General features: G+C 61.9%; 99 protein-coding genes (1 of these 99 running past the window's edge). 32 read left to right on the top strand and 67 right to left on the bottom strand.

Annotated elements, in window-relative coordinates; translation table 11 throughout:
* The 4 genes from MF6394_RS12920 to MF6394_RS12905 all read left to right on the top strand — a co-directional run.
* A protein-coding gene (locus MF6394_RS12920; protein WP_078466798.1) for an ureidoglycolate lyase crosses the window boundary here: on the top strand, positions 1–500 show its 3' portion. 4 nt of this gene lie to the left of the window's left edge; 500 of the gene's 504 nt are visible here — the last part of the coding sequence; the start codon falls outside the window, past its left edge; it ends in the stop codon at positions 498–500.
* 51 nt (positions 501–551) lie between these two features.
* Positions 552–1,835: a urate hydroxylase PuuD gene (locus MF6394_RS12915; protein ID WP_047711478.1), complete on the top strand. Its 1,284-nt coding sequence runs from the start codon at positions 552–554 to the stop codon at positions 1,833–1,835.
* Between the two features lie 194 nt (positions 1,836–2,029).
* On the top strand, positions 2,030–3,373 hold the full coding sequence (locus MF6394_RS12910; RefSeq protein WP_078466797.1) for a nucleobase:cation symporter-2 family protein: 1,344 nt from the start codon (positions 2,030–2,032) through the stop codon (positions 3,371–3,373).
* A 436-nt stretch (positions 3,374–3,809) separates the two neighbouring features.
* Positions 3,810–4,595 carry an outer membrane protein OmpK gene (locus MF6394_RS12905; protein WP_044271679.1) on the top strand — a complete coding sequence of 262 codons (786 nt, stop codon included), beginning with the start codon at positions 3,810–3,812 and terminating at the stop codon, positions 4,593–4,595.
* Positions 4,596–4,703: 108 nt separating this feature from the next.
* Here the strand turns inward: MF6394_RS12905 and MF6394_RS12900 are convergent, their stop codons facing one another.
* Both MF6394_RS12900 and MF6394_RS12895 read right to left on the bottom strand, forming a co-directional pair.
* Positions 4,704–5,852 (bottom strand): patatin-like phospholipase family protein, encoded by a 1,149-nt coding sequence (locus tag MF6394_RS12900; protein ID WP_078466796.1) that lies wholly within the window; start codon positions 5,850–5,852, stop codon positions 4,704–4,706.
* Positions 5,853–5,882: 30 nt separating this feature from the next.
* Entirely contained in the window at positions 5,883–6,818 is a 936-nt protein-coding gene (locus tag MF6394_RS12895) for a lipid A biosynthesis lauroyl acyltransferase (protein ID WP_078466795.1), read from the bottom strand.
* Positions 6,819–6,937: 119 nt separating this feature from the next.
* On the opposite strand from MF6394_RS12895, the gene minC reads away from it, so the two are divergent.
* The 8 genes from minC (at position 6,938) to MF6394_RS12860 (ending at position 15,229) form a co-directional block, all read left to right on the top strand.
* Positions 6,938–7,675 carry a septum site-determining protein MinC gene (gene minC / locus MF6394_RS12890; protein WP_032895999.1) on the top strand — a complete coding sequence of 246 codons (738 nt, stop codon included), beginning with the start codon at positions 6,938–6,940 and terminating at the stop codon, positions 7,673–7,675.
* Positions 7,676–7,874: 199 nt separating this feature from the next.
* Complete coding sequence (minD, locus tag MF6394_RS12885; RefSeq protein WP_003192835.1) at positions 7,875–8,687, top strand: septum site-determining protein MinD; 813 nt, start codon at positions 7,875–7,877, stop codon at positions 8,685–8,687.
* 3 nt (positions 8,688–8,690) lie between these two features.
* Positions 8,691–8,945 carry a cell division topological specificity factor MinE gene (minE, locus tag MF6394_RS12880; RefSeq protein ID WP_003175252.1) on the top strand — a complete coding sequence of 85 codons (255 nt, stop codon included), beginning with the start codon at positions 8,691–8,693 and terminating at the stop codon, positions 8,943–8,945.
* Between the two features lie 202 nt (positions 8,946–9,147).
* Positions 9,148–9,783 carry an RluA family pseudouridine synthase gene (locus MF6394_RS12875; protein WP_003192838.1) on the top strand — a complete coding sequence of 212 codons (636 nt, stop codon included), beginning with the start codon at positions 9,148–9,150 and terminating at the stop codon, positions 9,781–9,783.
* A gap of 185 nt (positions 9,784–9,968) precedes the next feature.
* Entirely contained in the window at positions 9,969–11,258 is a 1,290-nt protein-coding gene (locus MF6394_RS12870; RefSeq protein WP_003192841.1) for a M18 family aminopeptidase, read from the top strand.
* Positions 11,259–11,451: 193 nt separating this feature from the next.
* Positions 11,452–11,628, top strand: coding sequence for a hypothetical protein (locus MF6394_RS34285; protein ID WP_164545339.1), 177 nt, complete (start codon positions 11,452–11,454; stop codon positions 11,626–11,628).
* A gap of 72 nt (positions 11,629–11,700) precedes the next feature.
* A complete protein-coding gene (locus MF6394_RS12865) occupies positions 11,701–13,866 on the top strand; it encodes a mechanosensitive ion channel family protein (protein WP_047711481.1) in 2,166 nt (721 codons plus the stop codon).
* Between the two features lie 16 nt (positions 13,867–13,882).
* On the top strand, positions 13,883–15,229 hold the full coding sequence (locus MF6394_RS12860) for an amidohydrolase (RefSeq protein WP_078466794.1): 1,347 nt from the start codon (positions 13,883–13,885) through the stop codon (positions 15,227–15,229).
* Between the two features lie 229 nt (positions 15,230–15,458).
* Here MF6394_RS12860 and MF6394_RS12855 read toward each other — a convergent pair whose 3' ends face one another.
* The 5 genes from MF6394_RS12855 to MF6394_RS12830 all read right to left on the bottom strand — a co-directional run bounded on the left by MF6394_RS12855 (position 15,459) and on the right by MF6394_RS12830 (position 20,740).
* Positions 15,459–15,683 carry an MbtH family protein gene (locus tag MF6394_RS12855; protein WP_003192847.1) on the bottom strand — a complete coding sequence of 75 codons (225 nt, stop codon included), beginning with the start codon at positions 15,681–15,683 and terminating at the stop codon, positions 15,459–15,461.
* An 82-nt stretch (positions 15,684–15,765) separates the two neighbouring features.
* Positions 15,766–17,166 (bottom strand): aspartate aminotransferase family protein, encoded by a 1,401-nt coding sequence (locus MF6394_RS12850; RefSeq protein ID WP_078466793.1) that lies wholly within the window; start codon positions 17,164–17,166, stop codon positions 15,766–15,768.
* 684 nt (positions 17,167–17,850) lie between these two features.
* Positions 17,851–18,618: an N-acetylmuramoyl-L-alanine amidase gene (locus MF6394_RS12840; protein WP_044274926.1), complete on the bottom strand. Its 768-nt coding sequence runs from the start codon at positions 18,616–18,618 to the stop codon at positions 17,851–17,853.
* 122 nt (positions 18,619–18,740) lie between these two features.
* A complete protein-coding gene (locus tag MF6394_RS12835; RefSeq protein ID WP_078466792.1) occupies positions 18,741–20,060 on the bottom strand; it encodes an ATP-binding protein in 1,320 nt (439 codons plus the stop codon).
* The gene (locus tag MF6394_RS12830; protein ID WP_032895992.1) at positions 20,060–20,740 is read right to left on the bottom strand and encodes a response regulator; all 681 of its coding nucleotides are present in this window, start codon (positions 20,738–20,740) and stop codon (positions 20,060–20,062) included. The genes MF6394_RS12835 and MF6394_RS12830 overlap by 1 nt, the downstream gene beginning before the upstream one ends.
* Before the next feature lie 175 nt (positions 20,741–20,915).
* Here MF6394_RS12830 and dsbD point away from each other — a divergent pair, with 175 nt between their 5' ends.
* The 3 genes from dsbD to dsbG are packed head-to-tail and all read left to right on the top strand — an operon-like array spanning position 20,916 to position 24,225.
* Positions 20,916–22,643, top strand: coding sequence for a protein-disulfide reductase DsbD (gene dsbD / locus MF6394_RS12825; protein WP_047711483.1), 1,728 nt, complete (start codon positions 20,916–20,918; stop codon positions 22,641–22,643).
* Positions 22,643–23,488, top strand: a complete 846-nt coding sequence (locus MF6394_RS12820; protein WP_069558587.1) for a TlpA disulfide reductase family protein — start codon at positions 22,643–22,645, stop codon at positions 23,486–23,488. The genes dsbD and MF6394_RS12820 overlap by 1 nt, the downstream gene beginning before the upstream one ends.
* Positions 23,464–24,225 carry a thiol:disulfide interchange protein DsbG gene (gene dsbG, locus MF6394_RS12815; RefSeq protein ID WP_044274929.1) on the top strand — a complete coding sequence of 254 codons (762 nt, stop codon included), beginning with the start codon at positions 23,464–23,466 and terminating at the stop codon, positions 24,223–24,225. Before MF6394_RS12820 ends, dsbG begins: the two co-directional genes overlap by 25 nt.
* Before the next feature lie 109 nt (positions 24,226–24,334).
* On the opposite strand, the gene MF6394_RS12810 is transcribed toward dsbG, so the two are convergent.
* Together MF6394_RS12810 and MF6394_RS12805 are read right to left on the bottom strand one after the other, a co-directional pair.
* Positions 24,335–37,231 (bottom strand): non-ribosomal peptide synthetase, encoded by a 12,897-nt coding sequence (locus tag MF6394_RS12810; protein WP_078466791.1) that lies wholly within the window; start codon positions 37,229–37,231, stop codon positions 24,335–24,337.
* A 50-nt stretch (positions 37,232–37,281) separates the two neighbouring features.
* Positions 37,282–38,034, bottom strand: a complete 753-nt coding sequence (locus MF6394_RS12805) for a thioesterase II family protein (protein WP_044274933.1) — start codon at positions 38,032–38,034, stop codon at positions 37,282–37,284.
* Positions 38,035–38,335: 301 nt separating this feature from the next.
* On the opposite strand from MF6394_RS12805, the gene MF6394_RS12800 reads away from it, so the two are divergent.
* Complete coding sequence (locus MF6394_RS12800) at positions 38,336–38,887, top strand: RNA polymerase factor sigma-70 (protein WP_003192867.1); 552 nt, start codon at positions 38,336–38,338, stop codon at positions 38,885–38,887.
* 663 nt (positions 38,888–39,550) lie between these two features.
* On the opposite strand, the gene MF6394_RS12790 is transcribed toward MF6394_RS12800, so the two are convergent.
* Positions 39,551–40,339, bottom strand: coding sequence for a substrate-binding periplasmic protein (locus tag MF6394_RS12790; protein ID WP_069558721.1), 789 nt, complete (start codon positions 40,337–40,339; stop codon positions 39,551–39,553).
* 92 nt (positions 40,340–40,431) lie between these two features.
* Positions 40,432–41,055 (bottom strand): TetR/AcrR family transcriptional regulator, encoded by a 624-nt coding sequence (locus MF6394_RS12785; protein WP_044274936.1) that lies wholly within the window; start codon positions 41,053–41,055, stop codon positions 40,432–40,434.
* Between the two features lie 153 nt (positions 41,056–41,208).
* Here MF6394_RS12785 and MF6394_RS12780 point away from each other — a divergent pair, with 153 nt between their 5' ends.
* The 8 genes from MF6394_RS12780 to ppnP all read left to right on the top strand — a co-directional run bounded on the left by MF6394_RS12780 (position 41,209) and on the right by ppnP (position 50,512).
* The gene (locus tag MF6394_RS12780; RefSeq protein ID WP_078466790.1) at positions 41,209–42,987 is read left to right on the top strand and encodes an acyclic terpene utilization AtuA family protein; all 1,779 of its coding nucleotides are present in this window, start codon (positions 41,209–41,211) and stop codon (positions 42,985–42,987) included.
* Positions 42,988–42,999: 12 nt separating this feature from the next.
* The gene (locus MF6394_RS12775) at positions 43,000–43,872 is read left to right on the top strand and encodes an SDR family oxidoreductase (protein WP_078466789.1); all 873 of its coding nucleotides are present in this window, start codon (positions 43,000–43,002) and stop codon (positions 43,870–43,872) included.
* Positions 43,873–43,876: 4 nt separating this feature from the next.
* A complete protein-coding gene (atuC, locus tag MF6394_RS12770) occupies positions 43,877–45,493 on the top strand; it encodes a geranyl-CoA carboxylase subunit beta (RefSeq protein WP_078466788.1) in 1,617 nt (538 codons plus the stop codon).
* Positions 45,494–45,510: 17 nt separating this feature from the next.
* The gene (gene atuD / locus MF6394_RS12765; protein ID WP_032895979.1) at positions 45,511–46,668 is read left to right on the top strand and encodes a citronellyl-CoA dehydrogenase; all 1,158 of its coding nucleotides are present in this window, start codon (positions 45,511–45,513) and stop codon (positions 46,666–46,668) included.
* Positions 46,665–47,426 (top strand): enoyl-CoA hydratase/isomerase family protein, encoded by a 762-nt coding sequence (locus MF6394_RS12760; protein WP_078466787.1) that lies wholly within the window; start codon positions 46,665–46,667, stop codon positions 47,424–47,426. Before atuD ends, MF6394_RS12760 begins: the two co-directional genes overlap by 4 nt.
* A 109-nt stretch (positions 47,427–47,535) precedes the next feature.
* A complete protein-coding gene (locus MF6394_RS12755; RefSeq protein ID WP_078466786.1) occupies positions 47,536–49,419 on the top strand; it encodes an acetyl-CoA carboxylase biotin carboxylase subunit in 1,884 nt (627 codons plus the stop codon).
* A 75-nt stretch (positions 49,420–49,494) separates the two neighbouring features.
* A complete protein-coding gene (locus tag MF6394_RS12750; protein WP_044272462.1) occupies positions 49,495–50,037 on the top strand; it encodes an exonuclease domain-containing protein in 543 nt (180 codons plus the stop codon).
* A gap of 190 nt (positions 50,038–50,227) precedes the next feature.
* Positions 50,228–50,512 (top strand): pyrimidine/purine nucleoside phosphorylase, encoded by a 285-nt coding sequence (gene ppnP / locus MF6394_RS12740; protein ID WP_003192883.1) that lies wholly within the window; start codon positions 50,228–50,230, stop codon positions 50,510–50,512.
* Positions 50,513–50,562: 50 nt separating this feature from the next.
* On the opposite strand, the gene MF6394_RS12735 is transcribed toward ppnP, so the two are convergent.
* Together MF6394_RS12735 and MF6394_RS12730 are read right to left on the bottom strand one after the other, a co-directional pair.
* Positions 50,563–51,369, bottom strand: coding sequence for an MOSC domain-containing protein (locus MF6394_RS12735; protein ID WP_078466784.1), 807 nt, complete (start codon positions 51,367–51,369; stop codon positions 50,563–50,565).
* Between the two features lie 38 nt (positions 51,370–51,407).
* Entirely contained in the window at positions 51,408–52,343 is a 936-nt protein-coding gene (locus MF6394_RS12730; RefSeq protein ID WP_078466783.1) for a chemotaxis protein CheV, read from the bottom strand.
* A 547-nt stretch (positions 52,344–52,890) separates the two neighbouring features.
* Between MF6394_RS12730 and MF6394_RS12725 the strand changes: the two genes are divergently transcribed.
* The 3 genes from MF6394_RS12725 (at position 52,891) to MF6394_RS12715 (ending at position 55,242) form a co-directional block, all read left to right on the top strand.
* Positions 52,891–53,334 carry a hypothetical protein gene (locus MF6394_RS12725; RefSeq protein WP_171905497.1) on the top strand — a complete coding sequence of 148 codons (444 nt, stop codon included), beginning with the start codon at positions 52,891–52,893 and terminating at the stop codon, positions 53,332–53,334.
* A gap of 358 nt (positions 53,335–53,692) precedes the next feature.
* The gene (locus tag MF6394_RS12720; protein WP_044272471.1) at positions 53,693–54,586 is read left to right on the top strand and encodes a sensor histidine kinase; all 894 of its coding nucleotides are present in this window, start codon (positions 53,693–53,695) and stop codon (positions 54,584–54,586) included.
* On the top strand, positions 54,583–55,242 hold the full coding sequence (locus MF6394_RS12715; protein ID WP_078466782.1) for a response regulator: 660 nt from the start codon (positions 54,583–54,585) through the stop codon (positions 55,240–55,242). The genes MF6394_RS12720 and MF6394_RS12715 overlap by 4 nt, the downstream gene beginning before the upstream one ends.
* Here MF6394_RS12715 and yegS read toward each other — a convergent pair.
* The 15 genes from yegS to flhA form a co-directional block, all read right to left on the bottom strand.
* On the bottom strand, positions 55,201–56,121 hold the full coding sequence (yegS, locus tag MF6394_RS12710) for a lipid kinase YegS (protein ID WP_078466781.1): 921 nt from the start codon (positions 56,119–56,121) through the stop codon (positions 55,201–55,203). The two genes, MF6394_RS12715 and yegS, sit on opposite strands and share 42 nt — an antisense overlap.
* Before the next feature lie 725 nt (positions 56,122–56,846).
* Positions 56,847–57,239 carry a DUF2802 domain-containing protein gene (locus tag MF6394_RS12700; RefSeq protein WP_078466780.1) on the bottom strand — a complete coding sequence of 131 codons (393 nt, stop codon included), beginning with the start codon at positions 57,237–57,239 and terminating at the stop codon, positions 56,847–56,849.
* A complete protein-coding gene (locus tag MF6394_RS12695) occupies positions 57,240–57,722 on the bottom strand; it encodes a chemotaxis protein CheW (protein ID WP_003192896.1) in 483 nt (160 codons plus the stop codon).
* 79 nt (positions 57,723–57,801) lie between these two features.
* Positions 57,802–58,593, bottom strand: a complete 792-nt coding sequence (locus MF6394_RS12690) for a CheW domain-containing protein (RefSeq protein ID WP_078466779.1) — start codon at positions 58,591–58,593, stop codon at positions 57,802–57,804.
* Positions 58,593–59,381, bottom strand: coding sequence for a ParA family protein (locus MF6394_RS12685; protein ID WP_014719332.1), 789 nt, complete (start codon positions 59,379–59,381; stop codon positions 58,593–58,595). The genes MF6394_RS12690 and MF6394_RS12685 overlap by 1 nt, the downstream gene beginning before the upstream one ends.
* 51 nt (positions 59,382–59,432) lie before the next feature.
* Positions 59,433–60,320: a flagellar motor protein MotD gene (motD, locus tag MF6394_RS12680; RefSeq protein ID WP_034136106.1), complete on the bottom strand. Its 888-nt coding sequence runs from the start codon at positions 60,318–60,320 to the stop codon at positions 59,433–59,435.
* Between the two features lie 16 nt (positions 60,321–60,336).
* The gene (locus MF6394_RS12675) at positions 60,337–61,077 is read right to left on the bottom strand and encodes a flagellar motor protein (protein WP_003192902.1); all 741 of its coding nucleotides are present in this window, start codon (positions 61,075–61,077) and stop codon (positions 60,337–60,339) included.
* Complete coding sequence (locus MF6394_RS12670; protein WP_078466778.1) at positions 61,077–62,201, bottom strand: protein-glutamate methylesterase/protein-glutamine glutaminase; 1,125 nt, start codon at positions 62,199–62,201, stop codon at positions 61,077–61,079. Before MF6394_RS12670 ends, MF6394_RS12675 begins: the two co-directional genes overlap by 1 nt.
* Before the next feature lie 48 nt (positions 62,202–62,249).
* Entirely contained in the window at positions 62,250–64,457 is a 2,208-nt protein-coding gene (locus MF6394_RS12665; RefSeq protein WP_044274965.1) for a chemotaxis protein CheA, read from the bottom strand.
* 11 nt (positions 64,458–64,468) lie between these two features.
* The gene (locus tag MF6394_RS12660) at positions 64,469–65,257 is read right to left on the bottom strand and encodes a protein phosphatase CheZ (RefSeq protein WP_003192906.1); all 789 of its coding nucleotides are present in this window, start codon (positions 65,255–65,257) and stop codon (positions 64,469–64,471) included.
* Between the two features lie 18 nt (positions 65,258–65,275).
* The gene (locus MF6394_RS12655) at positions 65,276–65,650 is read right to left on the bottom strand and encodes a chemotaxis response regulator CheY (protein ID WP_003192908.1); all 375 of its coding nucleotides are present in this window, start codon (positions 65,648–65,650) and stop codon (positions 65,276–65,278) included.
* Between the two features lie 167 nt (positions 65,651–65,817).
* Positions 65,818–66,558 (bottom strand): RNA polymerase sigma factor FliA, encoded by a 741-nt coding sequence (gene fliA, locus MF6394_RS12650; protein WP_003192909.1) that lies wholly within the window; start codon positions 66,556–66,558, stop codon positions 65,818–65,820.
* Positions 66,555–67,388 carry a flagellar synthesis regulator FleN gene (gene fleN, locus MF6394_RS12645; protein ID WP_003192912.1) on the bottom strand — a complete coding sequence of 278 codons (834 nt, stop codon included), beginning with the start codon at positions 67,386–67,388 and terminating at the stop codon, positions 66,555–66,557. The genes fliA and fleN overlap by 4 nt, the downstream gene beginning before the upstream one ends.
* 105 nt (positions 67,389–67,493) lie before the next feature.
* Positions 67,494–68,810, bottom strand: a complete 1,317-nt coding sequence (gene flhF, locus MF6394_RS12640; RefSeq protein WP_019818351.1) for a flagellar biosynthesis protein FlhF — start codon at positions 68,808–68,810, stop codon at positions 67,494–67,496.
* Between the two features lie 11 nt (positions 68,811–68,821).
* A complete protein-coding gene (gene flhA, locus MF6394_RS12635; protein ID WP_044274967.1) occupies positions 68,822–70,936 on the bottom strand; it encodes a flagellar biosynthesis protein FlhA in 2,115 nt (704 codons plus the stop codon).
* Positions 70,937–71,364: 428 nt separating this feature from the next.
* On the opposite strand from flhA, the gene MF6394_RS12630 reads away from it, so the two are divergent.
* Positions 71,365–71,619 carry a DUF6124 family protein gene (locus MF6394_RS12630; protein ID WP_078466777.1) on the top strand — a complete coding sequence of 85 codons (255 nt, stop codon included), beginning with the start codon at positions 71,365–71,367 and terminating at the stop codon, positions 71,617–71,619.
* Between the two features lie 42 nt (positions 71,620–71,661).
* On the opposite strand, the gene MF6394_RS12625 is transcribed toward MF6394_RS12630, so the two are convergent.
* The 38 genes from MF6394_RS12625 to MF6394_RS12425 form a co-directional block, all read right to left on the bottom strand.
* A complete protein-coding gene (locus tag MF6394_RS12625; RefSeq protein WP_044274970.1) occupies positions 71,662–71,865 on the bottom strand; it encodes a cold-shock protein in 204 nt (67 codons plus the stop codon).
* 359 nt (positions 71,866–72,224) lie between these two features.
* Positions 72,225–72,428: a cold-shock protein gene (locus MF6394_RS12615; RefSeq protein ID WP_078466775.1), complete on the bottom strand. Its 204-nt coding sequence runs from the start codon at positions 72,426–72,428 to the stop codon at positions 72,225–72,227.
* An 11-nt stretch (positions 72,429–72,439) separates the two neighbouring features.
* Positions 72,440–72,670, bottom strand: a complete 231-nt coding sequence (locus MF6394_RS12610) for a hypothetical protein (RefSeq protein ID WP_047711498.1) — start codon at positions 72,668–72,670, stop codon at positions 72,440–72,442.
* A 508-nt stretch (positions 72,671–73,178) separates the two neighbouring features.
* The gene (gene flhB, locus MF6394_RS12605; protein WP_078466774.1) at positions 73,179–74,315 is read right to left on the bottom strand and encodes a flagellar biosynthesis protein FlhB; all 1,137 of its coding nucleotides are present in this window, start codon (positions 74,313–74,315) and stop codon (positions 73,179–73,181) included.
* A gap of 3 nt (positions 74,316–74,318) precedes the next feature.
* Positions 74,319–75,104, bottom strand: a complete 786-nt coding sequence (gene fliR, locus MF6394_RS12600; protein ID WP_003192935.1) for a flagellar biosynthetic protein FliR — start codon at positions 75,102–75,104, stop codon at positions 74,319–74,321.
* 4 nt (positions 75,105–75,108) lie between these two features.
* Positions 75,109–75,378, bottom strand: a complete 270-nt coding sequence (fliQ, locus tag MF6394_RS12595; RefSeq protein WP_003192936.1) for a flagellar biosynthesis protein FliQ — start codon at positions 75,376–75,378, stop codon at positions 75,109–75,111.
* 4 nt (positions 75,379–75,382) lie between these two features.
* Positions 75,383–76,126, bottom strand: coding sequence for a flagellar type III secretion system pore protein FliP (gene fliP / locus MF6394_RS12590; protein ID WP_078466773.1), 744 nt, complete (start codon positions 76,124–76,126; stop codon positions 75,383–75,385).
* A complete protein-coding gene (gene fliO, locus MF6394_RS12585) occupies positions 76,126–76,560 on the bottom strand; it encodes a flagellar biosynthetic protein FliO (protein WP_044274977.1) in 435 nt (144 codons plus the stop codon). The genes fliP and fliO overlap by 1 nt, the downstream gene beginning before the upstream one ends.
* A gap of 1 nt (position 76,561) precedes the next feature.
* Complete coding sequence (gene fliN, locus MF6394_RS12580; protein ID WP_003192941.1) at positions 76,562–77,029, bottom strand: flagellar motor switch protein FliN; 468 nt, start codon at positions 77,027–77,029, stop codon at positions 76,562–76,564.
* Positions 77,030–77,072: 43 nt separating this feature from the next.
* A complete protein-coding gene (gene fliM, locus MF6394_RS12575; protein ID WP_014719344.1) occupies positions 77,073–78,041 on the bottom strand; it encodes a flagellar motor switch protein FliM in 969 nt (322 codons plus the stop codon).
* A 9-nt stretch (positions 78,042–78,050) separates the two neighbouring features.
* Positions 78,051–78,551, bottom strand: coding sequence for a flagellar basal body-associated protein FliL (fliL, locus tag MF6394_RS12570; protein WP_003192946.1), 501 nt, complete (start codon positions 78,549–78,551; stop codon positions 78,051–78,053).
* A 221-nt stretch (positions 78,552–78,772) separates the two neighbouring features.
* Positions 78,773–80,056 carry a flagellar hook-length control protein FliK gene (locus MF6394_RS12565; RefSeq protein WP_044274978.1) on the bottom strand — a complete coding sequence of 428 codons (1,284 nt, stop codon included), beginning with the start codon at positions 80,054–80,056 and terminating at the stop codon, positions 78,773–78,775.
* A 160-nt stretch (positions 80,057–80,216) separates the two neighbouring features.
* Positions 80,217–80,573 (bottom strand): Hpt domain-containing protein, encoded by a 357-nt coding sequence (locus MF6394_RS12560; protein ID WP_003192950.1) that lies wholly within the window; start codon positions 80,571–80,573, stop codon positions 80,217–80,219.
* A 30-nt stretch (positions 80,574–80,603) separates the two neighbouring features.
* Positions 80,604–82,322 carry a fused response regulator/phosphatase gene (locus MF6394_RS12555; protein ID WP_047711500.1) on the bottom strand — a complete coding sequence of 573 codons (1,719 nt, stop codon included), beginning with the start codon at positions 82,320–82,322 and terminating at the stop codon, positions 80,604–80,606.
* Positions 82,319–82,624 carry an STAS domain-containing protein gene (locus tag MF6394_RS12550; protein WP_078466772.1) on the bottom strand — a complete coding sequence of 102 codons (306 nt, stop codon included), beginning with the start codon at positions 82,622–82,624 and terminating at the stop codon, positions 82,319–82,321. Before MF6394_RS12550 ends, MF6394_RS12555 begins: the two co-directional genes overlap by 4 nt.
* Before the next feature lie 674 nt (positions 82,625–83,298).
* Complete coding sequence (gene fliJ, locus MF6394_RS12540) at positions 83,299–83,748, bottom strand: flagellar export protein FliJ (protein ID WP_003192954.1); 450 nt, start codon at positions 83,746–83,748, stop codon at positions 83,299–83,301.
* 3 nt (positions 83,749–83,751) lie between these two features.
* On the bottom strand, positions 83,752–85,110 hold the full coding sequence (gene fliI, locus MF6394_RS12535; protein ID WP_003192955.1) for a flagellar protein export ATPase FliI: 1,359 nt from the start codon (positions 85,108–85,110) through the stop codon (positions 83,752–83,754).
* Entirely contained in the window at positions 85,100–85,864 is a 765-nt protein-coding gene (gene fliH, locus MF6394_RS12530) for a flagellar assembly protein FliH (RefSeq protein ID WP_003192956.1), read from the bottom strand. Before fliH ends, fliI begins: the two co-directional genes overlap by 11 nt.
* 10 nt (positions 85,865–85,874) lie before the next feature.
* Complete coding sequence (gene fliG / locus MF6394_RS12525) at positions 85,875–86,891, bottom strand: flagellar motor switch protein FliG (protein ID WP_003192957.1); 1,017 nt, start codon at positions 86,889–86,891, stop codon at positions 85,875–85,877.
* On the bottom strand, positions 86,884–88,659 hold the full coding sequence (fliF, locus tag MF6394_RS12520) for a flagellar basal-body MS-ring/collar protein FliF (RefSeq protein WP_032895944.1): 1,776 nt from the start codon (positions 88,657–88,659) through the stop codon (positions 86,884–86,886). The genes fliG and fliF overlap by 8 nt, the downstream gene beginning before the upstream one ends.
* Before the next feature lie 16 nt (positions 88,660–88,675).
* The gene (fliE, locus tag MF6394_RS12515) at positions 88,676–89,005 is read right to left on the bottom strand and encodes a flagellar hook-basal body complex protein FliE (protein ID WP_003192959.1); all 330 of its coding nucleotides are present in this window, start codon (positions 89,003–89,005) and stop codon (positions 88,676–88,678) included.
* Between the two features lie 283 nt (positions 89,006–89,288).
* Complete coding sequence (locus MF6394_RS12510; RefSeq protein ID WP_032897832.1) at positions 89,289–90,665, bottom strand: sigma-54-dependent transcriptional regulator; 1,377 nt, start codon at positions 90,663–90,665, stop codon at positions 89,289–89,291.
* A gap of 7 nt (positions 90,666–90,672) precedes the next feature.
* A complete protein-coding gene (locus tag MF6394_RS12505; RefSeq protein WP_078466819.1) occupies positions 90,673–91,884 on the bottom strand; it encodes a sensor histidine kinase in 1,212 nt (403 codons plus the stop codon).
* Between the two features lie 110 nt (positions 91,885–91,994).
* Positions 91,995–93,467: a sigma-54 dependent transcriptional regulator gene (locus MF6394_RS12500; protein ID WP_044274982.1), complete on the bottom strand. Its 1,473-nt coding sequence runs from the start codon at positions 93,465–93,467 to the stop codon at positions 91,995–91,997.
* Between the two features lie 169 nt (positions 93,468–93,636).
* Positions 93,637–93,933: a hypothetical protein gene (locus MF6394_RS12495; protein ID WP_003192968.1), complete on the bottom strand. Its 297-nt coding sequence runs from the start codon at positions 93,931–93,933 to the stop codon at positions 93,637–93,639.
* A gap of 25 nt (positions 93,934–93,958) precedes the next feature.
* Positions 93,959–94,348: a flagellar export chaperone FliS gene (fliS, locus tag MF6394_RS12490; protein WP_014719355.1), complete on the bottom strand. Its 390-nt coding sequence runs from the start codon at positions 94,346–94,348 to the stop codon at positions 93,959–93,961.
* 128 nt (positions 94,349–94,476) lie between these two features.
* Positions 94,477–95,844 (bottom strand): flagellar filament capping protein FliD, encoded by a 1,368-nt coding sequence (fliD, locus tag MF6394_RS12485; RefSeq protein WP_078466771.1) that lies wholly within the window; start codon positions 95,842–95,844, stop codon positions 94,477–94,479.
* Between the two features lie 83 nt (positions 95,845–95,927).
* A complete protein-coding gene (locus tag MF6394_RS12480; RefSeq protein ID WP_047711503.1) occupies positions 95,928–96,275 on the bottom strand; it encodes a flagellar protein FlaG in 348 nt (115 codons plus the stop codon).
* 76 nt (positions 96,276–96,351) lie between these two features.
* Positions 96,352–98,091: a flagellin N-terminal helical domain-containing protein gene (locus tag MF6394_RS12475; RefSeq protein WP_044274987.1), complete on the bottom strand. Its 1,740-nt coding sequence runs from the start codon at positions 98,089–98,091 to the stop codon at positions 96,352–96,354.
* A gap of 388 nt (positions 98,092–98,479) precedes the next feature.
* Positions 98,480–99,409 (bottom strand): ketoacyl-ACP synthase III, encoded by a 930-nt coding sequence (locus MF6394_RS12470; RefSeq protein WP_078466770.1) that lies wholly within the window; start codon positions 99,407–99,409, stop codon positions 98,480–98,482.
* A 276-nt stretch (positions 99,410–99,685) separates the two neighbouring features.
* Positions 99,686–101,296, bottom strand: a complete 1,611-nt coding sequence (locus tag MF6394_RS12465) for a flagellar hook-associated protein 3 (protein ID WP_047711505.1) — start codon at positions 101,294–101,296, stop codon at positions 99,686–99,688.
* Between the two features lie 14 nt (positions 101,297–101,310).
* Positions 101,311–103,356 (bottom strand): flagellar hook-associated protein FlgK, encoded by a 2,046-nt coding sequence (flgK, locus tag MF6394_RS12460; protein ID WP_044274994.1) that lies wholly within the window; start codon positions 103,354–103,356, stop codon positions 101,311–101,313.
* A gap of 10 nt (positions 103,357–103,366) precedes the next feature.
* A complete protein-coding gene (gene flgJ / locus MF6394_RS12455) occupies positions 103,367–104,626 on the bottom strand; it encodes a flagellar assembly peptidoglycan hydrolase FlgJ (RefSeq protein ID WP_032902465.1) in 1,260 nt (419 codons plus the stop codon).
* 4 nt (positions 104,627–104,630) lie between these two features.
* Positions 104,631–105,740 carry a flagellar basal body P-ring protein FlgI gene (locus tag MF6394_RS12450; protein ID WP_161794338.1) on the bottom strand — a complete coding sequence of 370 codons (1,110 nt, stop codon included), beginning with the start codon at positions 105,738–105,740 and terminating at the stop codon, positions 104,631–104,633.
* Between the two features lie 6 nt (positions 105,741–105,746).
* Positions 105,747–106,442, bottom strand: coding sequence for a flagellar basal body L-ring protein FlgH (flgH, locus tag MF6394_RS12445; protein ID WP_032895934.1), 696 nt, complete (start codon positions 106,440–106,442; stop codon positions 105,747–105,749).
* A gap of 52 nt (positions 106,443–106,494) precedes the next feature.
* Positions 106,495–107,280 carry a flagellar basal-body rod protein FlgG gene (gene flgG, locus MF6394_RS12440; protein WP_003192986.1) on the bottom strand — a complete coding sequence of 262 codons (786 nt, stop codon included), beginning with the start codon at positions 107,278–107,280 and terminating at the stop codon, positions 106,495–106,497.
* Positions 107,281–107,342: 62 nt separating this feature from the next.
* Entirely contained in the window at positions 107,343–108,083 is a 741-nt protein-coding gene (locus tag MF6394_RS12435) for a flagellar basal body rod protein FlgF (RefSeq protein ID WP_003192988.1), read from the bottom strand.
* Positions 108,084–108,806: 723 nt separating this feature from the next.
* Positions 108,807–110,372 (bottom strand): sigma-54-dependent transcriptional regulator, encoded by a 1,566-nt coding sequence (locus MF6394_RS12425; RefSeq protein WP_078466768.1) that lies wholly within the window; start codon positions 110,370–110,372, stop codon positions 108,807–108,809.
* Positions 110,373–110,629: 257 nt separating this feature from the next.
* Between MF6394_RS12425 and phhA the strand changes: the two genes are divergently transcribed.
* From phhA to MF6394_RS12410, 3 genes are all read left to right on the top strand, one after another.
* Positions 110,630–111,421 carry a phenylalanine 4-monooxygenase gene (phhA, locus tag MF6394_RS12420; protein ID WP_032895932.1) on the top strand — a complete coding sequence of 264 codons (792 nt, stop codon included), beginning with the start codon at positions 110,630–110,632 and terminating at the stop codon, positions 111,419–111,421.
* A gap of 98 nt (positions 111,422–111,519) precedes the next feature.
* The gene (locus MF6394_RS12415) at positions 111,520–111,876 is read left to right on the top strand and encodes a 4a-hydroxytetrahydrobiopterin dehydratase (protein WP_003192995.1); all 357 of its coding nucleotides are present in this window, start codon (positions 111,520–111,522) and stop codon (positions 111,874–111,876) included.
* On the top strand, positions 111,876–113,069 hold the full coding sequence (locus MF6394_RS12410) for an amino acid aminotransferase (protein ID WP_078466767.1): 1,194 nt from the start codon (positions 111,876–111,878) through the stop codon (positions 113,067–113,069). Before MF6394_RS12415 ends, MF6394_RS12410 begins: the two co-directional genes overlap by 1 nt.
* 521 nt (positions 113,070–113,590) lie before the next feature.
* Here MF6394_RS12410 and MF6394_RS12400 read toward each other — a convergent pair.
* Positions 113,591–114,400, bottom strand: a complete 810-nt coding sequence (locus MF6394_RS12400) for a UDP-2,3-diacylglucosamine diphosphatase (protein WP_003192999.1) — start codon at positions 114,398–114,400, stop codon at positions 113,591–113,593.
* Between the two features lie 137 nt (positions 114,401–114,537).
* Here MF6394_RS12400 and MF6394_RS12395 point away from each other — a divergent pair, with 137 nt between their 5' ends.
* Complete coding sequence (locus MF6394_RS12395) at positions 114,538–115,287, top strand: helix-turn-helix transcriptional regulator (RefSeq protein WP_078466765.1); 750 nt, start codon at positions 114,538–114,540, stop codon at positions 115,285–115,287.
* Positions 115,288–115,343: the final 56 nt, after the last annotated feature.

The raw sequence follows: 115,343 nt of genomic DNA, 5'->3' as shown, positions 1-115,343 counted from the left end.
GCACACTGATGATCGAACCTTTGACCAAAGAAGCCTTCGCCCCCTTCGGAGACGTTATCGAAACCGACGGCAGCGACCACTTCATGATCAACAACGGGTCGACCATGCGTTTTCACAAACTGGCCACGGTCGAAACCGCGAAGCCGGAAGACCAGGCCATCATCAGCATCTTCCGCGCCGACGCGCAGGACATGCCGCTGACTGTGTGCATGCTGGAGAGACACCCGCTGGGCAGCCAGGCTTTCATCCCGCTGCTCGGCAACCCCTTTCTGATCGTGGTCGCGCCACTTGGCGATGAACCTGTATCGGGCTTGGTCCGCGCCTTCGTCACCAACGGCAGGCAGGGCATTAATTACCATCGCGGCGTCTGGCACCACCCGGTGCTGACGATCGAAAAGCGGGATGACTTCCTGGTGGTTGATCGCAGTGGCACAGGCAATAACTGCGATGAGCATTTTTTCAAAGAGGATGAGCGGTTGATCCTCGCCCCCCACCAATAAGAGAAGGTCTGATCACCCGACAACAAGGGTGACAGGCGAGAGGTAAAGACTGTGGAAGCACATCTGTTGGAATGGCTGAACCTGAGCGTGCGCTGGGTTCACATGATCACTGGCGTCGCCTGGATCGGCGCTTCTTTCTACTTCGTCTGGCTGGAAAACAACCTTAATCGCGTCAACCCCAAGAACGGCCTGGCCGGCGACTTGTGGGCGATCCACGGTGGCGGTATCTACCACCTGGAAAAATACAAACTGGCCCCACCGACCATGCCGGACAACCTGCACTGGTTCAAATGGGAAGCCTATTTCACCTGGATGTCGGGCGTCGCGCTGCTGTGCGTGGTGTTCTACCTCAACCCGACGCTGTACCTGCTCGCCCCCGGCAGCAGCCTCAGCGGCACCGAAGGCGTATTGCTGGGCATCGGCTCACTGTTCGCCGGCTGGTTCATCTACTCCTTCCTCTGCGACTCGGCCCTGGGCAAACGCCCTGCCCTGCTCGGCTTGATCCTGTTCGTACTGTTGATTGCGGCGGCCTACGGCTTCAGCAAAGTGTTCAGCGGCCGCGGTGCGTACCTGCACGTGGGTGCGGTGATCGGCACGATCATGGTCGGTAACGTGTTCCGCATCATCATGCCGGCCCAACGCGCGCTGGTGGCGGCTATCGCCGAGAACCGCACCCCCGACCCGGCGCTGCCGGCCAAGGGCCTGCTGCGTTCACGCCACAACAACTACTTCACCTTGCCGGTGCTGTTCATCATGATCAGCAACCACTTCCCGAGCACCTATGGCAGCCAATACAACTGGCTGATCCTGGCCGGGATCGCGGTGGCGGCGGTGTTGGTGCGCCACTACTTCAACACCCGGCATGACAGCCAGAAGTATGCGTGGACCTTGCCCGTGGGCGCCTTGGCGATGATCAGCCTGGCCTACGTGACCGGGCCCAAGCCCGCTGAGCCGATTGCCAAGGCACCGGCTGCCATCGAGTACCAACCCCTGCCGGAAACTGCATTGGGCGGTGGCTTGAAACCGGCCGCGCCTGCCGCACCCGCCGCTGAACCGGCACCGGCCCAGGCCACCACGGACTTCGGCCAGGTGCACCACGTGATCGAGCAACGCTGCACCGTGTGCCACTCGGCCAAGCCCACCAGCCCGCTGTTCAGCACCGCTCCGGCTGGGGTGATGTTCGACACACCGGCACAGATCCAGCAGCAGGCCGCGCGGATTCAAGCGCAGGCCGTGGCCAGCCAGATCATGCCGCTGGGCAACATTACCCAGATGACCCAGCAGGAGCGGGATTTGATTGGTTCCTGGATCAACCAGGGGGCGCGCACCAACTGACAGTCTGACGCAGATCCAAATGTGGGAGCGGGCTTGCTCGCGAATGCGGTGTGTCATTCAACCCTTAAGGTGACTGAACCGGCGCTTTCGCGAGCAAGCCCGCTCCCACAGGGGATATGCGGTGATTTGAAATCGCGCTCCAAATGGCAATTGAATGCCAAACAACACAAAAATAAAAAGATTCGAGGTGTTGCATGTCCCAGTTAGAAACGCAGACTCCTGCCGCGCCCGCCATGGTGCGGCTGCCCCTCTTGCAATTGATTCTGGTAGGCCTGCAACACGTCTTGCTGATGTACGGCGGTGCCGTCGCCGTGCCACTGATCATTGGCCAGGCCGCCGGCCTGAGCCGTGAAGAAATCGCCTTTCTGATCAACGCCGACCTACTCGTAGCCGGTATTGCCACCATGGTGCAGTCGTTCGGCATCGGCCCGATGGGCATCCGCATGCCGGTGATGATGGGCGCCAGTTTTGCCGCCGTGGGCAGCATGGTCGCCATGGCCGGCATGCCCGGCATCGGTTTGCAGGGCATCTTCGGCGCGACCATCGCCGCCGGGTTCTTCGGCATGCTGATCGCGCCGTTCATGTCCAAGGTGGTGCGCTTTTTCCCACCGCTGGTGACCGGTACCGTGATCACCGCCATCGGCCTTTCGCTGTTTCCGGTCGCCGTGAACTGGGCCGGCGGGGGCAGCGCCGCCGCCACGTTTGGCTCGCCGGTCTACTTGGCGATCGCCGCCCTGGTACTGGCCACTATCTTGCTGATCAACCGCTTCATGCGCGGCTTCTGGGTGAACATCTCGGTGCTGATCGGCATGGGCCTGGGTTACGCGCTGTGTGGCGTGATCGGCATGGTCGACCTCAGTGGCCTGGCCCAGGCGCCGTGGGTGCAGGTGGTGACGCCGTTGCACTTTGGCATGCCCAAGTTCGAGTTGGCGCCGATCCTGTCGATGTGCCTGGTGGTGGTGATCATTTTTGTCGAGTCCACTGGCATGTTCCTGGCCCTGGGCAAGATCACCGGCCAGGAGGTCACGCCGAAGATGCTGCGGCGCGGCCTGCTGTGCGATGCCGGCGCGTCGTTCTTTGCCGGCTTCTTCAACACCTTTACCCACTCCTCCTTCGCGCAGAATATCGGCCTGGTGCAGATGACCGGCGTGCGCTGCCGCTCCGTCACGCTCATGGCTGGTGCATTCTTGATCGTGCTGAGCCTGTTGCCCAAGGCGGCCTATCTGGTGGCGTCGATTCCGCCCGCAGTGCTCGGCGGCGCGGCGATTGCGATGTTCGGGATGGTGGCGGCAACCGGGATCAAGATCCTGCAGGAAGCCGACATCGCTGATCGGCGTAACCGGTTGCTGGTGGCGGTGAGCATCGGCAGGGGCCTGATCCCCGTGGTGCGCCCGGAGTTCTTCGCACAGCTGCCGTTGTGGATGAGCCCGATTACCCACAGCGGCATCGCCATGGCGACCCTCAGCGCGTTGTCGCTGAACATTCTGTTCAACATCCTCGGTGGCGCTGAGCGCCCCGAAGTCGCCCATACGCATTGATTCCTTTGTTAGTACAGAAATAACAACAAACAGGGAACGCCCACATGCACAGCCGGGACGTGGGGCCGGCCACACGCCGCGCCCCATTCTTGCCCCTCGCGCTCTGTTACAGCGCACTTGAGCCCAGGCCTGGGAGCCAGTATTCTCCGCGCCCGCTCGAATCGACTCAAAAAAAAACAGCGAATGTAAAAGCTGACCTCAAGGCCAACTTATCCCGGCCTGATGTTTGCTGCCAAAGTGCGCAAAAGTCCCCTTTATTCGACTGCATCCGTTGCAGCCGACGGGGATTTTTTGGCTTTTTGAACACCTTGGCGCAGCTCTTGCTAAAAGCATCAAAGCTGACCGAACAGACGATTTTTGCAGCGAACCAAAAGGCGCCACACCAGAGCGCCTGCGTAGAAGAAAAACCATAAAACTTTAACTCGGGAGCAACCGAATGAAACCTATGTTCAAAGGCCTGATGCTGGCAGGATCGCTGTTGGCCGGTGGCCAAGCCGTGGCCGGTGACTTGTTGCAGTGGCAAAACAACAGCCTGACTTACCTGTGGGGCAAGAGCTTTACCGTCAACCCGCAGATCCAGCAAACCGTCACCTTCGAACATGCCGACGCGTGGAAGTATGGCGACAACTTCTTCTTCCTCGACCGCATCTTTTACAACGGCAAGGAAGACGGCAACGTCGGGCCCAACACTTACTACGGCGAGTTCAGCCCGCGCTTGTCATTCGGCAAGATTCTCAACAAGGACCTGTCATTCGGCCCGATCAAGGATGTGTTGCTGGCCTTCACCTATGAGTTCGGCGAAGGCGATAACGAGTCCTACTTGCTGGGCCCGGCATTCGATTTGAACATCCCCGGTTTCGACTACTTCCAGCTGAACTTCTACCAGCGCCAGACCGAAGGCAATCGCCCGGGTGACGGCGTGTGGCAGATCACCCCGGTGTGGTCGTACACCATTCCCGTGGGTAACTCCGACGTGTTGATCGACGGTTTCATGGACTGGGTGGTGGATAACGACAAGAACGCCCGTGGCACTTACCACGCCAACCTGCACTTCAACCCACAGGTCAAATACGACTTGGGCAAGGCGCTGCATTGGGGCGATAAGCAGTTGTATGTGGGTTTTGAGTACGACTACTGGAAGAACAAATACGGGATTGAAGACAGCGGCGCCTTCAAGACGACTCAGGACACAGCAAGCTTCCTGGTCAAGTACCACTTCTAAAGGTCGATCGCGGTTCCCTGTGGGAGCTGGCTTGCCTGCGATCGCGGTATGTCTGTACCAGCAGTGTTGGCTGGCATACCGCTATCGCAGGCAAGCCAGCTCCCACATTCAGTTCGGCGTCAGGCCCAGGAACCGGGTGATTTCTTCGCGCTTGGCCAGCGCATCCTTGCGCCCCAGCTCGATCAACTCGCTGCAATACCCCGCCTCGAACAACAGATAACTCAACACCCCCGCGCCGCTGGTCTTGGTCGCCCCAGGCCCGCGCAAAAACACACGCAGTGCCGCCGGCAACTCCTGGCGATGTCGTGCGGCGATTTCATCGATGGGCTGGCTGGGGGCAATCACCAGCACCTCCACTGGCGCCAGGCCCTGCACCGCCGCATCCACAGGCACGACGCGGCTGAACTGGTTCAAGCGCTCCAGCAGCTCGATATCGCTTTCCAGGCTGTCAATGAACGTGCTGTTGAGCATGTGCCCGCCAATTTGCGCCAGGGTCGGTTGCTGGCCGGTGTAGGTGCGTTGCACCGAAGGTTCATTGCCCCGAGGGTTGCCACTCACCCCCACCACCAACACGCGACTGGCGCCCAGGTGCAAGGCCGGGCTGATGGGGGCGGACTGGCGCACCGCGCCATCGCCGAAGTACTCCTGGCCAAGCTTGACCGGGGCAAACAGCAGCGGAATCGCCGAACTGGCCAGCAGGTGCTCCACAGTCAATTGGGTGGGCACGCCGATACGCCGATGGCGCAACCAGGCATCGATGGTGCCGCCGCCCTGATAGAAGGTCACCGCTTGCCCGGACTCATAGCCAAACGCGGTCACCGCCACCGCCTGCAAATGCTGGCGACGGATCGCCTCGTCGATGCCGTCCAGGTTCAAGCGCTCCTGCAACAGCTCGCGCAGCGGTGAGCTGTTGAGCAATGCCACTGGCACCTGGTTACCCAGGCCCAACAGGCTATGGATCAGGAAACGACTGGCCTGGCGCATCACCCCCGGCCAGTCGCTGCGCAGCACCTGATGACTACGAAAGCCCTGCCAGAAGGCCGTCAGACGTTGGATGGCCGCGGAAAAATCGCTGGCGCCACTGGCCAGGCTCACCGCATTGATCGCGCCAGCGGAGGTGCCGACGATCACCGGAAAAGGATTCGCTGCCCCCGCAGGCAGCAACTCGGCAATCGCCGCCAACACCCCCACCTGATACGCCGCGCGCGCCCCGCCGCCGGAAAGAATCAAACCTGTGACCGGTTCCGCTGGGCGCATTGCGTCACTCCATGTGAGAAGGGGTTGGGGTTATCGACGGCGCTTTTCGTACAACTTGGGCTCACCCGGTGGCCGGCTCTTGAAGCGGCGGTGCGTCCACAGGTATTGCTCGGGGCATTCGCGTACCGAGGCTTCGACCCACTGGTTGATGCGCAGGCAGTCGACCTCGTCGGTTTCACCCGGGAAGTCGGTCAGCGGCGCATGGATCACCAGGCGGTAACCGCTGCCGTCAGCCAGGCGCTCCTGGGTAAACGGCACCACCAGCGCCTTGCCCAGGCGAGCGAACTTGCTGGTGGCGGTGACGGTGGCGGCCTGGATGCCGAACAGCGGCACGAAGATACTTTGCTTGGCGCCGTAGTCCTGGTCTGGCGCGTACCAGATGGCCCGGCCGGCGCGCAGCAGCTTGAGCATGCCGCGCACGTCCTCACGCTCCACGGCCAGGGAATCGAGGTTGTGGCGTTCGCGGCCACGGCGCTGGATAAAGTCGAACAACGGGTTGCCGTGTTCGCGGTACATGCCGTCAATGGTGTGCTTTTGCCCCAGCAGCGCCGCGCCTATTTCCAGGGTGGTGAAGTGCAGCGCCATGAGGATCACGCCCTTGCCGTCCAACTGCGCCTGGGTGAGGTGTTCCAGCCCTTCGACATGGGCCAGGCGCGCCAGGCGCGGCTTGGGCCACCACCAGCTCATGGCCATTTCAAAGAAGGCGATGCCGGTGGAAGCGAAGTTTTCCTTGAGCAGGCGTTTGCGTTCCTTGGCGGATTTTTCCGGGAAGCACAGCTCCAGGTTGCGCGCCGCAATACGGCGACGATCACCGGCCACGCGGTACATGCCCGCGCCCAGCAGGCGACCAATGGTCAGCAGGGCCCGATACGGCAATTGAGTGACCAGCCACAGCAGGCCGAGCCCCAGCCATAGCAGCCAAAAACGCGGGTGAAGAAATACAGCTCGAAAACGCGGGCGATCCATTACAGATTCCGGTAAAGACAAGGGCCGCGCATTCTACAACGGTTCGACTCGGCTTGCGGCGGGTGAGTGTTCTCGTTATAAGTCTCGACACTTTTCGTGACAAGCCGCTTTCGCCGACCATGAGCCAAACCGAACCGCTAGACCAAGATCCCGTGTTCCAGCTAAAAGGCAGCATGCTCGCCATTACCGTGCTGGAACTGGCCCGCAATGACCTCGACGCCCTGGACCGCCAACTGGCCGCCAAGGTCGCCCTGGCGCCGAACTTCTTCAACAACGCCCCGCTGGTGCTGGCCCTGGACAAGCTGCCGGCCGGCCAGGGCGTGATTGATTTGCCCGGGCTGATGCGCGTATGCCGCTCCCATGGCCTGCGTACACTGGCCATCCGTGCCAGCCGCATCGAAGACATTGCCGCCGCCATCGCCATTGAACTGCCAGTACTGCCACCGTCCGGCGCCCGCGAGCGTGCGCTGGAACCATCGGTCGGCGAAGAAAAGAAAAAACCGGAAAAACCGCCCGAGCCTACGATCAGGCCAACCAAGATCATCACCTCGCCTGTGCGCGGCGGGCAGCAGATTTACGCCCAGGGCGGCGACCTTGTGGTGGTTTCATCGGTCAGCCCGGGGGCGGAACTTCTTGCCGATGGCAACATCCATGTATACGGCCCGATGCGCGGACGCGCCCTGGCCGGCATCAAGGGTGATACCAAGGCGCGTATTTTTTGCCAGCAGTTGACCGCTGAGCTGGTTTCCATCGCGGGTCAGTACAAGGTTTCCGAAGATTTGCGCCGCGATCCACTGTGGGGCGCTTCGGTACAGGTCAACCTGTCGGGCGATGTGTTGAACATCATCCGTCTTTAACGGATACTGCCGCATTTTCCAAGCATCTCTAGACTCTGATAGCAAAGCGAAACCGGCAAGACTTGTGTAGGACTTTTTGGAAGTTGGTGTTTTCCCATGGAAACCCCGGCTTTTTCCTGCAAAGGCTGTCCGCCTGCGGCGAGCTCCAAGAGATGTTTTTCAGGGACCGAAAGTCCTTTTTCCTTAGGGGTGAAACACCTTGGCCAAGATTCTCGTGGTTACATCCGGCAAGGGTGGTGTGGGTAAGACCACCACCAGCGCCGCTATCGGTACCGGCCTCGCTCTGCGCGGCCACAAGACAGTCATCGTCGACTTCGACGTCGGCCTGCGTAACCTTGACCTGATCATGGGCTGCGAGCGCCGCGTGGTGTATGACTTCGTCAACGTGGTGAACGGCGAAGCCAACCTGCAACAGGCCCTGATCAAGGACAAGCGCCTTGAGAACCTGTACGTGCTGGCCGCCAGCCAGACCCGTGACAAAGACGCGCTGACCAAAGAAGGCGTGGGCAAAGTCCTCGCCGAGCTCAAGGAAACCTTCGAATACGTAGTATGCGATTCGCCGGCCGGTATCGAAACCGGTGCTCACCTGGCGATGTACTTCGCCGACGAAGCCATCGTGGTGACCAACCCGGAAGTGTCCTCGGTACGTGACTCGGATCGCATGCTGGGCCTGTTGGCCAGCAAGTCCAAGCGCGCCGAAGAAGGCCAGGACCCGATCAAGGAACACCTGCTGCTCACTCGCTACAACCCGGAGCGCGTCAACAACGGCGAAATGCTCGGTGTTGAAGACGTGAAGGAAATTCTCGCCGTGACCCTGCTGGGCGTGATCCCGGAATCCCAGGCGGTGCTCAAGGCATCCAACCAGGGCGTACCGGTGATTCTCGACGACCAGAGCGACGCCGGCCAGGCGTACAGCGATGCCGTGGATCGCTTGCTGGGCAAGACCGTGGAACACCGCTTCCTCGATGTCAAGAAGAAGGGATTCTTCGAGCGTATCTTTGGAGGCAACTAAACAATGAAATTTCTCGACTTCTTTCGCGCCAACAAAAAACCCAGTACCGCATCGGTCGCGAAAGAGCGTCTACAGATCATCGTGGCGCACGAACGCGGCCAACGCAGCACCCCGGACTACCTGCCAGCCTTGCAGAAGGAACTGGTCGAGGTGATCCGCAAGTACGTCAATATCGGCAACGATGACGTGCATGTCGCTCTGGAAAATGACGGCAGCTGCTCGATTCTGGAACTCAATATCACCCTGCCCGATCGTTGATCGAACGGGCGGTCGCCACGGCGGCTCTGCTACCTGGCCCCTGTACTGCTGTAGGAGCGAGCTTGCTCGCGAAAAACCTGAGAACACCGCGTTTAACCTCAATGAACGCAGTGCCGATAAGTTCTTCGCGGGCAAGCTCGCTCCTACAGGGTGAGGGGGCGGTCAGTGGAGCCGCCGTTGGCGTTTGTTACGAGGCTGTTTAATGCCGCTGTCCAATATCCATATCCTGCATCAGGACGACGCTGTCCTGGTGGTGAACAAGCCCACCCTGCTGCTCTCGGTGCCTGGCCGCGCCGACGACAACAAGGACTGCCTGATCACCCGCCTGCAGGAAAACGGCTACCCCGAAGCCCGCATCGTCCATCGCCTGGACTGGGAAACTTCGGGGATCATCCTGCTGGCCCGGGACGCGGATACCCACCGCGAACTGTCCCGCCAGTTTCACGACCGCGAAACAGAAAAGGCCTACACCGCCCTGGCCTGGGGCCAACCGGCACTGGACAGCGGCAGCATCGACCTGCCCCTGCGCTACGACCCGCCGACCAAGCCTCGCCATGTGGTCGACCATGAGTTCGGCAAACATGCGCTGACCTTCTGGAAAGTGCTGGAGCGTTGCGGCGACTGGTGCCGCGTGGAGCTGACCCCCATCACCGGGCGCTCGCACCAGTTGCGCGTGCATATGCTCTCCATCGGCCACCCGCTGCTCGGGGATGGTTTGTATGCCCATGAACAAGCCCTGGCCGCCTGGCCACGCCTGTGCCTGCATGCAAGCATGCTCAGCTTCACCCATCCGCAAAGCGGCGAGCGCCTGCGCTTCGAGTGCCCTGCACCGTTTTAAATTTGGCAACACGATCAAAATGTGGGAGCGGGCTTGCTCGCGAAGGCGACGGTTCAGTTAACACAACTGTGACTGAGACACCGCCTTCGCGAGCAAGCCCGCTCCCACATTTAGTTCGGTGTCAGTTCTAGACACCGAGTCAAACCAATACGGTAAACTCCGCGCATTGCTGTCTGGAGCTATTTATGCGCGAAGCGTTGAATCAAGGCCTGATCGACTTCCTCAAGGCCTCCCCTACTCCTTTTCATGCCACTGCTGCCCTGGCCCAGCGCCTGGAAGCGGCCGGTTACCAGCGTCTCGACGAGCGCGACACCTGGGCCACCGAGGCCAACGGTCGCTACTACGTGACCCGCAACGACTCCTCGATCATCGCCTTCAAGCTCGGCCGCCAATCGCCGCTGCAAGACGGTATCCGCATGGTCGGCGCCCACACCGACAGCCCATGCCTTCGGGTCAAGCCCCAGCCGGAGCTGCAACGCCAGGGCTTCTGGCAACTGGGCGTGGAAGTCTACGGCGGCGCACTGTTGGCGCCCTGGTTCGACCGCGACCTGTCCCTGGCTGGCCGTGTCACCTTCCGCCGCGATGGCAAGGTCGAGAGCCAACTGATCGACTTCAAGCTGCCGATCGCCATCATTCCCAACCTGGCCATTCACCTCAACCGTGAAGCCAACCAAGGCTGGGCGATCAATGCCCAGACCGAGCTGCCGCCGATCCTCGCGCAGTTTGCCGGTGACGAGCGCGTGGACTTTCGCGCCGTGCTCACCGAACAGTTGGCCCGCGAGCACGGGTTGAATGCCGATGTGGTGCTCGACTACGAGCTGAGTTTCTACGACACCCAAAGTGCCGCCGTGATCGGCCTCAATGGCGACTTCATCGCCGGCGCGCGCCTGGACAACCTGCTGTCGTGCTACGCCGGTTTGCAGGCCTTGCTCACCAGCGACACCGATGAAACCTGCGTACTGGTGTGCAACGACCACGAAGAAGTCGGCTCCTGCTCGGCCTGCGGTGCCGATGGCCCGATGCTGGAACAGACCCTGCGTCGCCTATTGCCCGAAGGTGAAGAATTCGTACGCACCATTCAAAAATCCCTGCTGGTGTCGGCAGACAACGCCCACGGCGTGCACCCCAACTACGCCGAGAAACACGACGCCAACCACGGCCCGAAACTCAACGCCGGCCCGGTGATCAAGGTCAACAGCAACCAGCGCTACGCCACTAACAGCGAAACCGCCGGGTTCTTCCGCCACCTGTGCATGGCCCAGGAAGTGCCGGTGCAAAGCTTCGTGGTGCGCAGCGACATGGGCTGTGGCTCGACCATCGGCCCCATTACCGCCAGCCACCTGGGCGTGCGCACGGTGGACATCGGGTTGCCGACCTTTGCCATGCACTCGATCCGCGAGCTGTGCGGCAGCCATGACCTGGCGCATCTGGTCAAGGTGCTGGGGGCGTTTTACGCCAGCCGCGATTTGCCCTGATAGCGCACTGTGGGAGCGGGCTTGCTCGCGAATGCGGTACATCAGCCAACAGATTCAGTGACTGGCACACCGCATTCGCGAGCAAGCCCGCTCCCACATTTAACGCTGAGTACACCTGACCTGAATCATCTGCAACTTTTATAATCCGGCCTAGACTTGTCAGAACTTCCAGTCCGACAAGGCCGCCCCCGCCATGATCTCCATGTCCTCCTTCCACGCCATGCTGATCCCCATCCTGATCGGCATGATCATGCTCGCGGTCGGCTTCAACTTTCGTGACAAGCCCCTGGGCGTGTTCGGCATGTGGATTGGCATGCTATTGATCCTCGGCACCGTGCTCTACAAGATCCTCGCCAAACTGGCGCAGTGACAAATGCGCTCGCATTGGGCATAGCGGCCTCGTACACTCGGTCAATTCGTCGTTTTCAAGGTTGACCGCCTCGTGTTCTCCCGTCTGTTTGCCCTGCCCTGCTACCTGCTGATCGCCCTGCTCACGCTGCTGCCGCTAACGTCCGCCCAAGCCGTAGGCTTGCCGGGGATGCTGGGCGGTTCCAGCAAGACCCAACCCCAGGCCGAAGTGCCCCTGGGGCAGTCGCTGGACGAAGTGATCAAGACCCTGGAAAACGACCAGCAACGCACCCAGTTGCTCAGCGACCTGAAAAAGCTGCGCGCCGCCACGCAAAAGGCCCAGCCCGCCGCCGAACTCGGAGTACTCGGGTTGATCGGCAGTACGCTGTCGGGCTTTGAGCAGCAGTTTTCCGGCGCCGACAGCCCGCTGGGGCGCTGGTCCAATGAAGTCGACCTGGCCAAGGATGAACTCGCCGCGCTGATGTTGCCGGCCAGCGAATGGCTGCCGATCATCTTCGGCTTTGCTGTGATCCTGGCCGTTTGGAGCCTGCTGGCCGCCGCGCTGATCTGGCTCAGCCACCGGGTGCGCGAGCGCTTCGGCCTGCCCGAAGAGCTGCCGCAGCACCCGCGCACCTGGGACATGCTGCGCTTCGCCCTGCGCAAGCTGGGCCCCTGGCTGATCGCCCTGGTGATCACGGTGTACCTGAGCTACGCCCTGCCTTCATCCCTGGGTAAATCGTTGGCCATGGTGCTGGCCTATGCCTTGGTGGTCGGCACCTGCTTCTCGGCCATCTGCGTGATTGCCTTCTCGCTGCTCGACGGCCCGCACCGCCACCGCGCCCTGTATATCCTGCGCCACCAGGCGTTCCGCCCGCTGTGGTGGATCGGCAGTTTTGCCGCCTTCGGTGAAGCCCTGAGCGACCCGCGCCTGGTTGCAGCCCTCGGCCAGCACCTGGCCCACACTGCCGCGACCGTGGCCAATGTAATGGCGGCGTTGTCCACCGGGGTGTTTATCCTGCGATTCCGCCGGCCGATTGCGCACCTGATCCGCAACCAGCCGCTGTCGCGCCGCCTCAATCGCCGTGCGCTCACCGATACCCTGTCGATCATCGGCACCTTCTGGTACCTGCCGGCGCTGTTGCTGGTGGGCATTTCGCTGTTCGCCACCTTCCTCTCCGCCGGCGACACCAGCACCGCCCTGCGCCAGTCGCTGCTGTGCACGGTGTTACTGGTGCTGTGCATGGTGATCAACGGCCTGGTGCGCCGCCATGCCCTCAAGCCGCAACGCGGGCACAAGCGCCACGCGCTGTATTCCGAGCGCCTCAAAGGCTTCGTCTACACCCTGGTGCACCTGGCGGTGTGGCTGGTATTCATCGAGCTGGGGTTGCGCGTGTGGGGCCTGTCGATGATTCGCTTTGCCGAAGGCGACGGCCATGAAATCGCCGTCAAGCTGGTGGGCCTTGGCGGGACCTTGCTGTTTGCCTGGCTGATCTGGATCCTCAGCGACACGGCGATTCACCACGCCCTGACACGTTCGCGCAAAGGCTTGGCCAACGCCCGTGCGCAGACCATGATGCCGTTGATCCGCAACGTGCTGTTCGTGACCATTTTCATCATCGCCGCCATCGTCGCCCTGGCGAACATGGGCATGAACGTCACGCCCCTGCTGGCCGGTGCGGGTGTGATCGGTATCGCCATCGGTTTTGGTGCGCAGTCGCTGGTGGCAGACTTGATCACCGGCCTGTTCATCATCATCGAAGACTCCCTGGCCATCGACGACTACGTGGATGTGGGCGGCCACCTCGGCACGGTGGAAGGCCTGACTATCCGTACCGTGCGCCTGCGCGATATCGACGGCATCGTGCACACCATCCCGTTCAGCGAAATCAAGAGCATCAAGAACTACTCCCGCGAGTTCGGCTACGCGATCTTTCGCGTGGCGATCCCCTACAATATGGAAATCGACGACGCGATCAAACTGATGCGCGACGTCGGCCATGCCATGCGCAACGACCCGCTGCAACGCCGCAATATCTGGTCTCCGCTGGAGATCCAGGGCGTGGAAAGTTTCGAGTCCGGCAGCGCGATCCTGCGCGCACGCTTCAAGACTGCGCCGATCAAGCAGTGGGAAGTGTCGCGGGCGTTCAACCTGTCGCTCAAGCGGCACCTGGATGAAGCCGGGCTTGACCTGGCAACGCCGCGCTTGAGCGTGCAGGTGCTGACCGCCGGTAGCGCGCAGGAGAAAGATCCACAACAATAAGCAAGGAGAGGTTGGTATGCATATGAACGGTCTGACACACCAATGGGTTTTGGGGTTGCTCGGCGCGGTCGCAAGCAGTGCCGTGATTGCCGCCAGCAGCGGCCAGGACAGTGCCCGGGAGGAAATTGCCGCCCAGGCGAAAATCCTCGAACCCAGCCTGTTGGAAACCCGCCGCGATATCCACGCCCACCCCGAACTGGGCAATACCGAAACCCGCACCGCCGAGCTGGTCGCCAAACAGTTGCGCGAACTCGGCCTTGAGGTGAAGACCGGGGTGGCCCGCACCGGCGTCGTCGCCATCTTGAAAGGCGCCCTGCCCGGCCCGACCGTGGCCCTGCGCGCCGACATGGATGCGCTGCCGGTCAAGGAAGTCGCCGACCTGCCCTTCGCCTCCAAAGCCAAGGGCACCTACCTGGGCAAGGAAGTCGACGTGATGCACGCCTGCGGCCACGACGCCCATACCGCCATCCTGCTGAGCACTGCGAAGATTCTTACGGGGATGCGCGAGCGCCTGCCCGGCACCGTGGTGTTTTATTTCCAACCGGCCGAAGAAGGCCCCAGCGACTTTATCCCCGACGGCAAGAACACTTGGGGCGCAAAGATGATGGTGCAGGAAGGCGTGATGAAAGCGCCCAAGCCTGACGCGGTGTTCGGCCTGCATGTGTGGGCCGGTGTGCCTGCCGGGCAAATCGCCTACCGCCCGGGCCCGACCCTGGCCAGCTCCGATGACCTGCGCATCAAAATCCTCGGCAAACAGACCCACGCCGGCCGCCCCTGGGACGGTATCGACCCGATCACCGTCGGCGCGCAAACCATTGTCGGCCTGCAGACCGTGGTCAGCCGCCGCACCGATATTTCGTCATTCCCTTCGGTGGTGAGCATCGGCACCATCAACGGTGGCACCCGCTACAACATCATCCCCGAGTCGGTGGACATGAGCGGCACCATTCGCTCCTACGACTACGGCATTCGCCAGAAGCTGCATGCAGACGTGCGTCAAACCGTAGAGAAAATCGCCGAAAGCGGTGGCGCCAAGGCCGAAGTGACGATCATCGAGAAGTACGACCCCACCATCAACAACCCGGCGCTGACCGAGAAAATGCTGCCGAGCCTGCGCTGGGCGGCTCAGGATGATGTGGTGCAAGGCCCGTTGGTGGGGGGCGCCGAAGACTTCTCGTTCTATGCCAAGGAGGCGCCGGGGTTGTTTGTCTTCCTGGGGGTGCCCCCAAGGGACCAGGACATGAGCAAGGCGGCGCCGAATCACAACCCTGGGTTCTTTGTGGATGAGTCGGCGTTGGTGGTGGGCGTGAGGACGCTGGCGTCGTTGGCGACGGACTACCTCTACACCCACACCCCCCTGTAATGCTTGATGTGGGAGCGGACTTCCCTGATGCCTGTCAGTTAAACGCAGATCCCGTGTGGGAGCGGGCTTGCTCGCGAATGCGGTGGGTCAGTCAGCGCATCCAGTGACTGGTATCGCGCTTTCGCGAGCAAGCCCGCTCCCACATTTGATCTTCGCGGCTTTAAGCATTGCGTTCGCTTGACTGATCGGCATTAGGGCAAGCCCCCTCCCACATTTTAACCCAGGTGAATCAGTTGGCGAGGGCCGCGCCATCCATTTTCTGGCGCAGGCTCAACGGGCGCATGTCGGTCCACACTTCCTCGATGTAGGCCAGGCATTCTTTCTTCATGCCGCTCTTGCCCACGGTGCGCCAGCCTTCTGGCACGGCCTTGTAGTCGGGCCAGATCGAATACTGTTCTTCATGGTTGACCACTACCTGAAAGAGGATGTCGTCGCGGTCAAATACTGAGGTCATTGCTGTTCTCCGTCGCTCAAAGGCTGGCTGCGCACCACGCGCAGCACTGATATCTATAGAAACGTACCAAGGGCCTGGAAAATTAGACGCTGGCCACGGCCGCTGCCAAGGCGCGCCCGAAAATCTCGGCCACCTGGTCGACTTCGCCAGCGGTGATCACCAGCGGCGGCAAAAAGCGCACCACACTGCCATGGCGCCCGCCCAGTTCCAGGATCAGCCCGCGCTTGAGGCATTCGCGCTGCACCAGCGGTGCCAACTGGCGATGCACCGGTGGGTGGCCCTGACTGTCAGGCGTGCCCGTCGGGTCTACCAGCTCCACCCCCAGCATCAGCCCACGCCCACGGATATCCCCCAGGTGCGGGAAGTCGCGCTGCAGGAGGCGCAGGTGTTCACCGAGGCGCTCGCCCATGGCCGCCGCATGGCCTGCCAGGTCGTGATCCTTGAGGTAGCGCATCACCGCCGAGCCCGCCGCCATCGCCATTTGATTGCCGCGGAAGGTCCCGGCATGGGCACCCGGCAGCCAGGTATCGAGCCAGTCGCGGTACACCACCACCGCCAGTGGCAGGCTGCCGCCAATGGCTTTGGACATGACCACCACATCCGGGATGATGCCAGCGTGTTCGAAGGCAAACATCTTGCCGGTACGCCCAAAGCCACTCTGGATTTCATCAACGATCAACGCCACCCCCGCTTGCGCGGTGATGCGGCGCAGGCCACGCAGCCAGTCGAGGTCCGCCGGGATCACACCGCCCTCACCCTGGACCACTTCGACAATCACCGCCGCCGGCAGCAACACGCCGGCTTCCGGATCGTTGAGCAGGTTTTCCAGATAATGCAGGTTGACCCGCACACCCTCAGCGCCACCCAGGCCGAACGGGCAACGGTAGTCATACGGGAAGGGCAGGAATTGCACGCCATTGCCGAGCAAGGCGCCCAAGGGCTTCTTCGGCCCCAGGCTGCCCATCAGACTCAGCGCGCCCTGGCTCATGCCGTGATAGCCGCCCTGGAACGACAGCACAGTGCTGCGCCCGGTGGCGGTGCGCACCAGCTTCAACGCGGCTTCCACCGCATCGGTGCCGGTGGGGCCGCAGAACTGGATTTTGGCTTCCCGCGCCAGCTCCGAAGGCAGCAAACCGAACAGGTCCTGCACGAATTGATCCTTGACCGGCGTAGTCAGGTCCAGGGTGTGCAGGGGCAGTTCGTCGCTCAGCACTTGCTGGATCGCCTGGATCACCACCGGGTGGTTATGCCCCAGCGCCAGGGTGCCGGCACCGGCCAGGCAATCGATGAACCGGCGCCCCTCAACGTCTTCCAAATAAATGCCCTTGGCGCGCTTGAGCGCCAGGGGAATGCGCCGTGGGTAACTGCGGGCGTTGGATTCCTGCTGGCGCTGACGGGCCAGCAGCGGGCTTTCGTCAAACTGATAGAGCGTTTCCGCGGCCTGCACCGGGGCGTCTTCGATACGGCTGGTAGCGACTGACATCTCTGGATCCCTCAATACGCTGATGATCGTGACCAAACTGCCGATCCGTTGGCGTCTGGCCCAAGGGCATGCGCACGGATTTCCTGTTGTGGAGACGCTTCAGATGCATGGGGATTTAGGAGGTTGGTCGGATATTTACCGACTGTGCAGTTCGCCGCAGCCACCGGTAACCACGATGCGAAGCGAGCCGCTCTTGATCTGCTTTTGATCTTAGGCGCCCCGTCAAACCACGCTGGCCGGAATTCGACAGTGATTTGGGGGGTAAACCGGCAGGGATGCCGGTTTAGCCGCCCCGCGCCATGGATGGCGCGTGGCGGCGGCCCCCCAAATCACTGGCGGATTACGGGCACACCGAGCCCAAGCGAGGTGCCGAGTGGTGGGGCAAGAGCGTTTTGCTTACTTTTGCGCTGTTCAAAAGTGAGCCGCTGTCAGAGCGGAACCCTAGGTGGCCGTTACCTAAATAACGGATATGTACCCGGTCCAACTGTGTTGACTGCCAGGCCGCCTTCGCGAGCAAGCCCGCTCCCACAGTTTGATTGCGGGGTGTCAGAGAGATAGGTGTCGGCTGGCAGGCCGTCATCGCAGGCAAGCCAGCTCCCACAGTTAGATCGACGTCGGCTGTCAGGCCGTCACGGGGGCAAGCCCTCTCCCACATGGGGACCCACATTTGAACAGTGCTCGGCATCAAATCCCACGGTACTTTTCGTTCAGTGCATACAAGATCGCGCAAGTCTCTGCATCCAGGAACCCACAATAATCCCGTGGCCGAAAGTGCATCTGGAACGCTCGGGTGCGCTGCTCAAAGGCCCGGCGATTCTGCGCGGGCTTGTAGCCATACCGCTGAAACGCCCGCTCCACTTCCACTTCCGGCGGCAAGCCGAGACAAAAGCGGCGCTGGTACATCGCCCGGGTCGACTCATCAAACCAGGCCCCGATGCCGGCTTCATGCAGCACCCGCCACGGCAGCCGAGGCCCTGGGTCGCTCTTGCGCCAGTAGGCCACGTCCGAATGCCCGAGCCAGTCAGTAGGGCCGACCTGCGGATAACGTTCCAGCAGGTCGCGAAGCAATTCAATCAATACATCAACCTGCGCCGGTGCATATTCAGGAAAGGTAAAGACGCCCGCGTCATCGCGCGCCAGGTTGACGATTTCAATGCCCATCGAGCGGCTGTTGAGGTCGGCCTTCCCCGCCCAATAACTCACGCCTGCATGCCAGGCGCGCTGACCCTCGTCCACCAGGCGAAACACGCGCAGCTCTTCATAACCGGCAGCGCGGTAGCTGGATTCATCGGGGTCGGGCAGCAGATAGTGGGCGCTGACGCCATCTTGGGTGAGGGTGCGTAGCGAGCAAGCAAAGGGCGAAGCGGTGTAGTGCACAACCACCTGTTGCACGGTTTCGCCGCGGCGGTCGTTGAAATCCCTGGCGGGGAAACTGGTGTCGATCACCAACATAAGAACGGTCCTTTTCAATTCAGGCCGACTCATTCGGCCCGTTCAAGCGCAAAAAAATTACCGCCATCCTGAAGGCTTGAGCCTCAGGCGGGCGGTAATTATTTGCCACGTGAAAAGTCAGTTCAGCGCCGCAATGGCATACCCAGGTCGACCCGCATGCCGTCGGGCTGGCTGTCAAAATGCAACGAGCAGGAGCAACGCTGCACGATCGCCTGGACAATCGCCAAGCCCAAGCCACAGCCTTCGCTGCTGCCATTGCGCCAGAAACGTTGAGTGAGGTATTGCAGGTCTTCGCTGGAGATCTGCTGGCCATGGTCACGCACGCGGAACACCACGTTATCCGGGGTAGAAAACACCTGCAGTTCCACGCGGGTATCGGCCGGGGTATGGCGCAAGGCGTTGTCCAGCAGGTTACGCAAGGCCGCGACGGCCAGGCCCACGGGCATTGCCACTGGAACAGGGGAAAGATCCGGCGCCAGGATCAGATCGATGCGTGAATTGTCACCGGCGTTGGCATCCTGGATCGCCAACCTGGCGACTTCCTCTGCACTCGATTGCAGGCCATCATCAAACGACAGGCTGCCCTCCACCCGCGCCAGCAACAGCAGTTGCTCCAGGGTGCGATGCAAGCGGTCGGCGCCCTCCTCGGCGTGCGCCAGGGACTGGTCGCGGGCCGCCCCCTCGGTCATGCGTGCGACTTGCAGGTGGGTCTTGATCGCGGTCAACGGGCTGCGCAGTTCATGGGCGGCGTCACCGGTCAGGCGACGTTCGCGCTCGATGGTCTTGGCGATGCGTTGCAGCAGTTGGTTCTGGGTGGCGAGCAACGGTTTGAGTTCGCTGGGCAACGGGTGAATCTGCAAGGGTTCGAGGGAATCGGCACTGCGCCGCATCAGCGCGTCACGCATACGGTTGAGCGGCACCAGGATCTGGCCGATGCCCAGCCACAGCAGGCACAGGCAGCCCAGCAACGCCACGCCGACCGGCACCGACGCCGCCAGCAGGATCGACAGGTTCAGGGCCTCGCGCTCCACCTGGCGGTCGGCGGTGGTGATCAGCAAGTCGCCACGGGACAGGGTAAAACTGCGCCAGCCCACGCCGTCGATGATCTGGTCGCGAAAACCGCTGCGGCGCGACTCCAGCCCTTCCTCAGGCGTAGTATGGCTGCGCGCCAGGATCTCGCCGCGCAAGGAACTGACCTGGCAGGCCATGCCGCCCGGCACATTCAACTGTTCGGTGCGCAAATGCGCGCCCCCGCTGACGCTGGCCAGGCCCGGCATCTGCTCGGTGAGCCCGGCCACCATGCGCGCCGAAGCCACCAGGCGCTGGTCGAGGGAAAACATCATCTGGTTGCGCAAATCGTTGAGCATCCAGGCAGCCGCCAGCACCCAGATCAGTACAAAAGCGGCGCCCAGCTTGAACGTCAGGCGCAGACGCAAGCTCATCACGGAGTGTTTTCTCCCCCATCAGCCGTGCCCAGGCGATAGCCCAGCCCCCTGACGGTTTCGACGATGCCATTGCCCAACTTGCGCCGCAGGTGGTGAATATGCACGTTGAGCGCGTTGCTTTCCAGTTCGTCGCTGAAGCCGTAGACGCTGTCTTTGAGCTGTTCGCTGGACAGTACGCGACCCTTGTTGTGCAACAGCGCCTGCAACAACGCCTGTTCGCGCCGGGACAGGTCCACCGGCTGGCCGCCGAGGAAGGTCTCGCGGCTGCTGGGGTCGTAGGCCAGGCGGCCATGTTCGATCAGGTTGACGCTGCGCCCCGCCACCCGGCGCAGCAGGGTTTGCAGGCGCGCGGCGAGTTCGCGCAGGTCGAAGGGCTTGAGCAGGTAGTCGTCGGCGCCAGCTTGCAGGCCATCGACGCGGTTGGTCACCGAGTCCCGCGCGGTGAGGATCAGCACCGGAATCTCCAACCCCTGGCTGCGCTGTTGTTGCAGCAGCTTGAGGCCGTCTTCGTCGGGCAAGCCAAGGTCGAGCACCATGATGTCGAAGGCGGCGGCCTTGAGCATCGCCCGCGCAGCCGAGGCCGTGGCCACGCGTTCCACGGTAAAGCCCTGGGCGGTCAGGCCGGCCACAATGCCACTGGCGATCAGTTCGTCGTCTTCACAGACCAGTACGTGCATGGTTAACCCTTCATGAATGATGGCGCGATTAGAAAAGCCACGGATTAAGCGCGCATTATGCCGTTAAAGTTCGCAACACCGGATAATCCCTACACTCTAGAATAGCGGCGGTTAATCATCGGTTAATCAACGCCACACATTGTGTGCCTCACTTGCATCGAACTAAGGCTTGACCATGCGGCATCTGTTTACCTTTCTGCTGGTGTTGTTCGCGGGATTCGCCCAGGCAGCGCCGGGCAGCCCCTTCGAAACCAAACCCGACTTCCTCCCGGTGGGCAAAGCCTTCGCCTTTACCTCCGAACGTCTTGAAAGCGGCGAAACCCAGCTGTTCTGGCAGATTGCCGACGGTTACTACCTGTACCAGCAGCGCATGAAGTTCGACGGCCTGGCCGAAAAGCCTGTGCTGCCCGAGGGTGAAGCCCATAGCGACGAGTTCTTTGGCGAGCAGCAAGTGTATCGCCAGGGCCTGGAAGTGAAGATCCCCGCCGGCACCACCGGCCAGGTCAAGCTCGGCTGGCAGGGCTGCGCCGATGCGGGCCTGTGCTATCCGCCGCAGTCGATCACCGTGGACCTGGGCGGCAACCCGGCCGTCGCCGCCACCGCACAGGCCCAGGATCAAAGCCTGGCCAGCGGCCTGCAGCAGCGCAGCCTGGGGTGGAGCCTGCTGGTGTTCTTCGGCCTGGGCCTGCTGTTGGCGTTTGCGCCTTGCTCGTTGCCGATGCTGCCGATCCTCGCCGGCCTGGTGGTGGGCAGTGGCGCCAGCCCGCGCCGTGGCTTTGCCCTGGCCGGCAGCTACGTGGTGTGCATGGCGCTGGTGTATGCCGCCCTGGGGGTGATGGCCGCGTTGCTCGGCGCCAACCTCGCCGCGCTTTTGCAAACGCCGTGGATCCTCGGCAGCTTTGCGGCGTTGTTCGTGCTGCTCGCCCTGCCGATGTTCGGCTTCTTTGAACTGCAACTGCCCGCCTTCCTGCGCGACCGCCTCGATAACGTCAGCCGCCAGCAAAGCGGTGGCAGCCTGGTGGGTGCCGGTGTGCTCGGCGCGTTGTCCGGCCTACTGGTGGGCCCGTGCATGACCGCGCCCCTGGCTGGCGCCCTGCTGTACATCGCCCAGAGCGGCAACGCGCTGCACGGTGGCCTGATCCTGTTTGCCATGGGCATCGGTATCGGCATTCCGCTGTTGCTGCTGGTGACCGTGGGCAATCGCTTCCTGCCCAAGCCGGGCACCTGGATGAACGTGCTCAAGGGCGTCTTCGGCTTCCTGTTCCTGGGCACTGCGGTGCTGATGATTCGCCCGGTGGTCGGCGACAGCCTGTGGATCGGCCTGTGGGGCGCCTTGGCGCTGGTGATGGCGTACTGTGGCTGGGCACTGGCCCGTGAGTCCGGCCTGGCGGCCAAGGTATTCGGCGCCGGTTCCCTGGTGCTGGGCCTGTGGGGCGCGGTGCTGGTGGTGGGTGCGGCCGGTGGCAGCGATGAGCTGTGGCAACCGTTGAAGGTCTACAGCGGCTCGCGGCTCGCCGCTGCACCCAGCGCTCACGATGCCTTCACCACGGTCAGCGACCCGGCTGTATTGCAAAGCCAACTCGACAGCGCCAAGGCCCAGGGCCAGTGGGTGCTGTTGGACTATTACGCCGACTGGTGCGTGTCGTGCAAGATCATGGAGAAACAGGTGTTCGGCAAACCCGAGGTGATGGACGCGCTCAAAGACGTGCGCCTGTTACGCCTGGACGTCACCGCTGACAACGCCGCCAGCCGCGAGCTGCTGGGCCGCTACAAAGTGCCAGGGCCACCGAGCTTCGTGTGGATCGGCCCGGACGGTGAAGAACGCCGCGCCCAACGCATCACCGGCGAAGTAGATGCCGCCGCGTTCCTGCAACGCTGGACCCAGACGCGGGACGCTCGCTGATGCTGACCCTCACCATCGGCACCTTCGCCATCGCCCTGAATCACCTGCTGCTGATCAGCGCGCTGATTCTCGCCACCCTGGTGGGCTGGCGCGTGGCCAAGCGCGGCGGCGAAAACCCGGAGTCGGTGCTGTTCAGCCTGTTCCTGCTGGGCCTGCTCGCCGCCCGGGTCAGCTTTGTGCTGATGTACTGGAGTTATTACAGCAACGACTGGGTGGAGATGGTCGACCTGCGTGACGGCGGCTTTCTCGCCTGGCCCGGGATCATCGCGCTGATCCTTGGCACGCTGGCGTACGGCTGGCGTCGCCCAGCCCTGCGCAAGCCCCTCAGCGCCGGGGTGATCACCGGCCTGTTGTTCTGGGGCATGACCAGCCTGTCCCTGAGCCTGTATGAAAAAGGCACGCGCCTGCCGGACATCACCCTGCGCAATGCCAATGGCGAAGTGGTGCAACTGGCGGATTATCAGGGCGGCCCGCTGGTGATCAACCTGTGGGCCACCTGGTGCCCGCCGTGCCGACGCGAAATGCCGGTGCTGGAAAACGCCCAGCGCATGCGCCCCGACGTGACCTTCCTGTTCGTCAACCAGGCCGAAAGCATGCAAAGCGTCAGCACCTACCTGGCCACCCAGGGCCTGAACCTGGACAACGTGCTGTTCGACGCCAGCGGCCGCCTTGGCCAGGCCGTGGGTTCCATGGCGCTGCCGACTACGCTGTTCTACCAAGCCGATGGGCGCCTGATCAACAGCCACCTGGGCGAACTCTCCGAAGCCAGCCTGGCCCGCGCCATGGAACCCTTCGACAACACCACGATAAGGAAACCGACATGCCTCGCCTCCGCCACCTGCTGACCCTGCTGCCTTTGACGCTAGCCGCTGCGCTGGCCCAGGCCGAAGACCTGCCGGCCCCGATCAAACAGATCGAAGCCAAGGGCGCCAAGATCATCGGCAAATTCGATGCCCCCAGCGGCCTCACCGGCTACGCCGCCCAGTACCAGAACCGTGGCATGGCCCTGTACTTGACCGCCGACGGCAAAAACGTCATCGCCGGCAACCTGTACGACGCCCAGGGCAATGACCTTAGCACCGCGCCCCTGGAAAAACTGGTGTATGCGCCGATGGCCAAGGAAGTCTGGGCCAAGATGGAAAACAGCAGCTGGATCCAGGACGGCGATAAAAACGCCCCGCGCACCGTCTACCTGTTCAGCGACCCCAACTGCCCGTACTGCAACATGTTCTGGGAACAGGCCCGCCCGTGGGTCAAGGCCGGCAAGGTGCAGTTGCGCCACATCATGGTCGGCATCATTCGCGAAGACAGCCCCGGCAAATCCGCCGCCCTGCTCGCCGCCAAAGACCCGCAAAAAGCCCTGCAAGAACACGAAGCCGCCGGCAAGGGCAGCAAGCTCAAGGCGCTGGAAAAGATCCCGGCCGAGGTCGAGGCCAAGCTTGATGCGAATATGAAGCTGATGGATGAACTGGAGCTGTCGGCGACGCCGGCGATTTTCTATCTGGATGACAAGGGCGGGTTGCAACAGCAGCAAGGGGCGCCGTCGCCGGATAAGTTGGTGAAGATTCTTGGGCCAAAATAAGCGGCGCTTTATCTGACGCCTTCGCGAGCAAGCCCGCTCCCACACTTGGAATGCATTCCAAATGTGGGAGCGGGCTTGCTCGCGAAGAGGCCCTAACAGACAACGAAGATTAAAGCCCCTCCAACTCCGCCATCAAATCACTCAACCGCTCCACCTTCTCAGCACCGATCTCATTGCCCGCCAACCCGTCGATATACGCGGCCAACTCCGCAACCGTGCTGCACTCGAACATCGCCCGCAGCGGCACATCGCGCTGCAACACTTTCTGCACCCGCGAAGCAATCTGCGTAGCCAGCAGCGAGTGCCCGCCCAGTTCGAAGAAGTTGTCCTGCACCCCGACCCGTTCGACCTTCAACACCTCGGCCCAGATAGCCGCCAAGGTGGTTTCCAGTTCACTGCGAGGCGCCACATAGTCCTGATTATGCAACTGGCCGATTTCCAGGGCCGGCAGGGCCTTGCGGTCGAGTTTGCCGTTGGCGTTGAGGGGCAGGCGTTCAAGCCATAGCCAATGCAACGGCACCATGTATTCCGGCAGTTCGGCACGCAGGCGTTGCTTGATGCGCTCCAGGTGTTTACTCGGTTCCAGCGTGGCGTCGGCGGCTACCAGGTAGCCGACCAGATATTTGCCATTGGCCCCCTCTTGCACACCCACCGCCGCGTCACGCACGTGCGGTTGTTCGTGCAGGCGCGCTTCGATTTCACCCAGTTCGATGCGGTAGCCGCGAATCTTCACCTGGTGGTCGATACGCCCGACATATTCCAGCACGCCATCGCTGCGGCGCCGCGCCAGGTCGCCGGTACGGTAGAGCCGCTCGCCAGGCGCGCCGAAGGGGTTGGGCACAAACACCTGGGCGGTGCGCAGCGGATCGCTGACATAGCCGCGACCGACGCCGATGCCAGCGACGCACAACTCGCCGACCGCGCCTTGAGGCACCAACTCCAAGGCACCATCGAGCAGGTACAAGCGGTTGTTGTCGGTCGGCGTACCAATCGGCAGGTAAGTACCACGGGTGGAGGCCAGATCGACGCGGAAGAACGCCACATCATCGGAGCATTCCGCCGGGCCGTAGGCATTCACCAAGCCGATCTGCGGGTAACGCAGCAGCCACTGATGAGCCAACTCCGGCGGCATGGCCTCCCCAGTCGGCAACATCCAGCGCAGGCCGTCGAGGCTGATACGCTCCTGGGCCAGCATGCCCTGGATCAGCGATGGCACACTCTCCAGCACGGTGATGCCCTGTGTTTGAACGTGGGCCAAAAGCCCTTGCGGATCATGGGCAATGGCAGGCGGCACGATGTCCACCCGCGCACCAAACAGCGGCGCGGCGAGGAACTGCCAGACGGAAATATCGAAGCTTTGCGACGCGGTCTGGGCGATCACATCGGCATCGCTCAAGCTCAGGTACGGTACCTTGCTCAACTGGTTATTGAGCATGCCACGCTGTTCGACCATCACGCCCTTGGGCAAGCCGGTAGAACCCGAGGTGTAGATCACGTAGGCAAGGTTGTCCGGGGCGCTGTAGATACCCGGGTTTTCGCCACGGGCAGGGATTTCCTCCCACACCAGCAACTGGCAATCGACCCCTTCGAGCAACTCGATGGCCTGTTCGCGACACGCCTCGGTGCATACCAGCAAGGGTGTGCGGCTCAAGTCGATGATGCGACTCAGGCGCGAGCCCGGCAGGCCCGGATCCAGCGGCAGGTAACCGGCGCCAGCCTTGAAGCTGCCGATGATCATGCCGAGCAAGTCCAACCCACGTTCAGCCAGCAACGCCACCGGTTGGTCCAGGCCCACACCAGCCGCAATCAAGGCGTGGCCCAGGCCGTTACTGCGACGGTTCAATTGGTCGTAGCTCCATTGCTGGTCCAGGCAACTGGCGGCGATACGCTGCGGATGCTCTGCCACCTGGGCCTCGAACAGCTCGATGTAGCTCGTCTCCAGTGGGTAGGCCTGCTCACTCTGATTACAGCCCAGCACCAGGAATTCACGCTCCTGCTCGCCAATCAATGGCAGCTCGGCCATGTCGCCATGGAAGCCCTGCACCAGCGCCAGCAACAGGCGTTTGAACTCAGCGAGCATGCCTTGCACGGTGCTTTCGTCGAAATAACGCTGGTCGTAGGACAGGTGCAAACCGAGGTCATCCCCCGGATAACACACCGCCGTCAGCGGGAAGTTGGTGTGGGTGCGGCCAGAATCCGAGGTGGCATTGAGGTTTTGCGCACGGTCCAGCACCGAGACTTCCACCGGCGCGTTCTCAAACACAAAGAGGCTGTCGAACAGCGGCTGGCCCTTGGGCAATTCGCTGTGTTCCTGAATCGTCACCAGTGGCAGGTATTCGTACTCGCGCAGTTGCATATTGCTGTCGAGCAAAGCGCTCAACCACTGGCGCACGCTGCACGTCTGGCCGTCCTCGGGCAGTTTTACCCGCAACGCGATGCTGTTGATAAACAGGCCGACGGTGCGTTGCATCTCAGGCATGTCCACAGGGCGCCCGGCCACGGTGACGCCGAACAGCACGTCGCGATCGCCACTTAAACGCCGCAGCACCAAGGCCCACGCGGCCTGGGCGAAAGTGTTGACGGTGAGTTGATGCGCCTGGGCCAGTTCACGCAGTTGCGCACCGTCGCGGGCATCCAGGCGGGTGTAGCAGTCGCCCACCACCATGCCGCCGCTGCCACCGGCGTGTTCGCGCAGGAACGGGCGGTCGCTCGGGATCGGCGTGGCGCGCTCGAAGCCTTGCAAGTTTTGCTGCCACCACTGGCGCGCTTCGTTGAGGTTCTGGCGTTGCAGCCAGGCAATGTAGTCGCGGTAGCGCGGCGGCGTCGCCAGTTGCGCATCGCGGCCTTCGCCCAGGGCTGTGTAGATATCGAAGAAGTCATTCATCAGCAGCGAACGGCACCAGGCATCGATCAGGATGTGGTGGTTGCTCATCATGAACCAGTAGCGCGCCTCGCCCACGCGAATCAGGCGCAAGTGGAAAGGCGCCTGGTTGAGCAAGTCAAAACCGGCCTCGCGCTCGGCCTTGAGCAAGGCTTGCAGGCGCGGTTCCTGCTCATCCTGCGGATCGGCGCTCCAGTCCAGGTATTCAATCGGCGTGCTGCCGGGCTTGTGGATCACTTGCAGCATGTCTTCGCCGACGTTCCAGCAGAACGAGGCGCGCAAGGCTTCGTGGCGGGCGATCACCGCTTGCCAGGCCTGGGCAAAACGCTCCGGGTCCAGGGCGCTGTTGATGCGGTAGCGGTCCTGCATGTAATACAGACCGGTGCCAGGCTCCAGCAAGGTGTGCAGCAGCAGGCCCTCCTGCATCGGGGTCAGCGGGTAGACGTCTTCGATGGCGCTGGCCGGGACCGGCAAGGCGTCCAGTTGCACCTGGGTCAGGTGCGCCAGGGGGAAGTCGGACGGCGTGAGGCCGCCGGCATCGTCCTGCAGGCAATGGGCGATCAGGCTGTGCAATTCGGCCAGGTAAGCCTCGGCCAGATCGCGAATCACCTGTTGATCATGACGCTCGCGGCTGAAGGTCCAGCGCAACACCAGCTCGCCGCCGTAGACCTGGCTGTCGATGCTCAGTTCATTGGGCAACGGCGCATCCGGGTCATGGGCCAGGCCGGCGGATTCCTCCAGTGGATGGAACAGCGCCTCAGTGCCAAAGCTCTGGTCGAACTGGCCCAGGTAGTTGAAGGTGATCTGCGCGCTCGGCAACGCGGCCATGCTCTGCTTGCACAGGTCATCGGCCAGGTAACGCAGCACGCCATAACCCAAGCCTTTATGGGGCACGCCACGCAGTTGTTCCTTGATCGCCTTGATCGAGTCGCCCTGCTCGGCTTGGGGTGTCAGGCGCAATGGATAGGCACTGGTGAACCAGCCCACGCTGCGGGTCAGGTCGATGTCATCGAACAAGGTTTCGCGGCCATGGCCTTCCAGCTGGATCAATGCCGAGGCCTGCCCGCTCCAGCGGCATAGCACGCGGGCCAGGGCGGTGAGCAACAGGTCGTTGACCTGGGTGCGATAGGCACTCGGCGCCTGTTGCAGCAACTGCCGGGTGCGCTCGGCATCCAGGCGTACGCTGACCGTTTCGGCATCGCAGTTTCGCAATGTGCCTTGGGGGCGCTGAACCGGCAAGGCCACGGCCGGGCCAGCCAATTGCGCTTGCCACAGGCTCAGCTCTTCGCGCAGGGATTCACTGTGGGCATAGGCTTGCAAGCGCGCTGCCCAATCGCGCAGCGCGCTGGTTTTGGCCGGCAGGCTGACAGACTGGCCTGCGCTGAGTTGGCGATAAACGTTTTGCAGGTCTTCCAGCAGGACGCGCCACGACACGCCGTCCACCACCAGGTGATGGATGGCGATCAGCAAGCGTTGCTGGCCTTGCGGCCCATCCACCAGCAAGGCGCGCAACAGCGGGCCCTGTGCCAGGTCGAGGCTGCGCTGGGTGTCGGTGAACAACGCGGTGCATGCCTGCATGTCGCGCACCTGCGCCTGCAGCAGCACGCCGCCTTCCGGCACGCCCAGGTGTTCGGCATGCCATTGCGCATCGCGCGGGGTAAAGCTCAAGCGCAGCGCGTCGTGGTGTTCCAGCACCGCCAGCAGCGCTTGTTCCAAGCGATGGGGGTCGAGCAGTTGCAGCGGCTTGAGCACCAATGCCTGGTTCCAATGCTGGCGCGCCGGGATGTCGGTGTCGAAGAACCAGTGCTGAATCGGCGTGAGGCCAGAGGGGCCGGTCAGCAGCCCCTGCTCGGCGATGACTCGCTCCGAGCGGGTCGCCACGGCAGCCAGGCTCTGTACCGTCTGGTGCTGGAACAGGTCACGGGGGCTGAAATGAATCCCGGCCTGGCGCGCACGGCTGACCACCTGGATCGACAGGATCGAGTCGCCGCCCAGCTCAAAGAAGTTATCGTCGAGGCCGACTTGCTCCACGTTCAGCACCGCGCACCAGATGGCGGCCAGGTTATGTTCCAGCTCGCTGCGGGGCGCCACGTAGGCTTGGCGATTGGCCTCTGGGTCCGGCTCCGGCAAGGCGCGGCGGTCGAGCTTGCCGTTGGCGGTCAGCGGCATGCTCGCAAGCACGATCAGATGCGCGGGCACCATGTAGTCCGGCAATTGCGCCTTGAGGTGTGCCCTCAACGCGTCGCGCAAGGCGACGTGCTCGGCATCGCTGACCAGGTACGCCACCAGCTGTTTGCCGCTCGGTGCATCCAGGGCCAGCACCACCGCTTCGCGCACGGCCTCGTGTTCGAGCAAGCGTGTTTCGATTTCGCCCAGTTCGATGCGAAAACCGCGGATCTTCACCTGATGGTCGATGCGCCCCAGGTACTCCACCAGGCCATCGGCGCGTTGGCGTACCAGGTCGCCGGTGCGGTACAGGCGCCCGCCCTTTCCAGCAAACGGGTCTGCGACAAAACGCTCGGCCGTCATCCCCGGCCGCTGGTGATAACCCTGGGCCAGGCCGGCGCCACCGATGTACAGCTCACCGCTGGCGCCCTGGGGCACCAGCGCCAGGTCGGCGTCGAGAATGTAGGCCACGCGCTCACCGACGATGCTGCCAATCGGCACACTGCCGGCGCCCTCCTCCAACCGCTCCGGCGCCAGGCTGGCCAGGGGCATCACCACGGTTTCGGTGGGGCCGTAAGCGTTGAAGAACAGCTGGGGCGTGAACGCCGCACGGATGCGTTGCAGGTGTTCGCCGGTCAAGGCTTCGCCACCGGTGATGCACATACGCACCGGCAGCGTCTGTTGTTGGGTCGCCAGCCACTGCGCCAACTGGCTGCCGTAGCTGGGGGTGAAACCGAGCACATTGATGCGATGGTTACGGATCAGCGCGCAGATCTCTTCGGCATCCCACTGGCCCTGGGCGCGCAATACCACCCGCGCCCCGCACAGCAGCGGCACCAGCAAACGCTCGGTGGCGGCGTCAAAGTTGATCGAATAAAAGTGCAGCTCGCAGTCATCCGGGCGCATGTCAAAGCGCTCGATCACCGCTTGGCAATGCATGGCGATCTCACCGTGGGACACCACCACGCCTTTGGGCTTGCCCGTGGAGCCCGAGGTGTAGATGAGGTACGCCTGGTGTTGCGCCAGACTCACGAACGGCAGCGCCTCGGCGGGGTAATTGGCCAGCACCGGCGAGTCATCCTCCAGGCACCAGCACGCCACCGTCGCCGGCAATTCACCCAGGGCTTCGAACAGGGCCGCATCACTGAGCAGCAGGCCGATGCCACTGTCTTCGATCATGTAATGCAAGCGGTCCAGCGGGTATTCCGGGTCCAGCGGCACGTAGGCGCCGCCGGCCTTGAGGATCGCCAGCAAACCGATGACCATTTCCAGCGAACGCGGCAGTGCCAAACCCACGCGCACCTGCGGGCCCACGCCACGCTCGCGCAGCATCCAGGCCAGGCGGTTGGCGCGCTCATCCAGTTGCGCATAACTGAGGGTCACACCGGCAAAGGTCAGCGCCGGGGCATCCGGCCGCTGGCTCGCCTGCTGGCTGAACAGTTGATGGATGCACTGGTCGAGGCGATGCGCGCCCTTCTCCGCCCCCAGGCTGTCTTGCAAGGCGCGTTGCTCATCCGCGCTCAGCAACGGCAATTCGCTGAGGCGCTGGCCGGGATAGGCGATCAGCGCTTCGAGCAGGTTGCACCAATGCGCGGCCATGCGTGCAATGCGCGGCTCGTCGAACAGGTCGGTGCTGTAGGTCAGGCAGCAACCCAGGCGATGGTCGAGGTCGGTGACTTCCAGGTTGAGGTCGAACTTGGTCGCTCGCGCATCGTTGGCCAGGTACTCCACGGTCATGCCGGCCAGTTGGCGGCTTTGCTGGAATTCCCAGCGCTGCACGTTGCACATCACCTGGAACAACGGGTTGTACGCCGCGCTGCGCGGTGGTTGCAGAGCTTCCACCAGGTGGTCGAACGGCAGGTCCTGATGGGACTGACCCTCGATCACGGTGTGACGCACCTGCTCGAACAACTCGCTGACCTGCATCTGCCCAGTGAGCTGGCAACGCAGCACCTGGGTATTGAGGAACGCGCCAATCAAGCCTTCGCTTTCCGGACGGATACGGTTGGCCACGGGCGCGCCGATGCGCAGGTCGGTCTGGCCGCTGTAGCGGTAGAGCAACACCGCCAGGGTCGCGGTCATGGTCATGAACAGCGTGAGGCCGTGCTGCGCGTTGAAGGCACGCACACGGGCGGCCAGCTCATCGCTCAAGTCAAAGCGGTACAGCTCGCCCCGGTGGCTTTGCACCGGTGGCCGTGGACGGTCGCCGGGCAGTTCCAGCAATGGGTGTTCGTTGCCCAGTTGGGCGGTCCAGTAGTCCAGCTGGCGCTGGCGCTCACCGGCTTCCATCCACTGGCGTTGCCACACGCTGTAGTCGAGGTACTGCACCGGCAACGCTGGCAGCGGCGAGTCGCGCTCGTCGATAAAGGCTTCATACAGGGCGCTGAGTTCACGGGCAAAGATGTCCATGGCCCAGCCTTCGGTGACGATATGGTGCAGGGTCAGCACCAGGTAATGCTCTTGCTCGCCGGCCTTGACCAGGCAGGCGCGCAACAGTGGCCCGGTTTCCAGGTTGAACGGCGTGTGCGCCTCGACATCGGCCAGTTGCTGCAAACGCTGCTGGCGCTGCGGCTCATTCAGCGCGGAGAAATCCTGCCAGCCCATGCGCACAGTGGTCTGCGCCGAGACCTTCTGACAGGCCACACCATCGACACTGGGGAAGGTGGTGCGCAGGGTTTCGTGACGCATGATCAAGGCCTGCAAGGCGGCCTCGAAACGCCCCACATCCAGTACACCGCGCAGGCGCGCCATGCCGCCGACGTTGTAGGCCGGGCTGTCCGGTTCCATCTGCCAGAGGAACCACATGCGCTGCTGGGAATAGGACAAGGGGACCGGCTGGCTGCGGTCGACTTTGGCGATGGCAGTCTGTTGGTTGCGCTGGCCCGCCGCCTGGATCAGCCCGACCTGCTCGGCAAAATCGCCCAGCTCGCTGGCTTCGAACAGGGTGCGCAGCGGCAGTTCGACGTCACAAGCCTGGCGGGTGCGAGAGATGATTTGCGTGGCCAGCAACGAGTGCCCGCCCAGTGCGAAAAAGTCATCGCGCAGGCTGATGCGTGGCAGGCCCAGCACCTCGCGCCAGATCGCGGCGATTTGCAGTTGCAAGGGGGTGTGCGGTTCGACGTGTTCGCGGGTTTGCCATACTGGCTCTGGCAAGGCACGCCGGTCGAGCTTGCCGCTGGGGCTCAGGGGCATGGCGTCCAGGCGCATCAGCAGCGCGGGCACCATGTACTCCGGCAACTCGGCCGCCAGGGCGATTTTGACCGTTTGCTCATCCAGTTCGGCGTCGGCGGTGTAGTAGCCGATCAACTGGGCATCACGCACCAGCACCACGGCTTGGGCGATGCCTGCGAGGGCCAGCAGGCGCGCTTCGATTTCTTCCGGCTCCACCCGGAAACCCCGCAGTTTGACCTGCTGATCGAGGCGCCCGAGGTATTCGAGCACGCCATCGGCGTTCCAGCGCGCACGGTCACCGGTGCGATACAACCGAGTGCCCGCCGCGCCCAACGGGTCGGCGACAAAACGCTCGGCCGTCAGCCCGGCACGGCCCAGGTAACCCCGCGCCAGGCCGATGCCGCCGATGCACAATTCGCCCGGCACACCGGCCGGCAGCGGGTTGAGCTGCTCGTCCAGCACGCGACAGATGACATTGCCCAATGGCCGGCCAATCGGCGAGCGCTCGCCATCCGAGGCAGCGCACTGCCAATGGGTGACGTTGATCGCGGTCTCGGTCGGGCCATAGCGGTTGTGCAATTGCACCGCTGGCAAGCGTGCCAATACGCGGTTACGCAATTCGGCAGGCAAGGCTTCGCCACCGGAGAACAGGCGACGCAGGCTGGTGCATTCGGCCACCAGCGGCTCGTCGATAAACAGCTGCAACAGCGGCGGCACGAAGTGCAGCGTGGTCACCCCATGTTCCTGCACAAGCTGCGCGATACGGTGCGGGTCGCGATGTTCGCCCGGCCCGGCCAATACCAGGCGGCAGCCGGTAATCAATGGCCAGAAGCATTCCCACACCGACACGTCGAAACTGATCGGCGCCTTTTGCATCAGCACATCGGTGTCGTTCAGTTGATAGGTGGCCTGCATCCACTGCAAACGCTCGGCCAGGGCGCCGTGGGTGTTGCCCACGCCTTTGGGTTGGCCGGTGGAACCGGAGGTGTAGATCACGTAGGCGAGGTTATCGCCGTGCAGGTGCAAGCCGGGCGCCTGGGTCGGCCAGCTGTCGAGGTGCAGGCTGTCCATGGCGATCACGCACACGCCTTCGGCGCTGGGCAGTTGGGGCAGCAAGGCGGTCTGGGTGAGCAGCAGTTGCACGCCGCTGTCCTTGAGCATGTAGGCCAGGCGCTCGGCGGGGTAATCCGGGTCCAGCGGCACGTAGGCGCCACCGGCCTTGATGATGGCGAGCAGGCCGATCAGCAGTTGCGGCGAACGCTCGGCGGCGATGGCCACGCACACGTCTGGGCCCACGCCTTTGTCGCGCAGGTAATGGGCCAGGCGGTTGGCCTGGGTGTGCAGTTGGGCGAAGGTCAGGCTGCCGTCTTGCCAGACCAGCGCGGTGGCGTCCGACGTCTGTTGGCTGAGCAGCTCGGGCAGCCAGTGCCGGGCCGGCGCGCAAGGGGCTTCGCTCCAGGCCTGCTGTTCGTCGGTCTGCATCAACGGCAGGTCGCCGATGGCGTGTTGCGGTTGCGCACACACAGCGTGAAGTAGATGGATGAAGTGCTCGGCCAGGCGCTGGATGGTCGCAGGTTCGAACAGCTCGTCAGCGTAGTCGAACGACAGGCTCAAGCGCCCATTGCGATCTTCTTCGCTGTGCAGTTGCAGGTCGAACTTGGCTTCGCGGCTGTGCCAGGGCAACTCATCGGCCAGCAGGCCCGGCAGGCGGCGCAGGGCACTGAGGTCCCGTTGCTGGTGGTTGAACATGACCTGGAACAGGCCCTGTTCGCGGGCCTGGGGGAAGGCTTCCAGCAGTTGCTCAAAGGGCAGGTCCTGATGGGCCTGGGCAGCCAATGTGGTCTCGCGAGTGGCGGCCAACAGCTGATTGAACGGCAGGCGCCCGTCCAGCTCGGCGCGCAGCACCAAGGTGTTGATAAAGAAGCCGATCAGGCCCTGGGTTTCCTGGCGCGGACGGTTGGCATTGGGCACGCCGATACGGATATCGCGCTGGCCACTGTAGCGATAGAGCAAGGTCTGGAACGTCGCCAGCAGCAGCATGAACGGCGTCGAGTCATGGGCCTGGGCGGTCTGGCGTATCGCCGCACTGAGGCGCGCATCCAGGCGCACGCTATGGCGCGCGGCGCTGTGCCGATGCTGGGCGGCACGCGGGTGATCGGTGGCCAGGTTCAGGGCCGGATGCTCGTCACCCAACTGCGCTTTCCAGTACGCCAGCTGTCGTTGGCCCTCGCCTTCGGCCAGCCATTGGCGCTGCCAGCTGCCGTAGTCGGCGTATTGCAAGGCCAACGGCGGCAGCTCCAGGGGTTGGCCTTGGGCGGCAGCGGCGTAAAGGCGCGAGAACTCGTCGATCAGGATATTCAGCGACCAACCGTCGGCAATGATGTGGTGCAAGGTCACCAGCAATTGGTGCTCTTCATCGTCCAGGCGCACCAGGGTCACCCGCAGCAATGGGCCTTTTTCCAGGTCGAACGGGCTGCGCGCCTGCTCTTCGCGCACCTGTTGCGCACGGGCTTCGCGCTCGGCGTGGGGCAAGTCGCTGAGGTCGATGATCGGCAGTTCGAAATCCGCCGACGCCTCGACACGCTGGAACGCCTGGCCGTCGCGTTCGTAGAAGCGCGTGCGCAGGGCTTCGTGGCGCTGGATCAGTTGCTGGAAGCTGTGGCGCAGCGCGTCTTCATCCAGCTCGCCGCGCAGCTGCAAGGCGCCGGGAATGGTATAGGCGCTGCTGTGAGGGTCCAATTGCCAGGTGATCCACAGTCTGTTCTGTGCCAGGGATTGGGGCAGGTCTTCTTGACGCGACAGCGCGTGGATTGCGCCTTGGGCCACGCCGCCGTCCTGTTGCAGTGCCGCCACAGCCGCAGCAAAGGCCGCGAGGGTCGGCGCTTCGAACAGCAGGCGCAGGTTCAACTCCAGCCCGAGCGTTTCGCGCAGGCGGGCGACCACTTGGGTCGCGGTGATGGAGTTGCCGCCCAGCAAGAAAAAGTGATCGTCGCCCGCCACCTGGGCCAGTTGCAGTTGTTCGCACCAGATCGCCGCGATCTGTTGTTGCAGGTCCGATTCCAGCGCCACTTCGCTCGCCGGCCCCTGCTGCCCAGGGAACTGCGCGTAGCTGTCGAGGCTGCCATCGGCATGCCGAAGCGCACAGGCCGCACGCTGCACGTTGCCGCTGGAGGTTTTTGGCAACGCGCCGGGGTTGAGCAGCACCACCACGCTCGGGGCTTGCTGGCAGGCCTCGGCCACGGCTTGGCGGATCGCTTTGATCAGCGCTTCGGGCGGCAGGATTTTCTGCACGCTGCGGCTGATTTCCGCCGCGATGCCGATGCCTTCCAGGCCCTGGTCATTGACCGCAAAAGCGGCAACCCGGCCCTTGCGCACCACTTCCACTTCGCGCTCGATGGTCTGTTCGATGTCCTGGGGGTAGAGGTTATGGCCGCGCACGATCAGCAGGTCTTTCAGGCGCCCGGTGATGTACACCTCGCCGTCGCGGATAAAGCCCAGGTCACCGGTGCGCAACCAGGTGCGGCCGGCGTGCTGGACGAAGGTCTTGGCGCTGGCTTCGGGGTTGCGCCAGTAGCCGTGGGCGATGCTCGGGCCGGCGGCCCAGAGTTCGCCGACGCACTGGTCGGGCAGCTCGGTGAGGGTGTGCGGGTCGGCGATCAGCACGGCGTGGTCCGGCTGGCTAGTGCCGCAACTCATGATCGCAGGGCCCTGTCCCGGTTCGGCACGGTTGGCGGCCAGCGCCTGCTCGTCCACGCGCAGGGCGGGAATGCCACGGCCACGGCTGCCGCCGGCGACAAACAGGGTGGCTTCGGCGAGGCCGTAAGACGCGAAGAAATTATTCGGGGTGAAGCCACAGGCGGCGAATTTTTCCGCGAAGCGTTCCAGGGTGTCGAGGCGGACCGGTTCGGAGCCCGAATAAGCCACGCGCCAGCGGCTCAAGTCGAGGCGCTCCAGGGCCGACTCACTGACCCGTTCGCTGCACAGACGGTAGGCGAAATCCGGGCCACCGCTGATGGTGCCGCCGTATTCGCTGATCGCCTCCAGCCAGCGCAAGGGCCGGCCGAGGAAATAGGCCGGCGACATCAACACGCAGGGCACGCCGCTGAAGATCGGTTGCAGCAGGCCGCCGATCAGGCCCATGTCGTGGTACAGCGGCAACCAGCTGACGATCACGTCGTCAGGGTTGAGGTCGATCCCGAAGCCGCGACGAATCAGCAGTTCGTTGGCTACCAGGTTGCCGTGACTGACTTGCACGCCCTTGGGCAACGCGGTGGAGCCGGAGGTGTATTGCAGGAAGGCGATGTCGTCGGCCTTGAGGTCGGGCTCAACCCATTGGTCGGCCTGCTGCGTCTCCAAGGTGTCGACGCTCAACACCGTGGGCGCATTTTCAATCTGCGCCAGGCCTTCGCTGAGGCTGGCAATGGTCAACAGCAGCCGCGGCTCGGCATCGCTGATGATCGACAGCAGACGCTCCTGGTGATGACGGCGCGTGGATTCGGGCGGATACGCCGGCACCGCGATCACCCCGGCGTACAGGCAACCAAAGAACGCCGCCACATAGTCCGGGCCACTCGGGAACAGCAACACCGCACGCTCGCCCAGGCCAGCGTTGGCTTGCAAGGCGGCGGCGATGGTACGGGCACGCTGGTCAAGGTCGCGATAACTGAGCACCACGCTGTGCTCGGCGCTCTCGGCGAGGAAGCGCAACGCCACCTGGTCCGGCGCCTGCGCAGCACGCTGTTGAAGGGACTGGACCAGGGTGCGGGGGAGTTCGAAGGCGTCCATCATGGGGTTCCTGCCTGAAATCGGCTTACGGGAAATTCGGGAAACGGTGGGGTTCAGCCGGCGGCGAGCTGCCGCGCCGCGCCAATGCGCCAGCGCGTCAGGTGCTCGTCGGCATAGCGACGCACACAGCGCAGCACGGCGCTTTCGTGCTGCACGAGAAAGAAGTGGTGGCCGTCAAACATGTCCAGGGAAAACCCACTGGCGGCGTCGAGTTGCCAGTCGAGCAACTGGTCGGCACGCACGCTGTCCTGCTTGCCACCGAACACATGGATCGGCAGCGCCAGGGGCTGGCGCTCGCCATAGGTGAAACTGCCGCACAGCAGAAAATCAGCGCGCAGGATCGGCAACATCAGTTGCATCAACTCAGGGTTGGCCAGGGCTTCTTCGGCGGTCCCCTGTAATTCGCGCAGGCGGGCAATGAGTTGGGCATCGGTCTTTTCGACGGCGTACTCGCTCACATCACGACGCGCCGGGCCCGCCGTACCGGACGCAAACAACGCCAGGGGCGCAGGCAGATTGCGCGCGTTTAAAGCGTGAGCCAGTTCAAACGCCAACAGCCCGCCAAGGCTGTGGCCGAACAAGGCATAAGGGCCATCCAGATCACGGCTGATCTCTTCAGCAAGCTGCGCGGCCAGGGCCTTGATATCGCGCTGCAACGGCTCGTCCATGCGCATGCCGCGCCCCGGCAATTCCAGCGGGCACACTTGCAACCAGTCCGGCAGCACCCGGCGCCAGCGCGCATAGACCGAGGCGCTGGCGCCTGAATGGGGCAGGCAAAACAGGCGTAGCCGCAGGGGCGTACTCATCCGGCGAGGACTCCAAACTGAAACACGCTGAATGCACGATAAAAACCCATCTGGTCCTCCTGCGGGTGCTGATCCTTGGCCGTTGTGCTAACGAACCTGTCACCCATGAGAACGGACGGAGGCGGCAAATAATTAGTCGCCGGGGGCGAGCGAGACGTGGTTCACACCTTTGCCCAAGGCATAAGATTAGTTCGCCTTCTCATTTGACAATCATTATCATTCAGCATAATTTGTTGCCCGATGTGTAGGAGGCCTCAGCAGGGATGCCCTCCCCTAACCTATTAGCAACAAGGTGATTTCCATGACGGAACCAGTATCCACAGGCAGGTGCGATTCACCCCTTCTTCAGGCGTTCGTCGACAATCGGCTGATCCTGGTGAAGATCGCGGCCCGCATCACCGGGTGCCGCTCCCGCGCCGAAGACGTGGTGCAAGACGCCTATTTTCGGCTGCAGTCGGCACCGACTATCACCTCATCGTTCAAGGCCCAACTGAGTTATCTGTTCCAGATCGTGCGCAACCTGGCGATCGATCACTACCGCAAGCAGGCCCTGGAGCTCAAATACTCCGGGACCGAAGAGGAAGGCTTGAATGTGGTTATTCACGGCGCTTCACCGGAAACCTCGCACATCAATTTCAACACCCTGGAAAACATCGCCGACGCCCTGACGGAGTTGCCACAGCGCACCCGCTACGCGTTCGAGATGTACCGCCTGCATGGCGTGCCGCAAAAAGACATCGCCAAGGAGCTTGGGGTGTCGCCGACGCTGGTGAACTTCATGATTCGCGACGCGCTGGTGCATTGCCGCAAGGTGTCGGGTAGCCATAGCGATACGTTTGCGCGGCGGGTTTGAGCACAGCGAGTAATGTATGGGCGGCAGCTTCCAACGGTAACCACGATGCGAAGCGAGCCGCTTTTGATCTGCTTTTGATCTTGATCTTAGACGCCCCGTTAAACCACGCTGGCCGGAATTCGACAGGGATTTGGGGGGTAAACCGGCAGGGATGCCGGTTTAGCCGCCCCGCGCCATGGATGGCGCGTGGCGGCGGCCCCCCAAATCACTGGCGGATTACGGGCACACCGAGCCCAAGCGAGGTGCCGAGTGGTGGGGCAAGAGCCCTTTTGGTTACTTTTGGGGCTCTTTTCCAAAAGTGACCCGCTGTCAGAGCGGAACCCTAAGTGGCCGTTACCGCAGCAATGGATATGTACACAATCCAACTGTGTTGACTGTCTGGCCGCCTTCGCGAGCAAGCCCGCTCCCACAGTTGGGTCGTGGGGCGTCAGGTCGATAGGTGTCGGCTGGTAGGCCGTCATCGCAGGCAAGCCAGCTCCCACAGTTGGATCGTGGGGCGTCAGGTCGATAGGTGTCGGCTGGTAGGCCGTCATCGCAGGCAAGCCAGCTCCCACAGTTGGATCGTGGGGTGTCAGGTAGATAGGTGTCGGCTGGTAGGCCGTCATCGCAGGCAAGCCACACAGTTGATCCCACTGGCCCCGAAGGCTTTTATTTACTGAGATTTCAAGGCAGTGGCATCACATCAATTCGATACGGCTCGAAAATCTTCAACATCTGGCCATTATCACGCAGCCCCTTGAGCAACCCGGCAAACGCCGGCCCGGTGATCGGTGCCTTTGGCCGCAGCAACGCATAGTGGTGATACACCTGGTCAATACGCTCCGACACCAAAAACTTCCCCGCCATGTCCGCGTTACGCACCATGAAATCACTCAGGTACGAACGGGTAACCAACGCAATATCCGCACGCCCACGAGCAACCATCAGCAGATTACTGTCATGGGAGTACGTCAACGTCGCATTGAAACGCTCGGCCATGTTCTTGGGATCAGGATTGAAGTCAGCAAAGGCATAGTGATACCCACTGAACACCGCCAGACGTTTACCGGTAAGGTCAGAGAAATAACTCTGGTCGCGCCCGGGCTGACGCTGAGCGACAAAAATTTCCGCATCTTCGAGCCCCATATCAACACTGGTATGGGCAATATTCTGCCAACCCCAGGCCGGGTTTTCGAAGATCGCCATGTCGACCCGGCCTTGCTCGAAGTCGCGAAAACGTCGGGGGATCGAGGTAGGCACCACCACAAACTGGTAATCGGTTTGCGCAGCGTTCAACGCTTCGACCAATTGCGGCAACAACCCGGTGTCGGCCCCTTGCTCGGGGCGCACGGTGTAGGGCGGAAAGTGCGCCGCGCCGATTCTCACCAACTGCGCGGCACCGGCCTGCGTCCACGCGGCGGTGCCCAGTGCCCATAAAGTAAGTCCTGCAGCCAGCCGCCATGGCGAAAACATCGAGGCACACACCGTTGAAGAGTTCAATGCCGATAAGCTAGGCGTTTTTACCGGGGGAGACAACTTTCGCCAGCAAATTAATGGCTTGCGCTTCAGTCCGCCTTCAGCACCATCAACAAGGCCTCTTCGGCCAACTCTTCAAGGGTCATGCTGCCTTGGGCGCGAAACCAGGTGGTGGTCCATGACAAAGCGCCGGTGAGGAAGCGCCGGGTGATAAACACATCGCCCCGGATGTAGCCAGCGGCCTTGGCCTCGCCCAGCACCTGCAACCAGATCTGCTCATACACGTCACGCAGGGCCAGCACGTGCGCCTGGCCTTCGGCCGACAGCGAGCGCCATTCGTAGACCAGCACCGCCATGGCCTCGCCACTGCCGCCCATGATCGACTGCAACTCGCAGCGGATCAGCGCCAGTACGCGTTCGCGCACCGTGTTCGCCTCCTCCAGTGAAGCGCGCATCATCGCGGTGTTGTAGTGGATGGTTTCCTCCATCACCGCACGCAAGATCTCATCCTTGCTCTTGAAGTGATGAAAGATGCTGCCGGACTGGATGCCCACGGCGCCGGCCAGATCTCGCACGGTGGTGCGCTCGAACCCCTTGTTGCGAAACAGATGAGCCGCGGTTTGCAGCAACTTGCCGCGGGCGCTCTCGGGGTCGGTCAATTGGCCTGCATCGACCATGGTGCGCATCACCCCCAGGGCTTTGTGCTCATCCATGCTGCTCTCCTTCACGTCTACTGTCGTCTTGGCCGGCAATTTAGGCCGTGACTGCCACCCAAGCAAGCGCTTGGGTAAAACTTGTGACTGGAGTTTACAAACCAAGCGCTTGCTTGGTAGTCTCGACGCCAGCCCTTGGAGGAAGGATTTCTCATGAGCAAGACGGTACGTATCGGCTGCGCCAGCGCCTTCTGGGGCGACACCTGCACCGCCGCCGCCCAATTGGTGCAGGGCGGCGCCCTGGATTACCTAGTGTTCGATTACCTGGCGGAAGTCACCATGTCGATCCTCGCCGGTGCCCGCCTGAAAGACCCCAAGGCCGGCTACGCCACGGATTTTGTCGAGGTGCTCACGCCCTTGCTGGCGGATATCCAGCGTCAGGGCATTCGGGTGATCAGCAACGCCGGCGGCATCAACCCCCAAGCCTGCGCCGCCGCCCTGCAAGCGGCCTGCGATAACGCGCACATCCCGATGAAAATCGCCGTGTTGCTCGGCGATGACCTGCACCCTCAACTCAAACAGCTGCCGCCTGTCACCGACATGTTCAACGGTGCCCCACTGCCGCCCCTGTGCGTGTCCGCCAATGCCTACCTCGGCGCACCGGGCATTGCCCAGGCTTTGGGGCTCGGCGCCGATATTGTCATCACCGGCCGCGTGGTCGACAGCGCAGTGGTCAGCGCGGCACTGGTGCATGAATTCAACTGGTCGTGGCAGGACTACGATCACCTGGCCCAGGCCGCCCTGGCCGGGCATATCATCGAGTGCGGCGCGCAGTGCACCGGCGGTAACTTCACCGACTGGCGTGACGTGCCCGACTACGAACACATCGGCTTCCCCATCGTCGAAGTCAGCGCCGACGGCCAGTTCACTGTGAACAAGGTCGAGGGCAGCGGCGGCCTGATCAGCGAACTCAGCGTGTCCGAACAACTGCTGTATGAAATCGGTGACCCGCGCGCCTATGTGCTGCCGGACGTGATCTGCGATTTCAGCCAGGTCAAACTGCAGCAACAAGGCAAACACGCGGTGCGCCTGCACGGCGCCAAGGGCCTGCCACCCACCGACCAGTACAAGGTCAGCGCCACCTACCCCGATGGCTTTCGCTGTACCGCCAGCTGCCTGATCGCCGGCATCGACGCGGTAGCCAAGGCCAAGCGGGTCAGCCAGGCGCTCATCAACAAAACATCAGAGCTGTTCAGCCAGCGCGGCTGGCCCCCCTACACCGACGTCAACATCGAACTGCTGGGCAGCGAAGCCACCTACGGCGCCCATGCCCGGCGTGTGGATTGCCGTGAAGTGGTGTTGAAGCTGGCGGTGCGGCACCCGAGCAAGCAGGCGCTGGTGCTGTTCGCGCGCGAGATCGCCCAGGCGGCCACCGGCATGGCGCCGGGCCTGACCGGCATTGTCGGCGGGCGGCCGACGGTGTACCCGCTGATCCGGCTGTTTTCGTTCCTGATCGACAAATCGTCCTGCACCGTCGCCATCGATTACCAGGGCCAACGCCATGCCGTTGAGTTGCCCGCCTGCGCGCCCCTGCTCACGCCGGCCGCGCCCATCGAGCCGGCCAAGCCCCAGGGCCGTGCCGACGCCAGCGTGCCGCTGGTCAAACTCGCCGTGGCGCGCTCCGGTGACAAGGGCAACCACAGCAATATCGGGGTGATCGCCCGCCACCCCGACTACCTGCCGTGGATCGCCGAAGCCCTGACCCCGGAGGTGATCGTCGACTGGATGGACCACGTGCTCGACCCGATCCATGGCCGCGTCGAACGCTGGTACTTGCCCGGCAGCCACAGCCTCAACTTCCTGCTGGAAAACGCCTTGGGCGGTGGCGGCATCGCCAGCCTGCGCATCGACCCCCAGGGCAAGGCCTTCGCCCAGCAACTGCTGGAAATCCCCATCGCCGTACCGCAGCACATTGCCGACCAACTCAGCTAAAGGACTGTCGCCGTGGCCTTCGATTCGATCTTCAAAGCCGACCTGTTCCAGGGGCACACCCTGATCGTCACCGGTGGCGGCAGTGGCATTGGCCGCTGCACCGCCCATGAACTGGCGGCCCTGGGCGCTCGCGTGATCCTGGTGGGGCGCAAGCCGGACAAGTTGCAGCAGGTAGCCCAGGAAATTACCGAAGACGGTGGCCTCGCCCATTGGCAGGCCTGTGATATCCGCGATGAAGAGGCGGTGAAGGCACTGGTCACGCAAGTTCTGCACGACCACGGCCCCATTCATGGCCTGGTGAATAACGCCGGCGGCCAATACCCGTCGCCACTGGCCGCGATCAATCAAAAGGGCTTTGAAACCGTACTGCGCACCAACCTGGTGGGCGGTTTCCTGATGGCCCGGGAGGTGTTCAACCAGTCGATGAGCAAGCACGGCGGCGCAATCGTCAACATGCTCGCCGACATGTGGGGCGGCATGCCCGGCATGGGCCACTCCGGCGCGGCGCGCTCCGGCATGGACAACTTCACCAAGACCGCCGCGTTTGAGTGGGGCTATGCCGGGGTGCGCGTCAACGCCGTGGCGCCTGGCTGGATCGCCTCCAGCGGCATGGACACTTACGAAGGCGCGTTCAAGGCGGTGATTCCCACCCTGCGTGAGCATGTGCCGCTCAAGCGCATCGGCACCGAGTCGGAAGTCAGCGCGGCCATCGTCTTCCTGCTCAGCCCGGCTGCGGCCTTTATCAGCGGCAGCACCCTGCGCATCGACGGCGCCGCGAGCCTGGGCAGCCGCGCATGGCCGCTGCCCAAAGCGCCGGCACCGAGCAAGCCGTTCAATGGGTTCCACCGCGCCTACCTGCCGGATGTGCTCAAGGCGGAGCAATAACGCCATGCCAACCATTGAAACCCTGATCGACCCCAACAGCCCAGCGTTCGCGCAAAACCGCGAAGCCATGCTGGCGTCCATCGCCCAGTTGCGCCAGCTGGAACACACCCTGCTGGCCAAGGCCCAGGAAGCCAAGCCCAAGTTCGACAAGCGCGGCCAATTGCTGCCCCGTGAGCGCCTCAACCTGCTGCTGGACCCCGGCGCGCCGTTCCTGGAACTGGCCAGCCTGGCCGGCTACAAACTCCACGACGACAAGGACGGCAGCGCCGCCGGTGGCGGGCTGATCGCCGGTATCGGCTATGTCAGCGGCGTGCGCATGCTGGTGGTGGCCAATAACAGCGCGATCAAGGGCGGCACCATTTCCCCTTCCGGGCTGAAGAAATCCCTGCGCCTGCAACAGATCGCCATGGAGAACAAATTGCCGGTGGTGACCCTCGCCGAAAGCGGCGGCGCCAACCTCAACTACGCCGCCGAGATTTTCGTCGAAGGCGCACGCAGCTTTGCCAACCAGGCGCGCATGTCGGCCATGGGCTTGCCGCAGATTACCGTGGTGCATGGCTCGGCCACGGCCGGCGGTGCGTATCAGCCGGGCCTGTCGGATTACGTGGTGGTGGTGCGCGGCAAGGCCAAGCTGTTCCTCGCCGGGCCACCGTTGCTCAAGGCCGCCACCGGCGAAATCGCCACCGATGAAGAACTGGGTGGCGCGCAGATGCACGCGCAAACCGCCGGCACCGCTGAGTACCTGGCCCAGGACGATGCCGATGGCGTGCGGATCGTGCGTGAGATTGTGGGCCTGCTGCCCTGGAATGACCGCTTGCCGCAGGCCCCCCAACGCGCCTATCGCGAACCGCTGTACCCGATTGAAGAGCTGTTGGGGCTGATCCCCGATGACCCGAAAAAACCATACGACGTGCGCGAAATCCTGGCGCGCCTGGCCGACGGTTCCAACCTGCTGGAATTCAAGGGCGAGTTCGACCCCCACACCGTCTGCGCCCATTTGCACATCCAGGGGCGTGCCGTGGGGGTGATTGGCAATAACGGCCCCATCACGCCGAAGGGCGCGAGCAAAGCCGCGCAGTTTATCCAGCTGTGCGACCAGAGCCGCACGCCGCTGCTGTTTTTGCACAACACCACCGGTTTCATGGTGGGCACCGAGTCGGAACAGCAAGGGGTGATCAAGCACGGCGCGAAGATGATCCAGGCAGTGGCCAACGCCCGTGTGCCTAAACTCACTATCGTGGTCGGTGGCTCCTACGGTGCTGGTAACTACGCGATGTGCGGCCGCGGCCTGGACCCGCGCTTTATCTTCGCCTGGCCCAACAGCCGCACCGCGGTGATGGGCGGCGCACAGGCCGGCAAAGTGCTGCGCATTGTCACCGAGGCCAAGCAACTCAAGGACGGCCTGGTGCCCGACCCCAAGGTGCTCGACATGCTCGAACAGGTCACCGCGCAGAAACTCGACAGCCAGTCCACCGCCCTCTACGGCAGCGCCAACCTGTGGGACGACGGGCTGATTGATCCACGGGACACCCGCACCTTGCTCGGTTTTTTGCTGGATATCTGTCACGAAGCCGAACGGCGGCAACTGCAACCCAGCAGCTTTGGTGTGGCGCGCTTCTAATCAGGAGAACAATAAAAATGATCTTCACCCAGGAACACCAGGAACTGCGCCGCACCGTGCGCGCCTTCGTCGACCGCGAGATCAACCCGCACGTGGATGAATGGGAAAAAGCCGGGCGTTTTCCCATTCACGAGATCTTCCGCAAAGCCGGCGACCTCGGCCTGCTGGGCATTTCCAAACCGGAAAAATTCGGCGGCATGGGCCTGGACTACAGCTATTCCATCGTCGCCGCCGAAGAGTTCGGCACCATCCGCTGCGGCGGCATCCCCATGTCCATCGGCGTGCAGACCGACATGTGCACCCCTGCCTTGGCGCGCTTCGGCTCCGATGAACTGCGCGAGGAATTCCTGCGCCCAGCCATCAGCGGCGAACAGGTCGGCTGCATCGGCGTCTCGGAAACCGGTGCGGGCTCCGACGTGGCCGGGCTCAAGACCCATGCGCGCAAGGATGGCGACGACTATGTGATCAACGGCAGCAAGATGTGGATCACCAATTCGCCCAGCGCCGACTTCATCTGCCTGCTGGCCAACACGTCCGACGACAAACCGCATATCAACAAGTCGCTGATCATGGTGCCGATGAACAGCCCCGGCATCAGCGTCAGCCCGCCGTTGGAAAAACTCGGCATGCACAGCTCCGAGACCGCCCAGGTGTTTTTCGATGGCGTGCGCGTGCCGCAACGCAACCGCATCGGCCACGAGGGCGCGGGCTTCATGATGCAGATGTTGCAGTTCCAGGAAGAACGCCTGTTCGGCGCGGCCAATATGATCAAGGGCCTGGAGCACTGCATCGACAGCACCATCGAATACTGCAAAGAGCGCCAGACCTTCGGCAAAGCGCTCATTGATAACCAGGTGATCCACTTCCGCCTGGCGGAACTGGCCACCGAAATCGAATGCCTGCGCGCCTTGGTCTACCAGGCCACCGAGCAGTACATCAAGGGCCAGGACGTCACGCGGCTGGCCTCAATGGCCAAGCTCAAGGCCGGGCGGCTGGGCCGTGAGGTCAGCGACAGTTGCCTGCAATATTGGGGCGGCATGGGTTTCATGTGGGACAACCCGGTGGCCCGCGCCTATCGCGACGTGCGCCTGGTGTCGATTGGCGGCGGTGCCGACGAAATCATGCTGGGCATCATCTGCAAACTGATGGGCACCCTGCCCGGTAAAAAGCCATGAATACCTTGCTGCTCGAAGCCCATAACGGCGTGCTGCACATCACCCTCAACCGCCCCGAATGCCGCAATGCGATGAGCCTTGAAATGGTCAATGAACTGCGTGCGGTACTGGCTCAGTTGGACAGCCAGGTGCGTGCCGTGGTGATCAGCGGCGCGGGCGGGCATTTTTGCGCGGGGGCCGATGTGAAGGATCTGGCCGGCGCCGGGGGGCAGTTGCAAGCATTGAACCGTGCGTTTGGCACCTTGCTGCAAGAGGTTCAGGCGCTGGCGCAAGTGGTGATCGTGGTGCTGCAAGGCGCGGTGCTGGGCGGTGGGTTCGGGCTGGCGTGCGTGAGTGATATTGCGATTGCAGCGGGCCAGGCGCAGTTCGGCTTGCCCGAGACCCGCCTGGGGTTGCTGCCGGCGCAGATTGCGCCGTTTGTGGTCAAGCGTATTGGCCTTACCCACGCGCGGCGCCTGGCGCTGACGGCGGCTCGGTTTGATGGGGTGGAGGCTGGGCGGTTGGGCGTGGTGCATTTTGTCGAGCACGACTCGCAGGCATTGGCGCAGCGTGTGGATGAGGTATTGGGGCAGGTGTTGCAGTGTGCGCCGGGGGCGAATGCGCGGACCAAGGCCTTGTTGTTGGCCAGTGTGGATGAGCCGCTTGAGACCGTGCTGGATCGCGGGGCGCAGTGGTTTGCCGAGGCGGTGAGGAGTGAGGAAGGGGTTGAGGGGACGCAGGCGTTTGTGCAGAAGCGAAAGCCGAGTTGGTCTGGATGACGCCATCGCAGGCAAGCCAGCTCCCACAGGGGAACACATTTCAAATGTGGGAGCTGGCTTGCCTGCGAAGAGGCCCCAACACACGCCGCATTCATCAAGGGATAACCCAATGCCCGCATTCACCAAGATCCTGATCGCCAACCGCGGCGAAATCGCCTGCCGCATCCAGCGCACCGCCCAGGCCCTGGGCTATCGCACCGTGGCCGTCTACAGCGACGCGGATTCCAATGCCCTGCACGTACAGATGGCCGACGAAGCCGTGCACATCGGCCCGGCGCCCGTACACCAGTCCTACCTGAACACACAGGCCATCCTCACCGCCGCCCAACTGACCGGCGCCGACGCCATCCACCCCGGCTACGGCTTCCTCTCCGAAAACCCCGACTTCGCCCGCGCCTGCCAGCAGGCCACTCTCACCTTCATCGGCCCCAGCGTCGAAGCCATCGAACTGATGGGCAGCAAACGCCTGTCCAAACTCGCCATGCTCGACGCCGGCGTGCCCTGCATCGCCGGCTACCAGGGCAGTGCCCAGGATGACGCCACCTTGCAGCAGGAAGCCGAGCGCATCGGCTTCCCGCTGATGATCAAGGCCAGCGCCGGTGGCGGTGGGCGTGGCATGCGCCTGGTGCACCAGCGCGAACAGTTGCTGGAGCAACTGCGCACCGCACGCTCGGAAGCCATGAATGCGTTCGGCAGCGACGAACTGATCCTCGAACAGGCGCTGATCGACCCGCGCCACGTGGAAGTGCAACTGTTCGGCGACCGCCATGGCAACCTCATCTACCTCGGCGAGCGCGACTGTTCGATCCAGCGCCACCATCAAAAAGTCATCGAAGAAGCGCCCTGCCCCGTGATGACGCCCGAACTGCGCCAGGCCATGGGCGAAGCCGCGCTCAAGGCCGGGCGGGCGGTGAACTATGTGGGTGCCGGCACCGTGGAGTTTCTGCTCGACCGCAACGGCCAGTTCTATTTCCTGGAAATGAACACGCGCCTTCAAGTGGAGCATCCCGTCACCGAGATGATCACCGGCCTCGACCTGGTGGACTGGCAGTTGCAGATCGCCGCTGGGCAAGCGCTGCCACTCACCCAATCACAGGTGACCCTGACCGGCCACGCCATGGAAGTGCGCCTGTACGCCGAAGACCCGGCCCAGGGCTTCCTGCCGCAAACCGGTGACGTGTTGCGTTGGGAACCCGCCCCCGGCGTGCGCATCGACCATGGCTTGCGTGAAGGCCAAACCATCAGCCCGTTCTACGACCCGATGCTGGGCAAGATCATCGCCCACGGCGCCAGCCGCGAAGAAGCCCGGCGGAAATTGCTGCGGGCCGTGGAAGACACGGTGTTACTCGGCGTGGCGACCAATCAGCGCTTGCTCATCGACCTGCTCAAGCACCCGGACTTTATCGCCGGCGACTTCAGCACGGGCTTGATCGCCGAACATTTCAGCGTCATCCCACAGCACACAGCGACCGCTGAACAGCTCTCGCTGGCCGCCGCGCTGTTTTATCAACACAGCGCCAACCAGCACTCACACCCCCTCGCACGCTGGCGCAACACGGCGAGTGCCCCGGTGACATACCGCCTGGAGATCAACGGCCAACTCCATAGCGTGACCATTGACGACCTGCCACTCACCACCGACGGTCGCCACGCCACCTTCGTCATCAAAGGGGTTCGCCGCCGCATCGCCTATCACCTGGACGGCAACCGGCTGTGGCTGCCAGGGCTGACCGTCACCGACCGCACCCAGCAAGTTGCCAGCCGCCCTGCCGATGCCAGCAGCGGCACGGTCCAGGCCCCCATGGACGGCGCCATCGTCGATATACGGGTGTGCGTCGGTGAAAACGTCAGCAAAGGCCAGCTTTTGCTGGTGCTTGAAGCGATGAAAATGGAGCACCCGTTGAAGGCCGGTATCGATGGCACGGTCAAGGAACTGCGCGTCGTGACGGGCGATCAGGTGCGCAACCGCCAGGTTTTGCTCGAGATCCAATAACGCCCCTAGGCGGAACTACAGGGCCGGGCTACGCTCTATCCCCATCAGGAAGGGACGAGTACGGGAACCTGCACCATGCCTCATTGGCTGATTATTGACCTTGAAGCCACAACGGATGACGGCGGCTGGCCCGTGACGGAGATGGAAGTCATCGAGATCGGCGCCAGCCTGGTCAACCGCCAGGGCCGCGAACTGGACCACTTCCAGCGCTTTGTGCGGCCCTTGCGGCGGCCATTGCTGACGCCCTTTTGCCGCAAACTCACCCATATCACCCAGGCCAATATCGACATGGCCGCGCCGATCACCGAGGTATGGCCGCTGTTCGAGCGCTGGCTGGGCCAACATCAGCCACGCTTGGAAGGCTGGGCCAGTTGGGGGGATTATGACCGCGTGCAGCTTGAGCTGGAGTGGCAGCGCCATGGTCTCGCCAGCGCCCTGGGCGACACCCCGCATGTGAACCTCAAGCAACGCTTTGCCAAGGCCCGGCGTCTGGAAAAACCGCTGGGGCTCAATGGGGCGCTGCAATTGGCCGGGATGCAATTCAATGGCCAGCAGCATCGCGCCCTGGAGGATGCACGCAATACCGCGCGCCTGCTGCCCTTGATTTTGCCAGTCTAGGCAGCGCTTGCAGCCTTGGGCATACTGGCCAACCATTTTCCTGCTGCCCTGTAGGAGCGAGCTTGCTCGCGAAGATCGCCAACGAAAACGCAGCGCCTCGGGTTAAACGCGGTGTTCTCAGGTTTTTCGCGAGCAAGCTCGCTCCTACAGTGGTTGGCGTAAGCCTTGACCTTTTTCCGAGGATTCACCCATGTTCAAAGTCAACGAGTACTTCGACGGCACCGTCAAGTCGATCGCTTTCGGCACCGCAGAAGGGCCAGCGACCATCGGCGTGATGGCTCCGGGTGAATACGAATTCGGCACCGCCCAACGCGAAATCATGCACGTGGTGTCCGGCGCCCTAACCGTGAAGCTGCCTGAGAGCAGCGACTGGGAAACCTTCGCCGCCGGCAGCCAGTTCCACGTCCCGGCCAACAGCAAGTTCCAGTTGAAGGTTGCGGTGGATACTGCCTACCTGTGTGAATACCGCGGCTAAGCAATACCCGCCGCACGCAAAAAGCCCGTCTCCCACGAGACGGGCTTTTTTTATTCCAGCACCGTTACCGGCATGCCGACTTCCAGGCGACCAACGCCATCGTTGACCAGGTTCTGGCCGAACATCGCGCCCTTTTCGGTCTTGCGGTAGGTTTCCAGCGTGGCGAAGGGCTCGCGGTCGGGGCTGCGTTCGCCGGTCTGGGGGTCGATGGTGGTGAGGATGCACCGCGAGCACGGCTTGACCACCCGAAACTCCACCTCGCCGATGCGCACGCGCTTCCAGCCATCTTCGGCGAAGGCCTCGGCGCCTTCGATGACGAGGTTGGGACGAAAACGCAGCATCTCCATCGGGCGGCCGATCTTCGTACACAGGTCGTCGAGGGAGCCCTGGCCGATCAACAGCAACGGGTAGCCGTCAGCGAAGCCGACCTTGTCGTCATCCTTGCCATACCCGGCTTCGGTGGTGCGCGCACGTTCCAGGGGCAGTTGCACCAGGCGCGTCGGCTTGCCGATGAACTCGCTGACCCAGGCCGCAGCCTCATCGCCAGCATCCGGCACGCGCAGGGTGTCACGCCAGATGGTCACACCGCGCAGTTCGCTGGCGCTGCCCGGCAATGCCACGTCCAGCGGCGCGTAGCCCGGCGAACTCAGGGTCAAGCCCCCGCTGCTGTTCCACAACGCGATGAGCTGGCTCATCTTCGCCACCGCCCGTTGCGTCAGGAACCGCCCGCTGGCTTCATCCACCAGCATCCAGCGTCGATCCCCGTCCAACCCGAGTTTATCCAGGCCAATCTGCTGCAAGGCTTGGGCCTTGCCGGACTTCAAGGGGTAACGGTACAACGCGCTGAGACGCAGCATGGGCCTGCCTTCCTAGGAAACAAAGTGTCATCCTAAAGTCAGGCGGGCATTTCGTCCAACATCAGACGCTCACGCACCACGTCCACCAGCTTGTCCGGCTGGAATTTGGAGAGGAAATTGTCGCAGCCGACCTTCTTGACCATCGAGTCGTTGAAGCTGCCCGACAGCGACGTGTGCATCACCACATAGAGGCCACGCAGGCGCGGGTCGTTGCGGATCTCGGTGGTGAGGCGGTAGCCATCCATCTCGGGCATTTCGGCGTCGGTGAAGATCATCAGCAGTTTGTCGGTCATCACCTGGCCGCTGTCGGCCCAGGCCTTGAGCATGTTCAGAGCCTTGAGGCCGTCGCTGGCAATGTGCATCTTCACGCCCAACTGGCCCAGGGTGTCACGCAACTGCGACAAGGCCACGTTGGAATCATCCACCAGCAGCACTTCGCGACCACGGGCACGCTCCAGCACCGGGTCTTCAAGTTTGTCCCGGGAGACCTTGGCGTTGTAGGGCACGATCTCGGCGAGGACTTTTTCCACGTCGATGATTTCCACCAGTTGCTCATCGACCTTGCTGATGGCCGTGAGGTAGTGCTGGCGACCGGCGCTGGTCGGCGGCGGCAGGATGGCTTCCCAGTTCATGTTGACGATGCGGTCCACGCCGCCCACCAGGAACGCCTGCACCGAGCGGTTGTACTCGGTGACGATAATGGTGCTGTTAGGGCCAGGCACCAAAGGCCGCATGCCGATCGCCTGGGACAGGTCGATCACCGGCAGGGTCTGGCCACGCAGGTTGACCACGCCGCAAACAAAGGGATGGCGCTGGGGCATCAGGGTCAGTTTGGGCAGTTGCAGCACTTCCTGCACCTTGAACACGTTGATCGCGAACAATTGCCGTCCGAAGAGGCGGAACATGAGAATTTCCAGGCGATTCTCACCCACCAATTGCGTGCGTTGATCTACCGTGTCGAGAATGCCGGCCATTGAAAGCTCCTGGTGTACACGCAGGTGTGCGCTGAAGGGGTGTGCGGTTCGTATAGGCGGTTATCGGCGGCAAGCGCCAAACCTTGACCCTGTTAAAATGCCACGCAAACACATTGATGTCACACTGACATCATGCTTTACTGCATTCACCCTTCAGAACGCTTACACCGACCCCGCACGACACTCGAATCGGCGCGCGGTTCCGCCTTGTAAGGGATTCCCCTATGCGCAATCGGGCCCAACCTGATATTCGCGATATCTAATAGCCATTAATGTGACGCCATTCTCATTGCATGAATGGAGTCAGGCTTTTGTTTGCCAACCCAAGCCCTTGGTCTACGGGCCTTTCAGGCACTCACGTATCGGCAACTGAAGTTGCGTCATCTCGCATAACAGCGGCTAAAGGCGGCATTCGTGAGCTTTTCAATAACCGTCCTACTGGATTATCGGAAGCAGCCTACACGCCCCAGTCGTATTTCAGCGCTAGTTTTAAGCCATTCACCCGGTGCGACATCTCATCACCCGACCTTAAGTTGTGGAGACTTGCATGATGAATAGCGCGAACGAATGGCAAACCGCACTTCCCGAGTTTTTGCTGGAAGCCGAAATGCTGCTGGCCAAGTCCGAGGAATGCCTGAACCACCTGCATTTGATCCGCAATGACAGCGACGCCATCGACTGCATGAAAACCAGCCTGGCCAAACTGGCTGAAAAGGCTGACGGCCTGGCCCTGCAGGCGATCAGCGAATTCTCTCGGCATATTCAATACCTGATCGCCAATGCCGTGAGCCCGGTGCAACTGCATGACCAAGCCCTGGATGCGTTGCACGACTGCCTGACGTTGCTGGCCTGGCAACTGGAACTGATTGACATCCGTACCGGGGAACTGGGCCTGGATGACAGTGAGCAAACTTCGCTGATTGCCACGGTGACTTCGCAGATTCCGCAAAAAGACTACGGCCACCAGTCGCGTTTACAACAGAGGTCTTAAAGCAAAAAAGGTCGTATTTAATATCAGAGTTATCTAAAAACGACCCTTTACGTCAACTATGAAAGCGCTTTCAGAGCCTGAAGAAATATCAATTAGCCAGCACCTTAAAAGTTGTACAAACCAGGCTAACTAATACAACTCAATAGCGCTGGCCGGGCTGCCAGGGCATTTCCGTGGTTAATATATCGACCGAGGAATATGCCAGGCGACCAACGGTAACAGGGGTGGTACCATGCCCCGCTCGAAATGAAGCAACTTCATTATGGATAACCACGATCCGGCACCGCAGGCTCGACAGAGCCCAGTCAACCGCCGTGACCGGTCTTCGCGCAGTGAACCCTCATTGGCTCCATCCGCTATGTACGCCAGCCTCAAGTCACTCATCGCAAGGTTCGTGTCCCACTGCCATGCGCGCAGCCTCATCCTTGCCCTGTGCCTGTGTTCATTGCTGGTCAGCCTATGGGTTTACCTGCAAGGCGCGCCGTTGCCGTTACTGATTGTGCTGCTCAACCTGGCCACGTTGGCGGTGGTAGCCCTGCACCAGTGGCGCTCGCGCAACGCCATCAAGTTTCAGCCCCAGGAGCTGGCCGACCGCCTGCTGCAAGTCCAGGAAAACGAACGCCACCGCCTCAGCCGCGAATTGCACGATGACATCGGCCAATTGCTGACCGCCGCCAAGCTGCAAAGCGAATGGCTGCAGCGTCGCCTGCCCGACGACCTGCAAAGCCATTGCTCGGTGCTGTGCAACACCCTCAATGAAACCCTGGCCAAGGTGCGCGACGTGTCCGCCATCCTCAACCCGCGCCAACTGGCAAGCCTGGGGCTGGAAGCGAGCCTGCGCGCGCACCTGCTCAAGACCCTGGAAAATACCCAGGTGTGCTGGAGCCTGGAGTGCCAGCAACGGCTCACCGGCATTCCTGAAGAAATGGCCGTGGCGGCCTTTCGCATCACCCAGGAAGCGGTCACCAACATGCTGCGCCATGCCAACGCGCACAACCTGCTGGTGCGCCTGCAACGCTTGCCTGAAGGGCTGTCGCTGATGATCTGCGATGACGGCCAAGGCTTCGAACCTGCCGCCGACCCCGCCAAGGTAGGCCAACGGGGCATGGCCGGCATGTGCGAACGGGCCCTTCAGTTGGGCGGCACCTTGTCCGTCAGCAGCCAGCCGGGCAAAGGCGCACGCATCCACGCACTTTTCCCCTGGGCACCCCGTGCCCTCGAACGGGCCAGTGCCCATAAGGTTCTCCAGTGACCTGCAATTTGCTTCTGGTCGATGACCATGCCTTGATCCGCGCCGGCGTGCGCGCACTGATCCTGGATATCCCCGGCTACGCCGTGGTGGGCGAGGCCAGCGATGGCGCGCAACTGCTTGAGGCATTCAGCGCCCTGCTGCCCGACATTGTGCTGCTGGACCTGTCGATGAAACACACCGGCGGCCTGGATGCCTTGCAGCAACTCAAGCGCGCCTACCCCAAGTGCAAAGTGCTGATCCTGTCGATGCACACCGACCCCGAGATGATCATGCGCGCCCTGGAGTCTGGCGCCCACGGCTACCTGCTCAAGGACACCACCGCCAACGAACTGGAACACGCCCTGCAAGCGCTGCGTAACAACGAACGCTACCTGAGCCCCGCCATTGCCCACACGGTGATCAATCAGGCGCTGGTCCGCAGCCAGGGCCCCAGCACGCCTGTTGCCCACAGCCACAACCTGACGGCGCGGCAACTGGAGATCCTGCGCTTGATCGTGCGCGGCAAATCCACCCGGGAAATTGCCCACGGCCTGGGCCTGAGCATCAAGACCGTCGAAGCCCACCGCTCACAGATCATGAAGCGCTTGCAGATTTTTGACGTGGCGGGCCTGGTGTTATTTGCCGTGCGCGAGCAGATCATCAGCCTGGACGACTAACGGCGACCCCAGCGGCAAGTGCACGCGCAGCGCCTTGGGCAGCGCCTCGAAATGCAGGTCGTCGCCTTCCAGCGGCTCACCGTCGAGGTTAATGTACAAGCCCTGCGCGACCTTGATCTTCACCCACGGCAGGCGTGCGCGCACGAACATGGTGTCCAGGCCCCAGCCGTTATTCATCAACTCACGCAACGTGCCGACCACTTCCTGCGGCGCCGGCAGGATGCTGACATCCAGCAGCCCGTCATCAACCAATGCACCAGGGCACAACACATGCCCGCCACCGGCCTGGCGACCGTTGCCGATGCCCAGCGCGAGCAACTCGCCTTTCCAGTGGAAATCCGGGCCTTCCAATTCACCGTAGGCGGCTTTCAATTCACTGAAGCGGGTTAAACCGGTAAACAGGTAAGCGGCACCGCCCAGGACCTTCTTCAAATCTTCGGAGGTATTGGCCGTGACCTGGCTACCAAAACCACCGGTGGCCATATTCAGGAAAATCTGCCCACCCACCTGGCCAAGGTCGATGGCCCTGGGCTGCACGTCCAGCAAGGCCAGGGCGCCAGCCGGCTCCAACGGCACACCTGCCGCCTTGGCGAAATCATTGGCGGTGCCCAGGGGCATCAGCACCAGGCTGGCGTCAGTGTTGGCATGGGCCATGGCTTCAGCCACATCGCGCAAGGTGCCGTCGCCACCGCCGGCAATGATATGGGTGTAGCCCGCGGCCAAGGCTTCATTGACCAGGCGCTGAGCATCACCGCCCTCCCACGTCACCCGCACGGCCAACTCCCCACCCTGCTCCCGCCGCGCCAGCACGGCAGCGCGCACATCCTCGTTGAGGGCTTGTTTGCCATGGAGGATCAACAGGGCTTTGGGGGTGGTCATTTGAGGGAATCTCCTGGGTCAAAGGTGCATGAAGGATGTTGACCCTTGGGGCACCGGAAAAGTCTGTGGGCTGAAGAAAATTGATTGAAGTACACCAATCAACCTGTGGGAGCTGGCTTGCCTGCGATGGCGGCGGCTCAATCGACAAACATCTCAAACCTGCCACCCAACGGTAACCACGATGCGAAGCGAGCCGCTCTTGATCTTGCTCTTGATCTGCTTGTGATCTTGATCTCAGGCGCCCCGTTAAACCACGCTGGCCGAACGCAGGCTTGAATTCGTGGGTAACCCGGCAGGACGCCGGGTTAGCCGCCCCGCGCCATGGATGGCGCGTGGCGGCGGCCCACGGATTCAAGCCTGCGTTCGGGCACACCGAGCCCAAGCGAGGTGCCGAGTGGTGGGGCAAGAGCCCTTTTGGTTACTTTTGGGGCTCTTTTCCAAAAGTGACCCGCTGTCAGAGCGGAACCCTAAGTGGCCGTTACCGCAGCAATGGATATGCACACAATCCAACTGTGTCGCCTGTCAGGCCGCCTTCGCGAGCAAGCCCGCTCCCACAGTTGGATCGTTGGGTGTCAGGTAGATAGGCGTCGGCTGTCAGGGCGTCATCGCAGGCAAGCCAGCGCCCACATTTTGAATCTTGGGGTGCCAGGTAAAGACGTGTCGGCTGGTAGGCCGTCATCGCAGGCAAGCCAGCTCCCACATGAACCAAGCAAGCCCAGCCCCAATCAGCTCTTGTGCAACTTGCTCATCAACTGCGCCTCAGCCTGAGTCAACCCACACGACTGGGTCAGCTCATCCACCGTCGCCCCCATGCCAACCAGCTTGGCCGCCTGGGCAAACGACAGGTTCGACGGATCACGCTGCTCCAACTGCACCAACCTGTCCGGCAACGGCGCAAGAATCGCACGCAGTTCATGCACCTCATCCCCCACCCGCACCGCACTTTGCTGGAAATGATCAACGCGCTTGACCAGCTCCAGAATGCGCCGGTCACGCACCGCATCGCGCTCGGCCTGTTGCAAGGCCAACTCCCGCTGCTGGCGCACATAGCGCAACACAAACGCCACGGTCCCGGCCCACAACAGGGCCAGGACAATCACCGCTGCCACAAGGAACAATCAGATGCTCTCCAGTTCCGACCACTCTTCTTCGCTCATCATCTTGTCCAGCTCAACCAGAATCAGCAGTTCGCCGTTCTTGTTGCACACGCCCTGAATGAACTTGGCCGACTCTTCATTACCCACGTTCGGCGCGGTTTCCACTTCCGATTGGCGCAGGTAAACCACCTCGGCCACGCTGTCGACCAGGATGCCGACCACTTGCTTGTCGGCTTCGATGATCACGATACGGGTGTTGTCGCTGACTTCAACCGTGTCCAGGCCGAACCGCTGGCGGGTGTCGATCACCGTCACCACGTTGCCGCGCAGGTTGATGATGCCAAGCACATAGCTTGGCGCACCTGGCACCGGGGCGATCTCGGTGTAGCGCAGCACTTCCTGCACGCGCATCACGTTAATGCCGTAGGTTTCGTTGTCCAGCTTGAAGGTCACCCATTGCAGGATCGGATCATCCAAACCTTGTGCGGACGCTGACTTGTTCATTCATCTGACCCCTTCAAATGCCGCTATCGACGGCGTGTGTGCAAGTGGGCCGCGCAACCGCACGGCCCTTATTGTTCAATCAACTGCGTTTGTTCTGTGGCATTGCCTTCACCGCACCGCTGGCGATCAACTCGGCCAGTTCGGCGACATCCAGCAACGCGCACATGTGTTCGATCACGGTGCCCGCCAACCACGGCCGCTGGCCACGGTGGCTGCGCCATTTGATTTCATTGGGGTCCAGGCGCAACGAGCGGCTGACTTGATGCACTGCCAGCCCCCACTCGTAGCCCTGCACCGAGATCACGTATTGCAGGCCTTGGCGAAAATCATCGCGGTAGCGGTCGGGCATCACCCAGCGCGCCGTGTCCAGCACCTTGAGGTTGCCGGCCTGGCTGGGCAGGATGCCGAGGAACCACTCTGGCTGCCCGAACAACGGCGTCAGCTCCTGGCCTTCCAGGGAATAGATCGAACCCAGGCACACCAGCGGCACCGCCAGGGTCAACCCGGCGACGTCGAACAGCAGGCACTCAAACGGCTCGGCGGCCCACGAAGGGCGACCGTCGCCCGTCACCGGTGGCGGCGTGATGCTGGGCGGCAGGTGCACGTCCACCAGCGGTTCGACCACCGGGGGCGCCACCACTGCCGGGGCGCTCGGCACCACGACGGGCGCCGCCACCACCTGCGCGTCACGCGCCTGCTCCTCCATCACCGCCTGCTGGAATTCATCCAACGGGCTGTCAGGCTCGACAGCAGGCTCGAGTACCAGAATCGGTTCGGGCATTTCTTCGGCCGTCGCATCCTGCAGCAAGGCATCCAGGTAGGATTCCAGTGCCAGTTGCGGGCGGGTCTTGAATTGGACAGGACGGTTCATCACGCCACCTGCGCCACAAGCTGTTGCGACAGCAGGTGCTTGAGCAACGCACGGTAGGCCAGCACGCCACGGCTCTTGCCGTCGAACTGCGACGGTGTGAGCCCGGCACGGCTGGCGTCACGCAGGCGCGTGTCCACCGGGATGTAACCGTTCCAGATGGTGTCCGGGTAGGCATCGCGCAACACGCGCAAGGTGCCGAGGGACGCCTGGGTGCGACGGTCGAACAAGGTCGGCACGATGCTGAACGGTAGCGCTTGCTTGCGCGAGCGGTTGATCATCGCCAGGGTGCTGACCATGCGCTCCAGGCCCTTGACCGCCAGGTGCTCGGTCTGGACCGGGATCACCAATTGCTGGCTGGCCGCCAACGCGTTGACCATCAGCACGCCGAGCAACGGCGGGCTGTCGATGATCGCGTAGTCGAAGTCCTGCCACAGCTGCGCCAGGGTCTTGGCGATCACCAGGCCCAGGCCACTCTGGCCCGGCGACTGACGCTCCAGGGTGGCCAGGGCGGTGCTCGACGGCAACAGCGAAATACTCTCGTTGCTGGTGGGCAACAGCAGTTGCCCAGGCAGATCCGCCGGCACGCTGCCCTTGTGCAAAAACAGGTCATAGCAGCTGTGTTCCAGCGCATCCGGGTCGTAGCCGAAATAGCTGGTCATGGAGCCGTGGGGGTCCAGGTCCACCACGACCACACGCTTGCCCGCTTCGGCCAGCAAACCGGCCAAGGCGATGGAAGTGGTGGTCTTGCCGACTCCACCCTTTTGATTGGCAACTGCCCAGACTCTCATTCGGTTGGTTCCTCCCGGCGGGCACAGGCGCGACCGAGACATTGCATACGGTTATTGAGCCGGCGACGGAGAATTGACGTTACTCGGTCGGACCGGCGGCTTGACAACGGGCGGTGCAGTTTGTGTGCCAGCACGCTTCAACGCCGCATCCGGGGTGGCATTGGCGGTGCCGGTTCCGGTCAGGCTGCGACGCACATCCAGGTTGCGCGAGACCACCAGCACCACCCGACGGTTACGTGCGCGGCCTTCGACCGTGGCGTTATTGGCCACCGGCTGGAATTCACCATAGCCCACCGACGCCAGGCGCTGGGGGTTCACACCTTGCATGGCCAACATGCGCACGATGCTTGACGCGCGGGCCGAGGACAGCTCCCAGTTGGTCGGGTATTGCGCAGTGCTGATGGGGAAATTGTCGGTGAAGCCTTCCACGTGGATCGGGTTTTCAAAGGGTTTGAGGATCGCCGCCACCTTGTCGATGATGGTGAACGCCTGATCACTGGGCAACGCATCGGCACTGGCGAACAACAGGCTGGAGTTCAACTCGATCTCCACCCACAGCTCGTTGCCGCGCACGGTCATCTGGTTGGAACTGATCAGGTCGCCAAAAGCAGCACTGATATCGTCGGCGATGCTTTTGAGCGGGTCGCTGGTGCCTTGGATGCCGGCGGCGGTTTCATCACTGTCATTGACCAAGGGCTTGGCCGGGGTCACGGTCTTGGGCCGCTCTTCGCCGATGGGGATCGGCTTGAGCGCCCGCTCGGAATCGTTGAATACACCCACCAGCGCCTGGGAAATGATCTTGTACTTGCCTTCGTTGATCGACGAGATCGAGTACATCACCACAAAAAACGCGAACAGCAAGGTGATGAAGTCCGCGTAGGACACCAACCAGCGTTCGTGGTTGACGTGTTCCTCGGGCTCGCGACGGCGACGGCTCACAGGCAGTTCCTCCCCATCAATCCATGAAGCCCTGAAGCTTCAATTCGATGGAGCGCGGGTTTTCGCCTTCGGCAATCGACAGGATGCCTTCAAGCAGCATTTCGCGATAACGCGACTGGCGCATGGCAATCGACTTGAGCTTGCTGGCCACCGGCAGCAACACCAGGTTGGCACTGGCCACGCCGTAGATGGTGGCGACAAAGGCCACGGCAATGCCGCTGCCCAGTTGCGAAGGGTCGGCCAGGTTGCCCATCACGTGGATCAGGCCCATCACCGCACCGATGATGCCAATGGTCGGCGCGTAGCCGCCCATGCTTTCAAAGACTTTGGCCGCATTGATGTCACGGCTTTCCTGGGTGTAGAAATCCACTTCGAGGATGCTGCGGATCGCTTCCGGTTCGGCACCATCGACTAGCAGTTGCAGGCCCTTGCGCGCATAGCTGTCGGGCTCGGCATCGGCCACGCCTTCCAAGCCCAGCAGGCCTTCCTTGCGAGCGGTGAGGCTCCAATTGACCACGCGATCAATGCCGCCTGCCAGGTCAACCCGTGGCGGAAAAATGATCCACACCAGAATCTGCATGGCACGCTTGAACGAGCTCAGGGGCGACTGCAACAACGCCGCACCCACGGTGCCACCGATCACGATCAGCGCGGCCGGGCCGTTGGCCAAGGCGCCGAGGTGGCCGCCTTCCAGGTAGTTGCCACCAATGATGGCGACAAACGCCATGGTGATGCCGATCAGGCTCAACACATCCATCAGAGGCAGGCCTCCACCAGGTGCTTGCCGATGTCGTCCAGGCTGTAGACCGCATCGGCCAGGTCGGCCTTGACGATGGCCATGGGCATGCCATAGATCACGCAACTGGCTTCATCCTGGGCCCAGATGGCGCTGCCGCCCTGCTTGAGCAGGCGCGCACCTTCACGGCCATCGGCGCCCATGCCGGTGAGCACCACCGCCAGAACTTTGTCGCCGTAGGACTTGGCTGCAGAACCGAAGGTGATGTCCACGCACGGTTTGTAATTCAGGCGTTCATCGCCCGGCAGGATTTTGATCGCGCCCCGCCCGTCCACCATCATCTGCTTGCCGCCCGGCGCCAGCAGTGCCAGGCCAGGACGCAGGATGTCGCCATCCTCGGCTTCCTTGACGGTGATGCGGCACAGCTTGTCCAGGCGCTCGGCGAAGGCTTTGGTGAACGCCGCCGGCATGTGCTGCACCAGCACAATCGGCGCCGGGAAGTTGGCCGGCAGTTGGGTCAACACCCGCTGCAAGGCCACCGGGCCGCCGGTGGAGGTACCGATGGCGACCAGCTTGTAAGCCTTGCGCTTGGGCGCCGGCGAATGGGCACTCGCCGCGGCAGCACGTACCGGCGCTACCGCAGGCCGGGCCACGGGCGCAGGGGCCGGGCGCGCAAACGACGACGTCGGCGCCGCTGCGGGCGCAGGCGTGGGGGCTGGCGCAGGGGCGCTGAACAGGCTGCGACGGTTACTGCGGGAAATGCTGTGCACCTTCTCGCACAGCATCTGCTTGACCTTGTCGGGGTTGCGCGAGATGTCTTCGAAATTCTTCGGCAAAAAATCCACCGCGCCGGCGTCCAAGGCGTCGAGGGTCACCCGCGCGCCTTCGTGCGTCAGCGAGGAAAACATCAATACCGGTGTGGGGCAGCGTTGCATGATGTGGCGCACGGCCGTGATGCCATCCATCATCGGCATCTCGTAGTCCATGGTGATCACGTCTGGCTTCAAGGCAATGGCTTGATCGATCGCCTCTTTGCCGTTAGTGGCCGTGCCGACCACTTGGATCGTTGGATCAGCGGAAAGAATTTCCGAGACGCGGCGGCGGAAGAAACCCGAATCGTCCACCACCAGGACCTTGACTGCCATAAACACTCCGTTAGGCGGGGCGGGCATGACCGCCCTGCCCCACCAGAATCAAATACGCCGTGCGGCGTAACGCTTGAGCATGCTCGGAACATCGAGAATCAGTGCGATGCGACCGTCACCGGTAATGGTTGCGCCCGACATGCCTGGGGTGCCCTGCAGCATCTTGCCCAAAGGCTTGATCACCACTTCTTCCTGGCCCACCAGCTGGTCGACCACAAAGCCGATGCGCTGAGTGCCCACGGACAGAATCACAACATGGCCCTCGCGCTGTTCTTCATGGGCAGCCGAAGCCACCAGCCAACGCTTGAGGTAGAACAGCGGCAACGCCTTGTCGCGCACGATCACCACTTCCTGGCCGTCCACCACGTTGGTGCGCGACAGGTCGAGGTGGAAGATCTCGTTGACGTTGACCAGCGGGAAGGCGAACGCCTGGTTGCCCAGCATCACCATCAGGGTCGGCATGATCGCCAGGGTCAACGGCACCTTGATGACGATCTTGGAGCCCTGGCCCTTGGTCGAGTAGATATTGATCGAGCCGTTGAGCTGGCTGATCTTGGTCTTCACCACGTCCATGCCCACGCCACGCCCGGACACGTCGGAGATCTCGGTCTTGGTCGAAAAGCCCGGGGCGAAGATCAGGTTGTAGCACTCGGTGTCGGTCAGGCGGTCGGCGGCGTCCTTGTCCATCACGCCGCGCTTGACCGCGATATTGCGCAAGATGGTCGGGTCCATGCCTTTGCCGTCATCGGTGATCGACAGCAGGATGTGGTCGCCCTCTTGCTCCGCCGCCAAAATCACTTTGCCGTTGCGGGACTTGCCGGCGGCTTCGCGTTCTTCCGGGGTTTCTACGCCGTGGTCGACCGCGTTGCGCACCAAGTGGACCAGCGGGTCGGCCAGGGCCTCGACAAGGTTTTTGTCGAGGTCGGTTTCTTCGCCCACCAGTTCCAGGTTGATTTCTTTCTTGAGCTGGCGTGCCAGGTCGCGTACCAGACGCGGGAAACGGCCGAAGACTTTCTTGATCGGCTGCATCCGCGTTTTCATCACTGCGGTTTGCAGGTCGGCGGTGACCACGTCGAGGTTCGACACGGCCTTCTGCATGGCTTCGTCGCCGCTGTTCAGGCCCAGGCGCACCAGGCGGTTACGCACCAGCACCAGTTCGCCCACCATGTTCATGATGTCGTCCAGGCGCGCGGTATCCACGCGCACGGTGGTTTCGGCTTCGCTGGCGGGCTTCTCCGCTGCTGCCGGCGCCGCTGCACGCGCAGGGGCCGGGGCGGCGGCAGGTGCAGGCTTGGCAGCCGGCGCAGGTTTGGCAGCAACCGGTGCCGCAGTGGCAGCGGCTGGCGCTGCAACCTGGGCGGCAGCGGCCGGGGCCACTTCGCTGAACTTGCCTTTGCCGTGCAACTCGTCGAGAAGGGCTTCGAATTCGTGATCGGAGATCAGCCCGTCGCCGGCCGGTGCGGCACTGGCCGCTGGCGCAGCGGCGGCCGTGGCGGCAACCTCGGGCAGGGCTTCGGCCACAAAGGTGCCTTTGCCATGCAGTTGGTCGAGCAGTGCCTCGAATTCGTCGTCGGTAATGTCGGTGCTGGCGTTGGCAGCGGGTGCTGCTGGCGCTGCGGCAGGCGGTGCCACGGCATCCGCCGCGAACTGGCCTTTGCCGTGCAACTGGTCGAGCAACGACTCGAACTCGGCGTCGGTAATGTCTTCACTGCTCGGCGTCGCGGCAGGCTGCACCGGCACTTCAGCTTCGGCCTTGACCGCGCTGAGGGAGTTGAGCAGTTGTTCGAACTCGCTGTCGGTCACGTCCGGCTCGGCTTGCGCCACCGGCTCCGGCGCGGCCTCGACCACCGGCGCAGCCGCGGTGTCGGCAGGTTCTGCCAGGCGCGCCAGGGCGGCCAGCAGTTCCGGCGTGGCGGCAGTGATCGGTGCACGTTCACGCACCTGGCTGAACATGCCGTTGACCGCATCCAGTGCTTCGAGAATTACGTCCATCAGTTCCGAGTCGACGTGACGCTCACCCTTGCGCAGGATGTCGAAAACGTTCTCGGCGATGTGACAGCACTCCACCAGCTCATGGAGCTGGAGGAAGCCGGCGCCCCCTTTTACAGTGTGAAAACCGCGAAAAATTGCATTGAGCAGGTTCGCATCATCCGGTCGGCTTTCCAGCTCGACCAGTTGTTCGGACAGTTGCTCTAGAATTTCGCCGGCCTCTACAAGGAAATCCTGAAGGATTTCTTCATCGGCGCCGAAGCTCATGTGGGTGCTCCTTAGAAGCCTAAACTGGATAACAGGTCATCTACGTCATCCTGACCTGACACAACGTCTTCACGTTTATCGGCATGAATCTGCGGACCTTCACCCTTGGCGAGATGTTTTTGTGGATCTTTTTCCGAGAGGATCGCTTCGCGGTCATGTTCGATGCCGGCAAAACGATCGACCTGGCCGGCCATCAGCACCAATTTGAGCAAGTTGCTTTCCACTTCGGTGACCAACTGGGTCACGCGCTTGATCACCTGGCCGGTAAGGTCCTGGTAATCCTGGGCCAGCAGGATGTCGTTGAGGTTGCTGGCCACCGTGCGGTTTTCCTGTTCGCTGCGCGACAGGAACCCGTCGACGCGACGCGCCAATTCACGAAACTCTTCAGCACCGACTTCGCGGCGCATGAAGCGGCCCCAGTCCTGGCTCAAGGCCTGGGCTTCGGTGGCCATGCCATTGACCAGAGGCGTGGCGTTTTCCACCAGGTCCATGGTGCGGTTGGCCGCAGCCTCAGTCAGCCTGACCACATAGGACAGGCGCTCGGTGGCATCGGTAATCTGGGAAATTTCTTCGGCCTGGGGCATGCGCGGGTCAATCTGGAAATTGACGATTGCGCTGTGCAGCTCGCGTGTGAGCTTGCCCACTTCCTGGTACAGGCCGCGGTCACGGGTCTGGTTAAGCTCATGGATCAACTGCACCGCATCGGCGAACTGGCCTTTTTCCAGGCTGTCGACCAACTGGTGAGCATGTTTTTTCAGGGTCGACTCAAAGTCGCCCTGTGACGTTTCGTTATGCTCCATAGCTCCCCCGCGATGGCATTAGCCGTGGATGCGTTCGAAGATTTTCTCGATCTTCTCTTTCAAGGCCAGTGCCGTGAATGGCTTGACCACGTAACCGTTGACCCCGGCTTGGGCGGCTTCGATGATCTGTTCACGCTTGGCTTCGGCGGTCACCATCAGCACAGGCAAGCTGCGCAGTTTTTCATCGGCGCGCACGTGGCGCAGCAGGTCGATACCGGTCATGCCCGGCATGTTCCAGTCGGTCACCAGAAAGTCGATGCTCCCGCTGTTGAGAATCGGAATGGCCGTCAGGCCGTCATCCGCCTCGACCGTGTTGGTGAACCCAAGGTCACGCAACAGGTTTTTAATGATCCGCCGCATCGTTGAGAAGTCATCAACGATGAGGATTTTCATGTTCTTGTCCAATTCGACCTCCAAGCAGTCTTAAACGCGCCCAGCACCTGGACGCGCCATTTCAATCAACAGGCGTTACACAAAAAGGACTGCCCAGGGCACCACGGTACTCACCCGCAAAACCCTGCGGTTTCACGGTAGCGTCTGCAGTGTCCCCACACTGCCTGTCAGCGCGCGCGCCACTCGGCCAATCGCCCCCGCAAGCGGGCTGCGCACTGGCTATGCAACTGGCTGACACGCGATTCGCTGACCCCCAGGACCTCACCGATTTCCTTGAGGTTCAGCTCTTCGTCGTAGTACAGCGCCAGCACCAGCCGCTCACGCTCCGGCAAGTTGGCGATTGCATCGGCCAACGCGCCCTGGAAACGTTCGTCTTCCAGGTCGCGCGACGGCTCCGTATGCGCGCTCGCGCCGTCCTCGTGCAGCCCTTCGTGTTCGCCGTCCTGTAAAAGGTCGTCGAAACTGAACAGGCGGCTGCCCAAGGTATCGTTCAAAATCCCGTAGTAATCGTCGAGACTCAATTGGAGTTCGGCCGCAACTTCATGATCTTTAGCGTCACGACCGGTTTTTGCTTCAATTGCACGAATTGCATCACTGACCATGCGCGTATTGCGGTGTACCGAACGCGGCGCCCAATCGCCTTTACGCACTTCATCGAGCATCGCGCCACGGATACGGATACCCGCATACGTTTCGAAACTGGCACCCTTGCTGGCGTCGTATTTGGTCGAGACTTCCAGCAGGCCGATCATGCCAGCCTGGATCAAGTCTTCAACCTGCACACTCGCGGGCAAGCGCGCCAACAGGTGATAGGCAATGCGCTTGACCAGCGGCGCATAGCGCTCGATCAATTCGCCCTGGCTGTCACGTGCCGACTTTTTGTAAAGGTTGTAGCCGCTGGATGTCATAGCACCGGTCCTGCGCTCGTCTGATGCACCAAACGCTCGACGAAAAACTCCAGATGCCCCCGCGGGTTGGCGGGCAACGGCCAGGTATCGACCTTCTGGGCAATGGCCTTGAACGCCAGTGCGCATTTCGAACGAGGGAACGCTTCATAGACCGCACGCTGCTTTTGCACGGCCTTGCGCACACACTCGTCATAGGGAACTGCGCCGACGTATTGTAAAGCCACATCGAGGAAGCGATCCGTGACCTTGGTCAACTTGGCGAACAGGTTGCGCCCTTCCTGCGGGCTCTGGGCCATGTTGGCCAGCACGCGAAAGCGGTTCATGCCGTAGTCACGGTTAAGCAGTTTGATCAGCGCGTAGGCATCGGTGATCGAGGTGGGTTCGTCGCACACCACCAGCAGCACTTCTTGCGCGGCGCGCACAAAGCTGACCACGGATTCGCCGATGCCGGCGGCGGTGTCGATCACCAGTACGTCGAGGTTGTCGCCGATGTCGCTGAACGCCTGGATCAACCCGGCATGCTGCGCGGGGCTCAGGTGCACCATGCTCTGGGTGCCCGAGGCCGCCGGCACAATACGGATGCCTCCGGGACCCTGGAGCAGCACATCGCGCAGCTCACAGCGGCCCTCGATCACATCGGCCAGGGTATGTTTGGGTGTCAGCCCCAGCAGAACGTCCACGTTCGCCAAGCCCAGGTCAGCATCCAGCAGCATGACGCGACGGCCAAGCTCTGCCAGCGCCAGGGACAAATTCACTGACACGTTAGTTTTCCCGACGCCACCTTTGCCGCCGGTCACCGCGATCACCTGTACGGGATGCATGCTGCCCATTTTATTTCTTTACCTTGTCTTGCTTAGACGCAGGCTACATGGCTTGGCCGCGTGAATCGCTTGCAGACCATCGATGTAGGTACATTTCACGGTGTTCATCCTGCCTCAACCCACCCGTTTAGCCGGGTGGTGGTAAAGGTCGGCGAACATATCGGCCATCGCTTCCTCGCTAGGCTCGTCTTGCATTTGCACACTCACGGCACGGCTGACCAACTGATGACGGCGCGGCAGATGCAGATCATCCGGGATCCGCGGCCCGTCGGTGAGGTAGGCAACCGGTAATTCATGGCTGATGGCCAGGCTCAATACCTCGCCCAGGCTCGCGGTTTCGTCGAGCTTGGTGAGGATGCAGCCGGCCAGGCCGCAACGCTTGTAACTGTGATAAGCAGCGGTAAGAACCTGTTTCTGGCTGGTGGTTGCAAGCACCAGGTAATTTTTCGACTTGATGCCACGCCCGGCCAGGCTTTCGAGCTGCATGCGCAGCGCCGGGTCGCTGGCCTGTAGGCCTGCGGTGTCGATCAGCACCACGCGCTTGCGCAGCAACGGCTCGAGGGCATTGGCCAGGGACTGGCCCGGGTCGACATGGGTCACCGGCACGTTGAGGATGCGGCCCAGAGTCTTGAGCTGCTCCTGGGCGCCAATGCGGTAACTGTCCATGCTCACCAGCGCGATATTCTGCGCGCCGTACTTGAGCACATAACGGGCGGCCAGCTTGGCCAGGGTGGTGGTTTTGCCCATGCCGGCGGGGCCGACCATGGCGATCACACCGCCCTCTTCCAGGGGTTCGATTTCCGGCGTGGCGATCATGCGCGCCAAGTGCGCCAGCAACATGCGCCAGGCTTGGCGGGGCTCTTCGACTTCGGCGGTCAAGGCCAGCAGGTCGCGGGACAACGGGCCGGACAGGCCGATACGCTGCAGGCGACGCCACAGGTTGGCTTGCTGCGGCTTGCTGCCTTGCAGCTGGGTCCAGGCCAGCGAGCCGAGCTGCACCTCGAGCAATTCACGCAGGCCATTGAGTTCAAAACGCATCGAGTCGATCACGCGCTGGTCAACTGCGGCAGCCGGGGCAGGCGCTGCAGGACGCGGCGGTTCGACAAAGGTGGGTTCAACCAGCGGCTCGGCAGCGGTCAGCGGCAGGCCGGCGAACAACTGGCGATTGGTGCTGGCATCGCTGTCGCCACGCATGCTCAGTTCAGCCTGGGCCGACACAATACGCGAGGCGGTCTTGCGCAGTTCGTCTTCGAGTTCCATGTTCGGCACGCGCGGGGCCAGCGCCTGGGGTGTGTAATCCAGGGCAGCCGTCAGCTCGACACCGCCGGCAATCCGACGGTTACCGATAATCGCGGCATCGGCGCCCAGCTCATCGCGGACCAATTTCATGGCCTGACGCATATCGGCGGCGAAAAAACGCTTAACTTGCATAACCCACTACCTCAGCCATTGGGCCCAACTGTCGCGACGATAGTCACTTGCTTATTGTCAGGAATTTCCTGGTAAGCCAACACGTGCAAATTCGGTACAGCCAGGCGTCCAAACCGCGACAACATCGCGCGAACCGGGCCGGCCACCAGCAGGATCACCGGGTTGCCTTGCATTTCCTGGCGCTGTGCGGCGTCGATCAACGAACGCTGCAGCTTTTCAGCCATGCTTGGCTCCAGTAAAACGCCCTCTTCCTGGCCTTGCCCTGCCTTCTGAATACTATTGAGCAATATTTGTTCCAACCTGGGTTCCAGGGTGATCACAGGCAGCTCGGACTCAGTGCCTACAATGCTTTGCACGATTGCGCGGGACACGCCGACACGCACCGCCGCTACCAGAGCGGCAGTATCTTGACTCTTGGCGGCATTGTTGGCGATGGCCTCGGCAATGCTGCGAATGTCGCGCACGGGCACCTGTTCGGCCAACAGCGCTTGCAACACCTTGAGCAACTGCGACAGCGACAGCACGCCCGGCACCAGTTCTTCGGCCAGTTTTGGCGACGATTTGGCCAGCAAGCCCATCAATTGCTGGACTTCCTCGTGGCCGATCAGCTCGTGGGAGTGCTTGTAGAGAATCTGGTTGAGGTGCGTGGCGACCACGGTGCTGGCATCCACTACGGTGTAACCCAGGGACTGCGCCTGGCTGCGCTGGCTCACTTCGATCCACACCGCTTCCAGGCCGAAAGCCGGATCTTTGGCGGTTATGCCGTTGAGCGTACCGAACACCTGTCCTGGGTTGATCGCCAGTTCGCGGTCCGGGTAGATCTCGGCTTCGGCCAAAATCACCCCCATCAGCGTCAGGCGATAGGCGCTGGGGGCCAGGTCGAGGTTGTCGCGAATATGCACGGTGGGCATCAAAAAGCCCAGGTCCTGGGACAGCTTCTTGCGCACGCCCTTGATCCGCGCCAGCAGTTGCCCACCCTGGTTGCGGTCCACCAGCGGGATCAGGCGGTAGCCGACTTCCAGGCCGATCATGTCGATGGGCGTGACGTCGTCCCAGCCCAGCTCCTTGGTTTCCTGGGCACGGGCCGGGGATGGCAGCAGATCCTGTTGACGGGCGATCTCCTGCTCGGCCTGGACCTTGACCTGGTTCTGCTTCTTCCAGAACAGGTACGCCGCGCCACCCGCCAGGGCCGCCATGCTCAGGAACGAGAAGTGCGGCATGCCCGGCACAATACCCATGATTGCCATGATGCCCGCCGCCACGGCCAGGGCCTTGGGCGAAGCGAACATCTGCCGGCTGATCTGCTTGCCCATGTCTTCGGAGCCCGAAGCACGGGTGACCATGATGGCCGCCGCTGTGGATAACAACAGTGATGGCAATTGCGCCACTAAACCGTCACCGATGGTCAGCAAGGCGTACACCTTGCCAGCATCGCCGAATGTCATGCCGTGCTGGAACATACCGACGGCCACGCCGCCGATCAGGTTGATGAACAGAATCAACAGGCCGGCGATGGCGTCACCGCGCACAAACTTGCTGGCACCGTCCATGGAACCGTAGAACTCGGCCTCCTGGGCAACTTCGGCCCGGCGGGCCTTGGCCTGGCCCTGGTCGATCAGGCCGGCGTTGAGGTCGGCGTCGATGGCCATCTGCTTGCCGGGCATGGCGTCGAGGGTAAACCGCGCGCTCACCTCGGAAATCCGCCCGGCGCCCTTGGTCACCACCACGAAGTTGATGATCATCAGGATCGCGAACACCACGATACCGACCACGTAGTTACCGCCGATCACCACCTCACCGAACGCCTGGATCACCTTACCGGCGGCGGCGTGGCCGTCCTGGCCGTGGAGCATCACCACCCGCGTGGAGGCCACGTTCAATGCCAGGCGCAACAGGGTTGCCACCAGCAGAATCGTCGGGAATACCGCAAAATCCAGCGGCCGCAGGGCGTACACGCACACCAGCAGCACCACGACGGACAGGGCAATGTTGAAGGTAAAGAACACGTCGAGCAGGAACGGCGGCATCGGCAACATCATCATTGCCAGCATCACCAGCAACAACAACGGCACACCCAGATTGCCCCGCGACAAGTCAGTCAGGGTGCCACGGGCCGTGTTGAGCATTTGAGAGCGATCTACCACCGGTATTCCTCGGGTCCTTGAAGCAAAGTTTTGACGCTGGAGGGCGACTTGGAGGCGGGGTTGCAAGAAGCCTTCCAACTTTGCTTTTGGGCCCGCAGAACCCCACAAACGCACTAGGCCAACGGGTGTAAATCACTTCAAACGGTGGGAGTGGGCTTGCTCGCGAATGCGGAGTGTCAGTGGCACATAAGCCGACTGACCCACCGCTTTCGCGAGCAAGCCCGCTCCCACAGTTGGATTTGTGTGTACCCGGTACTGATGAGGAAATTTCCGACATGGGTTTGGGGTTGCCCCTAGGAACTCCGCTCCCTAGTCTCCGTACACCGCTGCAAACGCAGCGGACGGGCGTCGCGGCCCGGATTACCTAGGAGCAAAAGCACCCTCTCCCTTTCAGTAAAAGGAGCTTCACAGTGATCAAACCCGCCCCAAATTCCTCCACCTGGCTGTTTACCGTAGCCGACGGCATCAGCAGCGAAGACCTGCTGGTCAACCTCAGCGAAACGCTCGCTTCGGCCAATGCCTTGAGCTGTGACCTGGCCTTTGACCTGGAAGGTTCGAAACGAGAGGAGTCGCTCGGCGTTGCGCAGTTGATCGAACTGGCGCAGTTATTGACTGATCGCCTGCACGGTGACGGCGGAATGCTGGACACCGCAGGCAGCGGATAACGCAGCCTCCTCGATCGTTCCCACGCGGGAGCGTGGGAACGATCAAACAGCACGTATATTCACGGCCTGCGGGCCCTTTGTCCCTGACTTAACTTCGTATTCTACTTTCTGACCTTCATTCAGGCTTTTGAACCCGTCCGATTGAATTTCCGAAAAATGGGCAAAAATGTGCTCACTTCCATCGTCGGGCTTAATAAAACCAAACCCCTTCGCCTCGTTAAACCACTCCACAGTACCCGTTGCCATTGCCGCTCTCCTTACCCTTACTCAGAACCCAATCCACCCCGCTGATGCACCCTGACGGGCAACGCATAGATGCCCTTGGGCCGATGGACCATTTGAAACCTCAAACGCCTCCCCACCGCCAGCGCCGTCTTGCGCCAATCCTTGCGATTGATAAATACCTCTTCAATAACGCGGCCCCCTCGATCGTTCCCACGCCCCGCGTTGGAATGCCGCCTGGGACGCTCCGCGTCTCGAGCCAGGCGTACAACTTGAGCTCTGCGCAAGGGTCACGCGATGCCTTCCCACGCGGGAGCCTGGGAACGATCAAACGCAAGCAGCGGATAATGCGGGCAAGCCAGCTCCCACATGTGATTCAGTTTTTAAACTGGCCGTATATTCTCAGCTTGTGGGCCTTTTGGACCTTGTGTGAGGTCATACTCTACTTTTTGGTTCTCTTCCAAAGATCGAAACCCACTCGACGCAATTGCCGAGTAATGGGCGAACACTTCCGCCCCTCCATCCTCCGGGGTAATAAAACCAAACCCCTTCTCCGTGCTAAACCACTTCACCGTACCCGTTGCCATTGCCGCTCTCCTTACCCTTCCTCAGAACCCAATCCACCTCGATCATGCCCCCTGACGGGCACCGCATAGATGCCCTTGGGCCGATGGACCATTTGAAAGCTCAGTTGCATCCCCACCGACAGCGCCATCCAACGCCAATCCTTGCGATTGATAAATACCTCTTCTGTCCCCTCATCCAATTCGACCAGCCAATCGCCCCTGATCCAGTCGTAGGATTTGACAGTCCCTTTGACCTCGCTCAATCCGCTCTCCCTGCCTTTCGCTAACTACATACGTGCAGTGTCTGGTTCAGTCATAAAACAACGGGGAACGTGCTTTGGCTACTGTCAGAGTTGACAGGTAGACGCGAGCTGCCGATGGGTGGTAGCGGTGGAACAGCAAGCGATTCATGCATCCGATGATTTCTTGCGTTTGCGGGGTTTTCGCAGCTTGGGAGGATTGGGTGGCAAGTCACTGCATTGCGTGCCTGCCGATTGGACGGCAACCGGGTTGCCGTCACGATCCCGGGCAATAAAGCCGATGCCTTTGACCGCATCAAACCACCTGACCGTACCCCTATCCATCACCGCCTCCCGAGTCGTGCAGGGCTGCACGTCTCATCGCTGTATCAAACAGTGAAGGCGGCGTATTGGCTACTGTCAAAGTTGACAGGTTGTAGGAGCGAGCTTGCTCGCGAAGGTGGTAAAGATAACGCGGGGAATCAGGATGAACGCGGCGACGGTGAGTTTTTCGCGAGCAAGCTCGCTCCTACTAGGAATCGCGGCGCAGGTCCGGCGGGATCGGCAGGTCTTTGAGCGGATCAGGCCGCTTGCCCCTGCCCGCGCGGTATTGGCGGATCTGGTAAACGTAGGCCAACACCTGGGCAACAGCCAGGTACAAGCCGGCCGGAATTTCCTGGTCCAGGTCGGTGGAGTAGAAAATCGAGCGCGCCAATGCCGGCGACTCCAATAACAGAATGTCGTTGGCCACCGCGATTTCGCGGATTTTCAACGCGGTAAAATCGCTGCCCTTGGCCAGCAGCATCGGCGCGCCACCCTTCTCGGGGTCGTACTTGAGGGCCACGGCGTAGTGGGTCGGGTTGGTGATGATCACGTCGGCGTCGGGCACCGAGGCCATCATCTTGCGCTGGGACATTTCCCGCTGCAGTTGGCGGATGCGTTGCTTGACCTCGGGGCGGCCTTCCTGGTCCTTGTGCTCGTCGCGCACTTCCTGCTTGGTCATCAGCAGTTTCTTGTGGCTTTCCCACAGTTGAATCGGCGCATCCACAGCGGCGATCAGGATCAGCCCGGCCGCCATCCACAGCGCGCTCCAGCCCACCACCTGCACGCTGTGGATGATCGCCGACTCCAGCGGCTCATGGGCGATGCGCAGCAAGTCGTCGATGTCGGACGACAACACCGCCAAGGCCACGAACAGAATCAGGAAAAACTTGGCCAGGGCCTTGAGCAATTCCACCAGGGCCTTGACCGAAAACATGCGCTTGAGCCCTGCACCCGGGTTCATACGGCTGAACTTGGGCGCCATGCTGCCCGCGGCAAACAGCCAACCGCCGAGGGCCACCGGGCCGATCAGCGCGGCGAGCAGCAAGGTGATCAGGATCGGCTGCACCGCCAGCAGCGCGATTTTGCCCGAGTGCAGCAGGTACTGGGCCATGGCATCGGGGTTGAGCAACACTTCGCGCGGCAGGCTGAAGTTGTGTTTCATCATCTCCAGCAGGTCCAGCGCCAGGCCACCGCCGTAGATCAGCAAGGCGCCTGCGCCGGCGATCATGGTGGCGAAGGTGTTGAGCTCTTTGGAGCGGGCGATCTCGCCCTTTTCCCTGGAGTCCTTTTTACGTTTCTCCGTGGGGTCTTCTGTTTTGTCCTGACCACTCTCGCTCTCGGCCATGGCTCAGCGCGCCCGTGCCAGATCACGTAAGAACTGCAAGGCTTCGCTCGCCAGCGGTTGATACTGATTGAGAATGTCAGCCAGGCCGACCCAGAAAATCCCCATGCCCAGCACCAGGGTCAAGGGAAAACCAATCGAGAAAATGTTCAGTTGCGGCGCCGCACGGGTCATCACGCCAAACGCGATATTGACCACCAGCAGCGCCGTGATCGCCGGCAGCACCAGCAACAGGGCGGCGCCCAACACCCAACCGAGGCGCCCCACCAGCTCCCAGAAATGGTTGACCACCAACCCCGAGCCCACCGGCAAGGTGGTGAAGCTTTCAGTCAGCACTTCGAACGCCACCAGGTGACCGTTCATGGCCAGAAACAGCAAGGTCACCAGCATGGTCAGAAACTGCCCGATCACCGCCGCCGACACCCCGTTGGTGGGGTCGACCATGGACGCAAAGCCCATGCCCATCTGGATCGAGATGATTTGCCCGGCGATCACAAACGCCTGGAAGAACAACGTGAGGGAAAACCCCAGCATGGCGCCGATCAGAATCTGTTCGGCGATCAGCAGCAAGGCGCTCAGGTCGAGGGCGTTCACCGGCGGCATCGGCGGCAGGCCAGGCACGATCACCACGGTGATCGCCACCGCGAAATACAGGCGCACGCGACGCGGTACCAGGGTGGTGCCGAACACCGGCATGGCCATCAGCATGGCCGTGACGCGAAACAGCGGCAGGATGAACGAGGCCACCCAGGTACTGATCTGGGTGTCGGTCAAGGCCAGCAAGGATTGCATCGGCTCAGCCGATCAACTGCGGAATACTGCCGTACAACTGCAGGATGTATTCCATGAAGGTTTGCACCAGCCACGGGCCGGCGACAATCAGGGTCACCAGCATTACCAGCAGGCGCGGCAGGAAGCTCAAGGTCTGTTCGTTGATCTGGGTGGCGGCCTGGAACATCGCCACCAGCAGGCCGACCAACAGGCTCGGCACCACCAGCACGGCGACCATCAGGGTGGTCAGCCACAGCGCTTCACGGAACAGGTCGACGGCGACTTCTGGGGTCATGGCGCTATACCCCTCCGAAACTGCCGGCCAAGGTGCCGATAATCAGCGCCCAGCCGTCCACCAGCACAAACAGCATGATCTTGAACGGCAACGAGATGATCAAAGGCGACAGCATCATCATACCCATGGCCATCAGCACGCCCGCCACCACCAGGTCGATGATCAGGAACGGGATGAAGATCATGAAGCCGATCTGGAACGCGGTCTTCAATTCAGAAGTGACAAACGCCGGCACCAGGATGGTCAGCGGTGCCTGGTCCGGGGAGGCGATGTCGGTGCGCTTGGACAGGCGCATGAACAGCTCAAGGTCGCTGGAGCGAGTTTGCGACAGCATGAAGTCCTTGATCGGGCCCTGGGCCTTGTCGATCGCATCCTGGGCCGTGAGCTTTTCCGCCAGATAAGGTTGCAGGGCTTGCTGGTTCACCTTGTCGAACACCGGCGCCATGATGAACAGCGTCAAAAACAACGCCATGCCGGTGAGGATCTGGTTCGACGGCGTCTGCTGCAGCCCCAGGGCCTGGCGCAGGATCGAGAAGACGATGATGATCCGCGTAAAGCTGGTCATCAGCATGACGAACGCCGGGATAAAACTCAGCGCCGTCATGATCAGCAGGATCTGCAGGCTGACCGAATATTCCTGCGCGCCCGCCGCGTTGGTGCCCAGGGTAATCGCCGGGATCGACAACGGGTCGGCGCCCAGGGCCATCGGCGCGGCCAGCAACAGCATGAGCGTCAACAAAACGCGCATTACTTCTTATCCTTCTGATCCTTGCCCAGCAATTCCATCAGGCGCTGGGCGAATTCTGGCGTGGCGGCTTCGGTCTTGACCGCATCCACCGGGGTCTTGAGTACATGCAGCGGGGTGATGCGGCCAGGGGTGATGCCGAGCAGGATCTGCTCCTCGCCCACCTGCACCAGCACCAGCCGATCACGTGGGCCGAGGGCGCGCGAGCCCACCAGCTCGATCACCTGGCCGTTGCCCGGGCCGATGCGCTGCACGCGGCGCATCAGCCAGGCCAGCACGAAGATCAGGCCGATCACCAGCAACAGGCCCAAAACCAGTTGCGTCAACTGCCCGCCGACGCTGCCGACCGCAGGTGCCGTGACTGCCTGCGCCACCGGCTCCGCCGCCAGGGCGCTCAATGGCAGCGCCAGCAACAGTCCCGCCATCGCGTACTTCATCTCAGCGCAACTTCTTGATGCGTTCGCTCGGGCTGATCACGTCGGTCAGGCGGATGCCGAACTTCTCGTTGACCACCACCACCTCACCATGGGCAATCAGGGTGCCGTTGACCAGCACGTCCAACGGCTCGCCGGCCAGGCGGTCCAGTTCGATCACCGAGCCCTGGTTGAGTTGCAACAGGTTGCGGATGTTGATTTCGGTGCTTCCCACTTCCATGGAAATCGACACCGGGATGTCGAGGATCACATCCAGGTTCGGGCCGTCGAGGCTCACCGGGTCGTTGTTCTTCGGCACGCTGCCGAATTCTTCCATGGCCAGGCGGTTGCCGGCCGGCGCGGTGGCAGCGTCGGCGGCCAGCAGCGCGTCGATGTCGTCCTGGCCAACATCGCCGGTTTCTTCCAGGGCCGCAGCCCACTCGTCAGCCAGGGCCTGGTCTTCGGCGGAAGTGTTTTCGTGTTCGGTAGCCATTACATGTCCTCGGCGCAGCAAACAATCATGAATTAGGGTTGAATCAGCGGCGGTTGATCGGCTCAACCACTTGCAGCGCCAGGTTGCCCTTGTGGGAACCGAGCTTGACCTTGAATGACGGCACGCCGTTGGCGCGCATGATCAACTCTTCCGGCAAGTCGACGGGGATGATGTCCCCAGGCGCCATGTGCAAAATGTCCCGCAGGCGCAACTGGCGGCGGGCCACGGTGGCACTCAGCGGCACGTCGACGTCCAGCAGGTCTTCGCGCAGGGCCTTGACCCAGCGTTCGTCCTGGTCGTCGAGGTCGGACTGGAAACCGGCATCGAGCATCTCGCGCACCGGTTCGATCATCGAGTACGGCATGGTCACGTGCAGGTCGCCGCCGCCGCCATCGAGTTCGATGTGGAAGGTCGACACCACAATGGCTTCGCTGGGGCCGACGATGTTGGCCATGGCCGGGTTCACTTCCGAGTTGATGTACTCGAAATTGACTTCCATGATCGCCTGCCAGGCTTCCTTCAAGTCGATAAAGGCCTGCTCCAGCACCATGCGTACCACGCGCAGTTCGGTGGGGGTGAATTCACGCCCTTCGATCTTGGCGTGACGGCCGTCGCCACCGAAGAAGTTGTCCACCAGCTTGAACACCAGTTTGGCGTCGAGGATGAACAGCGCAGTGCCGCGCAACGGCTTGATCTTGACCAGGTTGAGGCTGGTGGGCACGTACAGCGAGTGCACGTATTCACCGAACTTCATCACCTGCACACCGCCCACGGCCACGTCCGCCGAGCGGCGCAGCATGTTGAACATGCTGATGCGGGTGTAGCGGGCAAAACGTTCGTTGATCATCTCCAGGGTCGGCATGCGTCCCCGCACGATGCGATCCTGGCTGGTCAGGTCGTAACTTTTGACGCTGCCGGGTTCGGCAGCCATTTCGGTCTGTACCAGACCATCGTCCACGCCATGCAACAGCGCGTCGATTTCATCCTGGGACAGCAGGTCTTGCACGGCCATGTCGTGATCCTACTGCAATACGAAGTTAGTGAAGAGCGCCTGCTCGACCACGACTTTGCCGAGTTCTTTCTGGGCCACTTCCTGCACGCTGGCAGTGACCTTCTGGCGCAGCATTTCCTGGCCGACGGGCGTGGCCAGGCTGTCGAAGCTCTGCCCGGAGAACAGCATCACCAGGTTGTTGCGGATCACCGGCATATGCACCTTGAGGGCATCGAGGTCCGCCTGGTTGCGCGCCAGCAAGGTGATGCTCACCTGCAAGTAGCGTTGACGACCATTCTGGTTGTAGTTGGCGACAAAGGCCGGAAGCATCTGCTCGAAGATTGCCGGTTGCTTGACGTTGGTGGCAGCTTCGGCGGCGGGCGCCGGTTTGCTCGCACTGCTGTGCATGATGTACCAAGTGCCGCCCACCGAGGCGCCGATGGCCAGGAGCAGGCCCAGCACAATCAACAGGATCAGCTTGAGCTTGCCTTTGCCTGCGGGGGGAGTTGCTGCGTCGTCGCTCTTCGCCATGCCAATAATCCGTCACTATTCGGGGATTCGTAGATCTATGGCAAGGCAAGAGCAAGTGTTATGCCAGAGTTGGCTGGTAATGAGGGAAGAGCGAACACCACAAAACAAATGTGGGAGCGGGCTTGCTCGCGAATGCGGTGTATCAGTCACACAGATACTGACTGACACTCTGCATTCGCGAGCAAGCCCGCTCCCACATTCAGACCTGTACAGGCCTCAAGTCAGGCGTAGTAGTCGACCGCGCTGGAGCCGATCACGCTCTGGCTCACGGGCGCTGCCACTTCGGCCACGTCCACAGGGCCACCGGCGTCGCCGCTGTCAGCACGCCTGCCGCTGCCACTGATGCCCCGCGCCTGGCTCTGCTGTTGCTGCTGGTCCTGCCCCCGCGATTGGTCGGAGACATTCACATCCACCTGCCCCATGCCCTGCTGGGCAAACATCTCGCGCAAACGGCCAGACTGGCTTTCCAGCGCTTCACGCACCACCGCATGGCCGCTCATGAAGTTGACCTGGGCCTGCTGGTCCGCCGTCATGTTGACCTTGATGTCCAGGCGCCCCAGCTCAGCGGGCTGCAACTGAATCTCGGCCGACTTGAGGTTGGCGCTGGACAGGTACATCACGCGGTTGACCACCTCTTCGGTCCAGCCGCTCTGGTGCATGGCCAGGGGCGCATTGGTGACGGGCGGCAAGGCATTCGCGGTTTTCGGCGTGGCCGCCTGGGTCAGCGCGGCCAGGCGGTTGGCGAAGTCATCCACACGGGTGTCGCTGCTGGCGTTCTTGAGGTCCTTGAGGCCGTCATCGATCAGCGCACCGAAGGCCTTGTCACCCCCTTGGTCGGTGCTGTCCTTGGTGGCTTGCTGGTCAACCATGTTGGCCAGGCCAGCGGCAAAGTTCTGCGCGGCGGTCGGTTGGTCCTGAGTGGTGGGCGCGGCTTTCTGCGGCGCCTGGCTGCTGGCCGAGACGTGACCGCCCTGCTCCATCGCCAGGCGCACGGCCGGCATCGAATCCAGCGGGTCGGCCTCGGGGTCGAAGGCCGGCTGCTTGGGCTCCTCGGTCACGGTAATGAGCGGCAGGGCCTGGTCATCTTCGGCAGCGACGGCAGACGCTTGTACGGGCACAGGGACCGCCACCGGCGTCACGGCGGCGACCAGCGCCGGATCGGCCACCGGCTGCTGCGCCAGGGACGGGTCGGCCGGTGGCTCGCCTTCACTGTCTGCGCTGTCGTCGCTCTTGGCCGGCTTGGCAGGCAAGGGATTGCCGCTATCGGCAACCGCTGGCGCGCTGGCGGCAGGTTTATCGCTGGCGTCAGCCGCTTTGTCGCGCACGGGTTTGGCTGGCGCGTCGTCGCTCTTGGCCTGCGGCTTGGCAGCTTGCTTGGCAAACACTTGAGCGAAGCCAGGGCCCTTTTCCCGCGGGGCCGCAGGCGCTACCGCAGGCGTGGCGGCCGGCGCTTGAGGCTTGGCTGCGGTGGCAGCCTGAAGGAGCGAATTAGGGGCGACTGGCATAAGTAAGGGTCTCCACTGCATGGGGTCGGGGATGCAGTCTGTGGAGGTAGAGCAAGAGTCGGGCCAGGTTTACAAAATGCCTGGACATATCCGATTCAATGTAGGAGCGAGCTTGCTCGCAAAAAGCTCACAGGCGCCGCATTCATCCAGGAAGCACGCGTTATCGTTGACGTTTTTCGCGAGCAAGCTCGCTCCTACATTCATACAGTGGCTTGACCAGCGCAAACTCGTGATCAATCTGATCAACCAGCGCGCCTAGATCCGAGGCCGCCTCGACGGCCTCGGCCTCCAGCAACTCACACAATTGGGCCAAACGCACCGCCCCTAGATTGCCGCTGCTGCCTTTGAAACTGTGGGCAATCCGTCCCAACGTTTTGGCGTCGCCCCCAGCCTTGCGCAGTGCTGCGACGCGCTCTTGCGAGTCTTCGATAAAGGTGTCGAGCAACGTCGGGTACTCGCTCTCCATCACTTCCTGCAAGTCTGACAACACGTCGGGGTCCAAATGAATCTCAGCCACTTGCTCGCTCCTTGATCAAGAATCGGCGGATTATGCCAGAGCCTCCCAACAAAACTCCACGCAGACACTGCGCCCGCCATCGGACCAGCCTACAGCGCTGCTCAGTTGACGCACCAGGCTCAAGCCCCGACCAGACAGACGGTCGATGTCCACGGGGCGTGCCAGCTCCTGCTCCACATCAAAACCCTGCCCGCTGTCTTCCAGACGCAAGGTCAGTTTGCCGCCCTTGTCGGTGGGTACCACCTGCACATGCACGCGCACGTAACCGCTGTCCAACTGCGCCAGCCGCTCATGGCGCTGATGATAATACTGCGCAAACCCCTGGGCATCGCGCTTGAGCCGTGAGTCCAGGCCCAGCACGCCATGCTCCAGCGCGTTGGAATACAACTCGGCCATCACGCTGTAAAGCGCCCCGCTCTGCTCACGCAGGCCGTGGATCTCCAATAGCAGTTGCAGCAGGTACGGCAACGGGTTGTAGGTTCTGAGGGTCTGGGCGCGAAATTCGAAACTCACCGACCAATCCAGTGGGCACGACTGGCCGCTGTCGGCATACATCGGTTCGGCCGTCCGCAAGGGCTGGCCTGCCTGCAAGGTGATCTCGACCATGCTGACGTCATCGCGCGCCTGGCCGCGAAAGGCCGCCAGCGCCTGCTCGATGTCCTCGAACAGGCGGTCAGGCTCGCGGTTGGCGGCGAACACCTGCTGCAAGCGCTCGGCGCCGAACAGTTGATCGTTGGCGTCAGCGGTGTCCAGCACGCCGTCGGAGAGCAAAAACACCCGGTCGCCCAACGCCATGGGCCAGACTTCGGTGCTGTCATCGAACGCCTCTGTCGACAACACCCCCAAGGGCAGGTGCCGCGACATCAACGGCGTGCGCCTGCCGGTGGCGACTTCATGCACATAGCCTTCGGGCATGCCGCCGTTCCACACCTCCACCGCCCGCCGCTGGGCGCTCAGGCACAGCAAGGTGGCGCAGCAGAACATGTCCACCGGCAGGATGCGCTTGAGCTTGGCGTTCATTTCCCGCAGGGTCTGCGTGAGGCCGTAGCCCTTGGCGGTCATGCCGTAGAACACTTCGGCCAGGGGCATGGCACCGATGGCGGCCGGCAGGCCATGGCCGGTGAAATCCCCGAGCAGCACGTGCATATCGCCGGACGGCGTGTAGGCCGCCAGCAACAAGTCACCGTTGAACAACGCATAAGGCGATTGCAGGTAGCGGATGTTGGGCGCGGCGTTGATACAACCCGAATGGGCAACCTTGTCGAACACTGCCTTGGCCGCCCGCTGTTCATGCATCAGGTGTTCGTGGTGTTTGGCGATCAGGTCACGCTGTTGCAAAACCGTGGCCTGTAGGCGGCGCAGGCGGTCCATGGCGTTGATCTTCGCCGCCAGGATCAAAGGGTTATAGGGCTTGGGCAAAAAGTCATCGCCGCCGGCGTCCAGGCACTGGGCCAGGGCTTCGCTTTCGCGCAGCGAGGTGAGGAAGATGATCGGCACCAGCGCCTCCCCCGCCAATTGCTTGATCTGCCGCGCGGCTTCAAAGCCGTCCATCACCGGCATCAGCGCGTCCATCAACACCAGTTGCGGGCGCTCACGGGCAAACACCTCAATCGCTTCGGCGCCATTGCTCACCGTGAGCACCTGATGGCCCTGGCGACGGATGATGCTCGCCAGCAACAGGCGGTCGGCGGCGCTGTCTTCGGCGATCAGGATGGTCAGCGCCTCCAGGACCGGGGCCAGGGCGCTCAACTGATGTCGAACAGCTTGTCGAAGTTGGAGATGGCGAGGATCTTGCGCACGTCGGAGTTGCTGTTCGTCACGCGGACCTCGGCGTCATCACCGCCGGCATGATCCCGTAGCAACAGCAGCATGCCGAGGGCTGAACTGTCCATGTAGGTGGCCTCCTTGAGATCGACGATATAGATCTCGGGGACCTTGTAGTAACGCTCGTAGGACTCCCGAAACGCCTGGTGGCTGCCGAAATCGAACCGGCCCCTGATTGCGATCGTCAACTTCTTCCCATCCAGGGATACTTCTGACTCGACTGACATGTGACTGCTTCCTTGTCATTGCACTAGACACAAGGTGTAGCAGCTGAAGAGCATCTGAGCAACACAGTGGATCAACTGTGTGGCTTGCCTGCGATAGCGGTGGGTCTGCCGGGTTGTAAGTGACTGATGCACCGCAATCAACTTCGGTACGACGCTGACCCTGTGGCGAGGGAGCTTGCTCCCGTGACGACCGGATAGCCGACGCTTATCTACCTGACGCGCCGCTGTCCAAATGTGGGAGCTGGCTTGCCTGCGAAGACGGCCTGGCAGTCAACACAGTTGGACCGGGTACATATCGGTTATTTAGGTAACGGCCACTTAGGGTTCCGCCCTGACGGCGGCTCACTTTTGAAAAGAGCCCAAAAGTAAGCAAAAGGCTCTTGCCCCACCACTCGGCACCTCGCTTGAGCTCGGTGTGCCCGTAATCCGCCAGTGATTTGGGGGGCCGCCGCCACGCGCCATCCATGGCGCGGGGCGGCTAAACCGGCATCCCTGCCGGTTTACCCCCCAAATCACTGGCGGATTACGGCCAGCGTGGTTTGACGGGGCGCTTAAGATCAAGATCAAAAGCAGATCAAGAGCGACTCGCTTCGCATCGTGGTTACCGGTGGCTGCGGCGAACTTCACAGTCGTGTAGATAGCTATGCCCATCGCAGGCAAGCCAGCGCCCACACTTAGAACTGTTCTGGGCGGGGAAGGCGTTGGGAGAGTTCATCGAGCAGTTTTTGCTCGCGCTTGTCTTCGATGGCTCGCGCTTCGTCGATGTAGCGCTGCACCAGTTTGCGCAACCCCTCGACCCGGGCAAACGCCTGTTGCCAAGCTTCGCGGGCTTTGTCGAGGTTGGCCTCGTGCCAGGCCAGGCTTTGGCGTTGTTGGCCTACGGCGGTTTCAAGCTGGTTGAGAAAGCCCTGGTACCCCATCAGCCACTGGCCGGACACACCCTGGCTGCCGCGCTCGATCCACTGTTGCTGGTACTCGCCCCGAAAACGCTCCAGGTCGCCGAGCTTGCTTTGGGCCAAACGCACCTGGCCCTGGAAGTAGCCAAGGCGCTGTACGGCAGCTTTCTCGGCCTTTTCGGCCATGTCCACCACCGGGGCCAGGCGGGCGGCGCGGCTGTTGGCCATGGCTTAGCCGCCCGGCGCCGGGGCGAAGATGGACTGCAAGTGCGACTGGCTCTCGCCCATGGTGATCTTGTCGTTGAGGCCTTGGCGCAGGTAGGTCACCAGTTGCGGCTGCAAGGCGATGGCCAGGTCGGTGTCGCGGTCGCCACCGGCCACATAGGCGCCGACGCTGATCAGGTCACGGCTTTGCTGGTAGCGCGACCACAGCTGCTTGAACTGCTGGGCACGGGCCATGTGCTCCGGCGTGACCACCGCCGGCATCACCCGGCTGATGGACGCTTCGATATCGATGGCCGGGTAATGCCCCTCTTCCGCCAAACGCCGCGACAGCACGATGTGGCCGTCGAGCACGCCCCGCGCCGAGTCGGCAATCGGGTCCTGTTGGTCGTCGCCTTCGGACAACACCGTGTAGAACGCGGTGATCGAGCCGCCGCCGGCTTCGGCATTACCGGCACGCTCCACCAGCTTGGGCAACTTGGCGAACACCGATGGCGGGTAACCCTTGGTCGCGGGCGGCTCACCGATGGCCAGGGCGATCTCGCGCTGGGCCTGGGCGAAACGCGTGAGCGAGTCCATCAGCAACAGGACGTTCTTGCCCTTGTCGCGAAAATATTCGGCGATGCGCGTGCAGTACATCGCCGCGCGCAGGCGCATCAGCGGTGCATCGTCTGCCGGAGAAGCGACGACAACGGAACGCTTGAGCCCTTCTTCACCGAGGCTGTGCTCGATGAACTCCTTCACTTCACGGCCCCGCTCGCCGATCAGCCCCACCACGATGATGTCGGCCTCGGTAAAGCGCGTCATCATGCCCAGCAATACCGACTTACCCACGCCGGTACCGGCGAACAGGCCCAGGCGCTGGCCGCGACCGACCGTCAATAAACCGTTGATGCTGCGAATGCCCACGTCCAGCGGCACGCTGATGGGATTGCGCTTGAGCGGGTTGATGGTTGGGCCGTCCATCGGCACCCAGTCTTCGGCTTTCATGCCGCCCTTGCCGTCCAGCGCACGGCCGGCGCCATCGAGTACGCGGCCCAGCATGCTCATGCCCATGGGCAGGCGGCCAGTGTCGGCCAGCGGCACCACGCGGGCGCCGGGGGCAATGCCGGCGAGGCTGCCGACCGGCATCAGGAAGATCTTGCTGCCCGAAAAGCCCATCACCTCGGCTTCGACCTGCACCGGGTGGTAGCTGTCGTCGTTGATCACCAGGCAACGGCTGCCCATGGCGGCGCGCAGGCCCTCGGCTTCGAGGGTCAGGCCGACCATGCGCAACAGGCGCCCTTCGAGGATCGGCTGGCCGGGCAATTCGGTGGCCTCGGCGTAGCTGCCCAGGCGCTTGGCGAAGCTGGTGCGATCAAGGCGCATCGGTGGCGTCCAGGTCAACGCTCAGGTCCGGCTCGGCGGGGTGCAGGGCCTGTTCATGCAGTTGATCGAACAACTTGGCCATGATCTGGCTGATGCGGGTTTCCACCGTCGCATCGATGCGGCTGTGCTCGGTCTCGACGCGGCAACCGCCGGGCTGCAACGAAGCGTCTTCGACGATGCGCCAGGTTTCTTCATGGCGCTCGCGCAGGGCTTTGACCTGTTCGAAATCCTGGGGGTTGATGTACAGCCGCACATTGCCGACGCCCAGGGGCAGCAGCTTGAGGGCTTCACGCATCACCGCTTCGATCTGGCTGGAGTCGAGCACCAGTTCGCGCTGGATCACTTGGCGCGCGATGTGCTGCACCAGGCCGACCATGGATTTTTCCAGCTGTGAGTCCTGTTCGGCGATAGGGTCGAACAGGTTGCCCATCAGGCGCTCCAGACTACCCAGCTTGGTGGCCAGCGCCGCCTCGGCTTCCTGGCGAACCTTGAGGGTGGTGCTGCGAAAGCCGTCTTTTTCCCCCGCGGCAAAGCCTTCGTTGTAGGCCTCCTGGCGGATGGTTTCCAACTCTTCGAGGGTCAGTGGCTGGACTTCATCCAGCGGCACTTCTTCCATTTCCGCCGGTGGTTCCTCCACCGGTTCAGGCTCGGGCTCCGGCACATGGGGGTCGAAGCTGGGCAGCGACCAGATGTCGAAACCGCCGACATCCCGCGCGCGAATCAGATCGCTGGGCGCCTCATCTTTATTCGACATGCAAGGCGCCTTAGATCATTTCTTCGCCGCCCTTCCCGCCGAGAACGATTTCTCCAGCTTCGGCCATACGGCGGGCAATGGTGAGGATTTCCTTCTGCGCGGTTTCCACGTCGCTGACGCGCACCGGGCCCTTGGCTTCCAGGTCGTCGCGAAGCAATTCGGACGCACGCTTGGACATGTTTTTGAAGATCTTTTCTTTGACGTTTTCGTCCGAGCCCTTGAGCGCCAGCACCAGCACGTCCGAGGACACTTCGCGCAGCAGCGCCTGGATGCCACGGTCGTCGACATCGGCCAGGTTGTTGAACACGAACATCAGGTCTTCGATCTGGCCGGACAGGGTGTCGTCGATCTCGCGGATCGAGTCCATCAACTGGCCTTCCACCGAGCTGTCGAGGAAGTTCATGATGTCGGCTGCGCGCTTGATGCCACCCAGGGTGGTGCGCGAGGCGTTGGAGTTGCCGGAGAACTGCTTCTCCAGAATGGTGTTGAGTTCTTTGAGCGCCGCCGGTTGCACGGTGTTGAGCGACGACACGCGCAGGATGATGTCCAGGCGCACTTTATGGTCGAAGTGGCCGAGCACTTCGCCGGCCTGGTCCGGGTCTAGATAGGCCACCACGATCGCCTGGATCTGCGGGTGCTCGTAGCGGATCACGTCGGCCACCGCGCGCGGTTCCATCCACTTGAGGCTGTCCAGGCCGCTGGTGTTGCCACCCAGCAGGATGCGGTCGATCAGGCCGTTGGCCTTGTCTTCGCCCAGGGCCGAGGTGAGCATCTTGCGAATGTAGCTGTCGGAACCGACGCCCAGGCTGGTCTGGTCGCCGACGATCTCAACGAACTCGCTCATCACCTGCTCGACTTGCTCGCGGTGCACATTGCGCATCTGCGCCATGGCCACGCCCACTCGCTGGACCTCTTTAGGGCCCATGTGGCGCAGCACTTGGGCAGCGTCGGTTTCACCCAGGGACAGCAGCAGCACGGCGGCTTTGTCGACCCGGGACAGCTTGGCCACAGCGGCTCGATCATTCATCTGCGTTAATCCACTCTTTCACGACCTGAGCCACACGGCCCGGGTCTTCTGCCACCAGACTCTTGATTGCGTTCAACTGAGCGTCATAGCCTTCGCTCGGGCTTGGCAACAGGATGCTTTGCGGGCCGCCGAGGCTGACGCGGTCGTTGGCCAGTTCGCCGTCCAGGCCGCCCATGCCACCCAACTCGACGTCGCCACCGGCCAGCGCCAGTTGCTTCTTGCTGCCGCCGGTGATGTTGTTGAGCACCGGGCGCAATACGCCAAACACCAGCACCAGGATGAACAACACCCCGAGCACTTGCTTGACGATATCCCAGAACCACGGCTGGGTGTAGAACGCCGGGTCAGCGATGACCTCACCGCGCTCGGCGGAGAACGGCATGTTGATCACGCTGACACTGTCGCCACGGCTGGCATCGAAGCCAACGGCGTCTTGCACCAGGCGGGTGAAGCGCGCCAGTTCGTCAGCTGTCCACGGCGCACGCGTCACCGCGCCGTCCGCTGGGTTGACCTTGACCTGGTCATCGACCACCACCGACACCGAGAGGCGATTGATCTTGCCCTGTTGCTGCTTGGTGTGGCTGATGGAACGGTCGAGCTCGAAGTTCTTGGTGGACTGGTTACGCTTGTCCGCAGGGTACGGCGCAAGCATTGGCTGGCCGGTGGCCGGGTCCATGATCTGCTGGCCGTTGGCGTCCAGCAGCGGCTGGCCAGGCTGGATCGCCCCAGCGGTAGCGGCGGCGCCACCGGTGGTCTGCGGTGCCGAGGCCGGCGCAGGCGGCTGGTTGCTCAGAGCGCCCGGCACACCTTGGGGGCCATTGCTGGCGGTGCGTTGTTCGCTGGTGGACTGCTCGCTGCGCAGGGCCGGTTGGTCGGGGTTGAACTGCTCGGAAGTGGACTCGACGGCGCTGAAATCCACATCGGCGGAGACTTCAGCCTTGTAGCGGTCGTTGCCCAGTACCGGTTGCAGGATGTTATGCACGCGCTGGGTGAGCATGCTTTCCATGCGGCGGCTGTAGTCGAACTGTTTGCCGGCCTGGGTCAGCGCGGAGTTTTCGGCCATGTCGGACAGCAGGTTGCCCTTCTGGTCCACCACGGTGATTTGCGACTTGCTCAATTCGGGAACACTGGTTGCCACCAGGTTGACGATCGCCAGTACCTGGCCAGGCTCCAGGGAGCGGCCAGCAAACAGCTCGACCAACACCGAGGCGCTGGGCTTGCGTTCGTCACGCACGAACACCGAGCTTTTCGGAATCGCCAGGTGCACACGGGCAGCCTTGACGTTATTCAGGCTGGAGATGGTGCGCGCCAGTTCGCCTTCCAGACCACGACGATAACGGGTGGCTTCCATGAACTGGCTGGTGCCCAGGCCCTGGTCTTTGTCGAGGATTTCAAAACCGATATTGCTGTCGGACGGCGCCACGCCAGCGGCGGCCAGTTTCATCCGTGCGCGGGCCACGTCATCGGCCTTGACCAGCAAGGCCCCGGAGTTGGGCTCTACGGTGTAGGCGATGTCGGCGGCGGCGAGGGTTTCCATGATCTGCTTGGAATCCATGCCCGACAGGCTGCCGTACAGGGGGCGGTAATCGGGTTGCTGCGACCACAGCACCACGGCAAAACCAATCGCCACGCTGGCTGCCAGGCCCACCATCAGGCCCACCTGACGCAGCATGGTCATTTCCGAGAGGTTTTCCAGGAACGACAGGCCAAACAACGGCGGCTTGCCGTCGGCCTTGGCGGGGAGGTTGTCGGAGAGTGCTTCAGCCATGACTTAAATCTCGTCCTTAAACCGGCATCTGCATGATGTCTTGATACGCCTGAACCAGCTTGTTACGCACTTGGGTCAAGGCTTGGAAGGACACGCTGGCCTTCTGCGAAGCGACCATCACATCGGTGAGGTCCACGCCGCTTTTACCGATCTCGAAGGCCGTCGCCAACTGGCTGGACGCCTGCTGGGTATCGCTGACTTTATTGATTGCCTGACCGAGCATGTCGGCAAAATTGCTTTGGCCCAATTCCGGCGCTGGCGCGACGGATTTCGGTTGAGCCATGGCATCCATTTGCATGGCGCGCATATCCAACATCAACCGATTGAACTCAATACCCTGGCTCATGACCTTCTCTCTCCGACGACCTGCAATTTTTTGACACTACGCAGCGGTTACTAGGGGTGGTAGCAACAAGGGTGCCAGCTCTGGAGCAACTCGTAAGAAAAGGCGACAAAGCTTGTCGAACTTGTTACCGCAAGTTTTTTGCGCCCTTCTTCCCGCACGTTTTTTTGTAGGAGCGAGCTTGCTCGCGAAAAACGTCAACGATAACGCGTGCTTCCAGGATGCCCGCGGCGCCTATGGGTTCTTCGCGAGCAAGCTCGCTCCTACACACGGGATTGGCGCAAGGTCAGGTGGCGAAAAGATAGGCTTCCACGTCCATCCCGGCATCGCGCATCTGCGCCAGCTTGTAGCGCAAGGTACGCGGGCTGATGCCCAGGCGCTCGGCCGCTTCTTTGCGGCGGCCGCGTTCGGCGCGCAGGGTGTCGATGATCATCTGGAATTCACGGCGGCGCAGGTCATCGCCCAGGGCGCCGGCCGATTCTGCCTCGGCGACCACGGGAGCCGGGGCCAGGCTCGGCAGCGGCGCAGCGCCATTGCCCATGGCCAGGCAAAAGTCTTGCGGCTGGATCAAACCGCCCTGCTGCAAAATCAACGCACGCTGGATCGCATTGTCCAGCTCGCGCACGTTTCCCGGCCATGGATAACTGACCAGGCACGCCTGGGCCTCGGGTGATAAACGCGCCTGGGCATGCTTCATTTTTTTGACGTGGTTGTTCAGCAGGCGCTCGGCCAAGGGGATGATATCCGCCGGGCGCTCGCGCAGTGGGCGCCAGGCCAGCGGGAACACCGACAGCCGGTAGAACAGGTCTTCACGGAAGCGCCCCGCCGCCACTTCGCCCGCGAGGTCGCGGTTGGTGGTGGCAACCACGCGGATATCCAACTGGATCGGCTTGCGTGCGCCCACCCGCTCCACTTCACGCTCCTGCAACACGCGCAGCAACTTGGCTTGCAGGCCCAGGGGCATTTCCGAAATTTCGTCGAGCAGGATGGTGCCGCCGTCGGCCTGTTCGAACTTGCCGGCCTGGGCCGCGATGGCGCCGGTGAACGAGCCCTTTTCATGGCCGAACAAGGTGGCTTCGAGCATGTTGTCAGGGATCGCCGCGCAGTTGATCGCAATGAACGGTTGCTTGGCACGGCCCGATTGCTGGTGGATATACCGCGCCAGCACTTCTTTACCGGTGCCGGACTCGCCGGAAATCAGCACGGTGGAATCACTGCGCGCTACCCGCGCTGCCAGTTCCAGCAATTGCGCGCTGGCCGGCTCAAAGGCAATCGGGCCATCGCCGTCGGCGGCGGGCATCACGCCAAGGGCATGCCGGGCGACCAGTTCGATCAACGCCTTGGGCTCGAACGGCTTGACCAGGTAATCCGCCGCGCCTTGACGCATGGCATCCACCGCCCGCTCCACCGCGCCATGGGCGGTCATCAGCAGCACTGGCAGTTGCGGCTGGCGCACGCGCAGCAGGCCGAGCAACTGGTGGCCGTCCATGCCGGGCATGTTGACGTCGCTGACCACCAGGCTGAAGGTTTCCTGTTCGACCGCCTCCAAGGCTTCCTCGGCAGAGCCGACCGCACGGTAGTCATGGCCCGCCAACAGCAGCGTGTCTGCCAATGCTTCACGCAGGGCGCGATCGTCTTCCACCAATAAAACCTTGATAGCCATCATCCTCTTACTCCGCGCTTGCCGCGCTGGAAAACAGCGGCAAGGTCATCAATGCACAGGTGCCACGCCCCACGCTGGAACGCAGCTGCAATTGTCCCTGATGGGCACGGGCCACTGCCTTGACCACGGTCAGGCCCAGGCCAGTGCCGTTGGTCTTGGTGGTAAAAAACGGCTCGCCCAGGCGTTGCAGCACTTGCGGGGCAATACCGCTGCCGCTGTCGCTGATGCACAGGCGCAGGGTTTGCTCGCGGGTGTACAAGTGCACCTTCAATCGCGCACCTGGGCCACTGGCCTGGGTGGCGTTTTCGATCAGGTTGAGCAGCGCGCCCACCAGGGTGTCGCGGTTGCACAGCAATTCGCCCTGGTGGCTGTCGCATTGCCAACGCAGGTTGGCCTCCTGCACATGGGTCGCCGCTGCCGCTTGCAGCGACTGCATCAAGCCGGCGGGGGTAACGCGATCGGTCAGCGGCAGTTCGCCACGGGCAAACACCAGCATGTCGCGCACCTGGTGCTCCAACTCATGCAGGCGCTCCTTGAGGCGCCCGGCAAAGCGTTGATGGGTGGCCGCCGGTAATTGCTCGTCAGTCAAATGACTGGCGTAGATCAATGCCGCCGACAATGGCGTACGAATCTGATGCGCCAAGGAAGCGACCATCCGGCCCAGGGACGACAACCGTTCATGGCGGGCCAACTGATCTTGCAGGTGCCGGGTTTCTGTCAGGTCATTGAGCAGCACAAGCTGGCCAGGCTCAGCGTCCAGGGAACGGGTGGCGATGGACAGCCGGCGCCCGTCCTTGAGGGAGACTTCGTGGCCGTCGTCTTCACGGGGGGCAAAACAGCGGGTGATGACTTCACGCCACAGCTCGCCTTCCAGCGGCAGGCCGAGCAGGTCGCAGGCTGCCGGGTTGGCTTCGCGCACACGGCCCTGGTCGTCGATAACGATTACGCCACCGGGCAACAGGTCCAGCAGGTTTTGCAGGCGGTTGGCCAGGCGTTCTTTCTCGGCCAGCTCTTGCATGCGCTGGGCGCTGACCACCGCCAGTTCGCCTTTAAGCTCGGAAACCCGGGCCTCAAGCAGGCTGTAGGAGTCGGTCAGCTGGCTCGACATCTGGTTGAACTGCGAGAACGCGTGCTCCAGGCCCTGGCGGGTCGGCGGTTCTACAGGCGAAACCAGCCCCTGGATGGCAGGGGCCGAAGATAGTTGGGCGGCGTGGGGCATCATGCTCTCTCGCTTGGCTGACCGTCAGTTAAACGGAACGTTGCGAGGGCTGTAGCAATACCCGTGCCGAAAAAAATCTACCTATAAATCAGGTAGTTGAAAAACAGGCGTCAATCATCCGCCTGTTCATCACCTTCTTTGCGGCTCATACCGTACTTGCGCATCTTCTCCACCAGGGTGGTACGACGGATGCGCAGGCGCTCGGCGGCGCGGGCCACGATGCCATGGGCATCGTCCAGGGCCTGCTGGATCAACCCTTGTTCCAGGTTGCCGAGGTAGTCCTTGAGGTCCAGGCCTTCGGGCGGCAACGTCGCGGTGGCGCCGAAGTCCGGGGTATGCCCGTTGATCGCCACGCGCTCTTCCATGTCGCTGCGCAGGCTGTCCATCTGCTCGTCTTCGTCGTCGACGTAGCGGAATTTCTTCGGCAACTCGACCACGCCGATCACCCCGTACGGGTGCATGATCGCCATGCGCTCCACCAGGTTGGCCAGCTCGCGGACGTTGCCCGGCCAGCCGTGGCGGCACAGGGACATGATCGCCGCGGAGTTGAAGCGAATGGAGCCGCGCTTTTCGTGCTCCATGCGCGAGATCAGTTCGTTCATCAGCAACGGGATGTCTTCGACGCGCTCGCGCAGCGGGGCCATCTCGATAGGGAATACGTTGAGGCGGTAGTACAGGTCTTCGCGGAAGCTGCCGACCTCGATCATGCTTTCGAGGTTCTTGTGGGTGGCGGCAATGATGCGCACGTCCACGCTCTGGGTCTTGTTGCTGCCCACGCGCTCGAAGGTGCGCTCCTGCAACACGCGCAGCAACTTGACCTGCATCGGCAGCGGCATGTCGCCGATTTCGTCGAGGAACAGGGTGCCGCCATTGGCCAGCTCAAAGCGCCCGGCACGGCTGGTGATCGCCCCGGTAAAGGCGCCCTTCTCGTGGCCGAACAATTCGCTTTCCAGCAGCTCTGCCGGGATCGCCCCGCAGTTGACCGGCACGAAAGGTCCGTCGCGGCGCTTGGAGTGATAGTGCAGGTTGCGCGCGACCACTTCCTTGCCGGTGCCCGACTCGCCGAGGATCAGCACGCTGGCGTCGGTGTCGGCCACTTGCTGCATCATCTGGCGCACGTGCTGGATGGCACGGCTGGTGCCGACGAGGCTGCGAAACAGGTTGGGTTCACGGTGACGGCCGCGCTCGCGGGCCTGGTCGTACATCTCGCGATAGACCTGGGCGCGGTGCAGGGAATCGAGCAATTTGCTGTAGCTGGGCGGCATTTCCAGATTGGAAAGCACGCGGCGGCGCTGGTCTTCCGGCAGGTCCACGGAAGAAATATCGCCCATTAGCAACACCGGAAGGAACTCATCCCAGGTAGACAGTGTCTTTAACAGGCCCAGAACTGCGCCAGGAGCGTTTACCGTCCCGATCAATACGCAAATGACTTCACGGCTCGACGACAACGAGCTGACCGCCTGCTGCCAATCGTGGCTGCCGCAGGGTAAATTTTCTTCACCGAGAAAATTTAAAATCACCGCTAAATCGCGGCGGCGGACGCTATCGTCATCGATCAGCAGAATTTTGGTTTCACGCCACATGCAATAGCAACTTCCCTAGTAAAACTTCCTGCCCCGGAATGAGGGCAATCTAGACGTCTGTAAGATTTCTTACCTTCTAGACGTCTGAAATCTGAAAACAGCACTAGTTAAGTCAAAAATGTTGGCACAGTCAAATATATGACGCGCCGTTCGGATTAACTGCGCCCGTTCAACCGAACAGATGGTAAACCTTTGACGCATTTTTCGCTTGGTTGATCTGCGACATCTCTTCGAAAATCGCCTGGCGCTCGCCGGTCGTCACCTCCAGCAACTGCCGATACACCACCAGCAGGCTTTCCAGCTTTTCGCGCAGTGCATCCTCATCTACCGGCGCCTCGCTGAGCACCTCATCAATCACCGCCCGGCACCCCAGGTCCAACTCGCCGACAGCTTCCCAGTTGCGCTCAGCCAGCGCGCCGATCAGGGCTTCGCGGGTTTCGTCGATGCGTTGCAGTGCGTGGCTCATGATGTGTACCTCAAGGCAATCGGCCTTATTGTGGAGCGATGGCATCCCAGCCGGTCTTGACGGTGATCAGCAGACGGGCGACTTCGTCGATCATCTCGACGTCATTGACTCGGTTGGCCTCGACCAGGCGATTGCCCATGTAGTTATACAAGGCATCCAGACGCTGGATCGCGGCCGGATCTTCGGCTTTCTCCGGCTCCAGACCATCGCGCAGGCCCGAAATGATTTCGATCGCCTTGCCCAGCATCAGGCCCTTTTGCGCGATGTCCCCGCGGCTCAACGCACCCTTGGCCTGGGCCATGCGATCCAGGCCACCTTCCATCAGCATCTGCACCAGGCGGTGCGGGCTGGCTTCGGAGACCTGAGCGTGGGCATTGACCTTCTGGTACTGGCGAAGGGCTCTCATCGGGTTCATGTTGCTACCTCGTTACTGGCGACAATCGAATAGGTTTGCTTAACCAGTTTTTCGACCACGGCGATAAAAACTTTAATCCAGCACCCTGCGCGAGAGCCCCTGGACAGGGCTCTGGCGCGCACCGCTCATCAGTTCGACTTAGGATTGTTCAGCGAGTTGAGGGTGGTCAGGATGCTGGAGCTGCTGGCGTTGATCTGCGCGATCATGGTGTCCATCGCCGTGTACTTGGCGGTCAGGGACTTCTGCAAGGCATCCATGCGCCGCGTCAGGTCGTCGGTCTCTTTGTTCAAGTCGGTCAACTTGTTATTGAGATCGGTGGCCCGGGTCGCCAGGGTGCCGGTGGTGCCGACGTAGCTGCTGGTCGCCTTGTTCATGCGGGTGATCAAGCCCGTGTCGCCGGTGAACAGCTTGGCAATGTCGCCAGCGCCCTTGACCACGGCCTTGTCCCAGGTTTTGTCATCCAGGCTCAGCAGGCCGGTTTTCTGGTCGGTGGTGATGCCCATCTGCGCCAGGCTGGTCATGGTGCCCGCGCCGGAGCCGTTGACCAACTCGGAACGCAGGCTGTTCACCAATTGACGCATCGACGCATCGCCGGTCAACGCACCTGCGGTGGTGGTGGAGGCATCACCGGTTGCGGTGACCTTGGTTTGAGTGTTGATCGCCGTCATCAGCGTGTTGTAAGCACTGACGAAGGACTGCACCGAGGTTTTCAAGGTATCGGTGTTGCTGGCCACGGTGATGGTGGTCGGCTTGGTGATGTCTACCGTGTCCAACAGGTCCAGGGTCACGCCGCTGATCGCCGAGGTGATCTTGTTGCTGTTCGATGACATTTGAATGCCGTCGATGGAGTACTTGGCATTGGTTGGCGGCGTGCCTTTGTCGTAGCCGACAGCCAGCTGCGAATCACCGCTGAGGGTGATGTCGGTGCCCTCGCCCATGGTGGTCGAAGTCAGCACCAGCCGCGCGCCATTGGAGTCACTCAGTACGTTGGCACTGATGCCTTGGGACGAGAGCTGGGTATTGATCGACTCGCGCACCTGTTGCAAGGTCGCGCCGCCAGGGATCACCACGTCATAGCTTTTGCCCGACTGGTTGATGGTCAGCGTCTGGTCTTCGTCGGTGCTGTTGGCCTTGCCCGATGCGCCTTCGGCATTGACTGCCGTAGTGACTTTCGAAGCAGTGGCCAGGTTGGCAATTTCCAAGCGGTACTTGCCGCTGGATGCACCGTCAGTCAGGGTGACTTTGGCGTTTTTCTCTTCCGAAGAAGTCGCCGCCAGCCCGTTGAAGGCCGAGGCATTGTTCAACTTGGTGATCGCCGCCTGGTAGGCTTCCAACGCCGTCTTGACCGAGCCCACGGCAGACAACTGCACGGTGGCTTTCTTCTGCTCGTTGGTGATCTGAGCCTGCTTGGGCGCCTGCTCGGCACCGACCAGCGCCTTGACGATTGCTTGGGTGTCGTAGCCCGAACCTGGGCCGGAAATCGTTGAACTAGCCATTTGCCATTCTCCTTGTCCTGCAGCGGCCGTTTTTTTGGCGCTTATACGCCTAGACCGCAATCAGAAACATGTTTCGTGCCAACTCAAGCCTTGCTATCAAACAACAGGCTGCCGGCATCGCTCAGGTTCTGCGCCAATTTCAGCGCGGTCTCCGATGGTATCTGTCGAATCACTTCACCACTGTCAGTGGCGATCACCTTGACCACTACCTTGCCGGTAGAGTCATCGATGGAAAAATCCAGGTTGCGCTGTGAAGCCTGCACAAACTCACGCATATCGGTCACAGCCTTTTCCAGCGCAACGCGCTGAGGCTCTTCACTTTTGCTCGGCTCATTGCTGGCCACAGGCTTGGCCTGGGTCACCACTGCGCCAAGGTTGGCCGGGGCCGGGGCTGCGGGGTAAGACGAGGTCAGCTTGATGCTCATGTCCATGTCACCACCTCCAAACTGAAAAAACGGAAGGGCACGTTGTTAAACGCACCCTCCCGTTATTTAACCGCTAGCGCTATTACTGAAGCAGCTTCAGAACAGACGATGGCAGTTGGTTGGCCTGGGACAGGATCGCAGTGGAAGCCTGTTGCAGGGTTTGTTGCTTGGTCAGCTCAGCGGCTTCAGAAGCGAAGTCAGCATCTTCTACGCGGCCTTTGGCAGCGGAGGAGTTCTGCGAAATGCTCTGCAGGTTGGCCACGGTGCTGGCGAAGCGGTTTTGTACGGCACCCAGCTGCGAACGCTGGCTGTCGATCTGCTGCATGGCGTCGTCCAGAGCCTGGATGGCCTGCTGCGAAGAAGCGGCAGACAGGATGTTCAGGTTGGAAACGCTGGTTTCCATAGTGACGGCGGTTTTGGTGCCCGCATTGGCAACAGTTGTCAGACCCAGGGCTTTCAGTCCAGTACCAGCGCTGCCGTCTTTGATGGTGATATCTTTGTCTGCAAACAGGCTCAGAGTGCCGTCAGCGTTTTTGCTAGCCTGCACACCGGTGCTGGCGCTGTTGATCGAAGCTACAACCGCGTCAGAAGTGTCGCCTTTCTTGAACTTGACTTCTACGCCGTTGACCGAGATCGAGGTATCTTCGGTCAATTTGGCTTGGGTGGTACCGGCAGACAGCCCCAGTTGCGACAGCGAACCGCTATTGGTGTTAGCCAGCTTAATGTCAGCACCGTTACCCGAGGTCAGCTTGAGACGACCATCGGTGAAGGTAGCGGAAGCACCAGCTGCAGCGCCGCCAGCAGCAGTGGTGAGCTTGGTGAGAACGGTCGACATGGCGTCGCCTTTCGCCCAAGTTACCGCAGCACCGTTCACAGTGATCGAGCCATCAGCGGTCAAATTGCTGGTGGGGGCAATGTTAGCATTAGCAGCAAGCTTGAGATTGACCAAGCCGTCAGTTTTCGCAGCTACCGCAGGTGGGCCAACGACCGCGCCGGCAACATCACCAGCTTCAAGCTTGATAGCTTTGGCAGAGGTCAGTGTGAGGACACCGGTAGCATCGGCACTAGCAGTAACACCGGTAGTAGCTGTCTCTTTGTTGATAGCGGCAACTGCGGCAACGCCCAAGTCAGTAGCAGCGACGTTACCGAAGCTGATGGTTGTACCATTAATCTTTATGGTATCGGTATCTACAGTTGCGCCGACAGCAGCGGTGCCCGTGGCAGTCGCTTTGTCAGTGAGTACCGAGCCAGTAGTAGTTGCGGCCAGACCGCTCAGTGCAGTGCTGTTAACGGTTGCTTCGCTGTAGTTGCCTTTCAGCGCGGTAGAACTGATATCGGTCATGCCGAACGAGATAGTCTCGTTAGCGTTTGCGCCAATCTGGAACGCTACGTTCTGAAACGAGCCGTCCAGCAGGTTACGACCACCGAAGGTGGTGGTGCTGGCGATACGGTTCAGCTCGCCCACTTTAGCGGTGAATTCTTGTTGCAGGGAAACACGGTCAGCGTCGCTTTTATCACCGTTGGCCGCTTGCAGGGCGAGTTCACGCAGACGCTGCAGGGTGTTGGTGGACTCTTGCATCGCGCCTTCAGCGGTCTGGGCAATCGACACGCCGTTGTTGGCGTTGGAGATGGCAACGTTCAGGCCTTTGACCTGGTTGTTCAGACGGTTAGCGATCTGCATGCCGGCAGCGTCGTCTTTGGCGCTGTTGATTTTCAGGCCGGAGGACAGACGGTTCATCGACTGGCTCAGAGCGTCGGAAGCTTTGTTCAGGTTCTTCTGGACACCCAGGGAGGTGATGTTGGTGTTTACTGATAATGCCATGACGAAATCCTCGTGGTTTGGATACTGCGGCTTCCGGCCCTGGCGACCGCCGGGTGTGGCCTAGAGAACCTACGTAATAGTTATCGTCGTGGTAGCCGGTTGCTTGAGGATTTTTTTGATTTTTTTTAGTAGCCCTGTGCCAGCCCTTGTATTTCAAGGCCTTATAGAGGCGTGAAACGCCCGTAATCACGGGTTACTGGCGCCAAAACTTCGCCCTTGTAGGAGCGAGCTTGCTCGCGAAGAACCTGAGAACGCCGCGTGCATTCTGAATGCCCGCGCTATCGTTAACGTTCTTCGCGAGCAAGCTCGCTCCTACAGGGAGGGGGCGCACAAAAAAACGCCGATGATCGTGGGATCATCGGCGTTTTTTTGTACAGCTGCTAAAGCATCACGGACGATAGAGAATCGCCGAGCCCCACGACAGGCCCACGCCAAAGCCGCTGATAGCCACGCGCTTCCAGGTGGCGTCGATCACGTGCTTTTCCAGCAGCAGCGGGATGCTCGACGACACGGTGTTACCGGTCTCGACCATGTCCTTGATGAACTTGTCCACCGGCGCTTCTTCAAAGCGGCGCGCCACGGCGTCGACGATGGCCGCGCTGCCCTGGTGGATGCAGAACGCATCGATGTCATCGGCCTTGAGGTCCGACTCTTTGAGCAGCTCGTGCAAGTGCGCCGGCACCTTGAGCAAGGCAAAGTTGAACACCTGGCGACCGTTCATGAAGAACACACCATCGCTGACCTTCAAGTGCGGCGCGCCGGAACCGTCGGTGCCGAACTTGGATTTGCCCAGCAACCACGGCGCGTCCTCGCCCATCCAGGTGGCGGTGGCGGCATCGCCGAACAGCATGGTGGTGTTGCGGTCTTCCGGGTCGACGATCTTGGAATACGGGTCGGCGGTGATCAGCAGGCCGTTTTTCAGGCCGGCGGCTTCCATGAAGCCCTTCATCGCGTAGATGCCGTAGACGTAGCCGGAGCAGCCCAGGGAGATATCGAAGGCGGCCACGTGAGTCGGCAGGCCCAGTTTGTCCTGCACGATAGCGGCGGTGTGGGGCAAGCCCTCTTCATCGCCGTTCTGGGTAACGACGATCAGCGCGTCGATGGACTCGCGCTTCAAATCCGGGTTATTGGCGAACAATGCGTTGACGGCTTCGACGCACAGGTCGGACGTTTCCTGTGCAGCTTCCTTGCGCGGCAGGAACGCCGAACCGATCTTGCCGATGATGAACTCTTCATCCTTGGCGAATTTGGCACCCTGGGCGTAGTTATCGATCCCGTCTGCCGGCACGTAACTGGCGATGCTTTTTATGCCAATCATTGTGGCTTCCCAATACTAAATAGCTGGAGAACACCCCTCGGGCTACGCCGGGAGTGCTGACAATAAAGGGGATAACCCCATGAAAAACTCGCTGAAAGCCGCCCGATGAAGGCCCTGTGACGACTTATCCTTTTCACACGATACAGTGAAGATGCGCTTTATGACTCACAGGTCACTCAATTTTGCGTGGTTTATGCAAAACGTTTCAACAATTAAGCCCCAGAAACGACAACGGCCCGCCCTGTTTCCAGAGCGGGCCGCTTGACTGAACGCCGTTTACATCTTGTTGAACAGGCTCAACTGCGAGATTTTCACGAAGGCCAGTTGGGAAGCCTGCAACATGGTTTGCTGCAAGCTCAGGTTGACGGCGGCTTCGGCGAAGTCGACATTGCCCAGGGCATTCATGGTGGTGGTATTGGCCAGGTCCAGGCTGACGTTTTCCTTGGACTGAATGTCCAGGCCGTTGAGGCGCGCGCCCAGTGAGCCACGTGCCTGGTCGATCTGCCCGTAGGCATTGGTCAAGTTGCCAATCGACTTGGCCACCACATCCTTGAGTTCCTTCTGCGCCGCCGGGTTGCCGTCTGATGGCGTCTCCAGAATTTTGCGCAGATGGCTCAGGGTATCGAGGACGTTCTCGTTCTTGTTGCTGGTGGCACTGATCGCAAACTGGTCGCCGTCTGCCGGCCCCGGTGCGGTGGTGACATCAAAGGTCACCCCTGCCGCCGTGATGGTGGTTGCGCCGGCCGCCAGGGTGCCACTGGCGATGGATTTACTGTCTGCGCTATACGGCTGCGCATACAGGTCATAGGCGCCAGCGGCACCGAACTTCACGATCACGCCCGAATTGGGAAAGGTGCTGGCGTAGGCCGCCGGATCGCTCACCGTGCCGCCGCTCAGTTGCGCGGTGGACGGGTTGCTTGGGGTGCGCGAAACGCTGAAGGTGTCTGGTTTGACCGACAGGCTGAACTCGCGGTCCTTGACGATGGCGTCCGACGGCGCGCCAGGCAGTATGTCTTTGCCCAGTGCGTCTTTGCCCAGGTTCAAGCCGATGTCGAACTTGACCCCGCGCAGGCTGATAGTCGAACCGCCTTCCTTGGTGGCATCGAAAGTGCCGTTGCCCGGAATCTCCGAGGTGATGTCCTTGCCGGCATTGTCCGTGACGACGTATTGGGTGCTGCTGGTGAAGGTCAGCTTATACGGCTGACCATCGGAAAAACTGCTGTTATAGCTGCTGTTGGCCGCGATCAGCCCGGCAGAGACGGTGACCTTGCCATCGTCGACCGCTGGCGGCACGAGGATTGGCGCGGTTTGCGTACGGCCCGTATTCGCCGAGCTTTCAAGCATGCTCTTGGCGGTATTGCCCATGGCAACCGACAGGTTCTCTGCGATCTTCAAGCTCAGCGGCGTGTCATCGCCCTGGTAGCTGTAGGTGCCGTCATTGTTGCGGGCGTAGGGCGGCGTGTCGGTCTTGCTGCCGGAGAACAAGTAATTGCCGCTGGCGTCCTTGGTATTGAGCAGGCCCAAAACCTGGTCTTCAATGGCGCCAATCTCGGCGGCCGTCGACTTGCGGTCAGCGTCGCTGATGCCGACGTTACCCGCCTTGAGCGCCAACTCACTGGCTCGTTGAATCGCGATATTGATATTTTCCAGCACGCCGTCCTGGGTGGTCAGCGAGTTTTTGAGGGTGTCGATGTTGCCATTGAACTGCGCCAGCATGTCTTTCTGCTGCTGCAGCATCAACAACCGCGCCGCCGCCACCGGATCATCCGCGGCGGTTTGCACGCGCACGCCGGAGCTGGCCTGGTCCTGGGCCTTGACCACGCTGGAATAGTTGCTCTGGTACTTGGCAGAGCTGGTCTCAAAATACTGCTGTGTAGAAATACGCATCGTCCCAGCCTCCCTTAAAGAGCATTCATCAGTGTGGTGAAGGTTTCCTGCGCAGCCTTGATGATCTGCGACGACGCGGTGTAGTACTGCTGGAACTTGATCATGTCGCCCGCTTCATCATCCAGGTTGACCCCGGATACCGAGTTGCGTGCTTCCTTGTTGGCGCTGAGCAACGCGCCGGTGGCGGCGGTGTCGACCCCGGCCTGGCTGGCCTTGGCACCTACGGTCGAGACCAGCTTGCTGTTGGCGCCCACCAGGCTGGTGCCCGCGTTGCCATCGCCCATGCCGACGGTGGCCTTGGTTTGCAGGTTCAGCAGTTCCTGGGCGTTGCGGCCGTCGGACTTGCCGCCACTGTTGAAGGCAAAGGTGGTGCTGTCGCCGTCTGCCGGCGAGCCGTTGACGGTGGTGTCGAACTTGAAGCTCTTGCCGGGAATGGCGGCACCGCTGGCGTCGCGCATCGGCACGTCCACGGTGATCTTGTTGCCCTGCCCCGGAATGATCGAGCCAGTGCCAATCGGATTGCCCTTGGAATCGTTGATGGTATAGGACTGCGTACCGTCGGCGGCGGGCTTGCCGAACACCATCTTCACCGGCATCGAGTTTTCAATACCGGCGCGCAGCTGCGCGGTGTCGGTGCCGCCATGGATATCCAGCGGCACCGTCAAGGCCGGCTGGGTAAAGGTACCCGTGCCGCTGTTGGTCGTGCTGCTGGTACCTGCCAACGGGCCGGCGAACGCCAGTTTGTTCGCATCGGTGAGCGCCACGCCAATACCGCTGGCGCCCGTGGCGGTGGGGCTGACTTTGAAACTGTCGCCAAACGCCATGGTGCCCTTGCCGTCCAGCGCCAGGGTGAAACCATCCATGGTCGGCGGCGGTGTAGCGCTCATATCAAAGGTGCCCATGGCCTTGCCGTCCGAACGCAACACCGTGATCTTGTTAGGATCGGTCTTGTCGTTGAAGGTCACGGTGTAGTCAAACGTGGACAACTGACTGCTGTCCTTGATCGTCACGTTCAGGTTGCCCGCGCCGGCGCTGTTGCCCGAGGCACCCTGGCTGCGCGAGGCAATGGCGGCGGCGCTGTTGATGTCTTTGAACAGCGAAACGCCAAAGTCACCGTTGAGGTCCAGGCCCTGGCCCAGTTGGTTGTTGAGCGTGTCTGCCGTGGCGATGGCGATACGGCCCAGTTCATTGATGGCCGGCATCAGGGCATCGCTGCGATAGCGCAACAGGCCGCCGATGCTGCCGCCGCTGATCACCGAGCCCAGGTCCAGGGTGGTGCCGTTCATGTCCAGCTGGATGGTGTACTGGCTGTTATCGGTTTTGCTTGGCGCGGCGGAAATCTTGTTGGAAATCCCGCCCTCCACCAGGGACTGGCCGCTGCCGGTGGTTACGCTGAACTGGCCGTTTTTCTCAGTGGCCGTCACGCCAATCAACTCATTGAGCGAACGTACTGCCTCGTTACGCGAGTCCAGCAGGTTGGCCGGGGCGCTGTTGGAGCTGCCTTGGGCCTGGGAGATCTGCTGGTTGAGGGAGGCAATCGAGGCGGTCAATTGATTGACCTGATCACTCATGCTGCTCAGTTGGTTGTTGATCGTCTCTTTCTGCTGGGTCAACTGCGTTGAGATCGCGTTGAAACGGCTGCTCAGGGTCTGGGCGTTGGTCACCAGCAGTTGTCGGGCCGACAGGTCGCTGGGGTTGGACGCGGCGGTTTGCAGGGTGGCGAAGAACGAACTGAGCACCGAGGACAGACCGGTGGTTTTGTCCGACAGCACTTTGTCGACGGCACCGACCTGGTCCAGGTATGCCTTGGCATCGTTATTGAGCGCCGTGCTGTTCTGGTAAGCGGTGTCCAGGTACTCGTTGTACACCCGGCGCACATCGGCCAGGGTGGTGCCGCTGCCGATGTACACGCCGCCGAACGGGTTCGACGCGTTGGTATTTTGCGTGGTCTGCTGACGCGAGTACCCCGGGGTATTCACGTTGGCGATGTTATTACTCAAGACCGACAACGATCCTTGAGCGGCATTGAGCCCTGACATCCCGATACTGAGCAAACTCATGGTTCAGACCTTATAAATGTGTGGTTGCGCCAGCGGCAGCGTAGTTCTGGTAACTGTTCATGTTTTTTGCGATCTGCGAAATCTTGCTGGCGTAATCCGGGTCGGTTGCATAACCGGCTTTTTGCAACTCGCGTACAAACTGTTCCGGGTTGTCGGCTGATTTCACAACTTCTTTATAGCGATCATGGCTTTGCAGCAGGGTCACGAGGTCGTGGAAGCTGTCCTGGTAGGAGCTGTAGGAACGGAACTGCGCCGTTTCCTTGACCATCGCACCATCGCGAAACTCGCTGGTGATCGCCCGGGCCTGACCGCCCTGCCAGCTCTGGCCGGCCTTGATGCCGAACAGGTTGTGGCTGCTGCTGCCGTCCTCGGCGCGCATCACCGATTTGCCCCAGCCGGTTTCCAGTGCGGCCTGGGCCACCAGATACTTGGGGTCGATACCGATACGTGCGGCGGCGGCCTTGGCCATCGGCAGCATGGTGGCGACAAACTCATCCTGGGAGCTGAAGGCTTTCTTCGCTGGTGCCAGCGGTGGCTGGGCAATGGCGCGGCCATACACTTGCATGCGCCCGCTCGGCACGGCAAAGCTACGCGCACTGCTGTTGATGACCGTGTCGTCGGCAGCGCTGTTACGCAGGGGCGCGGCTTTGGCTTCGACCGGGGCGTTCGGCACGATGCCCGCCAGCAGGCGGTCGGCCAACTTGCTGGGCAAGGCGATACGGCGCTGGTTCATCAGCTCCATGTCGTTGGCATGGGTACTGGCCCCCTCAGGCACAGCCACGCGATATGCCCACAAAGGCCGCTGGCCATTGGAGCGGCCCAACGGGCCTTCGGCCTGGGTACCGGCGGCAATCTCGGTCGGCACATCGACTTTCTTCACCGGCGCATCCGCCGCCGGGCCTTGCAAGGTGGCGGCCTGGGCCTCCACCGGTTTGTTCTTCTGCATCTGGCGCATCAGCACATCGGCCAGGCCGATACCGCCGCCTTCGCGGGACATCGACACCGCCAGTTGCTGGTCGTACATTTCCTGGTACTGCTTGGCGGCCGGGGTGTTCAGCGGGTTGTCCTTGCCCAGGGCCTCGGTGGCCGAACGCATGGACTTGAGCATCTCGTTCAAAAACAGCGACTCGAATTCCTGCGCCACTTTACGCAGGTTGCCTTCGCTGTTTTTGTCGGCACCGACCTTGAGCTGGTTAAGCCGGTTCAGGTCGGAGTAAGACCCCGAGTCCGCCGTGCTGCTGATGCCGCTCTTGCGCATATCCATGGCCATGGCCTCAGATCACGATCAGGTCGGCTTGCAACGCGCCGGCCTGCTTCAAAGCTTCGAGGATCGCCATCAAGTCGCCGGGCGCGGCGCCCACCTGGTTCACCGCACGGACAATCTCGTCCAGGGTGGTGCCGGGGCCGAACTTGAACATCGGTTTGGCTTCTTGCTGGGCATTGACGCGCGAACGCGGGACCACGGCAGTCTGGCCACCGGACAACGGCCCCGGCTGGCTGACGATCGGGTCTTCGGTGATGGTCACCGTCAGGCTGCCGTGGGTCACCGCCGCCGGCGAGACCTTGACGTTCTGGCCGATCACGATGGTGCCGGTGCGCGAGTTGATGATGACTTTGGCCACGGCCTGGCCGGGGTCCACTTCAAGGTTTTCCAGGATCGACAGGTAGTCCACACGCTGGCTTGGGTCCAGCGGAGCAGTGACACGAATCGAGCCGCCATCGATGGCCTGGGCCACGCCAGGGCCGAGCATGTCATTGATCTTGTCGACCACGCGCTTGGCGGTGGTGAAGTCGGAGCGGTTGAGGTTCAGGGTCAGGCTGTTGCCCTGATTGAAACCACTCGGCACGGTGCGTTCAACCGTGGCGCCACCGGGGATACGCCCGGCCGACGGCACGTTGACGGTGATCTTCGAACCGTCGCGGCCTTCGGCGTCAAAACCGCCGACCACCAGGTTGCCTTGGGCGATGGCGTAGACGTTGCCGTCGATACCTTTGAGCGGCGTCATCAGCAAGGTGCCGCCGCGCAGACTCTTGGAGTTACCCATGGACGACACGGTGATGTCCACCACCTGCCCCGGCTTGGCGAACGCGGGCAGATCGGCGCTGATCGACACTGCTGCGACGTTCTTCAACTGCACGTTGCCCGAGCCTGGCGGCACCTTGATGCCGAACTGGGAGAGCATGTTGTTGAAGGTTTGCAGGGTGAACGGCGTCTGGGTGGTCTGGTCACCCGTGCCGTTGAGCCCCACCACCAGGCCATAGCCGATCAACTGGTTGGAGCGCACGCCGGAAATACTGGCGATGTCCTTCAGGCGCTCGGCCTGGGCCACAGCACTCAACGCCAACAAGAGCGCCATCGCCATCAGCTGTTTGAACTTCAAAATGGCCACCTAGAAAGGGAACAGCGGGCTGAGGAAGAAGCGGTCGAACCAGCCCGGCTGGCTCGCATCGGCAAACGAACCGGTGCCCGAGTAGGTAATGCGTGCATCGGCAATGCGCGTCGACGGCACGGTGTTGTCGGTGGAGATGTCATCGGCGCGGACCATGCCGGCGATGCGCACCAGCTCGTCGCCGGTGTTGAGGGTCATCCACTTTTCACCGCGCACGGCAATGATGCCGTTGGGCAATACGTCGGCGACGGTCACGGTGATCGAACCGGTCAGGCTGTTGCCCTGCCCTGCTGCGCTCTTGCCGTTGGTGGCACGGTCGCCGCTGTAGCCGGCGTCCAGGCTCAGGTCACCGCTGCCCAGCGGGTTATTGGTGTTCAGGCCACCGCCGAACAGCGAGGTCAGGCCGATGCTGGTCTTGCTGTTCTTGCCGATCTGCGAGTTGGCGTTCTTGCTGGCCTGGGTCTTCTCGTTCAGGGTGATGGTGATGATGTCACCGACCCGGAACGCCTTGCGGTCGCTGTACAGGTTCTGCTCGAAACCGGCCTGGTAGATCGAGCCATTGTTGGCCGCCGCCGGCAGCGGCGTGCGTGGCAACACCGGCGCGTAGTACGGGTCATTGGGCTTTGGCGAGGGGGCAACACAGCCCGCAAGCACGGCGATCCCACTCAATGCCAACACACAAACATAGCGATTCATGACCCTAACCTCACGGTGTTGCAGGCACCCTCAAGGGCGCCCCATAGACTGATTACAGATTCTGCGTAACGAACGAAAGCATCTGGTCGGCGGTGGAAATCACCTTGGAGTTCATCTCGTAGGCGCGCTGGGTGGTGATCATGTTGACCATCTCCTCAACGGTGCTGACGTTGGAGGTTTCCAGGGTGCTTTGCAGCGTGGTGCCGAAGCCGTTCAAGCCAGGGGTGCCGATTTGCGGCGCGCCACTGGAGGCGGTTTCCAGGAACAGGTTGTTGCCCATCGCCTGCAGGCCGGCCGGGTTGATGAAGTCGGCGGTTTGCAGGTTGCCGATCACTTGGGAGGCCGGGTTGCCAGCAACGGTGATAGACACGGTGCCGTCGTTGCCGACGGTGAAGGTCTTGGCGTCGGGCGGCACCACGACAGCAGGCTCCAGGGCGAAACCGTTGGCGGTCACGATCTGGCCGTTGGAATCCAGGTGGAAAGTGCCGTCACGGGTGTAAGAGGTGGTGCCATCCGGCTGCAGCACCTGGAAAAAGCCGCGGCCATTGATCGCCATGTCCAGGGGCTGGCCGGTTTGCTGCAGGTTACCGGCGCTGAAGTTTTTCTGGGTGCCGACGATCTGCACACCGGTACCCAGTTGCAGGCCCGACGGTAGCTCGCTGTCCTGGGTCGATTGGGCGCCCGGTTGCTTCTTGATCTGGTAGAGCAAGTCCTGGAACTCGGCGCGGTCACGTTTGAAGCCCGTGGTCGACACGTTTGCCAGGTTGTTGGAAATGGTCGTCAGGTTGGTGTCCTGGGCGGACAGGCCTGTCTTGGCAACCCATAGAGCCGGAAGCATGCTGTTCTCCTTCGTGCGCCGGATGGTTGGCGCTGCGTTGCAAATTAGTGAGTGGGCTTGAATCAGCTCATCTGCATGACGCGCGTCATGGCCTGGTCGTCTTCTTTAGCGCTGTTCATCATCTTGATGTGCAACTCGAACTGCTTGGCCAGCGCCAGCACCGCGGTCATTTCTTCCACGGCATTGACGTTACTCGCCTGCAAGAAACCCGAGGTCAGCCGCACGTTCGCGTCGGCCTGGGCCGGCTGGCCATCCTTGGTGTGGATGGTGCCGTCCAGGCCTTTGGTCATGTTCTTGAGGTCTGGCTGGACCATCTTGATACGGTCCACTTCCGCCATCACCCGCGGGCCTTCACCCATGGCACGGATACTGATGGTGCCGTCCGAACCCACTTCGATTTTCTGCTGGGGCGGCACGGCAATCGGGCCACCGTTGCCCATGATCGGCATACCGTTGCCAGCCCGCAGCACGCCCAGGGCATCCACGTTCATGCTGGCGCTGCGCACGTAGGCTTCGCCGCCATCGGGGGTTTGCACGGCCATCCAGCCGTCGCCGCTGACGGCCACATCGAGGTCGCGGCCGGTTTCGATCATCGCGCCCGGAGAAAAATCAGTGGCCGGCCGTTCGGTCATGGCAAACGCCCGCGCCGGAAAGCTGTCACCGAACACCGGCATCGAACGCGCCTGCTCCAGGTCGCGCTGGAAACCGTTGGTGGAAATGTTCGCCAGATTGTTGGCATGGGCCTTCTGCGCCAGTGCATTCTGGCTGGCGCCGGTCATTGCCACATAAAGGTACTTGTCCACGCTCTATCCTCTTTCTGACGGACGCTTGCCGCCCACCGCTGTACTGAGGAGGCTTAAGCAATTTGCGAACCAACTTTTCAAAAGAGGCCAAAGTCCAGGCGCGGCGGGGGTTTCGTGGAGATAGCTGAAATAGGCAGGGCAGAAACAGTCGAAAAAACGGCGGACTACTGCCGCCTGCGGCAAACACCGGCCTGGAAAACGACAAAGATCAAATGTGGGAGCTGGCTTGCCTGCGATAGCAGTGGAACAGGCACTGACATGCCAACTGACAGTGGGCTGTAGCAGCAGACGGTACCCACGATGCGAAGCGAGTAGCTCTTGATCTGCTTTTGATCTTGATCTCAGGCGCCCCGTCAAACCACGCTGGCCGGAATTCGACAGGGATTTGGGGGGTAAACCGGCAGGGATGCCGGTTTAGCAGCCCCGCGCCATGGATGGCGCGTGGCGGCGGCCCCCCAAATCACTGGCGGATTACGGGCACACCGAGCCTAGGCGAGGTGCCGAGTGGTGGGGCAAGAGCGTTTTGCTTACTTTTGCGCTGTTCAAAAGTGAGCCGCCGTCAGGGCGGAACCCTAAGTGGCCGTTACCTAAATATCGGATATGTACCCGATCCAACTGTGTTGACTGTTAGGCCGTCTTCGCAGACAAGCCAGCTCCCACATTTGGATCGCGGTGCGTCAGTTAGATCAGTGCCGGCCGTCACAGGAGCAAGCTCCCACCGTTTTAACTGCGATCAGCCTTGAGCACTTCGTAATCACGCAGCTTGTTGGCAATGGTGGTGTGGGACACCCCCAGGCGCTTGCCCAACTGGCGACTGCTCGGGTGTTCGGCATACAGGCTTTCCAACACCGCCTTCTCAAAGCGCCCGACGATATCCTCCAGGCTGCCCTCCAGGGAAAAATCACCCAGCGGCTGGCGCACGCCATAATCCGGCAAGCGAATATGCTCAACCTTGACCGTACCGCCCTCACACAACGACACCGCCTGGAACAGCACGTTTTCCAGTTGCCGCACATTGCCCGGCCAGTGGTAGTGGCTGAGCTTGTCCATCGCGGCGGGGGCCAACTTGGGCAGTGGGCAACCGATCTGCCGGCTGGCCTGGTCGAGAAAGTGCTCGACCAACGGCGCAAGGCCATCCAGGCATTCGCGCAATGGCGGAATATGCAACGACAGCACATTCAGCCGATGATAAAGGTCCTGGCGAAACTCACCCCGGGCGCAGAGCTCCGACAAATCCACCTGGGTCGCACAGATCACCCGCACATCCAGGTACACCTCTTCATCACTGCCTACCCGGCGAAAACACCCGTCCTGCAGAAAGCACAGCAGCTTGACCTGCAAGCGCGCGCTCATTTCCCCCACGCCATCCAGAAACAAGGTACCGCCCGCCGTCAGCTCAAGCAGGCCCAACTTGCCTTCGGCCCGCGCCCCTTCAAATGCGCCGGGGCCGTAGCCAAACAGTTCGGTCTCGGCCATCGACTCGGGCAACCCCGCACAGTTGAGCGCCATCAACGGCGATTGCCCGCGGGGGCTGGCCAAGTGGCAGGCCCGGGCCAACAGCTCCTTGCCGGTGCCGGTTTCGCCTTCTATTAATAGCGGTGCATCCAGCGGCGCCATGCGCCGCGCTTCACGCACCACCGCGGCCATGACCTTGGAGCTCTGGAAGATGCTGTCGAAACCGCGCAGCTCTTGCTTGCGCACGTTATAGATACGCTCACCGACACGGTCGGCGCGGTGCAGGGTGAGCACGGCGCCGGCCATGGCTTCGCTGTCATCGTGCTCGGAGGATTGCAGGGGCGCGATGTCCGCCAGAAATACGTCGCCCTTGACCTTGACCCGCAGGCCATTGATTCGCGATTTGCTGGCGCGCACCAGTTCCGGCAGGTCAAAGTCCTCGGCATACCGCGACAGGGGTATCCCCGGCACTTCATCCACCCGTACGCCCAGCAACTGCGCCGCCGCACGGTTGGCGGCCACGATGGAGCCGCCCATATCAATGGACAGCACCGGAAATTCCAGGGCGCCGAGCAATGCATTGAGTTCCATATGCCGACGCTCGCTGGGCATCAGCCCTACCCGCTTGACGCCAAACACCCCGGCAATCGCCTCGAACTGCGGGCGCAACGCCTGAAATTGCATATTCACCAGGTTAGGGCAAAACAGGTAGATGGCGTTGCCATGCTCACCGCCGACTTCGCCCTTGGCGACGTTGACGCCGTACTCCACCAGCAGGTTGAGGATGTCCCGCAGGATGCCGATGCGGTTCTGGCAGTGCACTTTGATACGCATGGAAAAACTCGAAAAGGGAGTAGGCGCCGCGTCTTTTTGTCGCTGGGCGCAGATAGTCGTCAAGATTATGTGACAGTACGGCCGCTATTCCCAGCCTATAGCTGCGACAAGCGGGCCTATCGTAACGAATACTTTACGATTACCGGTAATTTTTCCTACATGCATCCGCTAAAGGCGGATGGAATCCTGCGCCTATCCGGTTATCAATAGAGGCATCCCAGGACATAACAAGAACGAATGCCTAGCAGGAGAGCCGTATGAAGCAGACGCACTACGTGGCCCGCGAGCCCGATGCGCAAGGTTTTATCCACTACCCGCCCGAAGAACACGCGGTGTGGAATACCCTGATCACTCGCCAGTTGAAAGTGATCGAGGGCCGCGCCTGCCAGGAATACCTGGACGGCATCGACAAGCTCGGCCTGCCCCTGGACCGCATCCCTCAACTGGGCGAAATCAACAAGGTGCTGGCCGACACCACCGGCTGGCAAGTCGCCCGCGTGCCGGCGCTGATTCCCTTCCAGACCTTTTTTGAATTGCTGGCCAGCAAGCAGTTCCCGGTGGCGACTTTTATTCGCACCCGTGAAGAACTGGACTACCTGCAAGAGCCGGATATTTTCCACGAGATCTTTGGCCACTGCCCGCTGCTGACCAACCCCTGGTTCGCTGAATTTACCCACACTTACGGCAAGCTCGGCCTGGCGGCCACCAAGGAGCAACGGGTGTACCTGGCGCGCCTGTACTGGATGACCATCGAGTTCGGCCTGGTAGACACGCCCCAAGGGCGGCGCATCTACGGTGGCGGCATTCTGTCGTCGCCTAAAGAAAGTGTGTATTGCCTGTCGGACGAGCCCGAGCACCAGGCCTTTGATCCGCTGGAAGCGATGCGCACTCCCTATCGCATCGACATCCTGCAACCTTTGTACTTCGTATTGCCCGAACTCAAGCGCCTGTTCGACGTGGCCCAGGAAGACATCATGGGCATGGTCGAGCGCGGTATGGAGCTGGGCTTGCACGCACCGAAATTTCCGCCCAAACCCAAAGCTGCGTGAACCTTACGTTTTAAGGCCAGGTGAGTCTGTTCCCTGGCCCCGCGTTGCTTTAGGGTAACGCCACTGACCTTCAATCATTCGAATTCAGGACACCTTCCATGACCACCTTGAACCAAGCCCACTGCGAAGCCTGCCGCGCCGATGCCCCGCAAGTCAGCGATGAAGAACTGCCGGTGCTGATCAAGCAGATCCCAGACTGGAACATCGAAGTGCGCGACGGCGTGATGCAGTTGGAAAAGGTTTTCCTGTTCAAGAACTTCAAATTCGCCCTGGCCTTCACCAACGCCATGGGTGAAATTTCCGAAGCCGAAGGCCATCACCCAGGCCTGCTCACCGAGTGGGGCAAAGTCACCGTGACCTGGTGGAGCCACTCCATCAAGGGCCTGCACCGCAACGACTTCATCATGGCCGCGCGCACCGACGAAGTGGCCAAGACTGCCGAGGGCCGCAAGTAATGCATTTCGATGCCATTGGTCGCGTGCCTGGCGACCCGATCCTCGGGCTGATGGACCTGTATGCTCAGGACGCCAACCCGAACAAGTTCGACCTGGGCGTAGGTGTTTATAAGGACGACCAAGGCCTGACGCCGATTCCTCACTCGGTGAAACTGGCGGAACAGCGCCTGGTCGAGACCCAAGTGACCAAGACCTATATTGGTGGCCATGGCGATGCAGCCTTCGGCAGCCTGATCAGCGAACTGGTGCTCGGCGCTGATTCGGCCTTGCTGCGTGACCGCCGCGCTGGCGCCACGCAAACCCCCGGCGGCACCGGCGCCCTGCGCCTGAGTGCCGACTTTATCGCCCACAGCCTGCCGGGCCGTGGCGTGTGGCTGAGCAACCCGACCTGGCCGATCCACGAAACCATTTTTGCCAAAGCCGGGCTCAAGGTCAGTCATTACCCTTACGTGGGCAGCGACAACCGCCTGGACGTGACGGCGATGCTGGCAACCCTGTCCAGCGTGCCCAGGGGCGACGTAGTATTGCTGCACGCGTGCTGCCATAACCCGACCGGCTTTGACCTGTCCCAGGACGACTGGCGCCAGGTCTTGCAGATCGTGCGTGAACGCCAGTTGCTGCCGCTGATCGATTTTGCCTACCAGGGCTTTGGCGATGGCCTGGAGCAGGACGCCTGGGCGGTGCGCCTGTTTGCCGCCGAGCTGCCGGAAGTGCTGATTACCAGTTCGTGCTCGAAGAACTTCGGCCTGTACCGCGACCGCGTAGGTGCATTGATTGTGTGTGCGGCGGATGCTGAAAAGCTCACCGATGTACGTAGCCAACTGGCGAATATCGCGCGCAACCTGTGGTCGACGCCGCCGGATCATGGCGCCGCCGTGGTGGCGACCATCCTCGGTGATGCACAGCTGAAAAAGCAGTGGAGCGAGGAAGTCGAGGCCATGCGTTCGCGGATCGCCCAGTTGCGTTCCGGGTTGGTGGAAGCACTTGCGCCCCATGGGCTGGCCGAGCGCTTTGCGCATATCGGCGCGCAGCGGGGGATGTTTTCCTATACCGGCTTGAGTGCCGAGCAGGTCAAGCAACTGCGCGAGAAGCACAGTGTGTATATGGTCAGTTCGGGGCGGGCTAACGTGGCTGGGGTTGATGCGACGCGGTTGACGTTGCTGGCTCAAGCCATTGCTGACGTCTCTAACTGAAGAAACGGGATTAAGTGTGGGAGCGGGCTTGCCTGCGATGGCTATAGATATCTACACAACGCTGTAGCGATCAACTGTAACCACGATGCGAAGCGAGCCGCTCTTGATCTGCTTTTGATCTTGATCTTAGGCGCCCCGTTAAACCACGCTGGCCGGAATTCGACAGGGATTTGGGGGGTAAACCGGCAGGGATGCCGGTTTAGCCGCCCCGCGCCATGGATGGCGCGTGGCGGCGGCCCCCCAAATCACTGGCGGATTGCGGGCACACCGAGCCTAGGCGAGGTGCCGAGTGGTGGGGCAAGAGCGTTTTGCTTACTTTTGCGCTTTTCAAAAGTGAGCCGCTGTCAGAGCGGAACCCTAAGTGGCCGTTACCGAAGCAATGGATATGTACACAATCCAGCTGTGTTGACTGTCAGGCCCTCTTCGCAGGCAAGCCAGCTCCCACATTTGAATCGTGGGGTGTCAGGTAGATCAACGTCGGCTGTCAGGCCGTCACGGGAGCAAGCTCACTCGCCACAGGTTCAGCCAGCAACCATTTCAGCCTTGAGCAGTGCCTCTTTAGCCTGCGCATCCGCCAACCGATACAACTCGATATGCCCATCCCAGTGCTCAATCAAGGCCGTGCACGACTCCACCCAATCCCCGCAGTTGAGGTAATCCACCTCGCCCACCTTGCGAATCTCGGCATGGTGAATATGCCCGCACACCACCCCGTGCAATTCACGCTTGGTCACTTCGTGGGCAATCGCCTCTTCGAAATCGCTGATAAAACTCACCGCTGTCTTGACCTTGTGCTTCAGGTAAGCCGACAGCGACCAGTAACCGTAGCCGTACCGCGCACGCCAGTGGTTCAGCCAGCGGTTCAGCGTCAGGGTGAATTCGTAGGCCGAATCGCCAAGGAAGGCGAGCCAGCGGTGATAGCGCGTGATTACATCAAACTGGTCGCCATGAATCACCAGCAAGTGGCGACCATCGGCGGTGACGTGCACGGCTTCATCGACCAACTGGATATTGCCCAGGATCAGCTTGGAATAGCGACGCAGGAACTCGTCATGATTGCCGGTGACATAGATGACCTCGGTGCCACGCTTGGCCATGGTCAGCAGGCGGCGGATCACGTTGGTATGGGCTTGAGGCCAATACATGCCGCCGCGCATTTTCCAACCGTCGATGATGTCACCGACCAGGTAGACCTTGTCGGCGTGGTAGCCCTTGAGAAAGTGCGACAGGTGTTCGGCCTGGCAATCCCGGGTGCCCAGGTGCACGTCGGAAATCCACAGGGTTCGCACCCGTTGCTTGCGGCTGGGCTTGGTGAACTCGGCACGGGTCATGGGCATCCCTCGACGCTGTTTTGGCGAGCTTGCACCCTCGCGATTAATAGCCCATGACAAGCGTGCGTCAGTCTGATGACAGCGCCCGCTGCCCGCCAAGCGTTGTAGACTGACAGCTTGCCGCCCTGGAGACCGCGATGAGCCCGACCCTCACGCTACGCCACTACCTCGAAGCGCCCATTGCCCACAGCCATGACCATGCGCAGTTGGTGTTCGGCCTGTCCGGGCACCTGGACCTGGAAGTCGATGGCCGTGGCAGCCAGGTGCGCGAAAGCAGCGTGATGGTGCTGCCCTTCTCCACCCACCATGCCTGCATCAGCCGCGATGGCAGCCGCTGCCTGGTGCTGGATGTACCGACTGAAAACTGGATGGTGCAATCCTTGGGCGAACATGCCGATGCCAGCCGCCGCTTGCTCGACCAACCCGCGCACCTCGCGTTGGATGCCCGGCAACACCAGTTGGTGCAGTGGCTGGCACAAAGCCCGGTGCACGACCCGCTGATCGTCCAGCAAGGGGCTGTGCTGTTACTGGCCAGCCTCAACCATCCTCAGGCCCAAACACTGCCGGGCCGGCGCCTGCCTTACGCGGCGTTCAATGCCCATATCGAGCGCCATGCGGCGCGCCCGCTGCAGGTGGCCGACCTGGCGCGGATTGCCGATTTGTCCGTGCCGCGCCTGCATGCAAGGTTTATGGCGGAATGCGGGCAGACGCCGATGGACTATCTACGCAGTCGCCGCCTGCACATGGCGCTCAGGCTGTTACGCGAAACCTCCCTGCCCATCGGCGAGATTGCCGAGCGCGTCGGCTACGCCTCACAAAGCGCATTTTGCGCGGCCATGCTACGGGCCTTTGGCGCCTCGCCCGGTGCATTGCGTCGGGCGGGCTAGCAAGAGTCTTGCGCTAAAAATCACCCCACCCGCGACAGACGCCCCCCCCGCCAACC

Source organism: Pseudomonas sp. MF6394 (genome assembly GCF_002018845.1).
GTDB lineage: Bacteria > Pseudomonadota > Gammaproteobacteria > Pseudomonadales > Pseudomonadaceae > Aquipseudomonas > Aquipseudomonas lactis.
Note: the sequence above shows the minus strand (reverse complement) of the source record. Positions and strands in the feature narration are given on the sequence as shown.

Excerpts from the sequence above, each read along its gene's own strand:
- MF6394_RS12910 (WP_078466797.1), top strand. The coding sequence starts at position 2,030 with ATGTCCCAGTTAGAAACGCAGACTCCTGCCGCGCCCGCCATGGTGCGG.
- MF6394_RS12905 (WP_044271679.1), top strand. The coding sequence starts at position 3,810 with ATGAAACCTATGTTCAAAGGCCTGATGCTGGCAGGATCGCTGTTGGCC.
- MF6394_RS12900 (WP_078466796.1), bottom strand. The coding sequence starts at position 5,852 with ATGCGCCCAGCGGAACCGGTCACAGGTTTGATTCTTTCCGGCGGCGGG.
- MF6394_RS12895 (WP_078466795.1), bottom strand. The coding sequence starts at position 6,818 with ATGGATCGCCCGCGTTTTCGAGCTGTATTTCTTCACCCGCGTTTTTGG.
- minC (WP_032895999.1), top strand. The coding sequence starts at position 6,938 with ATGAGCCAAACCGAACCGCTAGACCAAGATCCCGTGTTCCAGCTAAAA.
- minE (WP_003175252.1), top strand. The coding sequence starts at position 8,691 with ATGAAATTTCTCGACTTCTTTCGCGCCAACAAAAAACCCAGTACCGCA.
- MF6394_RS12875 (WP_003192838.1), top strand. The coding sequence starts at position 9,148 with ATGCCGCTGTCCAATATCCATATCCTGCATCAGGACGACGCTGTCCTG.
- MF6394_RS12870 (WP_003192841.1), top strand. The coding sequence starts at position 9,969 with ATGCGCGAAGCGTTGAATCAAGGCCTGATCGACTTCCTCAAGGCCTCC.
- MF6394_RS34285 (WP_164545339.1), top strand. The coding sequence starts at position 11,452 with ATGATCTCCATGTCCTCCTTCCACGCCATGCTGATCCCCATCCTGATC.
- MF6394_RS12860 (WP_078466794.1), top strand. The coding sequence starts at position 13,883 with ATGCATATGAACGGTCTGACACACCAATGGGTTTTGGGGTTGCTCGGC.
- MF6394_RS12855 (WP_003192847.1), bottom strand. The coding sequence starts at position 15,683 with ATGACCTCAGTATTTGACCGCGACGACATCCTCTTTCAGGTAGTGGTC.
- MF6394_RS12850 (WP_078466793.1), bottom strand. The coding sequence starts at position 17,166 with ATGTCAGTCGCTACCAGCCGTATCGAAGACGCCCCGGTGCAGGCCGCG.
- MF6394_RS12840 (WP_044274926.1), bottom strand. The coding sequence starts at position 18,618 with ATGTTGGTGATCGACACCAGTTTCCCCGCCAGGGATTTCAACGACCGC.
- MF6394_RS12835 (WP_078466792.1), bottom strand. The coding sequence starts at position 20,060 with ATGAGCTTGCGTCTGCGCCTGACGTTCAAGCTGGGCGCCGCTTTTGTA.
- MF6394_RS12830 (WP_032895992.1), bottom strand. The coding sequence starts at position 20,740 with ATGCACGTACTGGTCTGTGAAGACGACGAACTGATCGCCAGTGGCATT.
- dsbD (WP_047711483.1), top strand. The coding sequence starts at position 20,916 with ATGCGGCATCTGTTTACCTTTCTGCTGGTGTTGTTCGCGGGATTCGCC.
- MF6394_RS12820 (WP_069558587.1), top strand. The coding sequence starts at position 22,643 with ATGCTGACCCTCACCATCGGCACCTTCGCCATCGCCCTGAATCACCTG.
- dsbG (WP_044274929.1), top strand. The coding sequence starts at position 23,464 with ATGCCTCGCCTCCGCCACCTGCTGACCCTGCTGCCTTTGACGCTAGCC.
- MF6394_RS12810 (WP_078466791.1), bottom strand. The coding sequence starts at position 37,231 with ATGATGGACGCCTTCGAACTCCCCCGCACCCTGGTCCAGTCCCTTCAA.
- MF6394_RS12805 (WP_044274933.1), bottom strand. The coding sequence starts at position 38,034 with ATGAGTACGCCCCTGCGGCTACGCCTGTTTTGCCTGCCCCATTCAGGC.
- MF6394_RS12800 (WP_003192867.1), top strand. The coding sequence starts at position 38,336 with ATGACGGAACCAGTATCCACAGGCAGGTGCGATTCACCCCTTCTTCAG.
- MF6394_RS12790 (WP_069558721.1), bottom strand. The coding sequence starts at position 40,339 with ATGTTTTCGCCATGGCGGCTGGCTGCAGGACTTACTTTATGGGCACTG.
- MF6394_RS12785 (WP_044274936.1), bottom strand. The coding sequence starts at position 41,055 with ATGGATGAGCACAAAGCCCTGGGGGTGATGCGCACCATGGTCGATGCA.
- MF6394_RS12780 (WP_078466790.1), top strand. The coding sequence starts at position 41,209 with ATGAGCAAGACGGTACGTATCGGCTGCGCCAGCGCCTTCTGGGGCGAC.
- atuC (WP_078466788.1), top strand. The coding sequence starts at position 43,877 with ATGCCAACCATTGAAACCCTGATCGACCCCAACAGCCCAGCGTTCGCG.
- atuD (WP_032895979.1), top strand. The coding sequence starts at position 45,511 with ATGATCTTCACCCAGGAACACCAGGAACTGCGCCGCACCGTGCGCGCC.
- MF6394_RS12760 (WP_078466787.1), top strand. The coding sequence starts at position 46,665 with ATGAATACCTTGCTGCTCGAAGCCCATAACGGCGTGCTGCACATCACC.
- MF6394_RS12755 (WP_078466786.1), top strand. The coding sequence starts at position 47,536 with ATGCCCGCATTCACCAAGATCCTGATCGCCAACCGCGGCGAAATCGCC.
- MF6394_RS12750 (WP_044272462.1), top strand. The coding sequence starts at position 49,495 with ATGCCTCATTGGCTGATTATTGACCTTGAAGCCACAACGGATGACGGC.
- ppnP (WP_003192883.1), top strand. The coding sequence starts at position 50,228 with ATGTTCAAAGTCAACGAGTACTTCGACGGCACCGTCAAGTCGATCGCT.
- MF6394_RS12735 (WP_078466784.1), bottom strand. The coding sequence starts at position 51,369 with ATGCTGCGTCTCAGCGCGTTGTACCGTTACCCCTTGAAGTCCGGCAAG.
- MF6394_RS12730 (WP_078466783.1), bottom strand. The coding sequence starts at position 52,343 with ATGGCCGGCATTCTCGACACGGTAGATCAACGCACGCAATTGGTGGGT.
- MF6394_RS12725 (WP_171905497.1), top strand. The coding sequence starts at position 52,891 with ATGATGAATAGCGCGAACGAATGGCAAACCGCACTTCCCGAGTTTTTG.
- MF6394_RS12720 (WP_044272471.1), top strand. The coding sequence starts at position 53,693 with ATGTACGCCAGCCTCAAGTCACTCATCGCAAGGTTCGTGTCCCACTGC.
- yegS (WP_078466781.1), bottom strand. The coding sequence starts at position 56,121 with ATGACCACCCCCAAAGCCCTGTTGATCCTCCATGGCAAACAAGCCCTC.
- MF6394_RS12695 (WP_003192896.1), bottom strand. The coding sequence starts at position 57,722 with ATGAACAAGTCAGCGTCCGCACAAGGTTTGGATGATCCGATCCTGCAA.
- MF6394_RS12690 (WP_078466779.1), bottom strand. The coding sequence starts at position 58,593 with ATGAACCGTCCTGTCCAATTCAAGACCCGCCCGCAACTGGCACTGGAA.
- MF6394_RS12685 (WP_014719332.1), bottom strand. The coding sequence starts at position 59,381 with ATGAGAGTCTGGGCAGTTGCCAATCAAAAGGGTGGAGTCGGCAAGACC.
- MF6394_RS12675 (WP_003192902.1), bottom strand. The coding sequence starts at position 61,077 with ATGGATGTGTTGAGCCTGATCGGCATCACCATGGCGTTTGTCGCCATC.
- MF6394_RS12670 (WP_078466778.1), bottom strand. The coding sequence starts at position 62,201 with ATGGCAGTCAAGGTCCTGGTGGTGGACGATTCGGGTTTCTTCCGCCGC.
- MF6394_RS12665 (WP_044274965.1), bottom strand. The coding sequence starts at position 64,457 with ATGAGCTTCGGCGCCGATGAAGAAATCCTTCAGGATTTCCTTGTAGAG.
- MF6394_RS12660 (WP_003192906.1), bottom strand. The coding sequence starts at position 65,257 with ATGGAGCATAACGAAACGTCACAGGGCGACTTTGAGTCGACCCTGAAA.
- MF6394_RS12655 (WP_003192908.1), bottom strand. The coding sequence starts at position 65,650 with ATGAAAATCCTCATCGTTGATGACTTCTCAACGATGCGGCGGATCATT.
- fliA (WP_003192909.1), bottom strand. The coding sequence starts at position 66,558 with ATGACATCCAGCGGCTACAACCTTTACAAAAAGTCGGCACGTGACAGC.
- fleN (WP_003192912.1), bottom strand. The coding sequence starts at position 67,388 with ATGGGCAGCATGCATCCCGTACAGGTGATCGCGGTGACCGGCGGCAAA.
- flhF (WP_019818351.1), bottom strand. The coding sequence starts at position 68,810 with ATGCAAGTTAAGCGTTTTTTCGCCGCCGATATGCGTCAGGCCATGAAA.
- flhA (WP_044274967.1), bottom strand. The coding sequence starts at position 70,936 with ATGCTCAACACGGCCCGTGGCACCCTGACTGACTTGTCGCGGGGCAAT.
- MF6394_RS12625 (WP_044274970.1), bottom strand. The coding sequence starts at position 71,865 with ATGGCAACGGGTACTGTGGAGTGGTTTAACGAGGCGAAGGGGTTTGGT.
- MF6394_RS12615 (WP_078466775.1), bottom strand. The coding sequence starts at position 72,428 with ATGGCAACGGGTACGGTGAAGTGGTTTAGCACGGAGAAGGGGTTTGGT.
- flhB (WP_078466774.1), bottom strand. The coding sequence starts at position 74,315 with ATGGCCGAGAGCGAGAGTGGTCAGGACAAAACAGAAGACCCCACGGAG.
- fliR (WP_003192935.1), bottom strand. The coding sequence starts at position 75,104 with ATGCAATCCTTGCTGGCCTTGACCGACACCCAGATCAGTACCTGGGTG.
- fliQ (WP_003192936.1), bottom strand. The coding sequence starts at position 75,378 with ATGACCCCAGAAGTCGCCGTCGACCTGTTCCGTGAAGCGCTGTGGCTG.
- fliP (WP_078466773.1), bottom strand. The coding sequence starts at position 76,126 with ATGCGCGTTTTGTTGACGCTCATGCTGTTGCTGGCCGCGCCGATGGCC.
- fliO (WP_044274977.1), bottom strand. The coding sequence starts at position 76,560 with ATGAAGTACGCGATGGCGGGACTGTTGCTGGCGCTGCCATTGAGCGCC.
- fliN (WP_003192941.1), bottom strand. The coding sequence starts at position 77,029 with ATGGCTACCGAACACGAAAACACTTCCGCCGAAGACCAGGCCCTGGCT.
- fliM (WP_014719344.1), bottom strand. The coding sequence starts at position 78,041 with ATGGCCGTGCAAGACCTGCTGTCCCAGGATGAAATCGACGCGCTGTTG.
- fliL (WP_003192946.1), bottom strand. The coding sequence starts at position 78,551 with ATGGCGAAGAGCGACGACGCAGCAACTCCCCCCGCAGGCAAAGGCAAG.
- MF6394_RS12565 (WP_044274978.1), bottom strand. The coding sequence starts at position 80,056 with ATGCCAGTCGCCCCTAATTCGCTCCTTCAGGCTGCCACCGCAGCCAAG.
- MF6394_RS12550 (WP_078466772.1), bottom strand. The coding sequence starts at position 82,624 with ATGTCAGTCGAGTCAGAAGTATCCCTGGATGGGAAGAAGTTGACGATC.
- fliJ (WP_003192954.1), bottom strand. The coding sequence starts at position 83,748 with ATGGCCAACAGCCGCGCCGCCCGCCTGGCCCCGGTGGTGGACATGGCC.
- fliI (WP_003192955.1), bottom strand. The coding sequence starts at position 85,110 with ATGCGCCTTGATCGCACCAGCTTCGCCAAGCGCCTGGGCAGCTACGCC.
- fliH (WP_003192956.1), bottom strand. The coding sequence starts at position 85,864 with ATGTCGAATAAAGATGAGGCGCCCAGCGATCTGATTCGCGCGCGGGAT.
- fliG (WP_003192957.1), bottom strand. The coding sequence starts at position 86,891 with ATGAATGATCGAGCCGCTGTGGCCAAGCTGTCCCGGGTCGACAAAGCC.
- fliF (WP_032895944.1), bottom strand. The coding sequence starts at position 88,659 with ATGGCTGAAGCACTCTCCGACAACCTCCCCGCCAAGGCCGACGGCAAG.
- fliE (WP_003192959.1), bottom strand. The coding sequence starts at position 89,005 with ATGAGCCAGGGTATTGAGTTCAATCGGTTGATGTTGGATATGCGCGCC.
- MF6394_RS12510 (WP_032897832.1), bottom strand. The coding sequence starts at position 90,665 with ATGGCTATCAAGGTTTTATTGGTGGAAGACGATCGCGCCCTGCGTGAA.
- MF6394_RS12505 (WP_078466819.1), bottom strand. The coding sequence starts at position 91,884 with ATGCCCCACGCCGCCCAACTATCTTCGGCCCCTGCCATCCAGGGGCTG.
- MF6394_RS12500 (WP_044274982.1), bottom strand. The coding sequence starts at position 93,467 with ATGTGGCGTGAAACCAAAATTCTGCTGATCGATGACGATAGCGTCCGC.
- MF6394_RS12495 (WP_003192968.1), bottom strand. The coding sequence starts at position 93,933 with ATGAGCCACGCACTGCAACGCATCGACGAAACCCGCGAAGCCCTGATC.
- fliS (WP_014719355.1), bottom strand. The coding sequence starts at position 94,348 with ATGAACCCGATGAGAGCCCTTCGCCAGTACCAGAAGGTCAATGCCCAC.
- fliD (WP_078466771.1), bottom strand. The coding sequence starts at position 95,844 with ATGGCTAGTTCAACGATTTCCGGCCCAGGTTCGGGCTACGACACCCAA.
- MF6394_RS12480 (WP_047711503.1), bottom strand. The coding sequence starts at position 96,275 with ATGGACATGAGCATCAAGCTGACCTCGTCTTACCCCGCAGCCCCGGCC.
- MF6394_RS12475 (WP_044274987.1), bottom strand. The coding sequence starts at position 98,091 with ATGGCATTATCAGTAAACACCAACATCACCTCCCTGGGTGTCCAGAAG.
- MF6394_RS12470 (WP_078466770.1), bottom strand. The coding sequence starts at position 99,409 with ATGATTGGCATAAAAAGCATCGCCAGTTACGTGCCGGCAGACGGGATC.
- MF6394_RS12465 (WP_047711505.1), bottom strand. The coding sequence starts at position 101,296 with ATGCGTATTTCTACACAGCAGTATTTTGAGACCAGCTCTGCCAAGTAC.
- flgK (WP_044274994.1), bottom strand. The coding sequence starts at position 103,356 with ATGAGTTTGCTCAGTATCGGGATGTCAGGGCTCAATGCCGCTCAAGGA.
- flgJ (WP_032902465.1), bottom strand. The coding sequence starts at position 104,626 with ATGGCCATGGATATGCGCAAGAGCGGCATCAGCAGCACGGCGGACTCG.
- flgH (WP_032895934.1), bottom strand. The coding sequence starts at position 106,442 with ATGAATCGCTATGTTTGTGTGTTGGCATTGAGTGGGATCGCCGTGCTT.
- flgG (WP_003192986.1), bottom strand. The coding sequence starts at position 107,280 with ATGCTTCCGGCTCTATGGGTTGCCAAGACAGGCCTGTCCGCCCAGGAC.
- MF6394_RS12425 (WP_078466768.1), bottom strand. The coding sequence starts at position 110,372 with ATGCGTATCAAAGTGCACTGCCAGAACCGCATCGGCATCCTGCGGGAC.
- phhA (WP_032895932.1), top strand. The coding sequence starts at position 110,630 with ATGAAGCAGACGCACTACGTGGCCCGCGAGCCCGATGCGCAAGGTTTT.
- MF6394_RS12415 (WP_003192995.1), top strand. The coding sequence starts at position 111,520 with ATGACCACCTTGAACCAAGCCCACTGCGAAGCCTGCCGCGCCGATGCC.
- MF6394_RS12410 (WP_078466767.1), top strand. The coding sequence starts at position 111,876 with ATGCATTTCGATGCCATTGGTCGCGTGCCTGGCGACCCGATCCTCGGG.
- MF6394_RS12400 (WP_003192999.1), bottom strand. The coding sequence starts at position 114,400 with ATGACCCGTGCCGAGTTCACCAAGCCCAGCCGCAAGCAACGGGTGCGA.
- MF6394_RS12395 (WP_078466765.1), top strand. The coding sequence starts at position 114,538 with ATGAGCCCGACCCTCACGCTACGCCACTACCTCGAAGCGCCCATTGCC.